119 protein-coding genes, 2 tRNA genes and 1 pseudogene (1 of these 122 only partly in view) are annotated in these 109,291 nt (G+C 65.4%); 68 read left to right on the top strand and 54 right to left on the bottom strand.

What is annotated here, in order from left to right:
* The 8 genes in view from ileS to GRI48_RS14185 are tightly spaced (at most 38 nt apart) and all read right to left on the bottom strand, a layout consistent with a single transcriptional unit that may run on beyond the window.
* A protein-coding gene (ileS, locus tag GRI48_RS09015; RefSeq protein WP_160674313.1) for an isoleucine--tRNA ligase crosses the window boundary here: on the bottom strand, positions 1 to 1,992 show its 5' portion. Its footprint begins 930 nt before the window's first position; 1,992 of the gene's 2,922 nt are visible here — the first part of the coding sequence; the start codon lies at positions 1,990 to 1,992; the stop codon falls past the left edge of the window.
* Positions 1,985 to 2,926: a bifunctional riboflavin kinase/FAD synthetase gene (locus GRI48_RS09020; protein ID WP_160674316.1), complete on the bottom strand. Its 942-nt coding sequence runs from the start codon at positions 2,924 to 2,926 to the stop codon at positions 1,985 to 1,987. The genes ileS and GRI48_RS09020 overlap by 8 nt, the downstream gene beginning before the upstream one ends.
* Before the next feature lie 13 nt (positions 2,927 to 2,939).
* Positions 2,940 to 4,136: a dipeptidase gene (locus tag GRI48_RS09025; RefSeq protein ID WP_160674319.1), complete on the bottom strand. Its 1,197-nt coding sequence runs from the start codon at positions 4,134 to 4,136 to the stop codon at positions 2,940 to 2,942.
* Positions 4,133 to 4,651 carry a dihydrofolate reductase gene (locus tag GRI48_RS09030; RefSeq protein ID WP_160674322.1) on the bottom strand — a complete coding sequence of 173 codons (519 nt, stop codon included), beginning with the start codon at positions 4,649 to 4,651 and terminating at the stop codon, positions 4,133 to 4,135. Before GRI48_RS09030 ends, GRI48_RS09025 begins: the two co-directional genes overlap by 4 nt.
* On the bottom strand, positions 4,648 to 5,700 hold the full coding sequence (locus tag GRI48_RS09035; protein WP_160674325.1) for a 5-(carboxyamino)imidazole ribonucleotide synthase: 1,053 nt from the start codon (positions 5,698 to 5,700) through the stop codon (positions 4,648 to 4,650). Before GRI48_RS09035 ends, GRI48_RS09030 begins: the two co-directional genes overlap by 4 nt.
* Positions 5,697 to 6,194 carry a 5-(carboxyamino)imidazole ribonucleotide mutase gene (gene purE / locus GRI48_RS09040; RefSeq protein ID WP_202389208.1) on the bottom strand — a complete coding sequence of 166 codons (498 nt, stop codon included), beginning with the start codon at positions 6,192 to 6,194 and terminating at the stop codon, positions 5,697 to 5,699. Before purE ends, GRI48_RS09035 begins: the two co-directional genes overlap by 4 nt.
* A gap of 3 nt (positions 6,195 to 6,197) precedes the next feature.
* Positions 6,198 to 6,884, bottom strand: a complete 687-nt coding sequence (gpmA, locus tag GRI48_RS09045; RefSeq protein ID WP_160674328.1) for a 2,3-diphosphoglycerate-dependent phosphoglycerate mutase — start codon at positions 6,882 to 6,884, stop codon at positions 6,198 to 6,200.
* 38 nt (positions 6,885 to 6,922) lie between these two features.
* Entirely contained in the window at positions 6,923 to 7,075 is a 153-nt protein-coding gene (locus GRI48_RS14185) for a hypothetical protein (protein WP_202389209.1), read from the bottom strand.
* Positions 7,076 to 7,166: 91 nt separating this feature from the next.
* Here GRI48_RS14185 and GRI48_RS09050 point away from each other — a divergent pair.
* Positions 7,167 to 7,241 (top strand) — tRNA-Thr (locus GRI48_RS09050).
* Between the two features lie 37 nt (positions 7,242 to 7,278).
* Here the strand turns inward: GRI48_RS09050 and GRI48_RS09055 are convergent.
* The gene (locus GRI48_RS09055) at positions 7,279 to 7,584 is read right to left on the bottom strand and encodes a GNAT family N-acetyltransferase (RefSeq protein WP_160674331.1); all 306 of its coding nucleotides are present in this window, start codon (positions 7,582 to 7,584) and stop codon (positions 7,279 to 7,281) included.
* A 48-nt stretch (positions 7,585 to 7,632) separates the two neighbouring features.
* Here GRI48_RS09055 and GRI48_RS09060 point away from each other — a divergent pair, with 48 nt between their 5' ends.
* Together GRI48_RS09060 and GRI48_RS09065 are read left to right on the top strand one after the other, a co-directional pair.
* Positions 7,633 to 8,628 carry a threonine aldolase family protein gene (locus GRI48_RS09060; RefSeq protein WP_160674334.1) on the top strand — a complete coding sequence of 332 codons (996 nt, stop codon included), beginning with the start codon at positions 7,633 to 7,635 and terminating at the stop codon, positions 8,626 to 8,628.
* Complete coding sequence (locus tag GRI48_RS09065) at positions 8,625 to 9,569, top strand: DMT family transporter (RefSeq protein ID WP_160674337.1); 945 nt, start codon at positions 8,625 to 8,627, stop codon at positions 9,567 to 9,569. The genes GRI48_RS09060 and GRI48_RS09065 overlap by 4 nt, the downstream gene beginning before the upstream one ends.
* Here GRI48_RS09065 and GRI48_RS09070 read toward each other — a convergent pair.
* Positions 9,553 to 10,356, bottom strand: a complete 804-nt coding sequence (locus GRI48_RS09070) for a Rossmann-fold NAD(P)-binding domain-containing protein (RefSeq protein WP_160674340.1) — start codon at positions 10,354 to 10,356, stop codon at positions 9,553 to 9,555. The two genes, GRI48_RS09065 and GRI48_RS09070, sit on opposite strands and share 17 nt — an antisense overlap.
* A gap of 51 nt (positions 10,357 to 10,407) precedes the next feature.
* On the opposite strand from GRI48_RS09070, the gene pepN reads away from it, so the two are divergent.
* The 9 genes from pepN (at position 10,408) to GRI48_RS09115 (ending at position 20,138) form a co-directional block, all read left to right on the top strand.
* Positions 10,408 to 13,068: an aminopeptidase N gene (gene pepN / locus GRI48_RS09075; RefSeq protein WP_160674343.1), complete on the top strand. Its 2,661-nt coding sequence runs from the start codon at positions 10,408 to 10,410 to the stop codon at positions 13,066 to 13,068.
* Entirely contained in the window at positions 13,061 to 13,828 is a 768-nt protein-coding gene (pgeF, locus tag GRI48_RS09080) for a peptidoglycan editing factor PgeF (protein ID WP_160674346.1), read from the top strand. The genes pepN and pgeF overlap by 8 nt, the downstream gene beginning before the upstream one ends.
* Before the next feature lie 203 nt (positions 13,829 to 14,031).
* Entirely contained in the window at positions 14,032 to 14,601 is a 570-nt protein-coding gene (gene petA, locus GRI48_RS09085; protein WP_160674349.1) for a ubiquinol-cytochrome c reductase iron-sulfur subunit, read from the top strand.
* Between the two features lie 25 nt (positions 14,602 to 14,626).
* Positions 14,627 to 15,919, top strand: a complete 1,293-nt coding sequence (locus GRI48_RS09090; RefSeq protein WP_160674352.1) for a cytochrome b — start codon at positions 14,627 to 14,629, stop codon at positions 15,917 to 15,919.
* A 21-nt stretch (positions 15,920 to 15,940) separates the two neighbouring features.
* Positions 15,941 to 16,798 (top strand): cytochrome c1, encoded by an 858-nt coding sequence (locus GRI48_RS09095; protein WP_160674356.1) that lies wholly within the window; start codon positions 15,941 to 15,943, stop codon positions 16,796 to 16,798.
* Positions 16,799 to 16,874: 76 nt separating this feature from the next.
* Complete coding sequence (locus GRI48_RS09100; protein WP_160674359.1) at positions 16,875 to 17,411, top strand: adenine phosphoribosyltransferase; 537 nt, start codon at positions 16,875 to 16,877, stop codon at positions 17,409 to 17,411.
* A gap of 84 nt (positions 17,412 to 17,495) precedes the next feature.
* Positions 17,496 to 19,385, top strand: coding sequence for a cation:proton antiporter (locus GRI48_RS09105; protein WP_160674362.1), 1,890 nt, complete (start codon positions 17,496 to 17,498; stop codon positions 19,383 to 19,385).
* An 11-nt stretch (positions 19,386 to 19,396) separates the two neighbouring features.
* The gene (locus GRI48_RS09110) at positions 19,397 to 19,999 is read left to right on the top strand and encodes an OmpA family protein (protein ID WP_160674365.1); all 603 of its coding nucleotides are present in this window, start codon (positions 19,397 to 19,399) and stop codon (positions 19,997 to 19,999) included.
* 65 nt (positions 20,000 to 20,064) lie between these two features.
* Positions 20,065 to 20,138: transfer RNA gene (locus GRI48_RS09115), tRNA-Gly, on the top strand.
* Here the strand turns inward: GRI48_RS09115 and panC are convergent.
* Entirely contained in the window at positions 20,127 to 20,984 is an 858-nt protein-coding gene (gene panC / locus GRI48_RS09120; RefSeq protein WP_160674368.1) for a pantoate--beta-alanine ligase, read from the bottom strand. The two genes, GRI48_RS09115 and panC, sit on opposite strands and share 12 nt — an antisense overlap.
* 73 nt (positions 20,985 to 21,057) lie before the next feature.
* Between panC and GRI48_RS09125 the strand changes: the two genes are divergently transcribed.
* Genes GRI48_RS09125 through GRI48_RS09145 form a run of 5 tightly spaced genes read left to right on the top strand, consistent with a single transcriptional unit; the run spans position 21,058 to position 26,943 of the window.
* A complete protein-coding gene (locus GRI48_RS09125) occupies positions 21,058 to 21,870 on the top strand; it encodes a division plane positioning ATPase MipZ (protein ID WP_160674371.1) in 813 nt (270 codons plus the stop codon).
* 5 nt (positions 21,871 to 21,875) lie between these two features.
* The gene (locus GRI48_RS09130; RefSeq protein WP_160674374.1) at positions 21,876 to 22,178 is read left to right on the top strand and encodes a DnaJ domain-containing protein; all 303 of its coding nucleotides are present in this window, start codon (positions 21,876 to 21,878) and stop codon (positions 22,176 to 22,178) included.
* Complete coding sequence (gene pgmG / locus GRI48_RS09135) at positions 22,175 to 23,578, top strand: phosphoglucomutase/phosphomannomutase PgmG (RefSeq protein ID WP_160674377.1); 1,404 nt, start codon at positions 22,175 to 22,177, stop codon at positions 23,576 to 23,578. The genes GRI48_RS09130 and pgmG overlap by 4 nt, the downstream gene beginning before the upstream one ends.
* Before the next feature lie 28 nt (positions 23,579 to 23,606).
* Entirely contained in the window at positions 23,607 to 24,437 is an 831-nt protein-coding gene (locus GRI48_RS09140; protein WP_160674380.1) for a DUF2059 domain-containing protein, read from the top strand.
* Positions 24,438 to 24,471: 34 nt separating this feature from the next.
* Positions 24,472 to 26,943, top strand: a complete 2,472-nt coding sequence (locus GRI48_RS09145) for a ligase-associated DNA damage response DEXH box helicase (protein ID WP_419956948.1) — start codon at positions 24,472 to 24,474, stop codon at positions 26,941 to 26,943.
* Here the strand turns inward: GRI48_RS09145 and GRI48_RS09150 are convergent, their stop codons facing one another.
* The 7 genes from GRI48_RS09150 to GRI48_RS09180 all read right to left on the bottom strand — a co-directional run bounded on the left by GRI48_RS09150 (position 26,944) and on the right by GRI48_RS09180 (position 30,685).
* A complete protein-coding gene (locus tag GRI48_RS09150; protein WP_160674383.1) occupies positions 26,944 to 27,090 on the bottom strand; it encodes a hypothetical protein in 147 nt (48 codons plus the stop codon).
* Positions 27,091 to 27,135: 45 nt separating this feature from the next.
* Positions 27,136 to 27,468 carry an ExbD/TolR family protein gene (locus GRI48_RS09155; protein WP_160674386.1) on the bottom strand — a complete coding sequence of 111 codons (333 nt, stop codon included), beginning with the start codon at positions 27,466 to 27,468 and terminating at the stop codon, positions 27,136 to 27,138.
* Positions 27,458 to 27,910, bottom strand: coding sequence for an ExbD/TolR family protein (locus GRI48_RS09160; RefSeq protein WP_160674389.1), 453 nt, complete (start codon positions 27,908 to 27,910; stop codon positions 27,458 to 27,460). The genes GRI48_RS09155 and GRI48_RS09160 overlap by 11 nt, the downstream gene beginning before the upstream one ends.
* Before the next feature lie 219 nt (positions 27,911 to 28,129).
* Positions 28,130 to 28,564, bottom strand: a complete 435-nt coding sequence (locus GRI48_RS09165; protein ID WP_160674392.1) for an ExbD/TolR family protein — start codon at positions 28,562 to 28,564, stop codon at positions 28,130 to 28,132.
* 32 nt (positions 28,565 to 28,596) lie between these two features.
* The gene (locus GRI48_RS09170) at positions 28,597 to 29,136 is read right to left on the bottom strand and encodes an ExbD/TolR family protein (RefSeq protein ID WP_202389210.1); all 540 of its coding nucleotides are present in this window, start codon (positions 29,134 to 29,136) and stop codon (positions 28,597 to 28,599) included.
* Between the two features lie 73 nt (positions 29,137 to 29,209).
* Entirely contained in the window at positions 29,210 to 29,992 is a 783-nt protein-coding gene (locus GRI48_RS09175) for a MotA/TolQ/ExbB proton channel family protein (RefSeq protein ID WP_160674395.1), read from the bottom strand.
* 42 nt (positions 29,993 to 30,034) lie between these two features.
* On the bottom strand, positions 30,035 to 30,685 hold the full coding sequence (locus GRI48_RS09180; protein ID WP_237451791.1) for an energy transducer TonB: 651 nt from the start codon (positions 30,683 to 30,685) through the stop codon (positions 30,035 to 30,037).
* Positions 30,686 to 31,047: 362 nt separating this feature from the next.
* Between GRI48_RS09180 and GRI48_RS09185 the strand changes: the two genes are divergently transcribed.
* Together GRI48_RS09185 and GRI48_RS09190 are read left to right on the top strand one after the other, a co-directional pair.
* A complete protein-coding gene (locus tag GRI48_RS09185; RefSeq protein ID WP_202389211.1) occupies positions 31,048 to 31,908 on the top strand; it encodes a hypothetical protein in 861 nt (286 codons plus the stop codon).
* A 57-nt stretch (positions 31,909 to 31,965) separates the two neighbouring features.
* Positions 31,966 to 33,282: a homoserine dehydrogenase gene (locus GRI48_RS09190; protein WP_160674401.1), complete on the top strand. Its 1,317-nt coding sequence runs from the start codon at positions 31,966 to 31,968 to the stop codon at positions 33,280 to 33,282.
* A 7-nt stretch (positions 33,283 to 33,289) separates the two neighbouring features.
* Here GRI48_RS09190 and GRI48_RS09195 read toward each other — a convergent pair whose 3' ends face one another.
* A complete protein-coding gene (locus GRI48_RS09195) occupies positions 33,290 to 33,781 on the bottom strand; it encodes a hypothetical protein (protein WP_160674405.1) in 492 nt (163 codons plus the stop codon).
* A 59-nt stretch (positions 33,782 to 33,840) separates the two neighbouring features.
* Here GRI48_RS09195 and glpX point away from each other — a divergent pair, with 59 nt between their 5' ends.
* Positions 33,841 to 34,821, top strand: coding sequence for a class II fructose-bisphosphatase (gene glpX / locus GRI48_RS09200; RefSeq protein ID WP_160674408.1), 981 nt, complete (start codon positions 33,841 to 33,843; stop codon positions 34,819 to 34,821).
* Between the two features lie 122 nt (positions 34,822 to 34,943).
* A complete protein-coding gene (locus GRI48_RS09205) occupies positions 34,944 to 35,879 on the top strand; it encodes a ribose-phosphate pyrophosphokinase (protein ID WP_160674411.1) in 936 nt (311 codons plus the stop codon).
* 10 nt (positions 35,880 to 35,889) lie between these two features.
* On the opposite strand, the gene GRI48_RS09210 is transcribed toward GRI48_RS09205, so the two are convergent.
* Together GRI48_RS09210 and GRI48_RS09215 are read right to left on the bottom strand one after the other, a co-directional pair.
* On the bottom strand, positions 35,890 to 36,855 hold the full coding sequence (locus tag GRI48_RS09210) for an AraC family transcriptional regulator (protein ID WP_160674414.1): 966 nt from the start codon (positions 36,853 to 36,855) through the stop codon (positions 35,890 to 35,892).
* A gap of 47 nt (positions 36,856 to 36,902) precedes the next feature.
* The gene (locus GRI48_RS09215) at positions 36,903 to 37,853 is read right to left on the bottom strand and encodes a helix-turn-helix domain-containing protein (protein WP_160674417.1); all 951 of its coding nucleotides are present in this window, start codon (positions 37,851 to 37,853) and stop codon (positions 36,903 to 36,905) included.
* A gap of 123 nt (positions 37,854 to 37,976) precedes the next feature.
* Between GRI48_RS09215 and hisN the strand changes: the two genes are divergently transcribed.
* The 16 genes from hisN (at position 37,977) to GRI48_RS14435 (ending at position 52,647) form a co-directional block, all read left to right on the top strand.
* Entirely contained in the window at positions 37,977 to 38,771 is a 795-nt protein-coding gene (gene hisN / locus GRI48_RS09220; RefSeq protein ID WP_160674420.1) for a histidinol-phosphatase, read from the top strand.
* A gap of 64 nt (positions 38,772 to 38,835) precedes the next feature.
* On the top strand, positions 38,836 to 39,606 hold the full coding sequence (locus GRI48_RS09225) for an SDR family NAD(P)-dependent oxidoreductase (RefSeq protein ID WP_160674423.1): 771 nt from the start codon (positions 38,836 to 38,838) through the stop codon (positions 39,604 to 39,606).
* Between the two features lie 149 nt (positions 39,607 to 39,755).
* On the top strand, positions 39,756 to 39,959 hold the full coding sequence (gene rpmI, locus GRI48_RS09230; protein ID WP_160674426.1) for a 50S ribosomal protein L35: 204 nt from the start codon (positions 39,756 to 39,758) through the stop codon (positions 39,957 to 39,959).
* Between the two features lie 46 nt (positions 39,960 to 40,005).
* Positions 40,006 to 40,365, top strand: a complete 360-nt coding sequence (gene rplT / locus GRI48_RS09235) for a 50S ribosomal protein L20 (RefSeq protein ID WP_160674429.1) — start codon at positions 40,006 to 40,008, stop codon at positions 40,363 to 40,365.
* Positions 40,366 to 40,484: 119 nt separating this feature from the next.
* On the top strand, positions 40,485 to 41,354 hold the full coding sequence (locus GRI48_RS09240) for a helix-turn-helix domain-containing protein (protein WP_160674432.1): 870 nt from the start codon (positions 40,485 to 40,487) through the stop codon (positions 41,352 to 41,354).
* On the top strand, positions 41,351 to 42,268 hold the full coding sequence (locus GRI48_RS09245) for a helix-turn-helix domain-containing protein (protein ID WP_160674435.1): 918 nt from the start codon (positions 41,351 to 41,353) through the stop codon (positions 42,266 to 42,268). Before GRI48_RS09240 ends, GRI48_RS09245 begins: the two co-directional genes overlap by 4 nt.
* A 60-nt stretch (positions 42,269 to 42,328) precedes the next feature.
* Positions 42,329 to 43,441 carry a phenylalanine--tRNA ligase subunit alpha gene (gene pheS / locus GRI48_RS09250; protein ID WP_160674438.1) on the top strand — a complete coding sequence of 371 codons (1,113 nt, stop codon included), beginning with the start codon at positions 42,329 to 42,331 and terminating at the stop codon, positions 43,439 to 43,441.
* The gene (gene pheT / locus GRI48_RS09255; protein WP_160674441.1) at positions 43,438 to 45,828 is read left to right on the top strand and encodes a phenylalanine--tRNA ligase subunit beta; all 2,391 of its coding nucleotides are present in this window, start codon (positions 43,438 to 43,440) and stop codon (positions 45,826 to 45,828) included. Before pheS ends, pheT begins: the two co-directional genes overlap by 4 nt.
* Complete coding sequence (locus tag GRI48_RS09260; protein ID WP_160674444.1) at positions 45,825 to 46,571, top strand: SDR family NAD(P)-dependent oxidoreductase; 747 nt, start codon at positions 45,825 to 45,827, stop codon at positions 46,569 to 46,571. Before pheT ends, GRI48_RS09260 begins: the two co-directional genes overlap by 4 nt.
* A gap of 15 nt (positions 46,572 to 46,586) precedes the next feature.
* Positions 46,587 to 48,149, top strand: a complete 1,563-nt coding sequence (locus GRI48_RS09265; RefSeq protein ID WP_160674447.1) for a peptide chain release factor 3 — start codon at positions 46,587 to 46,589, stop codon at positions 48,147 to 48,149.
* 36 nt (positions 48,150 to 48,185) lie between these two features.
* Positions 48,186 to 49,055 (top strand): alpha/beta fold hydrolase, encoded by an 870-nt coding sequence (locus tag GRI48_RS09270; RefSeq protein WP_160674450.1) that lies wholly within the window; start codon positions 48,186 to 48,188, stop codon positions 49,053 to 49,055.
* A gap of 15 nt (positions 49,056 to 49,070) precedes the next feature.
* Positions 49,071 to 49,628 (top strand): pyridoxamine 5'-phosphate oxidase family protein, encoded by a 558-nt coding sequence (locus GRI48_RS09275; protein ID WP_160674453.1) that lies wholly within the window; start codon positions 49,071 to 49,073, stop codon positions 49,626 to 49,628.
* Between the two features lie 28 nt (positions 49,629 to 49,656).
* Entirely contained in the window at positions 49,657 to 50,352 is a 696-nt protein-coding gene (locus GRI48_RS09280) for an endonuclease/exonuclease/phosphatase family protein (protein WP_160674456.1), read from the top strand.
* 155 nt (positions 50,353 to 50,507) lie between these two features.
* Complete coding sequence (locus GRI48_RS09285; RefSeq protein WP_160674459.1) at positions 50,508 to 50,846, top strand: P-II family nitrogen regulator; 339 nt, start codon at positions 50,508 to 50,510, stop codon at positions 50,844 to 50,846.
* Between the two features lie 14 nt (positions 50,847 to 50,860).
* Positions 50,861 to 52,240: an ammonium transporter gene (locus GRI48_RS09290; protein WP_237451793.1), complete on the top strand. Its 1,380-nt coding sequence runs from the start codon at positions 50,861 to 50,863 to the stop codon at positions 52,238 to 52,240.
* Between the two features lie 278 nt (positions 52,241 to 52,518).
* Entirely contained in the window at positions 52,519 to 52,647 is a 129-nt protein-coding gene (locus tag GRI48_RS14435) for a hypothetical protein (RefSeq protein ID WP_272916737.1), read from the top strand.
* Here GRI48_RS14435 and GRI48_RS09295 read toward each other — a convergent pair.
* From GRI48_RS09295 to GRI48_RS09320, 6 genes are read right to left on the bottom strand one after another with little or no spacing between them, the layout of a single operon-like run.
* Positions 52,638 to 53,045 carry a YkvA family protein gene (locus GRI48_RS09295; protein WP_337190796.1) on the bottom strand — a complete coding sequence of 136 codons (408 nt, stop codon included), beginning with the start codon at positions 53,043 to 53,045 and terminating at the stop codon, positions 52,638 to 52,640. The genes GRI48_RS14435 and GRI48_RS09295 overlap by 10 nt on opposite strands.
* Positions 53,002 to 54,591, bottom strand: a complete 1,590-nt coding sequence (locus GRI48_RS09300; RefSeq protein WP_160674462.1) for a GMC family oxidoreductase — start codon at positions 54,589 to 54,591, stop codon at positions 53,002 to 53,004. Before GRI48_RS09300 ends, GRI48_RS09295 begins: the two co-directional genes overlap by 44 nt.
* A 24-nt stretch (positions 54,592 to 54,615) precedes the next feature.
* Positions 54,616 to 55,569, bottom strand: coding sequence for a sterol desaturase family protein (locus GRI48_RS09305; protein WP_160674465.1), 954 nt, complete (start codon positions 55,567 to 55,569; stop codon positions 54,616 to 54,618).
* A complete protein-coding gene (locus GRI48_RS09310; RefSeq protein WP_160675629.1) occupies positions 55,562 to 55,975 on the bottom strand; it encodes a hypothetical protein in 414 nt (137 codons plus the stop codon). The genes GRI48_RS09305 and GRI48_RS09310 overlap by 8 nt, the downstream gene beginning before the upstream one ends.
* A 5-nt stretch (positions 55,976 to 55,980) precedes the next feature.
* Complete coding sequence (locus GRI48_RS09315) at positions 55,981 to 56,421, bottom strand: protein tyrosine phosphatase family protein (protein ID WP_160674468.1); 441 nt, start codon at positions 56,419 to 56,421, stop codon at positions 55,981 to 55,983.
* Positions 56,418 to 57,236, bottom strand: coding sequence for a TerC family protein (locus tag GRI48_RS09320; RefSeq protein WP_160674471.1), 819 nt, complete (start codon positions 57,234 to 57,236; stop codon positions 56,418 to 56,420). The genes GRI48_RS09315 and GRI48_RS09320 overlap by 4 nt, the downstream gene beginning before the upstream one ends.
* Positions 57,237 to 57,494: 258 nt before the next feature.
* Here GRI48_RS09320 and GRI48_RS14440 point away from each other — a divergent pair, with 258 nt between their 5' ends.
* From GRI48_RS14440 to GRI48_RS09355, 7 genes are all read left to right on the top strand, one after another.
* Positions 57,495 to 58,295 carry a cold-shock protein gene (locus tag GRI48_RS14440; RefSeq protein WP_160674474.1) on the top strand — a complete coding sequence of 267 codons (801 nt, stop codon included), beginning with the start codon at positions 57,495 to 57,497 and terminating at the stop codon, positions 58,293 to 58,295.
* A 127-nt stretch (positions 58,296 to 58,422) separates the two neighbouring features.
* Positions 58,423 to 59,610, top strand: a complete 1,188-nt coding sequence (locus GRI48_RS09330; RefSeq protein WP_160674477.1) for an aspartate aminotransferase family protein — start codon at positions 58,423 to 58,425, stop codon at positions 59,608 to 59,610.
* Positions 59,611 to 59,615: 5 nt separating this feature from the next.
* Positions 59,616 to 60,545 (top strand): ornithine carbamoyltransferase, encoded by a 930-nt coding sequence (gene argF, locus GRI48_RS09335; RefSeq protein WP_160674480.1) that lies wholly within the window; start codon positions 59,616 to 59,618, stop codon positions 60,543 to 60,545.
* Positions 60,546 to 60,609: 64 nt separating this feature from the next.
* A complete protein-coding gene (hslO, locus tag GRI48_RS09340) occupies positions 60,610 to 61,515 on the top strand; it encodes an Hsp33 family molecular chaperone HslO (protein ID WP_160675632.1) in 906 nt (301 codons plus the stop codon).
* Positions 61,516 to 61,573: 58 nt separating this feature from the next.
* Positions 61,574 to 62,011 (top strand): DUF3617 domain-containing protein, encoded by a 438-nt coding sequence (locus GRI48_RS09345; protein WP_160674482.1) that lies wholly within the window; start codon positions 61,574 to 61,576, stop codon positions 62,009 to 62,011.
* A 54-nt stretch (positions 62,012 to 62,065) separates the two neighbouring features.
* Complete coding sequence (queC, locus tag GRI48_RS09350) at positions 62,066 to 62,773, top strand: 7-cyano-7-deazaguanine synthase QueC (protein ID WP_160674485.1); 708 nt, start codon at positions 62,066 to 62,068, stop codon at positions 62,771 to 62,773.
* Between the two features lie 21 nt (positions 62,774 to 62,794).
* Positions 62,795 to 64,408, top strand: a complete 1,614-nt coding sequence (locus tag GRI48_RS09355; protein WP_160674487.1) for an MFS transporter — start codon at positions 62,795 to 62,797, stop codon at positions 64,406 to 64,408.
* Here GRI48_RS09355 and GRI48_RS09360 read toward each other — a convergent pair.
* From GRI48_RS09360 to GRI48_RS09370, 3 genes are all read right to left on the bottom strand, one after another.
* On the bottom strand, positions 64,405 to 65,007 hold the full coding sequence (locus tag GRI48_RS09360) for a superoxide dismutase family protein (protein ID WP_202389212.1): 603 nt from the start codon (positions 65,005 to 65,007) through the stop codon (positions 64,405 to 64,407). The two genes, GRI48_RS09355 and GRI48_RS09360, sit on opposite strands and share 4 nt — an antisense overlap.
* A gap of 22 nt (positions 65,008 to 65,029) precedes the next feature.
* The gene (locus GRI48_RS09365; protein WP_160674490.1) at positions 65,030 to 66,136 is read right to left on the bottom strand and encodes an OmpA family protein; all 1,107 of its coding nucleotides are present in this window, start codon (positions 66,134 to 66,136) and stop codon (positions 65,030 to 65,032) included.
* Positions 66,137 to 66,434: 298 nt separating this feature from the next.
* Positions 66,435 to 66,938: a hypothetical protein gene (locus GRI48_RS09370; protein WP_160674493.1), complete on the bottom strand. Its 504-nt coding sequence runs from the start codon at positions 66,936 to 66,938 to the stop codon at positions 66,435 to 66,437.
* A gap of 213 nt (positions 66,939 to 67,151) precedes the next feature.
* On the opposite strand from GRI48_RS09370, the gene GRI48_RS09375 reads away from it, so the two are divergent.
* On the top strand, positions 67,152 to 67,808 hold the full coding sequence (locus GRI48_RS09375; protein ID WP_160674496.1) for a YqaA family protein: 657 nt from the start codon (positions 67,152 to 67,154) through the stop codon (positions 67,806 to 67,808).
* Positions 67,809 to 67,812: 4 nt separating this feature from the next.
* On the opposite strand, the gene GRI48_RS09380 is transcribed toward GRI48_RS09375, so the two are convergent.
* The 7 genes from GRI48_RS09380 to GRI48_RS09410 all read right to left on the bottom strand — a co-directional run bounded on the left by GRI48_RS09380 (position 67,813) and on the right by GRI48_RS09410 (position 74,136).
* Positions 67,813 to 68,319, bottom strand: coding sequence for a rhodanese-like domain-containing protein (locus GRI48_RS09380; protein WP_160674499.1), 507 nt, complete (start codon positions 68,317 to 68,319; stop codon positions 67,813 to 67,815).
* Positions 68,316 to 69,935 (bottom strand): hypothetical protein, encoded by a 1,620-nt coding sequence (locus GRI48_RS09385; RefSeq protein WP_160674502.1) that lies wholly within the window; start codon positions 69,933 to 69,935, stop codon positions 68,316 to 68,318. The genes GRI48_RS09380 and GRI48_RS09385 overlap by 4 nt, the downstream gene beginning before the upstream one ends.
* 76 nt (positions 69,936 to 70,011) lie before the next feature.
* On the bottom strand, positions 70,012 to 70,443 hold the full coding sequence (locus GRI48_RS09390; RefSeq protein WP_160674505.1) for an OsmC family protein: 432 nt from the start codon (positions 70,441 to 70,443) through the stop codon (positions 70,012 to 70,014).
* Positions 70,444 to 70,515: 72 nt separating this feature from the next.
* Positions 70,516 to 72,147, bottom strand: coding sequence for a hypothetical protein (locus GRI48_RS09395; RefSeq protein WP_160674508.1), 1,632 nt, complete (start codon positions 72,145 to 72,147; stop codon positions 70,516 to 70,518).
* A gap of 4 nt (positions 72,148 to 72,151) precedes the next feature.
* Positions 72,152 to 73,411 carry a serine palmitoyltransferase gene (gene spt, locus GRI48_RS09400; protein WP_160674511.1) on the bottom strand — a complete coding sequence of 420 codons (1,260 nt, stop codon included), beginning with the start codon at positions 73,409 to 73,411 and terminating at the stop codon, positions 72,152 to 72,154.
* Positions 73,408 to 73,659 (bottom strand): acyl carrier protein, encoded by a 252-nt coding sequence (locus GRI48_RS09405; RefSeq protein WP_160674514.1) that lies wholly within the window; start codon positions 73,657 to 73,659, stop codon positions 73,408 to 73,410. Before GRI48_RS09405 ends, spt begins: the two co-directional genes overlap by 4 nt.
* Positions 73,660 to 73,767: 108 nt before the next feature.
* Positions 73,768 to 74,136, bottom strand: a complete 369-nt coding sequence (locus GRI48_RS09410) for a response regulator (protein WP_160674517.1) — start codon at positions 74,134 to 74,136, stop codon at positions 73,768 to 73,770.
* A gap of 82 nt (positions 74,137 to 74,218) precedes the next feature.
* Here GRI48_RS09410 and GRI48_RS09415 point away from each other — a divergent pair, with 82 nt between their 5' ends.
* Genes GRI48_RS09415 through GRI48_RS09435 form a run of 5 tightly spaced genes read left to right on the top strand, consistent with a single transcriptional unit; the run spans position 74,219 to position 77,435 of the window.
* On the top strand, positions 74,219 to 74,467 hold the full coding sequence (locus GRI48_RS09415; protein WP_160674520.1) for a DUF3572 family protein: 249 nt from the start codon (positions 74,219 to 74,221) through the stop codon (positions 74,465 to 74,467).
* Complete coding sequence (locus GRI48_RS09420) at positions 74,464 to 75,096, top strand: HAD family hydrolase (RefSeq protein ID WP_160674523.1); 633 nt, start codon at positions 74,464 to 74,466, stop codon at positions 75,094 to 75,096. Before GRI48_RS09415 ends, GRI48_RS09420 begins: the two co-directional genes overlap by 4 nt.
* Positions 75,093 to 75,554 (top strand): RidA family protein, encoded by a 462-nt coding sequence (locus GRI48_RS09425; protein WP_160674526.1) that lies wholly within the window; start codon positions 75,093 to 75,095, stop codon positions 75,552 to 75,554. The genes GRI48_RS09420 and GRI48_RS09425 overlap by 4 nt, the downstream gene beginning before the upstream one ends.
* Positions 75,526 to 76,299, top strand: a complete 774-nt coding sequence (locus tag GRI48_RS09430; RefSeq protein WP_160674529.1) for a glycerophosphodiester phosphodiesterase family protein — start codon at positions 75,526 to 75,528, stop codon at positions 76,297 to 76,299. The genes GRI48_RS09425 and GRI48_RS09430 overlap by 29 nt, the downstream gene beginning before the upstream one ends.
* Positions 76,296 to 77,435, top strand: a complete 1,140-nt coding sequence (locus GRI48_RS09435; protein WP_160674532.1) for a GNAT family N-acetyltransferase — start codon at positions 76,296 to 76,298, stop codon at positions 77,433 to 77,435. Before GRI48_RS09430 ends, GRI48_RS09435 begins: the two co-directional genes overlap by 4 nt.
* Positions 77,436 to 77,448: 13 nt before the next feature.
* On the opposite strand, the gene GRI48_RS09440 is transcribed toward GRI48_RS09435, so the two are convergent.
* Entirely contained in the window at positions 77,449 to 77,775 is a 327-nt protein-coding gene (locus GRI48_RS09440; protein WP_160674535.1) for an SEL1-like repeat protein, read from the bottom strand.
* A 293-nt stretch (positions 77,776 to 78,068) separates the two neighbouring features.
* Between GRI48_RS09440 and dksA the strand changes: the two genes are divergently transcribed.
* The 7 genes and pseudogenes from dksA to kynU all read left to right on the top strand — a co-directional run bounded on the left by dksA (position 78,069) and on the right by kynU (position 83,728).
* Positions 78,069 to 78,527, top strand: a complete 459-nt coding sequence (dksA, locus tag GRI48_RS09445) for an RNA polymerase-binding protein DksA (RefSeq protein WP_160674539.1) — start codon at positions 78,069 to 78,071, stop codon at positions 78,525 to 78,527.
* A gap of 130 nt (positions 78,528 to 78,657) precedes the next feature.
* A complete protein-coding gene (locus GRI48_RS09450; RefSeq protein ID WP_337190797.1) occupies positions 78,658 to 79,032 on the top strand; it encodes a PilZ domain-containing protein in 375 nt (124 codons plus the stop codon).
* A 56-nt stretch (positions 79,033 to 79,088) separates the two neighbouring features.
* Entirely contained in the window at positions 79,089 to 80,552 is a 1,464-nt protein-coding gene (locus GRI48_RS09455) for an ABC transporter substrate-binding protein (RefSeq protein WP_160674542.1), read from the top strand.
* 21 nt (positions 80,553 to 80,573) lie between these two features.
* Positions 80,574 to 80,990 carry a DUF4112 domain-containing protein gene (locus GRI48_RS09460; protein ID WP_160674545.1) on the top strand — a complete coding sequence of 139 codons (417 nt, stop codon included), beginning with the start codon at positions 80,574 to 80,576 and terminating at the stop codon, positions 80,988 to 80,990.
* A gap of 55 nt (positions 80,991 to 81,045) precedes the next feature.
* A pseudogene (locus GRI48_RS09465) lies at positions 81,046 to 81,840 on the top strand (tryptophan 2,3-dioxygenase); the annotation flags it as partial.
* Positions 81,841 to 81,842: 2 nt separating this feature from the next.
* Entirely contained in the window at positions 81,843 to 82,472 is a 630-nt protein-coding gene (kynB, locus tag GRI48_RS09470) for an arylformamidase (RefSeq protein ID WP_160674551.1), read from the top strand.
* The gene (gene kynU / locus GRI48_RS09475) at positions 82,469 to 83,728 is read left to right on the top strand and encodes a kynureninase (protein WP_160674554.1); all 1,260 of its coding nucleotides are present in this window, start codon (positions 82,469 to 82,471) and stop codon (positions 83,726 to 83,728) included. The genes kynB and kynU overlap by 4 nt, the downstream gene beginning before the upstream one ends.
* 4 nt (positions 83,729 to 83,732) lie before the next feature.
* Here the strand turns inward: kynU and GRI48_RS09480 are convergent, their stop codons facing one another.
* Entirely contained in the window at positions 83,733 to 84,341 is a 609-nt protein-coding gene (locus GRI48_RS09480; RefSeq protein WP_160674557.1) for an HNH endonuclease, read from the bottom strand.
* Positions 84,342 to 84,438: 97 nt separating this feature from the next.
* Between GRI48_RS09480 and gluQRS the strand changes: the two genes are divergently transcribed.
* The 5 genes from gluQRS to GRI48_RS09505 all read left to right on the top strand — a co-directional run bounded on the left by gluQRS (position 84,439) and on the right by GRI48_RS09505 (position 87,563).
* Positions 84,439 to 85,296 carry a tRNA glutamyl-Q(34) synthetase GluQRS gene (gene gluQRS, locus GRI48_RS09485; protein ID WP_419956960.1) on the top strand — a complete coding sequence of 286 codons (858 nt, stop codon included), beginning with the start codon at positions 84,439 to 84,441 and terminating at the stop codon, positions 85,294 to 85,296.
* A gap of 9 nt (positions 85,297 to 85,305) precedes the next feature.
* Positions 85,306 to 85,536 (top strand): HIG1 domain-containing protein, encoded by a 231-nt coding sequence (locus GRI48_RS09490; protein ID WP_160674563.1) that lies wholly within the window; start codon positions 85,306 to 85,308, stop codon positions 85,534 to 85,536.
* Between the two features lie 34 nt (positions 85,537 to 85,570).
* Complete coding sequence (locus tag GRI48_RS09495; RefSeq protein ID WP_160674566.1) at positions 85,571 to 86,146, top strand: cob(I)yrinic acid a,c-diamide adenosyltransferase; 576 nt, start codon at positions 85,571 to 85,573, stop codon at positions 86,144 to 86,146.
* A gap of 70 nt (positions 86,147 to 86,216) precedes the next feature.
* Positions 86,217 to 87,086, top strand: a complete 870-nt coding sequence (locus GRI48_RS09500; RefSeq protein WP_160674569.1) for a 3-hydroxyacyl-CoA dehydrogenase family protein — start codon at positions 86,217 to 86,219, stop codon at positions 87,084 to 87,086.
* Between the two features lie 129 nt (positions 87,087 to 87,215).
* On the top strand, positions 87,216 to 87,563 hold the full coding sequence (locus tag GRI48_RS09505; protein ID WP_160674572.1) for a hypothetical protein: 348 nt from the start codon (positions 87,216 to 87,218) through the stop codon (positions 87,561 to 87,563).
* 34 nt (positions 87,564 to 87,597) lie between these two features.
* Here the strand turns inward: GRI48_RS09505 and GRI48_RS09510 are convergent, their stop codons facing one another.
* The 3 genes from GRI48_RS09510 to mutS are packed head-to-tail and all read right to left on the bottom strand — an operon-like array spanning position 87,598 to position 91,066.
* The gene (locus GRI48_RS09510; RefSeq protein ID WP_160674575.1) at positions 87,598 to 88,020 is read right to left on the bottom strand and encodes a YidH family protein; all 423 of its coding nucleotides are present in this window, start codon (positions 88,018 to 88,020) and stop codon (positions 87,598 to 87,600) included.
* 36 nt (positions 88,021 to 88,056) lie between these two features.
* Positions 88,057 to 88,404, bottom strand: a complete 348-nt coding sequence (locus tag GRI48_RS09515) for a hypothetical protein (RefSeq protein WP_160674578.1) — start codon at positions 88,402 to 88,404, stop codon at positions 88,057 to 88,059.
* A 37-nt stretch (positions 88,405 to 88,441) separates the two neighbouring features.
* The gene (gene mutS, locus GRI48_RS09520) at positions 88,442 to 91,066 is read right to left on the bottom strand and encodes a DNA mismatch repair protein MutS (RefSeq protein WP_160674581.1); all 2,625 of its coding nucleotides are present in this window, start codon (positions 91,064 to 91,066) and stop codon (positions 88,442 to 88,444) included.
* A 112-nt stretch (positions 91,067 to 91,178) separates the two neighbouring features.
* Here mutS and GRI48_RS09525 point away from each other — a divergent pair, with 112 nt between their 5' ends.
* The 5 genes from GRI48_RS09525 (at position 91,179) to GRI48_RS09545 (ending at position 96,330) form a co-directional block, all read left to right on the top strand.
* On the top strand, positions 91,179 to 93,440 hold the full coding sequence (locus GRI48_RS09525; RefSeq protein ID WP_160674584.1) for an NADP-dependent malic enzyme: 2,262 nt from the start codon (positions 91,179 to 91,181) through the stop codon (positions 93,438 to 93,440).
* A gap of 4 nt (positions 93,441 to 93,444) precedes the next feature.
* Positions 93,445 to 93,966, top strand: coding sequence for a glycine cleavage system transcriptional repressor (locus GRI48_RS09530; RefSeq protein ID WP_160674587.1), 522 nt, complete (start codon positions 93,445 to 93,447; stop codon positions 93,964 to 93,966).
* Between the two features lie 126 nt (positions 93,967 to 94,092).
* Positions 94,093 to 94,773, top strand: a complete 681-nt coding sequence (locus GRI48_RS09535; protein WP_160674590.1) for a ferritin-like domain-containing protein — start codon at positions 94,093 to 94,095, stop codon at positions 94,771 to 94,773.
* A gap of 58 nt (positions 94,774 to 94,831) precedes the next feature.
* Positions 94,832 to 95,200 (top strand): GtrA family protein, encoded by a 369-nt coding sequence (locus tag GRI48_RS09540; protein WP_160674593.1) that lies wholly within the window; start codon positions 94,832 to 94,834, stop codon positions 95,198 to 95,200.
* A 5-nt stretch (positions 95,201 to 95,205) separates the two neighbouring features.
* Positions 95,206 to 96,330 carry a glycosyltransferase family 4 protein gene (locus GRI48_RS09545; RefSeq protein ID WP_160674596.1) on the top strand — a complete coding sequence of 375 codons (1,125 nt, stop codon included), beginning with the start codon at positions 95,206 to 95,208 and terminating at the stop codon, positions 96,328 to 96,330.
* 245 nt (positions 96,331 to 96,575) lie between these two features.
* Here GRI48_RS09545 and GRI48_RS09550 read toward each other — a convergent pair whose 3' ends face one another.
* The 6 genes from GRI48_RS09550 to pabB all read right to left on the bottom strand — a co-directional run bounded on the left by GRI48_RS09550 (position 96,576) and on the right by pabB (position 101,688).
* The gene (locus GRI48_RS09550; RefSeq protein ID WP_160674599.1) at positions 96,576 to 97,232 is read right to left on the bottom strand and encodes a LolA family protein; all 657 of its coding nucleotides are present in this window, start codon (positions 97,230 to 97,232) and stop codon (positions 96,576 to 96,578) included.
* Between the two features lie 64 nt (positions 97,233 to 97,296).
* Positions 97,297 to 97,464 (bottom strand): 50S ribosomal protein L33, encoded by a 168-nt coding sequence (rpmG, locus tag GRI48_RS09555; protein ID WP_010233410.1) that lies wholly within the window; start codon positions 97,462 to 97,464, stop codon positions 97,297 to 97,299.
* Positions 97,465 to 97,588: 124 nt separating this feature from the next.
* Positions 97,589 to 98,017 carry an alternative ribosome rescue aminoacyl-tRNA hydrolase ArfB gene (gene arfB, locus GRI48_RS09560; RefSeq protein WP_160674602.1) on the bottom strand — a complete coding sequence of 143 codons (429 nt, stop codon included), beginning with the start codon at positions 98,015 to 98,017 and terminating at the stop codon, positions 97,589 to 97,591.
* The gene (locus GRI48_RS09565; RefSeq protein ID WP_160674605.1) at positions 97,998 to 98,714 is read right to left on the bottom strand and encodes an RluA family pseudouridine synthase; all 717 of its coding nucleotides are present in this window, start codon (positions 98,712 to 98,714) and stop codon (positions 97,998 to 98,000) included. Before GRI48_RS09565 ends, arfB begins: the two co-directional genes overlap by 20 nt.
* Positions 98,711 to 99,880, bottom strand: a complete 1,170-nt coding sequence (locus GRI48_RS09570) for a pyridoxal phosphate-dependent aminotransferase (protein ID WP_160674607.1) — start codon at positions 99,878 to 99,880, stop codon at positions 98,711 to 98,713. The genes GRI48_RS09565 and GRI48_RS09570 overlap by 4 nt, the downstream gene beginning before the upstream one ends.
* Complete coding sequence (pabB, locus tag GRI48_RS09575; RefSeq protein WP_160674610.1) at positions 99,877 to 101,688, bottom strand: aminodeoxychorismate synthase component I; 1,812 nt, start codon at positions 101,686 to 101,688, stop codon at positions 99,877 to 99,879. Before pabB ends, GRI48_RS09570 begins: the two co-directional genes overlap by 4 nt.
* Positions 101,689 to 101,794: 106 nt before the next feature.
* On the opposite strand from pabB, the gene GRI48_RS09580 reads away from it, so the two are divergent.
* A complete protein-coding gene (locus tag GRI48_RS09580) occupies positions 101,795 to 103,321 on the top strand; it encodes a helicase HerA-like domain-containing protein (protein WP_160674613.1) in 1,527 nt (508 codons plus the stop codon).
* Here GRI48_RS09580 and GRI48_RS09585 read toward each other — a convergent pair whose 3' ends face one another.
* From GRI48_RS09585 to GRI48_RS09610, 6 genes are all read right to left on the bottom strand, one after another.
* Complete coding sequence (locus GRI48_RS09585) at positions 103,322 to 104,710, bottom strand: sensor histidine kinase (RefSeq protein ID WP_337190798.1); 1,389 nt, start codon at positions 104,708 to 104,710, stop codon at positions 103,322 to 103,324. It abuts the gene before it with no gap.
* A gap of 5 nt (positions 104,711 to 104,715) precedes the next feature.
* Positions 104,716 to 105,459: a response regulator gene (locus GRI48_RS09590; RefSeq protein ID WP_160674616.1), complete on the bottom strand. Its 744-nt coding sequence runs from the start codon at positions 105,457 to 105,459 to the stop codon at positions 104,716 to 104,718.
* Between the two features lie 42 nt (positions 105,460 to 105,501).
* Positions 105,502 to 106,245, bottom strand: coding sequence for a hypothetical protein (locus GRI48_RS09595; RefSeq protein WP_160674619.1), 744 nt, complete (start codon positions 106,243 to 106,245; stop codon positions 105,502 to 105,504).
* A gap of 207 nt (positions 106,246 to 106,452) precedes the next feature.
* On the bottom strand, positions 106,453 to 106,863 hold the full coding sequence (locus tag GRI48_RS09600) for a cupin domain-containing protein (protein ID WP_337190799.1): 411 nt from the start codon (positions 106,861 to 106,863) through the stop codon (positions 106,453 to 106,455).
* Positions 106,864 to 106,868: 5 nt separating this feature from the next.
* Positions 106,869 to 107,264 (bottom strand): VOC family protein, encoded by a 396-nt coding sequence (locus GRI48_RS09605; RefSeq protein ID WP_160674622.1) that lies wholly within the window; start codon positions 107,262 to 107,264, stop codon positions 106,869 to 106,871.
* Between the two features lie 72 nt (positions 107,265 to 107,336).
* Complete coding sequence (locus GRI48_RS09610; protein ID WP_160674625.1) at positions 107,337 to 109,154, bottom strand: aminopeptidase P family protein; 1,818 nt, start codon at positions 109,152 to 109,154, stop codon at positions 107,337 to 107,339.
* Between the last annotated feature and the right edge of the window lie 137 nt (positions 109,155 to 109,291).

The raw sequence follows: 109,291 nt of genomic DNA on the forward strand, positions 1-109,291 counted from the left end.
CGCCATGGTGAAGCCGTGGGTCAGCACCTGATCGTAGGGCGCACGGCCGCGCGTGGCGCAACTTTCGAGCAAGCTCGACTGGAACCAGCCGCGGTGCTGGTCGGACCCCTCGAGATAGAGGTCGGCGGGCCATTGAAGCGCCGGCCAGCGGCCGCTGTCGAGGACAAAGGCATGGGTACAACCCGAATCGAACCAGACATCGAGGATGTCGGTGACCATCTCGAACTCGGCCGAATCGTGATCGGGGCCGAGGAAGGCCGCCTTGTTGGCCGAGTTCCACGCGTCCATCCCATCGGCACGGACCGCGTCGACGATGCGCGCGTTGACGGCGGCGTCCTGCAGGTAGGAGCCGTCCTTCCTCACGAAGAGCGTGATCGGCACGCCCCAGGCGCGCTGGCGCGACAGGACCCAGTCTGGACGGTTCTCCACCATCGAGCCGATCCGGTTGCGGCCCTTTTCGGGGATGAACTTCACCCGCTCGATTTCCGAAGTGGCGATTTCGCGCAGGGTCGATCCCGCTCCGAGATCCTCGTCCATCGGTACGAACCACTGCGGGGTGCAGCGGAAGATGACCTTGGCCTTGGAACGCCACGAGTGCGGATAGCTGTGCTGGTAGTCCTGGCTCGCGGCGAGCAGCGCGCCCGCTTCGCGAAGATCCGAACAGATCGGGCCTTCGGGCGAATTGAACGCGGGGTTGATGACCGCGCGGCGGCGCTCGTCGTCACCACCCAGCCATTCCCAGTCGTCGCGATAGCGCCCGTCGTTCATCACCGCGAACTGCGGCTCGATCCCGTGCGCCTTGCACAGCTCGAAATCGTCCTCGCCGTGATCGGGTGCCATGTGGACGAGGCCGGTCCCGCTGTCGGTGGTGACGAAATCGCCCGGCAAGAAGGGACGCGGGGTGGCGTAGAAGCCGCCGAGATGATGCATCGGGTGGCGGGCGAGGGTGCCGGCGAGGTCGGAGCCTTTGAAAGCTTGAGCAACATGAGGTGCGAGCGTGATCGTGTTTGCGCCAAATTCTTTCAAGCGTTCGGTGATGGTCGCTGACATGCGCTTGGCGAACTCGTGGACGAGCGGCTTCGCGATAACGAACCGCTGACTCATTAGCTCATTTAGACCGGGAAAATCGCTTGGCCGTTCTTGCGGCCCCCAACCGACGCTGCCGACGCCAAATCCGATCAGGACATACTCGACCTCGGGCCCATAAGCGATCGCCTGATTGACCGGGATCGTCCACGGCGTCGTCGTCCAGATCACCGCATGCGCGCCGACCAGCTCGGGGATCGGGCTCTCGACGATCTCGAAGGCCACGTCGATCTGGGTCGAGATGATGTCCTCGTATTCGACCTCGGCTTCCGCCAGCGCGGTCTGCTCGACCGGCGACCACATCACCGGCTTCGATCCGCGATAGAGGTTCCCCGCCTCGGCGAATTTCATCAGCTCGGCGACGATGGTCGCCTCGCTGTCCTTCTGCATGGTCAGGTAGGGGTTGTCCCAGTCCGCCATGATGCCGAGGCGTTTCAGCTGTTCGCGCTGCACGTCGACCCAGTGTTGGGCATAGGCGCGGCATTCGTCGCGGAACGCCTGCACCTCGGCCTCGTTGCGGTCCGGGCCGGACAAGACCGGCTTGTCCTTCTTCTTCTTTCGGTACTGTTCCTCGACCTTCCATTCGATCGGCAGGCCGTGGCAATCCCAGCCGGGAACATAGGGCGCGTCCTTGCCCATCAGGTTCTGCGTGCGGCAGACCATGTCCTTGAGCACATGGTTCAACGCGTGGCCGATGTGCATGTCGCCATTGGCGTAGGGCGGGCCATCGTGGAAGATGAATTTTGGTGCGCCCTCGCGCGCGGCGCGCAGCTCGTCATAGAGCTTCTCGTCCTGCCAGCGCGCGGCAATGCCCGGCTCCTTCTGCGGGAGGCCGGCCTTCATCGGGAAGTCGGTCTTCGGCAGGAAGACGGTGTCCCTGAAATCGCGCTTGATATCGTCACTCATGGTCGGGCGCGCTTAGGAGGCGGCGGGCCTCTTCGCAATCCTTCTCCATCTGCGCCATCAGCGCGTCGAGCCCGTCGAATTTCGCTTCGGGCCGCAGGAAATGGTGGAACGCGACCTCGATCTCCTGGCCGTAGAGGTCGCCGGAGAAGTCGAAGAAATAGGGCTCGAGCAATTCCTTGGGCGGCTCGAACTGCGGACGCACGCCGAGATTGGCTGCCCCCTTCAGCTCCTGCCCGGTGGCGAGAACCTTCCCGGTGACGGCGTAGATGCCGAATTTGGGGCGCAGGTAGCGTTCGATCGAGAGGTTGGCGGTCGGATAGCCGATGGTGCGCCCGACCTTGTCGCCGTGCTGGACGACGCCCCTGATCGCGAAGGGCCGGCTGAGCAGCCGCGCGGCCTCCTGCGGATCGCCATCGCGCAGGGCCTGGCGAATGCGGCTGGAGGAGACGACCTCGCCATCCTTGCCGACCGGTCCGACCGTGCGGGTCTGGAGGCCGAGCGTGCCGCCGAAATCGCGCAGCAGGTCGACATTGCCTTTCGCACCCTTGCCAAAGGTGAAGTCCTCGCCCGTCACCACGCCATGCGCGCCGAGCCGTTCGACGAGGATCTTTGCGATGAAGTCCTCCGCGCTGGTCGAGGCGAGCTCGCCGTCGAAATGGAACACCAGCATCGCGGTCGCGCCTGCGGCGAGATAGAGTTCCTGCCGCTGTTCGAGGGTCGTCAGCCGGAAGGGCGCGACGTCGGGCTTGAAGAAGCGCACCGGATGCGGCTCGAACGTGGCGATCATCGACGGGCGACCTTCGGAATGCGCCCAGTCGATCGCTTCGCCCGCCACCGCCTGGTGACCGCGATGGAAGCCGTCGAAATTGCCGAGCGCGATCACCGCGCCGCGCAGCGAATCGGGGATCTCGTCCCTGTGATCGAGCCACCTCATAGATCGAGCCACCTCATTTGGGCTGCAGCCCGGCCTTGATGACACGCAGCGCATTGCCCCCCATCACCGCGCGGATCTCGCTTTCGGAAAATCCGGCATCCATCAGTGCCTGCGTCACGTGGACCAGGCCCGCGGTATCGAAGGCCACTTCGGTCGAGCCGTCGTAATCGCTGCCCAGCGCGACATGGTCGATTCCGATCGTGTCTCGGACATGCTTCATCGCCCTGGCTATATCGGCTGGCTCGGTCGAGCAGATCGCCCCCTCCCAGTAGCCGATGCCGACCACTCCACCGGTCGCCGCCACGCCGCGCAGTTCCTCGTCGGTGAGATTGCGATTGACGTCGCATGTCGCCTGTACGCCGCCGTGGCTCGAGACCACCGGGCGGGTCGCCATCGCCAGGATCTCGGCGACGCAGGTGTGGCTGCAATGCGCGATGTCGACGATCATTCCCCTGGCCTCCATCGCGCGGATGACCTCGCGGCCGAGATCGGTCAGCCCGCCCTTGGCCTCGCCGTGCATCGATCCGGCGAGCTGGTTGTCGAAGAAATGGGTGAGCGAGGCCATGCGGAAGCCCGCCTCGTAAAGCCGATCGAGATTGGCGATGTCGCCATCCATGTCGTGCATTCCCTCGATCGACAGCATGGCGCCGACGGGCTTGAGCATCTCCTGGCGCTCGGCAGCGGCGCGCGCGGTGAGCAGGTAGGAGAGATTGGCGGGGGTTTCGATCTTTCGCAGCACGCCCTTGGAACCGGCGGCCGCCTGGTCGAGCCGCTTGGCGTGGAACAGCGAGCGTTGCAGCAGCGAAGTCCAGGTCTCGATCGGCTGCATCTGCGCGATCACCAGCGGGGTGATATTGTCCGCCGCCTCGCTCGAATTGCTGTCGTAGTTCTGGCCGCGCGGCGATTTCGTCACGCTCGAGAAGACCTGCAGCGCGACGTTGCCGCGCATCAGGCGCGGCACGTCCATGTGTCCGCGACTCGCGCCGACCAGCATGTTGCGGTCCCACAGCAAGGTGTCGGAATGCAGGTCGACGATGGTCAGGCTCGCATGGAGCGCGCGGGCCTCGTCGGAGACCTCGGGCAGTTCGATGCCGGAAATCCTGTTCATCGATCGCTCGGCGAGTGTCGGGCCGAGCAGGAAGAAGGCGGCGGCGAGGCCGAAGATCCCGAAATAGACCCAGGTCCAGATGCTGCCGCGTCTTTTTCTCATGTCGACCTCTCCAGCGTGATCCATGAAAAGGCCGGCTTCCCGCCGTCTGCCGGCCGGTCCTCGCGCGCGACCGCTTCCCATTCCGGGCCGAGCGGCGGCATGAAGGTATCGCCGTCGAACTCGGCATGCACCTCGGTCAATTCGACGCGCCGGCTCAATGGCAGGAAGACATCGTAGATCGCCGAACCGCCGACCACCGCGATCTGGCCGGTGTCGTTGTCCTGCCGCGCCCTGGCGAGCGCCTCCTCCACCGATCGGACGACTTCGGCACCGGTCGAATCCCAGCGTTCGCGGCGAGTCAGCACGATATGGCGCCGGCCGGGCAGCGGGCTGGGGAAGCTCTCGAAGGTCTTGCGCCCCATGATCATCGGAACGCCGCGGCTTTGTGCTCCCATGGTGAGCGCCTTGAACCGCTTCAGGTCATCGGGAATGTGCCAGGGAAGCTGGCCGTTCTTGCCGATGGCCCCGTTCGATGCCCGTGCATAGATGCAGAAGATCTCCGGCTCGCCCGTCATCGGACCAGCTTCGTGACATGGCCCATCTTGCGGCCATCGCTCGCCCGCATCTTGCCATAGACGTGGACGTGGGTGTCGGGCTCCGGCAGCCGGTCGAAGACGGCGTCGATCGCGGACCCGATGACATTGTCCATCTCAACCTCGTCGGCGATCGTCGTGGTTTCCCCCAGTGGCAGGCCGCAGATGGCGCGGATGTGGTTCTCGAACTGGCTGGTTGCCGCGCCCTCGATGCTCCAGTGCCCCGAATTATGCACCCGCGGGGCCATTTCGTTAAACACTGGTCCCTCGGCGGTGGCGAAGAATTCGAGCGTCAGCACACCGACATAGCCCAATGCCTCGGCGACTCTGGCCGCCAGCGCACGCGACTCTACCACCTGTTCACCGACGATGGCGGGGGCGGGGAGCGAGGATCGGGCGAGGATGCCGGACGAATGCTCGTTGCGGGCGCTGTCCCAGAAGCGAACCTCGCCGTCGTGGCCGCGAACGCAGATGACCGAGAATTCGGCTTCGAAGCGGACGAAACCCTCGTAGATCGTAGGCTGCCCGGGCAGGCGGATCGCATCGGCATCACGCGCAGTGGTGAGCCGCCACTGACCCTTGCCGTCGTACCCGTCGCGCCGCGTCTTGAGGATGCCGGGCGCACCGATCCGGTCGACCGCTGCCACAAGATCCTCCTGCGTGTTGACCGGATGGTAGGGGGCGGGCTTGCCGCCGAGCCCTTCGACGAAGCGCTTTTCCTCGAGCCGGTCCTGCGCGACTTCCAGTGCCCTGGCCGGCGGGTAGAGCTTGTCCTTGAGCGGGCCGAGCGGACCGACCGGCACGTTCTCGAATTCCAGCGTGATCACGTCGCACGTCGCGGCAAAATCCTGCAAGGCCTGTGCATCGCTCCACGGTGCGCAGATCGTCTCGGCGCAGACTTCGCCCGCTACGCTCTCGCGCTCGGGCGTGAAGACGCTGCAGCGATAGCCGAGCTGTGCGGCGGACATTGCGAGCATCCGGCCGAGCTGGCCGCCGCCCAGTATGCCGATCGTCCTCCCTTGCCGGATCATCGCTGCATCTGGTCTTTCGGCCGCTCGGCGACGGCATCGCTGCGCGCCTGCCGCCAGGCCACGAGCCGGCTGGCCAGTGCCTCGTCGCCGATCGACAGGATCGATGCCGCGAGCAGGCCGGCATTGGTGGCACCCGCCTCGCCGATCGCCAGCGTTCCGACCGGCACGCCGGCCGGCATCTGGACGATGGAGAGCAGGCTATCCATGCCCTTGAGGGCTTTCGATTTCACCGGAACCCCGAGCACCGGGAGATGCGTCATCGACGCGATCATCCCGGGCAGATGCGCCGCGCCGCCCGCGCCCGCGATGATGACCGCGATCCCGTCAGCCTGGGCGGCCTTGGCGAAAGCGACCATCCGGTCGGGCGTGCGATGCGCGCTGACGATCCGCACGTCGGTTTCGACACCGAGCTCCTCGAGCACCTCGGCGGCGCAGCGCATCGTCTCCCAGTCGGACTGGCTGCCCATCACGATGGCGACCTTGCTTGCGGCCATGTCTCAGCTGTCCTTCAGGTAGTAGCGTTCGCCGGGCTGCATCGCGTCGTCGAAATCGTAGACGATCGGCTGGCCGGTCGGAATCTCGAGGCCGGTGATATCGTCGTCCGAGATCTGCGATAGATGCTTGACCAGCGCGCGCAGCGAATTGCCGTGGGCCGAGATGATCACCGTCTCGCCGGAAGCGAGGACCGGCAGGATCGCGCTCTGCCAGTATGGCAGCACCCGCTCGATGGTCAGCTTGAGGCTTTCCGCCTTCGGCACGTCGATCCCGGCATAGCGCGGATCGGAAGAGAGATCGTAGGCGCTGCCCGGTTCGATGTCGGGCGGCGGCACGTCGAAGCTGCGGCGCCAGATGTGGACCTGTTCGTCGCCGTGCTTGTCGCGCGTCTCCTGCTTGTCCAGCCCGGTCAGCCCGCCATAGTGCCGCTCGTTCAGCCGCCAGTCCTTGATCTCCGGGATCCACAGCCGCTCGCAGCCTTCGAGCGCGAGATGGAGCGTCTTGATGGCGCGGGTCTGGAAGCTGGTGAACGCGCGGGTCGGAAGCACCTGCCTGTCCTTCAGCAATTCTCCGGCGGCCCGTGCTTCGGCGACCCCTTTGTCGGTCAGGTCGACATCCCACCAGCCGGTGAACCGGTTTTCCAGGTTCCACTGGCTCTGGCCGTGGCGGACGAGAATGAGTTTGGGCAAGTTTCCAGCTCCGGGAGGCGGTGTGGGAGCACGCTTCGTTAGCTAACCGAATCGTCCTTGGGAAGGGCGCTTTCCGCCGCTTCCGGCGCGTCCATCGCGCGCGACTGGGCCTTGCGGCGACGCAGGTTCTCGCGCAGCTTGGCTGCCAGGCGCTCCTCGCGCGACATTTTGTTGCTGGCATCGTGCGACATGCGAAATGCCTTGCCCGCGACGTCGCCGAAGCTCAAGCCTTGCTTGACATTGCAGCGGTGCACGACAATAGGCGCGCCGTTCCGACGATGTGCTGCTGTAGCTCAGTGGTAGAGCGCACCCTTGGTAAGGGTGAGGTCGGGAGTTCAATCCTCCCCAGCAGCACCATTTTTCGTCGCACCGCTACTCCACTTCGATGACTGCCTCAGCTCGGTGTATCGGCGCGCAGCTCCGACCATTCGGGGTGCTTGCGAAACAGCGCCTCGACGTAAGGGCACTGCGGCACGATCTTGAAACCCTCGCTCTTCGCATCCTCGACGAGCGCCTCCACCAGCTTGGCGGCAATGCCCTTGCCGCGCGCTTCCGGCGGGGTGAAGGTATGGTCGGCGATCCGCGCCTCGCCGCGCGCCTGCCAGGTCAGTTCGGCCTTCCGGTCGGCCCCTTCGACTTCGGCGTAATAGGCGCCATGCGTGGTCTCGTTGGTCCTGGTAATGCTGATCGTATCGCTCATGGAATGCTCCTTCTTGCGTGAAACGAGCGGCGCGGCCATGGCGTTCCGATGCAATTCCTCTCCGACAATGCAGCCTCCGTGCACCCGCAGGTCTGGGACGCGATGCGCGCCGCGGACAATTCCGATTCGCCTTACGACGGCGATGCCGTGTCGCAGGCGCTGGACGAGCGGTTTTCCGGCCTGTTCGAGGCGGAGGTGGCGGTCCTCTGGGTCGCGACCGGAACCGCCGCGAACTGCCTTGCCTTGGCGACCATGTGCCAGCCGCATGGCGGGGTCATGTGTCACGAGGCAGCGCATATCGAGGTCGATGAGGGCGGTGCCCCCGGCTTCTACCTCCACGGCGCCAAGCTGCTCACCGTGGCGGGCGAGGGCGCGAAGCTGACGCCGGACGGCATTCGCGCAGCGATCGATCCGATCCGCGACGATGTCCACCAGGTCCAGCCGCATGCGATTTCGGTCACGCAGGCGAGCGAGTACGGGCGCAGCTATCGCCCGCAGGAACTCGCGGCGATCGGCGCGCTGGCAAAGGAGCGCGGGCTCGGCTTTCACGTCGACGGCGCGCGGTTTGCCAATGCCGTCGCCTTCCTCGGCTGCTCGCCCGCCGAGGCGATGGGGCCGGCCGATGCGCTCAGTTTCGGCTGCGTGAAGAACGGGGCGATGAGTGCCGAGGCGATCGTCTTCCGCGACGATACTGCTGCCGATCTTGCACGCTATCGCCGCAAGCGCGCCGGGCATCTGCAGAGCAAGGGCCGCTTTCTTGCAGCGCAGCTCCTCGCGATGATCGAGGGCGACCTGTGGCTGCAGAACGCGCAGCAGGCCAACGCGGCGGCAGCGGAGATCGCGTCGGCTTGCGGCGAGCGGCTGATGCACCCGGTCGAAGCGAACGAGCTGTTCGTGACGATGTCTGCCGCCGAGCGCGAGGCGCTGCGCGGGCAGGGCTTCGGTTTCTACGACTGGGGCGCCGATGCCGCTCGCTTCGTCACTGCATGGAACACCCGCGAGGACGACGCGACCGCGCTCGCCAAGGCAATCGCCGGCCTATGAGCGGCTCGTCCGGTTCGGAGAGCCTACTCGCCCCGAAAAATCTTTCAGCCTTTCTGCTCGTCAGCCTGATCTGGGGCGGGACCTGGCTCGTCATCCGCGACCAGATCTCGAGCGTCCCGCCGACCTGGTCGATCTGCTATCGCTTCGTCGTCGCCTCGGCCGGCATGTTCGCGCTGGCGAAGCTGCGCGGCGAGCCGTTCCGCCTGCTGCCCGGCGCGGGCAAGTGGGTGCTGGCGCTCGCGGTATTCCAGTTCTCGCTCAATTTCGGCTTCGTATACCGGGCGGAAGGCTACGTCACCTCGGGGCTGGTCGCGGTCATCTTCTCGCTGCTGGTGGTTCCGAACGCGGTGCTCGGCAAGATCTACCTCGGCCAGCCGATCCGGCGCGAGTTCGTCGTCGGTTCCTCGATCGCGGCGATCGGGGTGGCGATGCTGTTCGCGCAGGAATATCGCGCCTCGCCCGCAACGCTCGGCGAAGTGCTGCTTGGCGCTGCGCTGTGTATCGGCGGCATCCTGTCGGCCAGTTTCGCCAATATCCTCCAGGCAACCGACGGGGCCAAGCGCCAGCCGCTGCTCACGCTGCTTGCCTGGTCGATGCTCGGTGGGGCCGTGCTCAATGCGGTGGTCGCGCTGCTTCTCGAAGGTCCGCCGCAATTCGATCCCCGGCCTTCCTATGCCTTGGGCGTGGTCTATCTCGGCCTCGCCGGATCGGTCGTGACCTTTCCTCTCTATTACGGACTGGTGCGCAAGGTCGGGGCGGGGACGGCTGCCTACAGCTCGGTGATCGTGCCGGTGGTGGCAATGATCCTGTCGACACTGTTCGAAGGCTTCGTGTGGGGTCCGCTGCCTGCCGCAGGAGCGGCCATCACGTTGGTCGGCATGGTGGTGGCAATGCGGACCCGCAGCGCGCCGCCGCCGCGCCGGGCTACTCCCGAACCGTGAGTCCGGCTGCGAGCGCTGCCAAACCTTCGCGATAGGTGGGATAGCGCGGCTCCCAGCCGAGCACGCGCTTCGCCTTGGCGTTCGCCACGCGGCGGTTCTCGGCATAGAAGCCCCGCGCCATGTCGCTGAGGCCCGCCTCGTCCATCGTCTGGAGCGGTGGCGGCGCTGTGCCCAGCAGGCGGCAGGCTTCCTCGGTCACGGCGTTGTGGCTGGCCGGCAGATCGTCGCCGAGATTGTAGGCACCGGGCGGGGCATCGCCGGTCATCGCCGCGACCACCCCGGGAACGATATCGTCCACGTGGATGCGGCTGAACACTTGTCCGGGCATGTCGATCCGGTGCGCCTTGCCGTCCCGCACGCGGTCGAGCGCGCTGCGTCCCGGCCCGTATATCCCGGGCAGCCGGAACACCCGCGCACCCATCTTCAGCCACTCCTCGTCGGCCTCGCTGCGCGCCGAGCGACGCCCGGTCCCGATCGGCGAGCTTTCGTCGACCCAGGCGCCGCCTGCATCGCCATAGACCCCGGTCGAGGACAGGTAGCCGAGCCATGACTGCCCGATTCTCGATGAGTAGGTGTCGAGGACCGGATCGAGCCCGCTCGAACGGTCGGGCGGTACGCTCGACAGCACGTGGCTGGCCTTTTGCAGGGCGCTCTCGACTGCAGTTGCGTCCGCGAAATCGATGTTTCCGTCGCTGCCGGTCGCATCGACATGCCACCCATGCTCGCGCATCGCACCGGCAATCCGGCTGGCCGTGTACCCCAGCCCGAAAATGAACAGATTCGCCATGGCCGCGTTCTATTGCTGGAACCGCGCGACAAAGCCACTAGATCGAGAACCATGGACATAGCCAACACACCCGCCACCGCCGACGGAAACCCGCAGATGGCGGACGCGCCGCCCGAGCCCAAGCAGCCACCGCTGATCCGGCGCGAGGATTACACGCCCTTCGCGTGGCTGGTCCCGACGACCCATCTCGACTTCGCGCTCGGATTGGAGAAGACGCGCGTGGTCGCGACACTGGACGTCGAGCGCAATCCCGATGCTGAAGCCTCGCCGCACTTGCGGCTCAACGGCGACGGGCTCGAACCGGTCGAGGTCGAAGTCGACGGACAAGCCGCCAACAGCTGGGCGATGGATGGCGAGACGCTGATCGTGACGCTTCCAGCCGACAGACACACGGTCCGCATCGTCACCGAGATCGATCCCTCGGCCAATACCCAGCTGATGGGGCTTTACGCTTCCAACGGCATGCTGTGCACGCAGTGCGAGGCCGAGGGCTTCCGCCGGATCGCCTTCTTCCCCGACCGGCCCGATGTCCTGTCGACCTACACCGTGCGGATGAGCGGTCCGAAAGCACAGTTCCCGATCCTGCTGTGCAATGGCAACAACACGGCGAACGGCGAAGGCGAGCACGGCACGCACTGGGCCGAATGGCACGATCCCTGGCCCAAGCCGAGCTATCTGTTTGCGCTCGTTGCAGGCGATCTGGTCGCCAATTCGGACAGCTTCACCACACGCAGCGGCCGCAAGGTCGATCTCAACATCTGGGTCCGCGACGGCGATCTGCCGCGCACCGACCACGCCATGCGCTCGCTCAAGAAAAGCATGGAGTGGGATGAGGAGGTGTTCGGTCGCGAATACGATCTCGACCTGTTCAACATCGTCGCGGTGAGCGACTTCAACATGGGCGCGATGGAGAACAAGGGCCTCAACGTCTTCAACACGAAATACGTGCTGGCCGACGAGGAAACCGCGACCGACGGCGATTACGACGGGATCGAGGGCGTGATCGCGCACGAGTATTTCCACAACTGGTCGGGCAACAGGATCACCTGTCGCGACTGGTTCCAGCTGAGCCTCAAGGAAGGCTTCACCGTGCTGCGCGACCAGCTGTTCAGCCAGGACATGCAGGGCGAGGCGGTCAAGCGGATCGAGGACGTGCGCGTCTTGCGCGGAGTCCAGTTCCCAGAGGATTCGGGTCCGCTCGCGCACCCGATCCGGCCGGATTCCTTCCGCGAAATCAGCAACTTCTATACCAGCACGATCTACAACAAGGGCGCCGAGGTGATCCGCATGATGCGCACCATGGCCGGCCCCGAGAAGTTCCGTGTCGGGACCGACACCTATTTCGACCGGCACGACGGCGAGGCCGCGACGTGCGAGGACTTCGTCAAGTCGATCGAGGATGGCGCGGGTCTCGACCTGCAGCAATTCCGCCTGTGGTACAGCCAGGCGGGCACGCCGAAGATCAAGGCCGAACTGGTGCCGGACGCAAGCCGCGCGGTGCTCAAGCTCACCCAGACGGTGCCGCCGACACCCGGCCAGCCGGACAAGCAGCCGATGCCGATCCCGCTCAAGGTGGCGGTCCATGATCGCGCCAGCGGGACCCTCGGTGAAGAGCGGCTGATCGTGCTCGACAAGGCGCAGGACAGCTTCGTCTTCGAGAATGTCGGCGATCAGCCGGTGCTGTCGATCAACCGCGGATTCTCCGCCCCGGTCTCGATCGAGCGCGAGATTTCCAATGCGGATCTCGTCTTCCTCGCCGCGCGCGACGACGATCCCTTCGCCCGCTACGAGGCGTTTCAGGATCTGGTCGTAGGGCATCTCGTGGCTGCCGCCTCCGGCGACGGGCTGGCGGACGATGCGAAGTCCGCCGCCCGCGAGGACATCACCTCCGCCTTCGCCGCCATCCTTGCCGACGACGCGCTCGAGGACACGATGCGCGGCGAGCTGATGCTCTTCCCCAGCCAGACCTATATCGCCGAGCAGATCGAGGCGGCGGATCCGGGCCGGATATTCGCGGAGCGCGAAGCGCTCAAGGCGCATATCGGTGCTGCGCTCGAAAGCGACCTGGTGGCATTGCACGAACGCGCAAGCGCGATCCCCTTCGGCTTCAGCCAGGAAGCGCGCGGCAGCCGCAAGGTGAAGACGCAGGCGCTCGTCTATCTCGCGGCGGGCGCACCGGAGAAGGCCGCCGACATGGCGGCCGCGCAATATGATGCCGCCGACAACATGACCGACCGCCAGGGCTCACTCATGGTGCTGGCCGGGATGACCGGCACGGCCGCGCGGACCGGAAGACTGCTCGACTTCTACAATCGCTACAAGGGCAACGACCTCGTGATCGACAAGTGGTTCGCGATCCAGGCGAGCTCGCTGCATCCCTCGGTCGTGGAACATGTCAAGGCGCTGGCCGAGCATCCCGACTTCACGATGAAGAACCCCAACCGCGTACGCTCGCTCTACATGGCCTTCGCGGGCAATCCGCACGGGTTCCACGATGCGAGCGGCGAGGGCTACCGGATGATTGCCGACCTGATCCTAGAGCTCGATCCGCTCAATCCGCAGACCGCGGCGCGTTTCGTCCCGCCGCTCGGTCGCTTCCGCAAGCTGGAGGCGGGCCGGTCGGCGCTCATGCGCGAGCAGCTCGAGCGGATAGCGAATGCCGACAAGCTGAGCCGCGACACCTACGAGCAGGTCAGCCGCAGCCTTGGCTGAGCCGTCGGGCGAACCCCCGCGCTGGACCAGCGACGCGCTAGGCGACGTGCCGCACGGCTTCTTCGGAAGCCGCGGGGGCGTGTCCAGTGGCGCGGTCGAAGGGCTCAATTGCGGGTTCGGCGCGAACGACGATCCGCTCGCGGTAACGGAAAACCGCAGGCGCGTGGTCGAGGCAGTGCTACCGGGCGCCCCTCTGGTCGGGCCCTACCAGGTGCATTCGCCGACCGCCGTCCTCGTCGAGCAGGCCTGGCCCGACGATGCGCGGCCCGAAGCCGATGCCGTGGTCACCGACCGGCCCGGCATCCTGCTGGGCATCCTCACCGCAGATTGCACACCGGTGCTGCTCGCCGACCGCGAGGCGGGGGTGGTCGCCGCGGCCCATGCCGGCTGGCGCGGCGCACATGGCGGGGTGCTCGAATCGACGCTTGCCGCGATGGAGCGGCTGGGCGCGCGGCCTTCGCGGATCGTCGCGGCGATCGGGCCGACGATCGCGCAGCCGAGTTACGAGGTCGCGGATGATTTCCGCACCGAGTTCACTGCATCCGACGATCGATTCTTCTTGGAGGGGCGTGCGGGGCACTGGCAGTTCGACCTGCCGGGCTATGTCGCGGCCAGGCTGAAAGCCGGCGGAATCGGTCGGATCGACGATCTCGGCATCGACACCTATGTGCAGGAGGAGCGCTGCTATTCCTACCGGCGCGCCACGCATCGACGCGAGCCGACCTACGGCAGGCAGCTGAGCGTGATAGGCCTGCCCTAGAGGCATTGCCGCAAGGTTGCACGAAACCGAACGGATCGTTCCCAAAACACGGTTGGCATGCGGCACCTTTGCAGCTATCAGCCCGCCCAAACCGGCATCCCTTCGAGGGTCGCACATGCGCGCGACAGGATGACGGACAGTTCCGATAAGATGACGCAGGGGTCTTTCTGCGCATCAAAAGAAGCAGGGCAAGGCAAAGTCTGATGGCTGAAACGACTGGCACCACGGCTCCCGAGACGCTTGCGGGCGACGACGGGGTCCGGCGGCGCGACTTCATCAATATCGCGGCGATCAGCGCTGCGGGCGTAGGCGGCCTCGCGGTCGTCTATCCGCTCATCAGCCAGATGGCCCCGTCGGCCGACGTGCTTGCCGAGAGTTCGACCGAGCTTGACATCTCCTCGATCGAGGAAGGGCAGGCGATCAAGGCGATCTTCCGCAAGCAGCCGCTGTTCGTCCGCCGCCTGACGGCACGCGAGATCGACGAGGCCAACGCGACCCCGGCCAGCTCGCTGCGCGATCCGCAGACGCTGGAAGAGCGGACCAAGGAAGGTCACAACGACGTCCTCATCACCATGGGTGTCTGTACCCACCTCGGCTGCGTGCCGCTGGGCGCTGCCGAAGGCGAGCCGCGCGGCGAATTCGGCGGCTATTTCTGCCCGTGCCACGGTTCGCACTACGATACCGCAGGCCGTATCCGCAAAGGCCCGGCGCCGCTGAACCTCGAGGTTCCGGAATACGAATTCACCTCCGACACGACCGTCGTCGTCGGCTGAGCCTGAGAGAACGAGAGAGACGACCATGAGTTTTCCCTGGGCCAAGCATTACGCTCCGACCAACCCGGTGACGCGCTTCCTCGACGAGAAGCTGCCGCTGCCGCGCCTCGTCTACAACGCCGTCGGTGCCGGTTACCCGGTGCCGCGCAATCTCAACTACATGTGGAATTTCGGCGTCCTCGCCGGGTTCTGCCTGGTGCTGCAGATCGTCACCGGCGTCATCCTCGCGATGCATTACGCACCGAACGCGTTAGTCGCCTTCGCTTCGACCGAGCACATCATGCGCGACGTCAACTGGGGCTGGATGCTGCGCTACATGCACGCCAACGGCGCGAGCTTCTTCTTCCTCGTCATCTACCTGCACATCTTCCGCGGTTTCTTCTACAGCTCGTACAAGGCCCCGCGCGAGATGATCTGGCTGCTCGGCGTGGTCATCTTCCTGCTGATGATGGCCACCGGCTTCATGGGCTACGTCCTGCCGTGGGGCCAGATGAGCTTCTGGGGTGCCAAGGTGATTACCGGCCTGTTCGGCGCGATCCCGCTGGTCGGCGAGCCGATCCAGATCTGGCTGCTCGGCGGCTACGCGCCCGACAATGCCGCGCTCAACCGCTTCTTCTCGCTGCACTTCCTGCTGCCCTTCGTGATCGCGGGCGTCGTGATCCTGCACATCTGGGCGCTGCACATTCCCGGCTCGTCGAACCCGACCGGCGTCGAGATCAAGAGCGAAAGCGACACCGTGCCGTTCCACCCCTACTACACGGCCAAGGACGGCTTCGGGCTGGGCGTCTTCCTGATCCTCTTCTCGATCATGGTGTTCTTCCTGCCGAACTTCCTCGGCCATCCGGACAACTACATCGAGGCGAACCCGCTCTCGACGCCTGCGCACATCGTGCCCGAATGGTACTTCTGGCCGTTCTACGCGATCCTGCGTGCCTTCACCGTGGACTTCATCCTCCCGGCGAAGCTGTGGGGCGTGCTCGCCATGTTCGCCGCCATCCTGATCTGGTTCCTGCTGCCGTGGCTCGACAAGGGTCCGGTGCGCTCGGGTCACTATCGCCCGACGTTCCGCAAGTTCTTCTGGTTCGGCCTCATCCCGACCATGGCGGTGCTGTTCTACTGCGGTGGCGCTCCGGCAGAAGAGCCCTACGTGATGCTCAGCCAGATCGCGACCGCATACTACTTCCTGCACTTCCTCGTGATCCTGCCGTTGCTGTCGCGTGCCGAACGCACCGAACCGCTGCCCCGCTCGATCACCGATGCAGTGCTGCATTCCGACAAGACGCCGGTTCTCGGCGAGAACGCCGAACCGGCGGTCTGAGGACGAGAGAGAGTAAGACCCATGATCCGCATCATCTCCGCCCTCGTCGGTCTCGGCTTCACGGTCGTGGTCGTGTTCGCCTTCTTCACCGGGCTGACCACGGTCATTTCCGATGGCGAACTCAAGCCGGAAACCGCCGAGCATGAATTCCACAAGCATCCCAAGGAAGTGTCCTTCGCCCAGGATGGCCTGTTCGGCAAATATGACCGGGCCCAGCTCCAGCGCGGGCTGCAGGTCTACAAGGAAGTCTGCTCGGCCTGCCACAGCCTGAAGTACGTAGCGTTCCGCGATCTCAGCGCCCTCGGTTACACCGAAGGCCAGGTCAAGGCGCTGTCGGCCCAGTTCCAGGTGCCAGGCATCGATTCGAATACCGGCGAGGCGACGACCCGTCCCGGTACGCCGACCGACTACTTCCCGTCGCCCTATCCGAACAATGTCGCCGCGGCCGCGGCGAACAACAACGCGATCCCGCCGGACCTGTCGCTGATGACCAAGGCGCGGCATGACGGTACGGCTTACGTCTATTCGCTGCTGACCGGCTACCAGGAGCCGAGCGCCGAGCTGGTGAAGAAATTCCCCGCCTCCGCTCCGGGACCGGGCCTGCACCACAACCCTTACTTCGCGAACCTCAACCTCGCGATGGCGCCGCCGCTGACCAGCAATGGCCAGGTGACCTATGCGCCGGGCAATCCCGAACCGACCATCGACCAGATGGCCAAGGACGTTTCGGCCTTCCTGGCCTGGACTGCGGAGCCCAAGCTCGAAAAGCGCCGCCAGACCGGCTGGGCCGTGCTCGGCTTCCTGATCTTCGCGACGATCCTCGCCTACCTGTCGAAGAAGCAGATCTGGTCCGCCGTGAAGCCGCGCCGGGAAGACTGATCTCCAGCACAGCGACTGTAATGCAACGCCCCTCCATCCCTGCGATGCGAGGGGCGTTTGCTTTTGGGGGACGCACATGACGCCCGATGAACTGAAGGCGCTGGTCCGCACCGTGCCGGATTTCCCTGCGAAGGGGATCCAGTTCCGCGACATCACCACGCTGATCGGTCACGGCGCTGGTCTGAAGCATGCCGTGCGTCACCTGGCCGAACGCTGCGATGCCGCCGGAGCCGACGCGATCGCCGGCATGGAAGCGCGCGGCTTCATCTTCGGTGCGGCAGTGGCGATCGAACTGGGCATCGGCTTCATCCCGGTTCGCAAGCCGGGCAAGCTGCCGATTGAGACCATCGGCGTCGATTACGCTCTCGAATACGGCACCGATCGGCTGGAAATCGACCCCGGCGCTATCGGCGAAGGGCACGAGGTGGCCATCGTCGACGACCTGATCGCAACCGGCGGGACTGCGCTGGCCGCGGTCGAACTGCTGCGCATGGCGGGCGCCCGGGTGCCACTCGCGGCGTTCGTCATCGACCTGCCCGATCTGGGCGGCGCGGACCGGCTGCGCGGCGCAGGTGTGGCTGTAGAAACGCTGATGGAATTCGAAGGTGACTGACCCGTCCTCGGCGCATCCGGGATAGAAACCGGCGCCCGCGCATTTGCTAATCAGGCCAAGAGGTGGGATTGACCTGAACTCAACATGGAATCACAGGCACTTGTCATAGCCCTCGTGGGCGTCCTCGGTATCGGTGCGCAATGGATTGCGTGGCGGACCGGCTGGCCTGCCATCGTGCTGATGCTGGCCGCAGGGTTCATCGCCGGGCCGGTTACCGGCTATTTCGGCTTCCAGTTGCTCGACCCCGAAGCGACCTTCGGCGAACTGCTAGAGCCGATGATCGGCATCGGCGTCGCGCTGATCCTGTTCGAGGGCGGGCTAAGCCTCGATTTCCGCGAATTGCGCCATTCGGGCAATGCGGTCTGGCGGCTTGCAACCATCGGCGTACTCGTCGGCTGGGCACTCGGCGCGCTGGCCGCCAACCAGATCGGCGGGCTCGACTGGCCGGTCGCGGTCCTGTTCGGCGGCATCCTCATCGTGACCGGGCCGACGGTGGTTCTCCCGCTCCTGCGCCAAAGCAATGTGCAGACGAGGCCAGCCTCGATCCTGAAGTGGGAATCGATCGTCAACGACCCGACCGGCGCGCTCTGCGCCGTCATCGCCTACGAATACTTCCGCAAGGTGTCGGAGCAGCCGGGCGCGGGAGTGATCGAGGTCGTTCTGCCGCTGATCCTCGCGGCGGCTTTCGCCGGCCTGATCGGCTATGTCGCGGCGCGCGCCATCGCCTGGGCGTTCCCGCGAGGCGTGATCCCTGAATATCTCAAAGTCCCGGTGCTGTTCATCGTGGTGATCGGCGTCTTCGTGGTTTCCAACAAGATCGAGCACGAGGCAGGCCTCGTCGCGGTCACAGTGATGGGCGTGGCGCTGGCGAACATGGGCGTCACCAGCCTGCGGAGCATCCATCCGTTCAAGGAAAATGTCGCCGTACTGCTGGTTTCGGGCATCTTCATCCTGCTGTCCGCCTCGCTCGACTGGAACGAGCTGTATTACCTCGACCCGCGCGGTGAAGCGGGCCTGCGCTTCCTGCTGTTCCTGCTTGCCTTGCTCTTCCTGGTGCGGCCGCTGACGGTTCTGATCAGCCTGCTCGGCTCTTCGGTGCCGTGGAACGAGCGGCTGTTCGTTGCCTGGATCGCGCCGCGCGGTATCGTTCTGGTCGCCATTTCCGGCCTGTTCGCACTGCGCCTGGCGGACCTCGGTTACGCCGACGGCAATGTCCTGATCGGCCTGAGCTTCGCGGTCGTCGTGGCGACGATCGTCGCACATGGTTTCACCATCGACCTGGCCGCGCGCCTGCTCGGCCTGAAGGGCTCGTCCCGTCCCGGCCTGCTCATCGTGGGCTCGACGCCGTGGTCGATCGCGCTTGCCAAGGAACTGCAGACACTCAAGGCGCCGGTGATGGTCGTCGACCCGAGCTGGCAGAGGCTGGCCGCGGCGCGCCGCGCGGGCCTGCCCTTCTACCACGGCGAGATCCTGAACGAGGCGACCGAGCACAATCTCGACCTGGCACCGTTCCAGGTGCTGGTCGCGGCAACCGACAACGAGGCCTACAACGCGCTCGTGTGCAACGAGTTCGCCTATGAGATCGGGCGCGATTCGGTCTACCAGCTCGGCGACAACGTCGAGGAAGACGACAAGCACGCTCTGCCCGAAAGCCTGCGCGGGCGCGCATTGTTCGAATCCGGGTTCGGCGTTTCCGACGTGAACGACCGGCAGGCCGAGGGCTGGGTCTTCCGCAAGACCAAATTGTCCGAGGAATTCGATTTCGAGGACGCGCAGGAATCGCTCCCGCACGAGGCGCACATGCTGCTCCTGCTGCGCGAGAACGGCAATCTGCGCTTCTTCACCCACGCCGCGCGGCCCGAGCCGCGCACCGGCGACATCGTGCTGTCATTCAGCCCGCCGCAGACAAAAACCGCGCAGGACCGCGCCGCCAAGCGTAAGCCGCAAGGCGATGCGGACCCGCAGCCCGCATGAGAGGGGAAACCATGCGAACTCTAGCCACGATCACGCTCGCCACGCTCGCCGTCGGCCTTGCCGCCTGTGGCGATAGCGAGCCCGCACCCATGCCCACCGCAACGACTCCGGGCGAACCGGTGTCGATCCTGCGTCCCGACGTCGAACAGCCCGAAAAGCCGGAAGAAAAGCTGGAGCCGCTGCAGATGCGGATCGGCTTCCCCGACGGCGAGGGCGAGTTGGGCGAAGCCGCCCGGGCCGATCTCGCCACACTGCTTGCTTCGCCGCAGTACCGGGCCGGCGGAAAGATCGTGCTGCGCGGCCACACGGATTCGGAAGGCAACGACCAGGCCAATCTGGACGCATCCGAGGCGCGAGCCGAAGTGGTCCGGGACTGGCTGGTCGACAATGGCGCCAAGGCGGAGCGTTTCACGATCATCCCGCTGGGTGAGCAGCGACCGATCGCGCCCAACGCGCATCTCGACGGTTCACCCGACGAGCAGGGTCGCGCGCTCAACCGCCGGGTCGATATCACGATCGAATTGCCGAAGAAGGCCGAACGCTCGCAGGTTCCGGCCGGCGTGCGAGAAGACGAGGCGGCGGAAGCCCGCGACGCGGCCACTGCGGCCGAATAGGCGGAAGCAACCGCGACGGTTGACGAATCTGCCCCGATGAAGGAAAGCGCTTCGCGCCGACGCGAGCGGGTATAGCATAGTGGTAATGCTCCAGCCTTCCAAGCTGGCTAGAGGGGTTCGATTCCCCTTACCCGCTCCAGACTTCCATGTTGTCGATCAGCCGCGTGCCGCCGATCCGCGCCGCGACGAACAAACGCGCCGTGTCCGTGGCCTCTCCCAACTTGGCGATGGAATCCGCGTCCCGCAGTTCGGCATAATCGACACTGTCGAAGCCGGCCTGCAGCAGATGTGCCTCCAGCGCGGCGAGTGTCGGGGCAAGCGCGCTTCCGGAACGCAAGGCAGCGATCGCGTCCCTCATCGCTGCCGGCAGGTTCGCCGCCGCGGCCCGCTGGCCGGGCGAGAGATAGGCGTTGCGGCTGCTCATCGCGAGGCCGTCGTCTTCGCGCACGATTCCCACGCCATGGATCGCATCGACGTGCGGCATGGTCAGGTCGAGGTCGCGCGCCATGCGGCGGATGACGGCCAGCTGCTGCCAGTCCTTTTCTCCGAAGAAAGCCATGTCGGGGCGGACCTGGTTGAACAGCTTGCAGACCACGGTCGCGACACCGTCGAAATGACCCGGCCGGTCCGCGCCGCACAGGCCTTCGCTCACGCCTGCGACCGAGACATTGGTCGCATAGCCGTGCGGGTAAATCGCCTCGGGCGTTGGGGCCCACAGCAAGGCCACGCCTTCTCTGGCGAGCAGTTCCTGATCGCGTGCGAGCTGCCGCGGATAGGCATCGAGGTCCTCGTTCGCTCCGAACTGGCGGGGATTCACGAAGATCGATGCGGCGACCCGGCTTGCATGGCGCGCGGCCTCGCGCACAAGCGTCAGGTGCCCTTCGTGCAAGGCGCCCATGGTCGGCACCAGCGCCAGCGTTGCTCCGTCCGCGCGTAATTCGTCCACAGCCTGGCGCAGGTCGGGGAGGGTCGAGACGGTTTGCATGAGGCAGCGGCTCCGATAAGGACAGGGGGATCCCGATAACCGCCTCATTCAGTTCTGGAAAGCAGCAAGCCCCGTGTCATCGTCCGCCCCGCACCGCATCGTCTTCGCCAACGAGAAAGGCGGAACCGGCAAGTCGACCACCGCCGTCCATGTTGCGATGGCCCTGGCCTATCAGGGCGCGAAAGTTGCGGCGATCGATCTCGATCCGCGCCAGCGCACGATGCACCGCTATCTGGAAAACCGGGCAGAGACCGAGAACAAGCGGGGCATCAGCCTGCCCGGCGCGACCTGCGAAGTGCATGACGGCGGCACTGCGCAGGAGCTGGAGGAACGGGTCGCGCGCCTCGGAGAAGGGATGGACTTCATCGTCTTCGACACACCCGGTCGCGACGACGAGCTCGCCCGCCATGCCGCAACCGAGGCGGATACGCTGGTCACCCCGATGAACGATAGTTTCGTGGATTTCGACCTCATCGGCCAGGTCGAAGGCGACAGCTTCAAGGTCAAGCGGCTGAGCTTCTATGCCGAACTGATCTGGGAAGCGCGGCTGAAGCGCAGCCGGGCGACAATCGAACAGCAGCGGCGCGAAATGGACTGGGTCGTCGTGCGCAACCGCACCGGCCACGTCGAGGCGCGCAACATGGTTCGCATCGAACAGGCGCTGCGCGAACTCTCGAAGCGTGTCGGTTTCCGCGTCGCGCAGGGCCTGTCGGAGCGCGTGATCTACCGCGAACTGTTCCCCAGCGGGCTGACGCTGCTCGACAAGGGGCACCTGGGGGAGCTGGGCACCAGCCACCTCGTCGCGAGGCAGGAACTGCGCTCGCTGCTCAATTCGCTGAACCTGCCCATGCCGGGCAAGCGCGAACCGCAGCTGGAGCTCGCCTGACAGCCATGTTGCGCCTGCTGGTCATCGCCGCAGTCATATCGGTGGTCGTCCGGTGGGCGACCGGCAAGTGGCCGTGGGATTACCTGCGCGGACCTGACACGAGATCGCAGGCCCTCGCTAGGGCGCGCAAGCTGCTCGGCGTCGAAGCGAACGCCAGCCGCAACGACATAATCGAGGCGCACAGGCGGCTCATCGCCATGGTCCATCCCGATCGTGGCGGCACCAACCAGCAGGTGCACGAGGCGAACGACGCCCGCGACCTGTTGCTCAACCAGTTGCCCGAGCCCGGAGACAGACCCAGACCATGAGCCACGCTTTCGATCCTACCATCCTGCGCGAATACGATATCCGCGGAGTTATCGGCGAGACACTCGGCCCCGACGACGCGCGCGCGATCGGCCGCAGTTTCGGAACGCTGTTGCGGCGCGCCGGCGGATCGAAAGTCGCGGTCGGGTACGACGGGCGGACGAGTTCGCCGATGCTCGAGCACGCGCTGGTGGAGGGCCTTACCGGCAGCGGCTGCGACGTTGTGCGGATCGGTATGTCGGCAACGCCGATGCTCTATTACGCCGAAGCCTCAACCGAAGAGGTGGACGGCGGCATTCAGATAACAGGCAGCCACAATCCCCCCGATTACAACGGCTTCAAGATGGTATTTCAGGGGCGACCGTTTTTCGGGGAGGACATCCAGGCGCTCGGCAAGATCGCCGCGGCCGGCGACTGGGTCGACGGCGTCGGAGAAGTCGAGACGCGCGAGATCATGGACGAGTATGTCGAACGCCTGCTCGCCGGGCTGGACGGGATCGATGCGGATCGCCTCTCTGGCCTGCGGGTCGGCTGGGACGCTGGCAACGGAGCCGCCGGACCCGCGCTCGAAGCGCTGGCCAAGCGGCTCCCCGGAGAGCACGTGCTTCTCTATACCGATGTCGACGGTTCCTTTCCCAATCACCATCCCGATCCGACGGTTGAGGCCAATCTTGCCGACCTGAAGGCGCTCGTCGCGGAGAAGAACCTTGATTTCGGAGTGGCATTCGATGGCGATGGCGACCGGATCGGCGCGATCGACGGGGAAGGCCGGGTCATCTGGGGCGACCAGCTGCTGATGATCTATGCCGAGGACCTGCTCGCCACCCGCAAGGGCGCGACGATCATCGCCGACGTCAAGGCGAGCCGCGCGCTGTTCGACCATGTCGCGGCGCACGGCGGGACCCCGCTGATGTGGAAGACCGGGCATTCGCTGATTAAGTCCAAAATGAAAGAGGTTTCCTCGCCGCTGGCGGGCGAAATGAGCGGCCACGTCTTCTTCGCCGACGAATATTACGGCTTCGACGATGCGCTGTATGCCGGCGTCAGGCTGATTGCCGCCGCGGCGCGGCTGGGCAGGTCGGTCACCGAGTTGCGCTCTGCAATGCCTGGCATGATCAACACTCCCGAAATGCGGTTCCAGGTGGACGAGAGCCGCAAGTTTGCCGCGATCGCCGAGGTCGAGGCGCGGCTGGCGGACAGTCCGGCCGACGTGGACGGCACCGATGGCGTTCGCGTCACCACGGATGACGGCTGGTGGCTGCTGCGCGCGTCGAACACGCAGGACGTTCTGGTGGCGCGCGCCGAAAGCGACAGCGAGGAGGGCCTCGCCCGCCTGATGGCGCAGATCGACGAGCAGCTTGCCCTGTCAGGGCTCAAACGCGGCGAGAGCGTGGGCCACTGACACCATTCACATATCGAGGGGGATTTCGATGCGCAGACTTTTGATACTGGCAACCGCAACGCTGGCGCTCGGCATGGCGATGCCGGCCGTGGCGCGGGACGAGGCAGATTTAAATCCCAAAGCGCAGGCGCAGATGGATAAGGTCGCCTCTCTGCTTGGCGGCCTGTTTCAGGCGGAACCGCTGACCGCCGAGCAGGAAGAGCGGTTGCCCGAGGCCAGCGCGGTGGTGGCGCAGATCATGCCCGACGGCTTCTATTCGAAAATGATGCGCGAGATGATGGACAAGACGATGCGGCCGATGATGTCGGCATTCGCCACGCCCGAGTTCATTCTCGGCGCGCGTCTCGACGTCGACCAGGAAACGCTCGCCGGGCTCGACGAGGCAGCGAAGCTGGAAGCGGTCGAAATGCTCGACCCGGCTTACGATCGGCGGGTCGATGCGATCGTGAACGTGATGACCGGCAAGATGGGCGGCATGTTCGCGCAGATGGAAGACCCGATGCGCGAAGGCCTGTCGAAGGCTTACGCGGTCCGCTTCGACGAAGCGCAGCTCGCTGACATCGCCGCGTTCTTCGCGACGCCGACCGGCAGCACCTATGCCAGCCAGTCGATGGCCCTGTTCATGGATCCGCAGGTGATGCAGGCCAGCATGCAGGCGATTCCGGCGATGATGAGCGGTTTCGGCGACATGGAAAGCGCGATGAAGCAGGCAATGGACCCGCTGCCGAAAGAGCGCGCGTACAAGGACCTGACGGCACAGGAGCGCACGCGCCTGGCGCAGATCCTCAAGGTCAGGCCCGCCAAGCTCGCGGATGTCGTCAAGCCGCCGAAGCCGATGGACAGTGGCTCGAGCGACTGAGCGGAACCGAAGTGCCGCCTGCATCGCTTGAAGCATGATGCAGGCGCCCGATCCCATAGCCGTTCCGCCGGAGATCACCGCGTGGTTCGACGCGCGCGGCTGGCGCGTGCGGCGGCACCAGGCGGAAATGCTGGCGGCGAGCGATGCGGGAAAGCACGCCTTGCTGGTGGCGGATACGGGCGCGGGCAAGACGCTGGCCGGCTTCATGCCGACACTGGCCGACTTCACGCCGACACGGCTGGGTGACGCCAAGCCGCCGGAAGGCCTGCACACGCTCTACGTCTCTCCGCTCAAAGCGCTCGCCCATGACGTGCAGCGCAATCTGGTGACGCCGGTCGAGGAGATGGGCTTGCCGCTGAGGATCGAGACACGCAGCGGCGACACGCCGTCCGACCGCAAGCGCCGCCAGCGTACCAAGCCGCCGCACGTCCTGCTGACCACGCCCGAATCGCTTTCCCTGCTGCTGAGCTATCCGGAAAGCCTGGACCTGTTTGCAGGATTGAAGCGGATCGTGATCGACGAGGTGCACGCCTTTGCCACCGGCAAGCGCGGCGATCTTCTCGCGCTCGCCCTGTCGCGGCTCCAGGCGATCGCGCCCGACATGCAGCGCGTGGCGCTGTCGGCAACGCTGGCCGATCCGGAGAGCTTTCGCGAGTGGCTCGCCCCGTGGGGCGAGATCGACACCGTCGAACTCGTCATCGGGGAGGAAGGGGCCGAGCCGCAGGTCGAGATCCTGCTCCCCGACGAGGAGCGCGTGCCCTGGGGCGGCCATGCCGGGCGCTGGGCCATCCCGCAGCTCTACGAGGAGATCCGCAAGAACCGCACGACACTGGTATTCACCAATACGCGCTTCCTCGCCGAGTTCATCTTCCAGCTGTTGTGGGACATCAACGACGACAATTTGCCGATCGGGGTCCACCACGGTTCCTTGTCCAAGGAAGCGCGCCGCAAGGTCGAAGGAGCGATGGCCCGCGGAGAGCTGCGCGCCCTCGTGGCGACCGCAAGTCTCGATCTCGGGGTCGACTGGGGGGACATCGATTGCGTGGTCCAGATGGGGGCACCCAAGGGGTCCTCGCGCCTGCTCCAGCGGATCGGCCGCGCAAATCACCGGCTCGATCAGCCCAGCCGGGCCATCCTGGTCCCGGGCAACCGCTTCGAATTTCTCGAGGCGACCGCGGCCAAGGATGCGGTCGACGAGGGGCAGCGCGACGGCGAGGACTTCCGCCCAGGCGGGCTCGACGTGCTCGCGCAGCACGTCATGGCCTGCGCCTGCGCCGCGCCTTTCGACGAGAAGGAGCTGCTGGCCGAAGTGCGCTCCTCGCTGAGCTACGCGTGGGTCGACGAGGCGGTCTGGCAACGCGTGCTGGGTTTTGTCGAGAACGGGGGCTATTCGCTGCGCGCCTACGACAAGTTCAAGCGGATCGTGCGCGACAGGAATGGCGTGTGGCGCCTGAGCCACCCCGAGCATGCCGCGCGCCACCGCCTCAACGCCGGGATCATCGTCGATTCCGAAATGCTCACCGTGCGCTTCCGCAACGGCCGGCAGTTGGGCAAGGTGGAAGAGCGCTTCGCCGCCTCGCTGTCGAATGGCGACACCTTCTTCTTCTCGGGCATGAGCCTGGAGGTGGAGCAGGTGAAGGACATGGACGTGATCGTGCGTGCAGCCAAGCAGTCTGCGACCATCCCCTCTTACGGCGGACAGCGCCTGCCGTTGACGACCCACTTGGCCGAGCGGGTGAGGGAGATGCTGGTCGACCGGGCCAGCTGGTCGCGCTTTCCGGACGATGTGCGCGAATGGCTCGAGGTGCAGGACTGGCGCAGCCAGATGCCGGGGCCGGGGCAGTTGCTGGTCGAGAGCTTCCCCCACGCGAATAAGCACTACAGCGTTTATTACACGTTCGAGGGCTGGAACGCGAACCAGAGCCTCGGCATGCTGATAACGCGGCGGATGGAGGATCGCGGGCTGGTCCCGGGCGGCTTCGTTGCCAACGACTATTCGCTCGCGGTCTGGGGGCTGCGCGAGGTGGAGGATCCGGCGCCGCTGCTCTCGCCCGATATCCTCAGCCATGAATTCATCGAGTGGGTGCAGGAATCGCACCTGCTGCGCCGTGCGTTTCGCGAGGTTGCGGTCATCGCGGGCCTGGTCGAGCGTCAGCATCCGGGCAAGCGCAAGACCGGCAAGCAGGTTACCTTCTCGACCGACCTGATCTACGACGTGCTGCGTAAGTACGAGCCGGACCACGTGCTCCTCGAAGCGGCCTGGGCCGACGCACGCGCGCGGCTGACCGACGTCGGGCGGTTGGCGAACCTGCTCGAGCGTTCGGCCGAGCAACTCGTCCATGTAAAGCTCGATCGGGTAAGCCCGCTCGCGGTACCGGTGATGACGATGATCGGCCGCGAGGCCATGCCGCAAGGCGCGGTGGACGACGAATTGCTGCTCGAAGCCGAGACACTCGCAGGCGAAGCGATGCGGGTCGACGTGCCGCTCGATCTCGAGGGTGATTGATCAGTAGCCGTAATAGGGCGCGCAGCCGCGCCTTTCGCCGGTAAGGAGTTCTTCGGGATCGGGGGCCTTCTCGTAGTTCCGGTAGCGCGCGACACCGCTGAAGCGGAAGCATCGGTCGAGCAGGCCCGCGCGGCGAACCTGCTCCATCACCGCTATCGCGCGACCATATGGCGCATCGCCAGCAGGCTCGAACTATAGCGAGGGCTGCGGATTGTCGTCCGCCACGGAAAGCAGGATATCGGCGAGCTGCGCGTCCGACACCGGGGCGGCATTCCACAGGACCTGCCCATCGCGTGTGATGATGATTTTGTTGGTCGGCGGCGAGAGGACCCCGATCTCGCCCGGATAGGGCGGGGCCGGCAGGTCGACCAGCACCGCGTGCTGCACGGGCGGACGCAGCGCGGCGAAAACGAGCATCACGGTCAGCAGGATGCCGGCAAATGGCGCCAGGCCGATGGTGGCGATCGGCTGCCCGTGATCGAAAGGCAGAAATGCGCGCCCCCGCGCCCCGCGCCTACTCGCCACGCGCGAACTCCCTGTATCGTTCGTTGCCGATGAAAGCGCAGCGGTCCACGCCCGAATCCTTGATCAGCGCGATGGTTCTGGCGGACTGGTCGTAGCTGGCATCCGGATCGGGTTCGAAGCGGAGCAGGGGTTGCTCGGGCAGGCTTGTCGTGGCCGCCAGCTGGTTGAGCAGTTCCTGGCGCGTAAGTGGCTTGCCGTTCCAGTAAAGCCGGTCCGAAGCATCGATCGACACGGTGTTTGCTGCTTCGACGGGCAGGCTCGCCGCCCCGTTCGGCAAGGGAATCTCCAGCGAGTGCGTGGCGATCGGAATGGTGATGATGAACATCACGACCAGCACCAGCATGACGTCGATCAGCGGTGTCGTGTTGATTTCGCCGATGGGTCGATCGAACCCAGCGGCGCGGCGGTGGCTGTCGACGGAACGGGTGGAAACGTAGGTCATGGCTCTCTCCCGAGCTGATGATCCACCCTTGTGAGATAACATTACATGGCGGTGCGGGGCTGTAAAGTGCCTCTGACGATGCGGGCTCGCGCGCACGCTTGCAGAAGGCGCCATCCAACGTCGCCGTACCCGCCCGAAGTTCATCCGACCCGCATAAAAAAAGGGGCGGATCGCTCCGCCCCCTTCTTGATTGAGGATCATTCGCTGGAAGGCGAAGGACTATTCCTTGTCGAAAGTCCGGTACTTCTCGTTGCCGACGAAGCCGAACTTGGTGACGCCCGATCCCTTGATGATGTTCAGCACACGTGCCGAGAGGTCGTAGCTCGCTTCCGGCTCGGGTTCGAACTGCAGTTCCGGCTCCGGGTTGATCGTGGTCGATTCCTGGAGCAGCGAAACGAGCTGGTTCTGGTTGATCGTGTCGGCGTTCCAGAGGATCTCGCCGTTACGCGTCAGCACCAGCTTGTTCTTGATCGGATCGACATCGACGTTGTCCGGCGCGTCGGAAGGTGCCGGAAGATCGATGTTCACCGCGTGGGTCGCCACCGGGATGGTGATGATGAACATGATGAGGAGCACGAGCATGACGTCGATCAACGGCGTCGTGTTCATTTCCATCATCGGCGAACCATCGTCCTTGCCGCCTGACATTGCCATGGTGGTTTACTCCTGAAGTCTTGGTTCGCCGATCAACCGTTCGGGTCGACCGGGTTGGAAATGAAGCCGATGGTGGGATAGCCCGCGGCCTGCACGTTGTAGATCGCGCCAGCGACGCAGCGCCACGGAGCGTTGACGTCACCGCGGATGTGGACCTGCGGGATCTGGTCGGGATCTTCCATGATCGCCTCGGGTCCGCCGGCCCGCTGCACGATGGCATCGAGACGTTCGAATGCCTGGTCGTAGAGTTCCGTCGAATCCACCGGAGTGGTGTTGTTGAGGTAGATTCTGCAGGCACCGTCGCGGGTCGCGCCGCTGAAGCCGCTACGGATGGGTCCGGCAGTCCGGCCCTCCGCATCGGTCGTGGTGACCGTGATCAGCAGATTCTCGACCTTGTCCTTGGATTCGATCGATTCCATGATCGGAATCTCGAGCTTTTCGATCGTCTGGATCGCAACCGGAACCGCGATGAGGAAGATGATCAGCAGCACCAGCATCACGTCCACGAGCGGCGTGGTGTTGATGTCGGACATCGGCGTCTCGCCGCCGTCGCCGCCTGTCGAAATCGCCATGATTAAGTCCTATTCGTCAATTGCACGGGAGTGGCGGGGTGCCGGACGCCGCGTTGGCGCCCGGCCATCCCGTTCAGCTCTTCGTGGGGGTCGCAGCCGGGGCAGTGCGGGCAGCCTTGCCAGCCTGCTGGGTCGAAGCCCCGGTCATGACTGCCGGACGGATCGTGCCTTTCGAGCTGATGTTGGCGAGCAGGTCGGTCGAGAAGCCGGTCAGCATGGCTGCGATCTTCTTGTTCCGGCTCTGCAGCCAGTTGTAGGCGAGCACGGCCGGAACCGCGACGAGCAGACCGATGGCGGTCATGATCAGCGCTTCACCGACCGGACCCGCGACCTTGTCGATCGAGGCCGAACCGGCGAGGCCGATGTTGATGAGCGCGCGGTAGATACCGATAACCGTACCGAGCAGGCCGACGAAGGGAGCGGTCGCGCCGACGGTCGCGAGGAACGGCAGGCCGCCCGCGAGCTTGGCGTTGATCGATGCTTCCGAACGCGCGAGCGAGCCGTGCATCCAGTCATGCGCTTCGAGGCTGTCGGTCATCTTGGCGTGTTCGTCTTCGGCCTTCACGGCATCGTCGACGAGCTGGCGCCAGGCGCTGTTCTTGTCGAGCTTGGTGGCGCCTTCCTTGAGCGAGTTGGCGCGCCAGAAGTTGGTGCGGACACCCTTGTACTGGTTGAGAATCTTCTGCTGCTCGAGCCACTTGGTGATGAGAATGTAGAACGAGCCGACGGACATGATCACAAGCACGCCGAAAATCGACCATGCGATCAGGCCGCCCTGCTCCATGGCCTCGAGAAAGCCGAACTGGTTCTTCGGCGCCGCGTCTCCGGCGGCAGCTGCAAGAAATTCGATAATCATTGCGAATGGTCCTCTTTGTAAATTTGTTCTGTTTGCCGAAGCTTATTCGGGCAGCACGTAGCGAATCGATTGGGTGGTCGTCGAAGCAATCGGGTTGCCGGCATCGTTCAGTGCCGGGTTGTACCGCGCGTAGCGCTGCATCCCGCGGCAGGCCGCATCGTCGAGCGTGGCCGACCCGGAACTACCCGAAACCGTACATCCTTCGACGCGTCCGTTGGCACCGATCGAGATGCGCATGGTGACGACGCCCTGTTCCTCTGCGCGAAGGGCACGCGAAGGATAATCCTGCTGGATCCGCGCGGCCCAGCGGCTTTGACCGTCCGGCGATGCGCCTCGCGCCTTCGACGGCGCAGGAGGGGCAGGCGGCGCCGGCGGTGCAGCCGGCGGCGGCACGCGCAGCACGGGAGGTGCCGGCGGCGGAATCGTCGGCTGCGTCTTGATTGGCGGCGGGGCCGGCGCGATGTTGATCGGCGGCGGCGGTGCGACCGGCGGCGGCGGTGTAATCGGAACGTCTTCAGGCGGCGGCGGCGGCGGTTCTTCTTCCGGCGGCGGCGGTTCCTCGATATCGACGGTCGTCACGCGTTCGACGGCCTTCTGGACCGCCTCATATGCGAGACCGGTTATGAGCGCGTAACCCAGAGCTATGTGCACTATCGCGGCCACGATCAGCCCGATAACGCGATTGGTGCTCATCCCTTGATCAGCATAAGCCATTCAGTCGCATCACTCCATCTTCAGCGGCAGGAGCCGAAACTCCGACCAATATTGCGCGTTCACACGATTCGCAAATCGTGCGGTACGCAAACTCGCTTGTCCACCCTGTGAGGCCTATTGGAATCCACGCCCCAGTGAAGGCCCGCGTTCCCAAAAGGTCCGCGCGGACCTGCCGGAGTTATCATTTTATTACTCTCCGGTTTCGCGGGCCTTAGCCATCATCCGAAAAGCTGGCAAACGCTTTATCAGTTAACGCCGGATTCAGTCCCTTGCCATTCTAAGGGGGAACGTTGCGTGCGGTCTGCATGTTGACCCTCTGCCCGATCCCTGGAGCCCGACCAATGCAAGAAACCGCCAATTCCCGCCGATACCTGGCTTTCGCTGCAGTGCTGGCGCTGGCTTCGAGCGGCGCGGCGGCTACCGCCCAAACCCCTGTTGCGAGCACGCAGGCGACCAATCAGCCCAGCTATGCGGACATCGCCGACCTCGGCGATTCGGCGAGCCTCGTGGTCCGCGTGAAGGTCAAGAAACACGCCGAAGTCGAGGCCGCCCGCGCACCGGGTCTGCGGCCGGGTTTCGCCAGGCTCTTCATCGAAGCGGACACGGTTTCGCTGCTTGCCGGCAATGTGCCGGTCGGCGGTTCGCTGAAGTATCTGGTCGACGTGCCCCGCGATTCGAAAGGCCGTGTGCCCAAGCTGCGCAAGCAGGAATTCCTGGTCTTCGCGAAGCCTGTTCCCAACCGGCCGGGCGAGCTCCAGCTGGTCGATCCGCAGGCGCAGATCGCGTGGTCGCCAGAAGCCGAGCAGCGGGTTCGCCCGATCCTCGCAGGCCTGTACGCGCCCGATGCCCTGCCTGCAGTCACCGGCATCCGCGATGCCCTGTCCGTCGCCGGAAACCTCGCAGGGGAATCGGAAACGCAGATATTCCTTCGCACCCGCGACCAGAGCCCGCTGGCTCTGACGATCATCCGCCGTCCCGGTATGGCGCCGGTGTGGGGCTACTCGCAGTCGGAGATCGTCGACCAGGCGGCGCTCGCGCCGCGAAGGGATACGGTCGCCTGGTACCGCCTTGCCTGCTCGCTGCCTGCGACCTTGCCGCCGGGAGCCAATCTTGCCTCCGATGCGCGGTCCCAGCAGCAGGCGGTGGCCGACTACGCCTTCGTGCTCGAACAGCTGGGCAGGTGCGAGCGCAATCGCAGCTAGGCTGCGCGCAAGACAATTTGGTTCCCTCGCCGAGGGTCCACGCGCTAGGCGGGCGCCATGACAACCGCCCAACCTCTTCGCATTGCCATCGCCGGCCTCGGCACCGTCGGCGCAGGCGTCATCCGCCTTCTCGAAGCCAACGCTTCGCTCATCGCGGCGCGTGCCGGTCGCCCGATCACCGTGGTCGCCGTGAGTGCGCGTGACCGGGGCAAGGATCGCGGCATCGACCTGGCGCCCTATGCTTGGGAAGACGACATGGCCGCGCTCGCCGGGCGCGGCGAAGTCGATGTCGTGGTCGAGCTCGTCGGCGGTTCCGACGGCAAGGCGCTCGAACTGGCGCGCGCGGCCCTCGAGGCTGGCAAGCCGCTGGTGACCGCCAACAAGGCGATGATCGCCCATCACGGCATCGAGCTGGCCGAGATCGCCGCGAGCCATGATGTCCCGCTCAAGTTCGAAGCGGCGGTCGCGGGCGGCATTCCCGTGGTCAAGGGCCTGCGCGAAGGGGCAGCCGCCAATGCGATCGAGCGGGTTTACGGCATCCTCAACGGCACCTGCAATTACATCCTCTCGACCATGGAGGATACCGGCGCGGACTTCGCCGCGACGCTCGGCGAGGCGCAGGCCAAGGGCTATGCCGAGGCCGACCCGACGTTCGATATCGAGGGCGTGGACGCTGCCCACAAGCTGGCGATCCTCGCCGCCATCGCATTCGGCAGCCGGATCGATTTCGCGGCGGTGCGCTGTACTGGTATCTCGCGGGTTCGGGCTGCCGACATCGCCCAGGCGGCCACTCTCGGCTATGTAGTCCGACTGGTCGGGATCGCCGATCTCGATCCGGTCGAGGGCGCAGAGCCACGCCTGCTCCAGCGTGTGCGCCCATGCCTCGTCCCCCTGACCCATCCACTCGCCGCGGTCGACGGACCGACCAACGCGGTCGTCGCGGAAGGCGACTATTCGGGGCGCCTGCTGTTCCAGGGCGCAGGCGCGGGCGACAAGCCGACTGCCAGCGCCGTCGTCGCGGACCTCATCGATGTCGCGCGCGGCGACACGGCGCCGCCCTTTTCGGTCCCGGTCGACCAGTTGCGCACGCTCGCCCCTGCGGACCTCGGCCAGCGAACCGGCAAGACCTACTTGCGCTTCAGCGTAGCCGACCGACCGGGCGTGCTTGCGGAAATCACCGCGGCCATGCGCGATGCCAATGTCTCGATCGAAAGCCTCATCCAGCAGGGCAACGACGACGACAGCGACGAGGTGCTGATCGCGATGGTGACCCACGACGGCCAGGAAAAATGCGTCACCGAGGCGCTCGAACTGCTCGCCGGGTCGGAGAGTCTGACGGCGCCGCCGCTGGTCATGCCGATCATTTCGGACTGAGGCCGGCTTACTCCTCGCGCTCGTCCGCGTCGGTCGCTCCGCTGGTTTTCGGCGCGAGACCCTGGCCGACCCGGTCCGCCTCGGATCCCTCGGGCGTCTCGGGAAGCGCATCGAAGTCGATCATGTAGGCAGGTGGTGCGGGGCAAGGGGGTATCAGGCAAAGCCCGGACACGGTCGCCGGCCCGCGAAAGATGCCCGGTCCAGCGACGTCGACGGGCGCGGGATTGTCCTTGTTCATGGTCTCGCGGGCGTAGCGGTCCTGCGCGTCCTCCTCGCTCGCGATGCGGTATTGCTGCTGGTCGGTGACCCTGCGGCATACGATGATCTCGCCGGACACGATGGCGGCTTCCTGTTCTGCCGAACAATCTTCCATCGGCGGCGGCGGACCATAGGCATCGCGCGACCTTGCGGTCGCCGAATCGATGTCCTGCGCCGCGAGCGGAGCGGAGGCCAGAGCCAGTGAAGCGATCAGGAGTACTTCCGCTGCTCGTCTCGACAATGTCACGCTCCCTGGTCTAAGCGACCGCGCGACAAAGCCCATCGAGGACTGAATTCCCTATGAACGCCACGCCTACTTCCGCATCCAAGGTACTCGACCGCGTCCTCGTCCTCGAAATGGTCCGCGTGACCGAGGCTGCCGCGATCGCCGCGTCCGAACTGGTCGGTCGCGGAGACGAAAAGGCCGCCGATGCGGCCGCGGTCGAAGCGATGCGCAAGGCTTTCGACGAGCTCTACATCGATGGCACGGTGGTGATCGGCGAGGGTGAACGCGACGAGGCGCCGATGCTCTACATCGGTGAAAAGGTCGGCGGCGCGCCGGGCAAGGGCCCGAAGATCGACATCGCGCTCGACCCGCTCGAAGGCACCACGATCACTGCCAAGGCCGGCCCGAACTCGCTCGCGGTGCTGGCAGCCGCGGAGGAAGGCTGCCTGCTCAATGCGCCCGACGTCTACATGGACAAGATCGCAGTCGGACCCGGCTATCCCGAAGGCGTCATCGACCTCGCTAAGTCGCCGACCGAGAACGTGAAGGCGGTCGCCGCGGCGAAGGGGGTCGAACCGAGCCAGATCATCGTCTGCGTGCTCGACCGGCCGCGCCATGCCGAACTCATCGCCGAATTGCGTGCGCTGGGATGCGGGGTCGTGCTGATCGGCGACGGCGACGTCGCGGGCGTGATCGCGACCACCGACGAGGATACGACGATCGACATGTACATGGGCCAGGGCGGCGCGCCGGAAGGCGTGCTGGCGGCCGCAGCACTGCGCTGCGTCGGCGGCCAGTTCAACGGCCGGCTGGTCTTCCGCAACGAGGACGAGCGCGCCCGCGCCCGCAAGTGGGGTATCGAGGACCTCGACCGGATCTACAAGCTGACCGACCTCGCCCGCGGCGATTGCATCTTTGCCGCGACCGGCGTCACCTCGGGCTCGCTGCTCGACGGGGTCAAGCGCCGCCGCAACGGCATCATGACGACCGAAAGCGTGGTCATGCGTGCCTCGTCGGGCACGGTGCGCTGGATCAGGGGCGAACACCGGCTCTAGTGCCGGTTTCCGGCACTGGAAGTCCCGGGAAATCTGCGCGGCCCATGTTGCCAGCGCGCGCCATCTTTCCCTAGAGCATCGCCGAGCGATTCTCGGCCACATCGCCCATCGGGAGCATTGAGATGAAGATCATGTCCGGCAACGCCAACCTGCCGCTGGCGCGTGCCATTGCAGGGTATCTCGAGCTGCCGCTGACCGATGCGAGCGTGCGGCGCTTCGCCGACGAGGAAATCTTCGTCGAGATCCACGAGAACGTGCGCGGCGAGGACGTCTTCGTGCTGCAGTCGACGAGCTATCCAGCCAACGACAATTTGATGGAACTGCTGATCTGCATCGACGCGCTGCGGCGCGCTTCGGCCAAGCGGATCACCGCCGTCGTTCCCTATTTCGGCTACGCGAGGCAGGACCGCAAACCGGGCCCGCGCACGCCGATCTCGGCCAAGCTCGTTGCCAACCTCGTGACCGAAGCCGGTGCCGACCGGGTGCTGTCGGTCGATCTCCACGCGGGGCAGATCCAGGGTTTCTTCGATATCCCGACCGACAACCTGTTCGCGGCACCGGTGATGGCGGCCGACATCCAGGCGCGTTACGGCGATCGCGACCTGATGGTCGTCAGCCCCGATGTCGGCGGCGTGGTGCGTGCCCGCGCACTCGCGAAGCGGCTCGACAATGCCCCGCTGGCGATCGTCGACAAGCGGCGCGACCGGCCGGGCGAATCCGAAGTCATGAACATCATCGGCGACGTCTCGGGCCGCCACTGCATCCTGATCGACGACATCATCGATTCCGGCGGCACGCTGTGCAACGCGGCGCAGGCTCTGCTCGACGATGGCGCGAAGTCGGTCGCCGCCTACATCACCCATGGCGTGTTGTCGGGCGGCGCGGTGGCCCGGGTCGATTCCTCCGCTCTCGAGGAACTGGTCATCACGGACACCATCAATCCGACCGATTCGACCAAGGATTCCAAGAAGATCCGCATCCTGACGATCGCGCCGCTGATCGGTGAGGCCGTGCGCCGTATCGCGGACGAAAGCTCGGTCTCGAGCCTGTTCGACTGAAAGCCCGCCGTCAGGCGGAGTGCCGCTGTTCCGGCTCCGCTTCCGGGTTACGCCACGGACCGGGTTCGAACGGTCCCAGTTTGTTCAGCACATCGAGCCGGCGGCGTTGTCGCGCCTCGATCGCGATCCGCAGGAAGGGGTGCGCGCCACCCTTCAGTTCGCCGGGTGACATGCCGAAGAAAGCGCGCACTTCGCGGATGAGATGCGACTGGTCGAAATAGCGCAGCGCGATGTCATCGTCGTCCTCGGTTCGGGCCACGCCGAGCAGCGCAGCCCCCGCGTCCATCACCCGCGCCCTTCGCAGTGCCTGCTTGGGCGTCATGCCGAAGCCGCGTCTTATGTTGCGTTCGACGGTTCGCTTCGAGACGCCGTGCCGCAATGCGAATTCCGAGATGGCGAAGTCGGGGTTCATGAAACTCTGGGTTTCGAAGTCGGTCACGAGCGGATCGATGCCCTGCGCGCCAGCGACCAGCGGTCGCATGAAATGCTGTTCGAGCGCACGCAGTCGCTGTTCGAAATCGTCCCGTGGATCGACCAGCGCGGCGATGTTACGACCGAACAGCTCCTCGCAGTCGATGACGCGGTCCTTGATCGATGATTGGTCCGGCAGGTCCAGAACGCTCGAAGCGCCGGCATGGAACTGCAGCTTGATGACGGTGTAGCGTCCCGCGATCTCCACCGGCATGCGATAGGTATGCGGTCCGAAATAGAGCGCGCGGCCGTCGGGACCCGGATCCCAGGTCTGCGTTCCGTCGGCGGTATGCAACGTCCAGGGATCGCCATAGATGATCATGATGCTGGCATGGTCGCTGAACCTGCCGCACCGCACGCGTTCGCCCGGCGGGATCGTTCCCTCGGCGATGCTCATCCAGTAGAACCAGGGGCGCAGGTCCTCCGCCGGAGCCCGCGAAACGGCCAATGGCGCGCCGGCGCGGGTCGCACCCGTGCGTGACTCGATTCTTGCGGCCCCGTTCATCGGTCGGGCTTGTGCAACCGGGAAACTGCGAATGCAACTGCAGCCGGTCAGGCCTGCCAGGGCCGTTTCTGGGAGGGGTCGAGCCGCCCGAGAAGCTCCAGCCGTCTTGCCTGGCGCACTTCCAGGGCCAGCGTCATCAGCGGTTGTTGCTTGGCCGCAAATTGCGCCGGTGTCATCTTGAAGAAAGTCGTGAAATCGCGCGACAGGTGGGACTGGTCGAAATAGCGCAGCGCGATTTCTTCGGTCTCCCCCTCGTCCGCCACGCCGCACAGCGCCGCGGCCATGTCGAGGACGCGGGCCCGGCGCAGGACCTTCTTCGGGGCCATGCCGAAATCGCGCTTTACGATACGCTCGACGGTCTTTTGCGCGATACCATGCTCCTCGGCGAAATCGCAGATCCGCATGTTGGGATCGGCCAGCGCGGCCATGTCGAAGGCTACGGTCAGAGTGTCCGGCTTGCGGGCACCCTTGTGAACGATGTACTCGCGCATGATCTGCTCGACCTCGAGCAGCCAATCTGCCGGATCGTCGAGCTTCTCGAAGCGGGCATACAAGCGCTCGGTATCGTATCCGAATGCCGAATAGGGGATGATCCGGTCGACGGTCGCTCCGAGCGGGAAATTGCCGAAAGCATGGGTCGCGCCGGGATTCAGAACCACCGTCAGCGTCCTGAAGCTGCCGGTCATGCCCACTTCCATGCGCTTCGACTGCGGGCCGAAGAAAAGCGCTTCGCGTTGGTATGTCTTCCGCCCGTCCGCCGAAACCGCGTACCAGTTTCCCTCGAAGAGCATGCGCATCGCCGGGGCGTCGAACAGGAAGCCGCAATCCATGCCGCTCGATTCATCGGCCAGCCGCACGTCGGTCGTGAACACGCGCGCCACCCACGGCTTCAGATCTTCGGTGGGAGCCCGGTTCGCCGACAGGGGCAAGCCGTCGGGGGTCGATTCCAGCGAGGAACCAACCGGCAGCGAGCCTGGACGAGGGCGATCGTCGAGCATGGTGTGGCGCTGCTAAGACGGCAGAGGCCTTGGTGAATAGTATAAATGCGTCGTTTACGACGCGCCGCGCAGGCGGCCGCAGTTGCGCTTGCCATGGCGAGGCCGGACCGCAATGTAGCGGCAATGTCCGACGACGATATCGCTCTCGCCAATGCCCTGGCCGATGCCGCCGGGTCGATCATCCGTCCGCTGTTCCGGGGCGATTTCGCGCAGGATCGCAAGGCCGATGCGTCACCGGTCACCGAAGCGGATCGCGCGGCGGAAGCCGCCATGCGCCGCATCATCGAGGAACGGCGTCCCGATGACGGCATCGTCGGCGAGGAATTCGGCTCGCGCAACGAAGGCGCAGGCCGCCAGTGGGTGCTCGATCCGATCGACGGGACGATCAGCTTCATGGCGGGCCGGCCCATCTTCGGAACGCTGATCGCGCTCGTCCAGGATGGCTGGCCGGTGCTTGGCGTGATCGACCAGCCGGTCGCCGGCGAGCGCTGGGTCGGCCGGATCGGCGGGCCGACGCTGTTCAACGGCAAGCCCGCTTCGACCCGTCGGTGCCGGGAACTGAACGAAGCGGTGCTCGCGACCAGCAGCCCGCATTATTTCTCGGCCGAGGATGCGGACCCCTATATGCAGCTCGCCCAGGCGGTGGGCGGCAACAAGCGGCAGGGGACGATCATCTATGGCGGCGATTGCTACAATTACGGCCTGCTGGCTTCCGGCCATCTCGACGTCGTGTGCGAAAGCGGGCTCAAGCTCTACGATTATGCCGCGCTGGTCCCGGTCGTGGAAGGGGCTGGCGGCACCATGTCCGACTGGCAGGGCAACCCGCTGGATGCCGATAGCGACGGGCGCGTGCTCGCGCTGGGGGAGCCTGCACGGCTCGACGACGTGCTCGAGGCGCTCGGCAGCATCCCCATCTAGGATCACGATCATGACGACGAGGACGGGCACGGGCACTGAGGCCGTGCTTCGCCGTTGAGCGGGCATGAGTGCCACGCGATCCATCATCGTCACCGGGGCAGGCGCCGGCATCGGCCGCGCGTTGACGCTCCATTTCCACGGTCTCGGCTGGCGGGTTGCCGGTCTGGACAAGGACGAGGAGGCGCTCGACGAATTGCGCGCCGCGCTGCCAGAGCGCGCGCTGTTCCTCACCTGCGACGTCGGGAAGGAAAAGCAGGTCGAGAAGGCTTTTGCCGCGATTGCCGAATGGCTTGGCGATGCGCCGCTTGCCTGTCTCGTCAACAATGCCGCGATCGCCGATCCCTATTGCGGGCCGATGGAAGACCTTTCTCTCTCCGACTGGAACGGCTGGATCGACGCGAGCCTGACGGCAGCCTTCCTGTGCAGCCGCGCGGCCGTCCCGCTGCTTCGCCGTAACGGGCAAGACCGGGTGGCGAGCATCGTCAACATCTCGTCCACGCGCGCGGTCATGAGCGAACCGGAGACATTCGCCTATGCGGCGAGCAAGGGCGGCATAGATGCGCTTACCCATTCGATGGCCGTGAGCCTCGGCCCGGCGATCCGAGTCAACGCCGTGCGCCCCGGATGGATCGAAACCCGCGACTGGCAGAAATCGTCGGAGCGCGAGGACGTGGAGCACCGGCCGCAGGACCGCGCCCAGCACCCCGTGGGCAGGGTCGGTCGCCCGCAGGACATCGCCGAGGCGGTCGAGTATCTCGCCAGCGCGCATTTCGTGACAGGACAGCATCTCGATGTCGACGGTGGCATGACGGTGAAGATGATCTACGAAGATTGACTTCCGCCCAGCCCGGGCACGACCGGAAGGCTTGCATTTTCGTCGCAAGGCGCTATTTCGCGCGCCTTCACTGACACGTGATTCATCCGCCTGCCTGGCTGTAAGGGCTGCCAGGGCCGGTCGGACGTGTCTCTGCAAAGGAGATGAAAATGCCCAAGCTGAAGACCAAGAGCGGTGTGAAGAAACGCTTCAAGTTCACCGCTACCGGCAAGGTCAAGCATGGTGTCGCCGGAAAGCGCCACCGCCTGATCAGCCATAATGCGAAGTATATCCGCCAGAACCGCGGGACCGATGTGCTGGCCAAGGCCGACGTCGATCACGTGAAGCAGTGGGCTCCCTACGGGCTCAAGTAATTCGACGACCGGCCTCGTGCCGGCTCTCGCATAAAGGATATACGAAATGCCTCGCATCAAACGTGGCGTCACCACGCGCCAGAAGCACAAGCGGCTCCTCGAACAGGCCAAGGGCTATCGCGGTCGTCGCAAGAACACCATTCGCGTCGCGCGCCAGGCCGTCGAGAAGGCCGGCCAGTACGCCTATCGCGACCGCAAGGTAAAGAAGCGCAATTTCCGCGCTCTCTGGATCCAGCGCATCAACGCCGCGGTCCGCGCCGAAGGCCTGACCTATTCGCAGTTCATGCATGGCGTGAAGCTCGCCGGTATCGAACTCGACCGGAAGGTCATGGCAGACCTCGCCATGAACGAGGGCGCGGCCTTCAAGAGCGTGATCGAGCAGGCCAAGAAGGCACTGCCCGCATAAGCGCAATGATCTTTCGAGATCGATGGGGCGGCTCCTTCGCGGGGGCCGCCCTTTTCATTTTCGGCAGGTACGCTAAACGGTTGCCCTAGTCGAAATACGACAAGCCCTCGGGGACGCAATTGGCCGCCACGTGCGACATCACGGTCCGGTTTCACGAACCGCCAGCCGATCTGGCGCCCTTTTTCACGACCTTCTACCGTGCGGATTTTCATGTCCCGGACGGGCCGGTCAGCGATGCGCTGCAGCCCGAATGGGGCGGGGTCCGAATGTTTTCCGGTACTCCGCCAAGGGCCAGCATCGGCGATTGCGCGGTCATCAGCTCCGATATCCAGGCACAGGGGCCCACGACCCAGCCGATCGTCTTCGAGATGGCGAATTGTTCGCTGTGGGGCTTCGGCCTGCTGCCGCTGGGCTGGGCGACCTTCATGGGCGTCCCGGCACATGACTATGCCAACCGCATCTTCGACGGACGCACGGAACCCGCCTTCGCCCGGTTCGCACCGCTGGCCGACCGACTGACTGCCGACATCGCTCGCCAGGACGCGGAATACCGGGCCATCGTCGACTTCTTTCGGAGCGAGATCGAATGCCACACGGCCGATCGCGACCGGATCCTGTCGATCCACCAGATGCTGCTCGATCCGGACGTCACCGACGTCGCCTCTATGGCAGTCAGTGCCGGCCTCAGCCAGCGCACGCTCGAGCGGGTCAGCCTGCGCGCTTTCGGATTTCCGCCGAAGCAATTGCTGCGCCGCCAGCGTTTCATGCGCAGCCTTGCGCAGTTCATGATCGATCCGTCGAAGGGCTGGCTCAACGCGATGGACGAAACCTATTTCGACCAGAGCCAGTTCGTGCGCGATTGCCACGACTTTCTCGGCATGGCGCCGTCCGAATACGCAGCGATGAATCACCCGGTCATGTCGGCTTTCATGCGCGAGCGGATGAAGGCGCTGGGCAGCCCCGTGCAGACGCTCGACCAGCCTGGATGAGTTCGGTCGCCCAACCCGAACGGATCACCGCCGACTATGCATCGGGGGCAGTGCGGATCCGGCTGATGGCGCCGGCAGCCGATCTGCGCCACTACCTGACCGGCTATTACCGGACCGATATCGCGGACGGCGAGATTGCGGAGGACTGGCTGCCACCGGAAGAAGGCAATATCAGGAGCGGTCATTCCGCCGTCGACCGGGCGGTGATCGGCTCCGGCGAACTGGCCGAGGTGCCGCGGGTGATCCTGTCCGGACCGACCGACCGCGTGACCCACTCGCGTCTCGGCAGCGGTACCTACTGGGGCGCTGGCCTGACGCCGGCTGGCTGGGCGCGTTTCGTAGGCACACCGGCCGACCAGATGGCCAACCGCTTCCTCGACGCCCGTGAAACCGCACTGCCTGCTTCGATCGTCAAACTGTTCGACACGCTTATCGAGGATGACAAGGAATTTGCCAACCAGGGGCCCCGCATCGACGCCGGATTCCGCGCGATCATGGGTAAGGAGCCTGCGGCAGAGCGCACGATACGGCAAGTGCACCGCGCGATCCTGTCGCCCGATGTAACCTCCGTTCCGCCGGTCGCCGCCATCGCAGGGATGAGTCCCCGCACGTTCGAGCGGTTCTGCAAACGCCACTTCGGATTCACCGGCGGCGTGCTCATCCGGCGGCAGCGGTTCTTGCGCAGCCTTGGCAAGTTCATGCTCGATCCTTCGATGAAATGGATCAGCGCGGTCGACACGCATTATTCCGACCAGGCCCATTTCATCCGCGAGTTCCGTGCGATCATGGGGATGACACCGAGCGAATACGCGGCTCGTCCGCATCCGGTGGTCAATCTGGCGGTGGCCGTCACCCATTCGGGCGGCGGCGTTCCACACCAGGCATTGTTCCGGCCGGAGCCGGGCGGCGAGTAACCGGGCGCGCGGTAAAACCGGGCTTTAGCATTTTGGCACATGCCGCTAGAGGCAGCGCCCATGAACGATCTCGATCAACTACGCAGCGCGGCACTCGCCGCAATCGAGGGTGCCGCCGATGGCGATGCGCTCGAAAGGCTGCGCGTGGAATATCTCGGCAAGCAGGGCTCGATATCCGGCCTGCTGAAAACGCTCGGCAAGATGACGCCGGAAGAGCGGCAGGTCGAAGGCCCGAAGATCCACGGCCTGCGCGAAGCGGTCACCGGTGCGCTCGCGACCCGCAAGGACGCGCTCGACAGCGCCGCGCTCGAGGCGCAGCTGGCGCGCGAGGTGATCGACCTGTCCTTGCCCGCGACGGGTCATCGACGCGGGACGATCCACCCGGTCAGCCAGGTGATGGACGAACTCGCGGAGATTTTCGCCGACATGGGCTTCTCGGTCGCCACCGGTCCCGAGATCGAGGACGACTGGCACAATTTCACCGCGCTCAACATGGCGGAAACGCATCCGGCGCGGGCCATGCACGATACCTTCTATTTCCCCGACGCGGATGCACAGGGAAGGCGGATGCTGCTGCGCACGCACACGTCCCCGGTGCAGATCCGCAGCATGGTGGAGCAGGGTGCGCCGATCCGCATCATCGCGCCGGGCCGCGTCTACCGTTCCGACAGCGACGCAACGCATACGCCGATGTTCCACCAGGTCGAAGGCCTGGTGATCGACAAGGGCATCCACCTCGGCCACCTCAAATGGACGCTGGAGACTTTCCTCAAGGCATTCTTCGAGCGCGACGACATCGTGCTGCGCCTGCGCCCTTCCTATTTCCCGTTCACCGAACCATCGGTCGAAGTCGATGTCGGCTGGCAGGATGTGACTGGCCCCAATGGCTCCCGGCGCGTTCTGGGCGGTGACGGCGATGCCCCCGGCCACGGCTGGATGGAATTGCTCGGCAGCGGCATGGTCAATCGCCGCGTGCTCGAATTCGCGGGCGTCGATCCGGACGAGTATTCGGGCTTCGCCTTCGGCGTCGGTGTCGACCGGCTCGCCATGCTGAAATACGCGATGGACGATTTGCGGGCCTTCTTCGACGGCGACCAGCGGTGGCTCGACCATTACGGGTTCGATCCGCTCGATGTCCCGACCCTGTCCGCCGGCGTGGGAGCGAAGGCATGAAATTCTCGCTCGAATGGCTGAAGCACTTCCTCGACACCGATGCCTCGGTGCGGGAGATCGCCGCCACTCTGAACCGCATCGGGCACGAAGTCGAAGGCATCGAGGACCCGGCCGACAAGCTCGCCGGGTTCCGCGTTGCGGAGGTTCTCACCGCTGCGCCTCATCCCGATGCCGACAAGCTGCAAGTGCTCACCGTCGATACGGGCGAAGGCGATCCGCTGCAGGTCGTGTGCGGTGCGCCCAATGCGCGCGCCGGCATGAAGGGCGTGCTCGGCCTGCCGGGCGCGGTCGTTCCGGCCAACGGCATGGAACTGCGCAAGAGCGCGATCCGCGGCGTCGAATCGAACGGCATGATGTGCTCTGTGCGCGAGCTCGAACTGGGCGACGAGCACGACGGGATCATCGAACTGCCGGAAGATGCCCCGGTCGGCGAAGCCTTCGCCGAATACCAGGGCACCAGCCCCGTTCTCGACGTGGCGATCACGCCCAACCGCCCCGATTGCATGGGCGTGGCGGGGATCGCGCGCGATCTCGCGGCAGCAGGTCTGGGTACGTTCACGCCGGTCGCGGCGCCGGAGATCACGGCCGAGGGCGCTTGTCCGGTCGAAATCCGCACCGACGATCCGGAAGGCTGCCCGGCCTTTTACGGGCGCGTCATCCGCGGGGTCGACAACACCGTGTCCTCGCCCGAGTGGATGCAGCAGCGCCTCATTGCGGCGGGCCAGCGACCGATCTCTGCGCTGGTCGATGCGACGAACTACCTGATGCTGGCTTTCGGTCGCCCGGCTCACGTCTACGATCTTGCAAAACTGACCGGGGCCGTGGTCGCGCGGCGCGCCAGGGATGGCGAACAGGTCGAAGCGCTGAACGAGAAGACCTACACGCTCGACGATAGCATGACGGTCATCGCCGACGAGGCGGGGGTGCACGACATCGCCGGGATCATGGGCGGCGAGCATTCGGGCGCGACCGAGACGACCACCGACGTGCTTCTCGAGATTGCCTATTTCGATCCCGAAAGGATCGGCGTGACCGGCCGCAAGCTGGGCCTTGCCTCGGATGCGCGCACCCGCTTCGAACGCGGTGTCGACCCGGCCTTCCTCGACGATGGTCTCGCGATCCTGACCGACCTGATCGTGCGCACCTGTGGCGGCAGCCCGAGCGAGGTCGTGCGCGCCGGTTCGCCGCCGAGCGAGCCGAAGGTCGTCGCCTTCGACCCGGCGAAGACCGCCAGCCTCGGCGGGATCGACATCGCGGAGGGCGAGCAGCGCCGCATCCTCGAAAGCCTGGATTTCTCGGTCGGTCCAAATTGGCAGGTCACCTGTCCGTTGCGCCGCCACGACATCGAAGGCCCTGCCGACCTGGTCGAGGAAGTGGTTCGCATCCACGGCCTCGATGCGGTCGAAAGCGTACCCCTGCCGCGCGCGGACGGCGTCGCCCGTCCGACCGCCACACCCCAGCAGGCGCTCGAGCGCAAGCTGCGCCGTGCCGCCGCAGCGCAAGGCCTCGACGAAGCCGTGACATGGTCCTTCCTGCCGACCGCGGATGCCGAACATTTCGCGGACGGCACCGCACTGTGGGTTCTCGACAACCCGATCAGCGAGGACATGAAGGCCATGCGCCCCTCGCTCATCCCGGGCCTGCTTGCGGCTGCCAAGCGCAACGCCGATCGCGGGTCGGACGGATCGAGCTTGTTCGAAGTCGGACGCCGTTACTTCCGCAAGGCCGACGGGTCGAGCGACGAGAAGCCGACGCTGGGCGTGGTGCTCGCAGGCGAAAAGACCGCGCGCGGCTGGCAACAGGGCAAGGCGCGGGCTTACGATGCCTATGACGCCAAGGCCGTTGCGACGGCGCTTCTGGAAGCAGCCGGTGCGCCGGTCGCGAACCTGATGGTGATGGGCGAGGCCGGAGAGCAGTTCCATCCGGGCCAGTCGGCGACCTTGCGGCTCGGCCCCAAGAACGTGCTCGCCCGCTTAGGCGCGCTCCATCCGGCAACGCTCAAGGCGTTCGACGTCGACGGGGCGGTCATGGCGGTCGAGATCTTCCTCGATGCGATCCCGCCGAAGAAGAATGCCGGCTTCGCGAGGCCGACCTACGATCCGCCCGCATTGCAGGCCATCACCCGCGACTTCGCCTTCCTTGTACCGGCCGGGCTTGCCGCGGGCGATCTCGTGCGCGCGGTCAAGGGCGCGGACAAGCAGGCCATCACCGATGCCCGCGTGTTCGATGTCTTCGCGGGCGCCGGTGTTCCCGAGGGCATGAAGTCGATCGCTGTCGAGGTCACGCTCCAGCCTGGCGACAAGAGCTTCAAGGACGAGGAGATCAGGGCGATCTCGGACAGGATCGTCGCTGCGGCGGCCAAGCAGGGTGCGGAGTTGCGCGGATGACCAGAACGGCTTTTGTGACCGGCGCGACAGCCGGCATCGGCGAGGCGACGGTGCGGGCGCTGGTCGCGAGCGGCTGGCGGTGCGTGGCGACCGGACGCCGCAAGGAAAGGCTCGACGCGCTGGTCGGCGACCTCGGCGCGGACAAGGTTCACCCGGCGGTATTCGACGTGCGGGACGAGGCCGCGATGGATGCCGCCATAGCCGACCTGCCCGATGGTTTCGCCGACATCGACCTGCTGGTGAACAATGCTGGCCTCGCACAGGGCCTCTCGCCCGCGCAGGAAGCCGACCTCGACGACTGGCAGACCATGATCGACACGAACGTGACGGCCATGGTGCGATTGACGCGCAAGCTGCTGCCCGGCCTGATCGAGCGCAAGGGCGCGATCATCGCGATCGGGTCGGTCGCGGGCAGCTACATCTACCCTGGCGGCAACGTCTACGCAGGCTCCAAAGCCTTCGCCAATCACTTCACCCTCGCTTTGCGGGCGGACCTGCACGGCACCGGCGTGCGCGTGACCAGCATCGAGCCGGGCATGGTGGAAACCGAGTTCACCACCGTGCGGACCGGCAGCCGGCAGAAGAGCGACGAGTTCTACGCCGGCACCCATCCGATGACCGGTGAAGATATCGCCAGTACCATCCGCTGGATCGCCGAACTCCCGGCGCATCTCAACGTCAACCGGATCGAGCTGATGCCGGTAACGCAGGATTTCGCCGGCTTTCGCGTAGCGCGCGACTGATCGAAGATAGTCACGATGACCTCCGAACGCCGTACCTTCGCGATCATCTCGCACCCCGACGCGGGCAAGACCACGCTGACCGAGAAGCTGCTGCTGACCGGCGGCGCTATTCATCTCGCGGGCGAGGTCAAGGCGCGGGGGCAGGCGCGCCGTGCGCGCTCCGACTGGATGAAGATCGAGCAGCAGCGCGGCATCTCGGTTACTTCGAGCGTGATGACCTTCGAGCGCGACGGCATCACCTTCAACCTGCTCGACACCCCGGGGCACGAGGATTTTTCCGAAGACACCTATCGCACGCTGACCGCGGTCGATTCGGCGATCATGGTGCTCGACGCGGCGGCGGGTATTGAGCCGCAGACGCTGAAGCTGTTCGAGGTCTGCCGCCTGCGCAGCGTGCCGATCATCACCTTCATCAACAAGATCGACCGCGAGGGGCGCGACGCCTTCGAACTGCTCGACGAGATCGCCGAAAAGCTCGCGCTCGACACCTCGCCGATGAGCTGGCCGGTCGGCATGGGCGGCCTGTTCGAAGGGGTCTTCAACTTCGAGACGAAGCAGCTCCACCTGCCCGAGGGCGACGGCAAGGAATATCGCGGCAAGACCGTGCAGACGGACGGAGCGGAAGACCCGAAGCTGGCCGAATACCTCTCCGCCGACGGGGTCGAGCGGGTGGCGGAGGAAGGGCTGCTCGCGCGTGAAGGCTATCCGGAATTCGATTTCGAAGCCTATCGCAACGGCGACCTGACGCCGGTCTATTTCGGCAGCGCGCTGAAGGAATTCGGCGTCGAGGCGATCATCGACGCGATCGCGAAGTACGCGCCCGCGCCGCGCCCGCAGCCGGCCGAGGGCGGCGAGATCGCGCCGGACCGCGAGGAGGTGACCGGCTTCATCTTCAAGGTCCAGGCGAACATGGACCCGAACCACCGCGACCGCATCGCTTTCATGCGGCAGGTCTCGGGCACGTTCAAACGCGGCATGAAACTGACCCCGTCTGGCCTCGGCAAGCCGATCGCGGTGCATTCGCCGATCATGTTCTTCGCGCAGGACCGCGAGATCGCCGATACGGCCGAGCCGGGCGACATCATCGGCATCCCCAATCACGGGACGCTGCGCGTGGGCGATACCCTGTCCGAAAAAAACGAGGTGCGCTTCACCGGCCTGCCCAATTTCGCGCCGGAAATCCTGCGCCGCGTCCAGCTCAAGGATCCGACCAAGACCAAGCAGCTCAGGAAGGCGCTCGACGATCTGTCCGAAGAAGGCGTTATCCAGGTTTTCTACCCGGAGCTCGGCGCGCAATTCATTGTCGGCGTGGTCGGCCAGCTGCAGCTCGAAGTGCTCATCAGCCGCATGGAAGCCGAGTACAAGGTGGAAGCGGGCCTCGAAGCCTCGCCCTTCGCCACCGCGCGCTGGGTCAAGGGACCGGATGCCGCGATCAAGCAGTTCGAGAGCTTCAACCGCGCCAATCTCGCGCGCGACCGGGACGGCGATCTCGTCTTTATGGCCAAGAGCCCGTGGGACGTGAATTACCAGGCGGAAAACAATCCCGAGCTGACCTTCTCGGCAACGAAAGAACGGTAGCTTGCGGCGCGCGTCCGGTTTGTCCATGAAACGCGCATGACGACCACCGGCCCTACTTCGCAGACCTTCATCTCGCAGCGGATGAAGCTCAACTATTTCGACTGGGGCAATCGCGGCAAGCCGCCGCTGGTGCTGGTGCACGGCGGGCGCGATCATGCGCGCAGCTGGGACTGGACGGCCGAGGAGTTGCGCGACGACTGGCACGTGGTGGCGATGGACCACCGCGGGCACGGTGACAGCGACTGGGTCAGCGACGGCAACTACCAGGCGAGCGACATGGTCTACGACCTTGCGCAGCTCATCCATCAACTCGGCGTGGGGCCTGTCACCATCGTCAGCCACTCGATGGGCGGCAATGTCTCGCTGCGCTATGCCGGCATCTTCCCCGACATGGTCAGGAAGATCGTGGCGATCGAGGGGCTGGGGCCAAGCCCCAAGCGTCAGCAGGAAATGCGCAGCAAACCCTATCCCGATCGCGCGCGCGAATGGATCGAGAAGAAGCGCAAGGCTTCGGGCCGGATTCCGCGCCGCTACGAAAGCATCGAGGCCGCCTTTGCGCGCATGATCGAGGAAAACAGCTATCTCACCGAAGAGCAGGCGCGCCACCTGACGATCCACGGCGTGACCCGCAACGAGGACGGCACCTACAGCTGGAAGTTCGACCCGCATCTCAATGTCTGGCCGGTCGAGGACGTGGCCGACGACTTCATGCACCAGACCTGGTCGGCGATCACCGCGCCTACCTTGCTGCTCTACGGCTCGGAAAGCTGGGCCTCCAACCCGGAAGGGGACGGGCGGCTCGACCATTTCGTCAACGCCGAGGTGATCGAGTTCGAGAAGGCCGGGCACTGGCTCCACCACGACCAGTTCGACCGCTTCATGCAGACCCTGCGAGATTTCCTCTAGACCGGAGCTTCCCTGATGGCCGAATTCTTCGAAGCGCTGGACGACAAGCACATCGCGATGATCGCGAAGCAGCCGGTCTTCTTCGTCGCCACGTCCGCTCCGATCGGCCGGATCAATCTCAGCCCCAAGGGCTATGACGCGTTCCGCGTCCTTTCACCCAAGCGGGTCGCCTATCTCGACCTGGGCGGATCGGGAAACGAGACGCACGCGCATCTGGCAGTCGACGGGCGGATCACGCTCATGTTCTGCAATTTCGAAAGACCGGCGCTGATCCTGCGGATTTACGGCCGCGGCGTTCCCGTCCTTCCGCAGGACGAGGGATGGGAAAAGCTTGCCGCGCATTTCGACCTGCTGCCGGGAACGCGCCAGATATTCGTCATCGATGTCGAGACGGTGCAGACAAGCTGCGGCTGGGGCGTGCCGTTCATGGAATTCGAGCGCGAGCGCGATACGCTCAAGAAAGCGCATGCGCAGGCCGATCCGGCCGAATGGGAAGCCAAGATGGCGCTGCGCACCAGCAGCATCGACGGATTGCCGACCCGTGCGACCGACCGATATATTTCGGGGAAATAACAATGCGCTCGGCGGTTGAAGCTCCTGCGTGGAACTGACTTTCGCCAGCTACAACATCCACAAGGCCGTGGGACTCGATCGCCGCCGCGATCCCGAACGGATATTGTCCGTGCTGCGCGAGATCGATGCCGACGTCATCGCCTTGCAGGAAGTCGACCGGCGGATCGGCCAGCGTGCCACCGTGCTCCCGCGCGCTCTGCTCGACGATACGCCGTGGAAACCGGTACGCGTGGCCAAGCGACCGCGCAGTCTCGGCTGGCACGGCAATGCCATCCTCGTCAGGCGCGACATCGACGTAATCGATTCCGAACCGCTCGACCTGCCCATGCTCGAACCCAGGGGTGCGGTCTGCGCGGACCTGTCGATCGAGGGCAAGCCGCTGCGCGTTATCGGTATGCACCTTGACCTCTCGGGATTGCGTCGCAGCGACCAGATCAGGGCAGTTCTCGATCACATCGAACGGGGGCAGCGCGGCCACCCCACAGTGATCCTGGGCGATTTCAACCAGTGGGGGCGGACCACCGGGGCGATGAAGGCATTCGGCGACGGCTGGACGATGCTTGCACCCGGCAAGAGCTTTCCCAGCCGCCAGCCGCTCGCCCACCTCGACCGGATCGTAGTCTGCGACCGGTGCGAGACGCTGGAGACTGCCGTGCACCATACCGCGCTCTCGACGGCGGCATCGGATCACTTGCCCATCTATGCGCGGCTGCGAGTTGCCTAATTCATAGGCGAACGCCTGCAAAATAGGCAGTTATGCTAATTCCTGTTTAACTTTTGATGCGGAATCGCATGGAATCCGGCCAAAACCGATTCTGGCACGCCTCTTGCTGCATGTGCGAAGCCGGGAACGGGTCCGGCCAGTAGAAAGGGGCAGGGATGAAATTCATCATCGCCATTATCAAGCCATTCAAGCTCGACGAGGTGCGTGAAGCGCTCTCGGGCATCGGGGTAGCGGGCATGACCGTATCCGAGGTCAAGGGTTTCGGTCGCCAGAAGGGCCAGACCGAAATCTACCGCGGCGCCGAATATTCGACCAACATGCTTCCCAAGGTGAAGCTCGAAATCGCTGCGGCCGACGATCTCGCGCCGCAAGTGGTCGAAACCATCCAGCAGACCGCCAGCACGGAATCGATCGGAGACGGCAAGATCTTCGTTCTCGACCTTGCTTCGGCGACGCGCATCCGGACCGGCGAGTCCGGCGACACCGCGCTTTGAGGGGGACCAGCACAATGATCCGCACAATTTCGACCAATCCGGCCACTCGCCTTGCTGCCCGGATGACCGTGGCCGGGACGGCGCTGTTCGCCGCCGGCGCAGCCTACGCGCAGGAAGGCGGCGTCCCGATCGAGGCCGCCACCGAAACCGCGACCGAAGCGGCTGCCGCCGTCGCCAATCCCGGCAACAATGCCTGGATGATGACCTCGACCCTGCTCGTTCTGCTGATGATCCTGCCGGGCCTGGCATTGTTCTACGGCGGCCTGACGCGCTCCAAGAACATGCTCTCCACGATGACGCAGATCGGCGCGACCGCCTGTCTCGCCATGCTCGTATGGGTGATGTGGGGCTATTCGACCGCCTTCGGCCCCGAAGGCAATGCCTTCTTCAGCTGGGGCAATCTGTTCCTGTCGGCGAGCACGTACGAAAGCACGGCCGCGACATTCTCCGACGAGGTCATTTCCGAATTCGTCTTCATCAGCTTCCAGATGACCTTCGCGGCCATCACGGCGGCGCTGATCCTGGGCGCGACGGCGGAACGCATGAAGTTCTCCGCCGTGATGCTGTTCGTGCCGATCTGGCTGACGATCGTCTATTTTCCGATCGCTCACATGGTCTGGGCAGGCGGCGGCTTCCTGTTCGAGAAGGGCGCGCTGGACTTTGCCGGCGGCACCGTCGTCCACATCAACGCCGGTGTTTCCGGGCTGGTGCTGGCCTACATGCTCGGCAAGCGCCGCGGCTATCCAACCGAGCCCATGCCGCCGCACAGCCTGACGCTGACGCTGGTCGGTGCCGGCCTGCTGTGGGTGGGCTGGTTCGGCTTCAACGCCGGCTCGGCACTCGAGGCTGACGCCTTCGCCGGTCTCGCCATGCTCAATACCTTCGTTGCGACTGCAGCGGGCGCGCTCACCTGGATGGTGATCGAGCGGCTGTCCGGTCACAAGGGTTCCGCCCTCGGCTTTGCTTCGGGCATCATCGCGGGCCTCGTTGCCGTGACCCCGGCGGCGGGCAATTCCGGCCCGTTCGGCGCGATCCTGCTCGGCATCGTCGCCTCGGCGGTCTGCTACGTCTTCGTCGCGAAGATCAAGGCGAAGTTCGGCTACGACGACTCGCTGGACGCTTTCGGCATCCATGGCATCGGCGGTATCGTCGGCGCGATCGGTACCGGTCTCGTCTACCAGCCGTTCCTCGGCGGGCCGGGAGACGGTTCGACCGCGCTCGCCAGCCAGCTCTGGGTGCAGACCGAAGGCGTGCTCGTGACGATCGTCTGGGCCGCTGTCGGCACCGCGATTGCCGCTTTTATCGTCAAGATGGTGACCGGCCTGCGTGTCTCGGAAGAAGACGAGGTCAACGGCCTCGACATCGCCGAACACGGGGAGCGCGCTTACAACTGATTGTACCAGCTTGGCGGGTCCGGGGCTTTCCTCTCCTCTCCACCCCGGACCTGCCTACCGATGTTCCTCCTGCGAACACCGACTTTGATGGGCCGGAGCCAGCCGCTCCGGCCCCTTTTTTGCGTGTTGCGCAGATGCGACACCAATTTAGCGGATTGACCCGTCGACCGCAGTGTAAACTTGCGAAAACCCGCAGAAATCGGCCATTTTCCTCGGGGGATTGCATCACGGAGGGATCGGATGAGCCGGCGCGCGCCGACGGTTTCCGGGCGATCGAGATGGCGGCCACCATGGCCGGCAAGCCGTTCTACCTGCGCTGCGGCTACGTGGTGGAGGCCGAGTGGGAAGACACCAATGGCGAGGTTCCGGTCCCGCTCGCCACCATGGCCAAGACCCTTCAGGAATAACGCAAAAGGGCCAGCGCGGTGACTGCCACCGCAGCCAGCCACAGCGCGACGACGAACAGCAGACCCGCGATCGATTGCGGCCGTTCGGCCAGCTGCGCGGCGCTTGCGCGCAACTCGTCCATCAGCGGATCGGGAATCAGGCGGACAACCAGCCAGATGCCGGCTGGCACGGTCACGAGGTCGTCGAGGAGCCCCAGCACCGGGATGAAATCCGGGATCAGGTCGATCGGCGAGAATGCATAGGCAGCGACCGCGCCGGCCAGCAACTTGGCGGCGATCGGTGTGCGCGGATCACGCGCAGCCAGCCATAGCGCGAGCGCGTCGCGCTTGAGCCGGCGTGCTGCCTCCTTGAGGCTAGCCAGCCAGGATGTCCTTGATGAAGGCGGCGCAGCGTTCACCGATCATGATCGAGGGCGCATTCGTGTTGCCGCTCACCAGGCGCGGCATGACCGAGGCGTCTGCGATCCACAGCCCATCGACATCGCGCGAGGCGAGTTCGGTATCGACGACGGAGGCTTCGTCCGAACCCATCCGGCAAGTTCCGACCGGGTGATACACGGTATCGGCGCGGCTGCGGATCAGCTCGTCCAGCGCATCGTCGTCGTAGAGATCGATCGGGTAGCGGTCCCGCGGCTGGTAATTCGCCAACGGCGGCGCATCGACGATCCGGTGCGACAGCCGGACGCCCGCGCGCATGACGGCCATGTCGCGATCGTCGTCGAAGAAGTTGGGATCGATGCGCGGTGCGTCGGCGGCATCGGCGCTGTTGAGGGTCACCGTCCCACGGCTTTCCGGTCGCAGGACGCAGGCATGGAGCGAGAAGCCGTGGCCCTTCACCTGCTCGCGGCCGTGGTCCTCCAGCATGGCGGGCACGAAGTGCCATTGCACATCGGGTGCGGGTGCATCGTCCATCACCTTCCAGAAGCCGCCAGCCTCGGCGAAACACGTGGTCATGGCACCGGTGCGCTTGCGGCGATGTTCCACCAGCGCGGCTGCCATCTTGAGCGTTCCGGCAAGGCTGCTGCCGAAGAAGTCCTTGCTCTGCGTCTCCCAGCTCGAGACATAGTCGATATGGTCCTGCAGGTCCGCGCCGACCGACGGGCGATCGGCAACGACTTCGATGCCGTGTTCCTTGAGATGTCCTGCCGGGCCGATCCCCGACAGCATCATGATCTGCGGCGAATTGAAAGCGCCCGCGCTCAGGATTACGCCGCCGCGTGCATGGATCACTTCGCGCTTGCCGCCCCGGCGGATCGCGACGCCGCTCGCGCGGCCATCCTCGAACACGATTTTCTCGACCAGCGCATCGGTCCGGATGTCGAAATTCTTCTTGCCGCGTAGCGGCTCGACATAGGCTCGCGCAGCCGACCAGCGCTCGCCATTCTTCTGCGTCACCTGGTAGAGGCCGAAACCGGCCTGGCTCTCGCCGTTGAAATCGGGGTTGCGCGGAAGCTGAAGCGTAGCGGCGCTTTCGACGAATGCGGTGCTGCCCGGGTTCGGGCTACGCTGGTTGCTTACCCGCAGTGGGCCGTTCGAGCCGTGATAGGCATTCGGCCCGCGCTCGTTATCCTCGGCCTTCTTGAAGAACGGCAGCACGTCGTCATAGGCCCAACCGTCGCAGCCGAGCGCGGCCCAGTTGTCGTAATCCCAGGCATTGCCGCGGATGTAGACCATGGCGTTGATCGCGGACGAGCCGCCGAGCCCGCGCCCGCGAGGCTGGTAGCCGGTCCGGCCGTTCAAGCCCTTCTGGGGGACGGTTTCGTACCGATAGTTCGACTTGTCGCCGATGAAGGGCATGAAGCCCGGCGTCTTGACCCGGAAATTGTCGTTGCGCCCGCCGGCCTCGATCAGACAGACCGACAGCTTGCCGTCTTCCGCGAGGCGTCCAGCCGCCGCGCTCCCGCCGCTGCCGCCGCCGATGACGATGAAATCGAATGTCGCCAATGCTCTCTCCTTACCCGGATCAGGCTAGGCGGCGCGTCCGCGTCCTGCAATCGGGTTTTCGGCTGCAACCGGATCTTCGGCCACCTGGCGGCTCGCCAGCCAGCGCGCACGGATGGTGTCGGAGGTGTCGCGGCTGCCGTCATGCGTCCAGCCGGGTTCGCGCAGCAGGTAGGATAGCTTGTGCTTCCAAGGGGCGCGCCAGATGTCCTGCGCCATCCCGATCCATTCGTGGAAGACTGACCACAGCAGGTTGAAGCTGCCGAGCTGCCTGACGATCCCGTAGCGAATGCGTTCTTCGTCGGGGCGCTCCTCCTCGAAGGTGCCGAACAGGCGGTCCCAGACGATGAAGACACCGGCGTAGTTGCGGTCGAGGTAGCGCGGATTGGTCGCGTGGTGGACGCGGTGGTGGCTCGGCGTGTTCATCACCGCTTCGAACCAGCGCGGCATCTTGCCGATCGCCTCTGTGTGGATCCAGAATTGGTAGATCAGGTTGAACCCGCCGCAGATGGCGATCATCACCGGGTGGAAACCGAGCAGGACGAGCGGCAACTTGAATGCCAGGCCCAGCGTGAACGCCCCGGTCCATGTCTGCCGCAGCGCGGTCGACAGGTTGTAATGCTGGCTCGAGTGGTGATTGACGTGGCTCGCCCAGAACCAGCGGATGCGATGGCCGGCGCGGTGGACCCAGTAATAGGCGAGGTCGTCGAGCACGAAGCACAGCGGCCAGGCCCACCAGACCGTCCACCATTCGCGACCGAAGTCGAAAATCCGCCATTCCCAGGCAGCGAAAAATACGAGAATCGCGAACCCGCCGAACAGCACGCCGGCGACCGTGCTTCCGAGACCGAAGGCAAGACTGGTGAGCGTGTCCCTGGCTTCGTAGGCGCCGGGCTTGCGTTTCCACGCCCAGAGCATCTCGACCAGCACGAGCAGGACGAAGCCGGGCACGGCATAATCCACGGGCGAGAAATCAGGCATCGTGGCTCGTACCTATCGCCGAAACCGCCTGAACCCAAGCCGAAGCGCCTTCGTCCAGGTCGAGCGTGACCGTCCCGTATCGTTTCTCGCCGGTATCGAGGACCAGTTTCTCGCCGTCGATCCGGGCCTTCGCCCCAGGCGTCAGGATCCGTCCTGCGAAATGCGCGCCATGCTTCTTCAGCACCAGCACCCGGCCCCGGGCATCGCGCAGAAGCGCAGCCTCGCCACTACGAGAAACGGCAGCATCAACCGGAGAAAACCCGTGCTCGACCTCGTTGGCGATGTCGCGCGCGTGGCCGGCATCTTGGATCGAAGCGTCGTTCCCAAGCCTCAGTCGCGCTGCGATCCACGCCAGCACCAGGATCGCGATCAACGACCCGGCGAACTGGAGCAGCGCGCCGGACATGAGGCTCACCTGCCCGCGCGGCTCGCCAGCATGTCCATGGCCGGCCGCACCGGCGTGACGTCGTAGCCCGCGGCTGCGGCCTGCGCCGCGATCTCGTCCGGGTTGCGACCCTTGCGGGCCTGGACAAGGCTCCACAGCAGCGTCGAACGCGTGCCGGACCGGCAGTAGGCCAGCACCTTGCCTTCGGCACCGTCGAGCGCCTGCTCCATCGCTTCGATCTGCGGTTCGCTGAAGCCGCTGTGAGTGATCGGGATGGCGGTGAAGGTCAGGCCGCGCTCGGCGGCGGCTTCGGCCATTTCTTCATGGGTGGGCTGGCCGGCGTCCTCGCCATCCGGGCGATTGCACACCACCAGCGTGACGCCCCGGGCCTTGGCCTCGTCGAGATCGGCCAAGCCGATCTGCGGGCTCGCAATCACCTGTTCGTCGATGACGTGGAAATCGCTCATGCGGAAGCCTCCTTTTCGCGGGCGATGCGCCGGCGCCGGTTGCGCTGGACGATGTTCAGGATCTCGACCCCGACGGAGAAGCCCATCGCGGCGTAGATGTAGCCCTTGGGCACGTGGAAACCGAAGCCGTCCGCTATGAGAACCAAGCCTATCATCACGAGGAATGCGAGCGCCAGCATCACCAGCGTCGGGTTCTTCTCGATGAAATTGGCGAGCGGATCGGCCGCGACCATCATGATGCCGACGGTAATGACAACTGCGGCGACCATGATCGGGATCTCGTCGGTCATGCCGACCGCGGTCAGGATCGAATCGACGGAGAAGACGATGTCGATCGCGACGATCTGGGCGATGACCGCGCCGAAGGTCGCCTTCACGGCGTCGGCCGTGCCGGGGGTCTTGTCGAGCAGGTCGCCCGAATCGTCCTCCGGCTCCATCGAGTGATGGATTTCCTTGGTCGCCTTCCACAGCAGGAAGAAGCCGCCCGCCAGCAGGATCAGGTCGCGCCCGGAAAAGGCCGTCTCGAAAGTGGGCTCGCCAGTGTATTCGTTTTGCCCGCCTTGGAAGCCCAGGTCGAACAGCGGGGTCTGCAGGGTCACGATCCAGCCGATCAGCATCAGCAGCCCGATGCGCATGATCAGCGCGAGCGACAGGCCGATGCGGCGCGCTTTCTGCTGCTGGTGCTCGGGCAGCTTGTTCGAAAGGATCGCGATGAAAATGAGATTGTCGACGCCGAGCACGACTTCGAGCGCGATGAGCGTCAGCAGCGCCAGCCAGGCGGCAGGGTCGCTCAGCAATGCAATGATGGTGTCCATCGGCACTCGATGCCGCCCGCCACGCGCCGTTGCAAGCAAGTTCGGCTGCGGCACGGATTATGCGAAAATGTCACAAAATCGCGCCACTAAAGGCGGGATTGTTAAATAATTCGCGTCAAGTGCTTTTTAGCGCTATGCAAGGCGTTTGTGAGGCGGGGGACGCAGCATCTTGCATGCCCTTGCCGTGGCTGGCCGCGTTGTCGCCCGGGCCGGTCGCGATCGAACGAGCGGGCGACACGACAAGGTACGAATAGACTTATGGGTTACGATAAAGGGCGGCGGCGCGGGCGGGACAAGCGCGACGGTTTCGGTGAAGACAACTTCGATCCGTTCGGCGGCGGCGGCGGCGGCGATTTCGGGGGCGGCCGCGACTTCGGTGGCGGTGGCGACCGCTTCGGCGGCGGTGGCGGCGGAGACCGGTTCGGCGGCGGCGGCGATCGTTTTGGTGGCGGTGGCGGCGGTGGCCGCGGCGGCTTTGGTGGCGGCGCCCCGCGTGGCGGCGGCGGTGGCGGTGGCGGCGGTTTCAACCGCATGCCCGCACAGGTCGTCGGTACCGGCAAGGGCACGGTGAAATTCTTCAACGGCCAGAAGGGCTTCGGCTTCATCCAGCAGGAAACCGGCGGTGAGGACGTGTTCGTTCACATCAGTGCGGTCGAGCGGGCCGGTCTCGAAGGTCTTGCCGAAGGGCAGGAACTCGAATTCAATCTGGTCGATCGCGGCGGCAAGGTGTCCGCGCAGGATCTGCAGATCGTGGGCGACGTCATCCCCGTCGAACAGAGCGGTGGTGGCGGCGGCAGCGCCGGCGGCCCTCGTGGCGGTGCTCCGCAGCGCGAGCTTACGGGCGAGAAAGCAACCGGCACGGTCAAGTTCTTCAACGCGATGAAGGGCTTCGGCTTCCTCGTCCGCGACGATGGCCAGCCCGATGCGTTCGTGCACATCAGCGCAGTCGAGCGGTCGGGCCTGCAGGGCATCAACGAAGGCGAACGCTACGAGTTCGACCTCGAAGTCGACCGACGAGGCAAGCATTCGGCGGTCAACCTCGTGCCTGTCGAGAGTTGACGGCCCGGCTTGCCAGCCGCCGCTAGGGGCGGCACAAGCCAGCACTGAATTGACGGGTGGCGGCTCCCTTGCGGGGTCGCCATTTGTCGTTTGCCCCTTTGCAAAGATTTACCGGAGAGCTTTTCCGATGACCATTTCCGCCTTGATGCCCGTCTATCCCCGCTGCGACGTGCGGCCCGTCAAGGGCGATCACTGCCATCTCATCGACGAGGACGGCACGCGCTATCTCGACTTTGCCAGCGGTATCGCGGTCAATCTGCTCGGCCATTCGCATCCGGCCCTCATCGGCGCGATCCAGCGCCAGGCCGAAACGCTGATGCACGTCTCGAACCTCTACGGCAGCCCGCAGGGCGAGGAACTGGCGCAGATGCTGGTCGACAAGACCTTCGCCGACACCGTTTTCTTCACCAACTCCGGCGCCGAGGCGGTGGAATGCGCGATCAAGACGGCGCGCGCCTATCACCAGTCGGCGGGCAATACCGACAAGTTCGAGATCATTACCTTCACCAACGCGTTCCACGGCCGCACGATGGCGACGATCAGCGCCTCGAACCAGAAGAAGATGCACACCGGCTTCATGCCGTTGCTCGCCGGCTTCAAATACGCCGAGTTCGACGATCTGGAGAGCGCCAAGGCGCTGATGGGCCCCAACACGGCCGGTTTCCTTGTCGAGCCGATCCAGGGCGAAGGGGGCATTCGTCCTGCATCTGCCGAGTTCATGCAGGGTCTTCGCCAGCTGTGCGACGAAAACGACCTGATGCTTGTTCTCGACGAGGTGCAGTGCGGCGTTGCACGGACAGGCAAGCTCTATGCCTACGAGCATTACGGGATCGAGCCGGACATTATGGCGACCGCCAAGGGGATCGGCGGCGGGTTTCCGCTCGGCGCTTGCCTGGCGACCGAAAAGGCGGCCCGCGGCATGGTTTTCGGGACGCACGGATCGACCTACGGCGGCAATCCGCTTGCCATGGCGGCTGGCAAGGCGGTGATGGATACCGTCGCCAACGACGAATTCCTGGCGAAGGTTCGCGAGTTAGGCGACCGGCTGCGTTCGCGGCTCGAGCAGTTCATCGGCAATTATCCGGAGCTGTTCGAACTCGTTCGTGGCGAAGGCCTGATGCTCGGCCTCAAGATGAAGGTCGAGAGCCGGCCGTTCTTCGTCCACCTGCGCGACAATCACCAGCTGCTGACGGTCGCTGCCGGCGACAACACGTTGCGGGTGTTGCCTCCCCTGGTCATCGGCGATGCCGAGATCGACGAGTTCATGGACAAGCTGTCCGCCGGCGCGGCCAGCTACGAATCTCCGGAAGGCTAGGGACGATGCAGCACTTCCTCGACCTCGCCGATGCGGGCGGCGACGCGCTGGCAGCGATGCTGAACGATGCGCAGGATCGCAAGGCTGCTCGCCTGGGCTGGCCCAAGGGCAGGCCGGACGCGGATGCACCCTTGGCCGGCCATGTGCTGGCGATGATCTTCGAGAAGAATTCGACGCGGACCCGCGTCAGCTTCGACATCGCCATGCGCCAGCTGGGCGGAAGTGCGCTCATCCTCGATTCGGGGACCAGCCAGCTGGGCCGCGGAGAAAGCATCGCCGATACCGCGCGGGTTCTCAGCCGGATGGTCGATGCGATCATGATCCGGACCGACGATCACCAGAAGGCCGTGGATCTGGCGAAGCATGCCAGCGTCCCGGTCATCAACGGGCTGACCGACCGGTCGCATCCGTGCCAGATCGTTGCCGACCTGTTGACGATCATCGAACAGGGCAAGGCGCTGCCCGGTCTCGAGCTCGCCTGGCTCGGGGATGGCAACAACGTGCTGCACTCGATCCTCGAGGCTGCCGGCATATTCAAGTTCAACGTGCGTGTCGGAGTGCCGCAGGGCTACGAACCGGAGGCCGAGTTCGTCGAGATGGCGCGCGCCGGCGGGGCGAATGTGACGCTCGTGCACGACGCCAACGAGGCTGCGGAAGGCGCGGACATCATCGTGACGGACACTTGGGTGTCGATGGGCCAGGACCATGCGCACAACAAGATCGCGGCGATGGCGCCGTTCCAGGTGAACGATGCGCTCATGGCACGGGCGAAGAGCGATGCAAGATTCCTGCATTGTCTCCCGGCACATGTCGGCGACGAAGTGTCGGAAAGCGTGTTCGAGAGCGACCGGTCGGTCGTCTTCGACGAGGCCGAGAATCGCATCCATGCGCAAAAGTCGGTTTTGCTGTGGTGCAACGGGCTGATCGGCGACTGACTTCGCGCTGGCCTGCGGGTCTTTTCGATGGGCCGATCGTTCCCATATGAACGCGATGGCCGATATGACTGCAGACAACGCTCCCGTTGCGGAGACCTTTTCCGATCGCGTGCTGGGCTTCACCCTGCCGGCTCGAGACGCGCGCGGGCGCATCGTCAGGCTCGAAGCGCCGCTGCAGGAAATCCTGTCCGCGCACGATTATCCCGCGCCCATCACCCATCTGCTGGCCGAAGCGCTGGTGCTGGCGGCCCTGCTCGGCAGTCTCATCAAGGGAGAAGGTGCGCAACTGACGATGCAGGCGCAGACCCAGGGTGGCCCGGTACGGCTGCTGGTGTGCGACTACCGGGGCGGTGAATTGCGCGGCTATGCCGACTTCGATGCCGATGCGGTTGCGAACGTTGGCGCGAACCCCTCGCTCGCGACACTGTTCGGCGAGGGCTATCTCGGTATCACTTTCGACGTCGGAACGAAAGGCGAGCGTTACCAGGGAATCGTCCCGCTGGAAGGCGATAGCCTGTCGCATGCCTGCGAGAACTATTTCGCGCAGAGCGAGCAGGTGCCGACGATGATCAGCGTTGCCGTCAGCAGCGACGGCGGCAAATGCAGAGCGGCGGGGCTTCTCGTGCAGCACCTGCCCGATGGCGAAGAAGGTCGCGAACGCCTGCATGCGCGGATGGACCACCCGCACTGGGAGCATGTTTCGGTGATCGCCGGAACGATCCGCCACGACGAACTGCTCGAACCTGAGCTTTCCATGGAAGCGCTGGTCTGGCGGCTGTTCCACGAAGAGGAAGAAGTCCGGATACTGCCGGGCGCTGCGCTCACCCGTGGCTGTCGGTGCAGCGTCGAGCATTACGAGCAGGTTTTGCGGGGTTTTCCCGAAGAAGAACGCGTCGACATGCGCGACGAGAACGGCGTCATCAGCGTCGATTGCGCGTTCTGTTCCAAGGTTTTCCCGATCGTCCTGTAACGGTTCAGTTTCGCTTTTCTACAATCCCCGTAACCCCTTCAGGAGTTAACATGACGTCATGCGATTCGCCGGCAAGTTCTTTTCCGCGCCTTCCGGTCGCGTTCTGCGACGGTTGACCGCGCTCGCCGCCGCCGGATGTGCAGCGATGCTGATCGGGCCGGTGCATGCCGATGACGGCGGGCTGGCACTGCTTGACAGCCTGCAGAAGGGTTCGTGGGAGGTTCGCTTCCGGGATGGCTCGCCGCCCAGGCGGCTGTGCGTGCGAACCGGCCGGGAGCTGCTGCAATTGTATCAGAATTCGCCGAACTGCGGTCGTTACAGCGTCGATGGAACATCTAACAGCGTAACGGTGCAATACAGCTGCCGGACGGAGGGGTATGCGCGCACGACCGTCCGCAAGGAAACCGGTACCCTGGTCCAGATCGAAGGGCAGGGTGTCTCACGCGGACGTCCATTCCAGTTCACGGCCGAAGCGCGGCGCATGGGAGCATGCTGAGAATCCGGCGATGAAGGATTTGCGGGGCCAGCGGTAAAGCACTAGCAGCCGGGCATGAACCACCCAGATCAATCCGACCGTCCGATCGCGGTAGTGCTTCTTTCCGGCGGGCTCGATTCGATGGTTACCGCAGGATTGGCGGCAGAGGCGGGCTACGATCTCGTCGCTCTGACGATCGACTACGGCCAGCGGCACCGGGTCGAACTGGACGCGGCGCGCATCATTGCCAGGAAGCTGGAAGTGCGTCGCCACATCCTTCTGCCTCTGGATCTGCGCGCATTCGGTGGCTCCGCCCTGACCGACGACATCGCGGTACCCAAGGACGGCGTCGGCTCCGAAATCCCGGTGACATACGTTCCGGCCCGCAATCTCGTTTTCCTGTCGCTGACGACTGCTTGCGCAGAGGCGTCGGGAGCGCGCGACATCTTCATCGGCATCAACGCGCTCGATTATTCGGGTTATCCGGATTGCCGGCCCGAATTCGTTGCCAGTTTCGTGGAGACCGCCCGGCTTGCAACCAAGGCCGGGGTAGAAGGTCAGCCTCTCAGGGTTCACGCACCGTTGCAGATGATGACCAAGGCGCAGATCGCGGCAGAAACCGCCCGGCTCGATCTCGATCCGTCGTGGAGCTGGTCATGCTACGATCCGCAACCGGGTCCTGTGGCTTGTGGCCTGTGTGACAGTTGTCGCTTGCGCAGAACGGGCTTTGCCGAAGCGGGGATTGCCGATACGACTGCGTATGCGGCACCTATGCCGAAATAAGAACAGGATCGGGGAAGAGGGTTGAGCCAGACGGAAACGGTTAGCGTGCCGCAGGATGCCGCCGCGGGAGACAAGGTGCCTGCCTACAGCTGGTATGCTCTGGGCGTGCTCGTCCTCATCTACGTGCTCAATTTCATCGACCGGCAGATCCTGTCGATCCTCGCAAACGACATCAAGGCGGACCTCGGGGTAAGCGATGCCTACCTCGGCTTCCTGTACGGTACCGCATTCGCCATTTTCTATTCGCTGTTCGGCATTCCGCTAGGCAAGCTTGCCGACAGTTGGCACCGTGTGCGGCTGATGACGATCGGCCTCAGCTTGTGGTCGGCCATGACCGTGGTTTCCGGTTTCTCGAAGAATGCCGGCATGCTCACCGGGGCCAGAATCGGCGTCGGCGTGGGCGAAGCGACGGCGAGCCCCTCGGCCTATTCTCTCATCTCGGACTGGTTTCCGGCCCGTCTCAGGGCGACCGCCCTCGCGATCTATTCATCGGGCCTGTACCTCGGCGGCGGGATGTCGATCCTGATCGGCGCGGTGGCGCTCGAATGGTGGAACAAGACCTATCCCGGCGGTGGCCCGTTCGGTCTCGTCGGATGGCAGGCAGCCTTTATCGCGGTCGGCTTGCCCGGCTTGCTGCTGGCGCTGTGGGTCATGACGTTGAAAGAGCCAATACGGGGGCTGATTGACGGGATTCCTTCGAAGCCGGTCGAGCGACCGTTCCGCGGTTTCGTCGAGGAACTTCTGCAGATCATTCCGCCGTTGACCTTGATCGGCGCTGCCCGCCGCGGGTTCATGGCACTGGCGATCAACATCACCGCTTTCGTCGGCGCCTTCGTCATCGCGTGGCTGCTCACGGGGATCACCGGTTCGGGTCCAGGCGCGATCGTCGAAGCCATCTCGGACCAGTGGTTCCTGCTCGCGATCGGCTATTACGCGATTTTCTGCTGGGCTTCGGCTTTGCGCTCGCGCGACGCCCCGACCTTTGCCCTGACGTGGGGCTCCCCGGCTTTCCTCTGCACTATCCTCGGCTACGGGATCGTGTCCTTCATGTCCTACGCGACGAGCTACTGGAGCGCGCCCTATGCCGAGCGCGTCTTCGAGATCAGCAAGATCCAGCTTGGCTGGTGGCTCGGGATGCCGACTGCGGTTTCAGGGTTTCTGGGCGTGATCGCAGGTGGCCGCCTGGCAGATTACCTGTTCACCAGAATCCCGGCAGGGCGGATCGTAGTCATCATATTCGGACTGCTCGCGCCGATCCCGGTGATGTGGCTCATGTTCACGACCGGCGACATGACGCTGTTCCTGATCCTGGCGGTGATCGCCCAGTTTTGCGCTGCGAGCGCGCTCGGCGGCGCAGCGGCAACCAGCCAAGCCCTCGTTCTTCCACGGATGCGCGGAGTAGCGACAGCCACATTCTTCCTGGCGACGACGCTCGTCGGCCTGGCACTGGGTCCGTACACCGCCGGACTCGTATCCGCGAAGAATGGCGATGATCTTTCTCAGGGAATGCTCGCGGTGCTGTGGGCGGCTCCTGTCGGGCTCGTACTGTTGATCGCGGCACTCAAGCTGGTTCCCGCTGCGGCCGACACGGTACGCTCGCGCGCCCGGTCGGCCGGCGAGGACATCAGCGACTAGCTGGCTTTCAGGACGCCGCAGGCAACCCGCGAGCCGGCGTCGCCAGCCGGGTCGGTGCGATAGTCGTCAGGTCCAGCGTGGATGACCACGGCCGTGCCGTCGGCATCGAACAGCCATTCGGCGATCTGAGCAGGACTGCCGGTAAGTTCGTACGTCCTGCTAGCGCTACGCGAAGCTCCGACAGCAAGATTCGCCAGGTCGCCGACATGCTTGCCGTCCGGATTCAGCGAACCATGCTGTTTGCCGAGCGGGTTCAGATGCCCGCCCGCAGACTTGAAGTCCGGCGCGGTACAGGTTCCGGTAGTGTGCAGGTGGAATCCGTGCTCGCCTGGTTCGAGACCGGTTGCTGCGACCGTAAGATAGACGGCGTTGCTTCTGGTAAGGACCTGTGCCGTTCCGATCGGTAATCCGGCCGAGCTGTAAAGGTTCGCGCTGGCCAGCCTTTGCTCGGGCAGTTGTTCGATCGTGGAGCACGCCGCGATAGTGGCGAAGCTCGCGCCGATAGCGATGGCTTTTAAAAGTTTCATGAGGTTCCCTTTTTTCAAACGTCTCAGGGACCCAACGAAAAAGGGGCCGGATTTCTCCGACCCCTTGTTCATTTTGTAATCGCTTGCGCGAAACTTACATGCCCGAACCCGGGCCGTAAGTGATTTCGACGCGGCGGTTCTGCAGTTCGCGGACACCGTCGGCAGTCGGAACGCGCGGCTGCGATTCACCGAACGCTTCGCTCGAGATGCGACCATCGGGAACGCCGCGACCGCTGAGGTAGCTGCGAACCGAAGCGTTACGACGCTCGGCCAGACCCATGTTGTAGGCAACGGTACCCGAACGGTCGGTGTGACCGGCGAGCATGACCGAAGCCATTCCGCAGTCGGCGTAAGCCGAAACCGCGTTGTCGAGGATCGTCGCTGCTTCCGGCGTGATGTCCGACTTGTCCCAGTTGAAGAAGACAATGTACGGGCCGGTGTTGCAGACCGTCTCAACCACCGGCGGGGGCGGAGGAGGCGGTGGCGGCGGGGGCGGCGGCGGCGGCGGCGGCGGCGGGGGCGGCGGAGCTTCAGCGCCACCGAAGTTGAACGTGAAGGTTCCGAGCAGCGAGTGCGAACGGAAACGTGCTTCGTGTTCACCACCGATCGCATCGACCACGCCGACGTTGTCAGCATTGAAGAAGCGATACTTGATGCCGGCGTCGATGTTGTCGGTCAGCGGAGCGCGGACACCCGCGAGCAGCTGCCAGGCAAAACCGGTGTCCGAATCGTCCACGATCGGGCCGAGGCTTTCCCACATGTTGGTTTCGATCGAGGTGCGGGCGACGCCGACACCACCACCAACGAAGCCCTGCAGGCCATCGTCGGGACCGAAGTCCAGCAGGCCGTTCAGCATGAAGCTGAGGGCGCTGGAGTCGCCGCGGCTGTTGTAGACGCCGGGAGTGATACCGAGAGGCGCGACATAGCTGTCGAGAAGCACTTCGTCGGTGTCAGCTTCGCGATAGCTGGCTTCGGCTTCGAGGCGGAACGCGCCGAAGTCGTAACCAACGATACCGCCAAAGTCGAAGCCCTTGTCGAAATCGAGAGTCTGCACGTTGTCGGCAGCTTCGAGTTCGATGTCCATGTCTTCGACCATCATGACGCCGCCGTCGAGTTCGACGTACCATGCATCGTCACGGGCGAGGGCAGGCGACGCAAGGGCCGTCGAGGCCATCGCCATTCCTATGACCAGTTTCCGCATTATTGTATTCCCCTTATTAGCGTATTTGAGCCACCGAGTGGCAGGTTTCTAACTTTTCCCCATCACGAGGGCAAGCGGGCGTTACTCCGGAACTGTTGCAAGAATGTCTCTTTTGCCAAGTCCATTCGAGAAAATCTGGATAATCCGACCCTCCTGTATCGCCGAAACGCCCGTGCGTTACCTTGGTTCCAGTCATTTGACGGGAAAAACTCCTGCGGCTCGAAGTGTCTCGATAATGTTACTGATGGCCAGCCGCTCGTCGCGCGGAAGGGCGAGCAGGTAACGCAGCAAGTCCCGGTCAGTCATCGGCAACCGTATCGTCGTCGCCGATCGCGTAACTGGCTGCCTCTTCCGCCAGCAATTTGCGCGCGGCGGCATCGCGTTGCCGCATCGCTTCGAGCTTGGCGTCGATCGAGGCGAGGATTGCGTCCTCGTCTTCGTCGGCGCGCCGCGCCCGCTGCTTGCTCACCGCTTCGCGATGGGCGGTCAGCAGGCGAAAGGCGATCGCATTGTCGTATTTGCGACGCGTCCTGGAGGGCCCGCCTTCCAGCGCCCCGGTGCGCAACCGGTGGAGCAGATCCATCTCTAGGTTGTCGTAGCCTTCGGCCAGCGCGACCTGCCAGGCGCGATTGAACTCGGCATCGGTCCGCCGCGTCCGGTAGACTGTCCGGACCGGAACACCTGCGCGACGCGCAGAGCCGGCCACGTTCGACGTCTGGGCGAGGGCAACGAGGAACTCATCTCGCCAGCTTGCATCCGGCACGCGCGATGCGCCGCCGGACGATGTGCCCGTCCTGCTCATGTGACCCGTCCATTCGTGAGTGTGCGGCCAAGTCGACGGCGCTCCGTGGCTCATTCCGACTCGGTCTATCGCGATGTTCCGCTTCTCTAACCAATGAGCGTGACGATGTCAATATAAAAGTGCCAGATAGGTTAATTGGTTTCGATTGCTTCAGGTGATCTGGTCGCCTAGATGCGGCCCCACCGCCACGGTTGAGGGACGCGACGACCTGCCATGATCATGAAACCGCTGCGCGGGCTCTACGACTGGACCATGGAAAAGAGCGCGCACCCGCACGCCGTGTGGTGGCTGGCGCTGATCTCTTTCATCGAATCGAGTTTCTTTCCGATCCCACCGCATCCGCTGCTTGGGCTGATGTGCCTGGCCGAACCGAAGAAGGCACTGCGTTTCGCTTTCGTCGCTACTGCGGCGTCCGTTCTCGGCGGCCTGTTCGGCTATGCAATCGGATTCTTTCTCTACGACACGATCGGCAACTGGCTGATCGGTGCGCTCGGCCTGACCGAGGCCTTCCCCAAGGCCGCCTGTTACCTGCGCGAGTACGACTGGGAAGTGATCGTGCTGGCCGGCGCGACGCCGGTTCCGTTCAAGCTGCTGACCATCACCGCCGGCTTCATCGAGATGGCGCTGGTCCCCTTCGTTCTCGCGAGCATTGCGGGCCGGGCGATGATCTTCATGACCGTCGGCATCCTGTTCCGCATGTTCGGGGCGCCGATCAAGCGCTTCATCGACCAGTATCTGGGCACGGTCACCGCCGCTTTCGTGGTGCTGGTGATCGGCGGCTTCCTGGCGCTCTCGATGCTGGGCGGGGGAGCCGAAGAGACGGCCGACAAGTGCGAAAGCGCGACGATGGCCGACTTGCGGCTCGGCTGACGGTCTACTTCCCGCGATTCCAGGGAAACAGCCGCAGCGCCTTCTCGATCACGCTGCGCTCGGTCCGCCCGCGATAGATCAGGTCTGCGCCCACCGCGACCGCCAGCAGGAAATACCATCCGGTCACAATCACTGCGAACAGCGCGGAGACGATCACCAGCGCCCCGCTGACGATCAGCGCCTGCTGGTCCAATTCCAGCGCGCCGCTGCGATCCACCGCGAGCGGCAGGCCCGCGGCGCGCCAGCCCACGATTCCGCCGTCGAGCCTGTAGGCCTTGCCCTTCGTGAGCGCGGCGAGCTCGGGCGCGTTCATTTCGCTGCGACGTCCGGTGCGGCAGATGAAGACGACATCTCGTGCGTCCTCGAACGGCTCGATGGTGGCCAGCGGACGGTTCTCGGCCCCAGGAACGTTGTTGAAGGCGAATTCCTCGGGCGAGCGGATATCGACGAGGCGCGCGCCGTCGCCGCCGAGGCTTTGGGCTTTCAGGGGAGAGATCGGAGTCAGGGTCAAGCGGCCAGCCTTGCGACCAGTTCCACTGCGACAGGATCGCGGGGCCGAACCTCGAGCGTCGCGCGCGCTTCGCGCAGCGCCGCTTGCTCGTCGCCAGCCGCGAGCAGGGCCTGCGCCAGGTCCCGGCGGACCGGATACCAGAAGGCGGGCGGGTCGCTGAAGCGGCTGAAATCCTCGGTCTCCTCGATCTGCGCCGCTTCGGCGAAGCTGGCCGCCGCATCGCGGTAACGCCCGTCCATCATCGCCAGCCTTCCGGTGAGCACGGCGCGGGTTATCGCCAGCATCTGGTCGGCCGCGGCAAGGCGGTTCTCTTCCTCGTCTTCCGGCAGCTCGACGCGCATCGGGATTGCATCGCGCTCCTTCGCAGCTCCCTCGGTGTCGCCGAGAAACGCGAGGGCTTCGCCGCGCGCATAGCGCCACGCCGCCTTGAGGTACGGCAGTCTCGGCTCCGGCAGATCGAGCACGACCTCGGGGCTCTCGAAGCGCCCGAACGCGAAATACCCCGCCGACATCAGCAGCTGGCCGAAGGACGAGCCTTCCTCGCGCGATTGCGCGCGCTCGACCAGCGGGCGTGCGAGCATCAGCGCGGTGCGGGAATCGCCCGCCATCATCGCGCCGCCTAGCCCGAAGATGACGTTGTGCGTGTGGTACGGGATGCCCCAGACCGCCATCGGGTCCTCGTCGTCCATCGCCATGGCCTGGTGCTCGCCGATCTGCACCGCCTTGCGGTTCGCATCGGCGGCATCCTGGTAGCGCCCGACCCAGTAATAGGTGTGCGAGGGCATGTGGACGAGGTGGCTTGCGTCGAGCTCCAGCGCGGCGAGGCGGTCGGCATAAGCCTCGGCCTTGCCGGGCTCGCCGCCGATCTCGGTCGAATGGATGTAGAAATGCATCGCCCCGGTGTGGTCGGGATTGCGGGCCAGTACGGGCTCGATCAGCCGGTTCGCCGCTACCATGCTCTCGGCGGTGTAGTCGGACGACATCTGCGCGTCGGCTGCCAGAACCTGGAACGTATCGTGTTCGGGAAACCGCGCCGCCAGCGCTGCCATCGCCTTGGCATAGGCCTTGTCCCGATCCTCTTCGGTGCCCTGCGGGCGGAAGCGCTCGACCAGTGCGGCCGCCCAGCCGCGCTCGAGATCCGACGTTCCAGCCCCGGCCAGGTCCAGCGCACGTTTCGCGAGCGCATGGGGCTCGGCGCGCTCTTCCATGGTCTTGCCGTAGTTGAGCGTCGGGCCAAGCGTATAGGCATGGCCTGCCAGACACATTGCGCAGGCCGGATCGAGCCGTGCGGCTTCTGCCATCGCATCGATCGCTTCCTGGTGAGCGAAAGCGAAGGCGAGTTCGATGCCGTTGTCGAAAAATGCCTGCGCCTGCGGGACGCTGGTCGCGATCGGAAAACCGCCATTGCCGTAATCGGCGAGGATGAAAGTGGCACTATCGGGATGCTCGACCTCGCTAGAGGCTTCCTTGGCAGCTTCGCTGACGGAGGGCGTCGCTGCAGTCGCCGCCTGCTCGCTATGGCCGCCTTCGTGTGCGTTGTCCTGAGCCGCCAATGGCACTGCTGCTAGCAGGCACACGCTCGCCGGAAAGAAGGCAAGAAAGTTGGTCCGTGTCATCGTCGTTCACCCCCGCTTCGCGACCGGAGGCTTTTGCCATGGACCGCGAAGAGGGGCAATCGAAGAGGGGTCGACGTCAGCCCTCGAAGCTGGTTTCCAGCGTGATGTCGCAATTGAGCAGCTTGGAGATCGGGCAATTGGCCTTGGCGTCGGCGGCCAGTTCCTCGAACTTGGCCTTGTCCATTCCGGGCACCTTGCCCTTGGTCGAAAGCGCGGACCTGGTGACGGTGAAGCCGCCGTCGTCCTTTTCCAAGGTCACTTCCGCTTCGGTCGTGAGGCTGCCGTCGGTGTGCCCCGCATCCGCCAGCCGGAAGGACAGCGCCATGGTGAAACAGCTGGCATGGGCTGCCGCGATCAGCTCTTCGGGATTGGTCCCGGGTGCATCCTCGAACCGGGTCTGGAAGCCGTAGGGCTGGTCCGAAAGGGCGCCAGAGCCCGTCGAGACGTGGCCCTTACCTTCCTTGCCGAGCCCGTCGTAACGCGCGCTGCCCTGTTTCACGATTGCCATGCGATCATTCTCCTTATGTGGGGTTCACCACAAGGACGCATGGTGCGCGCCCACGTTCCGCTCCGCCTTAGGCTAGATCCCGAACGCCTTCATCGCCGCATCGAAAACGCCCTCCAGTCCGCCGCGAATGCCCTTGCGGCGACCCGCGGCGGGCGCTTCCTCGATGACCAGGATGCCGATCGCCCCGTCGTCGGTGTCCCGCACCCGGTCGCGGAACAGCGGTTCGCCGCCGAGCAGGTAGGGCGGAAAAGTCTCGCTCCGCGCCACGCTGTAGGCGGTGTGCGCGGTGAACCCGATCAACTGGTCCTGCGAGAAGCGCCGGCCTGCTTCCGCGGGCTCGACCCGCACCCCGCGCCCGCCCTTGACGATCAGCGTCGCGGGCCCGTGAAAGACGAGGTAGCGGAACTGGAAGGTCAGCCAGGCGTGCAGGCTGAACAGGCGCCAGCGACTGCGGATCTGCACCGGCCGGCTCATCGGCTGGACGATCGCCGCCAAGGCACGGGGTTGCAGCACCATGGCCGAGGCCGCGGGCAGGTCGATGCGGGCGATCTCGGCAAAGGGGTCGTCGCGTGCAGAAATGCCGAAGCTGGCCCCAGCGCCGCGTCCGCGGGTGAGGTTGACCATGCCGCTGGCGAGGCTGGTGAGCAAGTTGCGCCAGCTGAGCACCCACTGATGGTCGAAGCGCGCGCCATCGGGGCTCGATTGGAGGTAATTCTGGCGGACGAGGATTTCCTCACCCTCGGCCAGCGTTACCGCGAGCGAGGGCCGCGACCCGCCGCTCGCAGTGGCTACCGCGCCCATGCCGCTGAGCGGCGCGATACGGATCGGCGGCCCACGCTCGACGAGCGGGGCAAGGCCGAAATAGAACAGCGTGCGGATCGCCAGCGGCGTGAGCAGGACGCCGATGAGCGCGATCAGGGCGAGTTGGGCGATATCGCGAAGGGTGCGCCCTTCGACCTCCCTGGCGGGGTCGGGCAGGGAGTCGATGGCGCTTTGCCGCGCCTCGGAGAACCCGGTGCGAGCGACGGCCAGCGCCCGCGTCGCCGCCTGCGCCGCCTGCCGTTGTGCGCGCCATTGGTGCTCCTTTCCGCACTCGCGGCTCCGCGCCGCTTCCATGGCCTGCCGTTTGCCGACCAGATAGCTATCGATGGTACGCACGACCGGGTTTTGCCGGTCGAAATCTTGTACGCGGCTTGTCCACAAGCGGCAGAAGCGCGCGGCCTCGTCGATGGAGGCCTGCGTCGGCATTCGCGACAAGGCCGCCTGTCTGGTGCGAGCGTCGGCAAGCTCGGAGGCCTTCGTGAGCATCGCGATTTCACCGTCGAGCCGGGCCTTGGCAAGTTGCAGGCGCTTGGTTTCGAGGATGCGCGAGGGGCGAATCGAACCGAACCAGCCGCCGCCCGCGTTCAGCTTCGCGGCGACGTCATCGCGCTCGCCGGTGGCTGCGTTCAGCCTTGCGGCCAGAACATCGCGGCTGGCGTTCTCGTAGCGGTCCGCCCCCCGCTGCAAGTCTTTCCGCGCATCGGTGAAGTCCTGCCCGAGCTCGGCGCGCACGGCCTGGAGGCTCATCGCATCCTGCCGCAGGTTCTCGCGCGAGAAGCCTTCGCTGATTGAGGGCCAGGCAAAGACAAAGAACGCGATCCCCGCAAACAGCAACAGGTAGGTGAGGCCGGTGCGTCCCAACCAAGCGAGGGCGGCCTTCAAGCGCTCAGCTCTCGATGATGCCGATCTTCTTGCCCGCGCGCTCGAACATGCCGAGAATGGTCTCGACCTCCTCGTCCGAATGTTCCGCGCACAGCGAACAACGGAGCAAGGTCATGTTGGCGGGGGTTGCCGGGGGCCGAGCGAGATTCACGTAGAGCCCTTCGTGCAGCAGCGCTTCCCACATGGCCGCGCCCCGCTCGAGGTCGGGCATGATGACGGCGACGATCGCGCTCTGCGGTTCCTCGGTGCCGAGCTGGAAGCCGAGGTCTTTCAGGCCGCCGTGCAGGCGCTTGGAATTCTGCCACAGGTGCGCGCGCTTGTCGGCGCCGTGCATGAGCTTGCGGATAGATACCGCGGCGGTCGCCACCACGCTCGGCGGCAGGCTGGCGGTGAATACATAGGGGCGGCAGACCAGCCGCATGATCTCGAACTTGGGATGGTTGGACACGCAGAAGCCGCCGACGGTCCCGACGCTCTTGGAAAAGGTGCCGATGATGAAATCGCAGTCGTCGATGACGCCCTGCTCCTCGCACACGCCACGCCCGTTCTCGCCGATGAAGCCCATCGAATGCGCTTCGTCGACCAGCACCATCGCGCCGTATTTCTTGGCGACCGCGACCATTTCCTTGAGCGGCGCGACATCGCCGAGCATCGAGTAGACGCCTTCGAGGACGACCAGCTTGCCGGCGCCTTTGGGAATGCGGCGAAGGCGTTTTTCCAGCGCTTCAATGTCGTTGTGTTTGAACGGCACGACCTCGGCATTGCCCAGTGCACAGCCGTCCCAGATGCTGGCGTGGCTGTCGATGTCGAGAACGATGTAATCGCCCTTACCGGCGATGGTCGAAATGATCCCGAGATTGGCCTGGTAGCCGGTCGAGAACACCATGGCATGATCCATGGCGTAGAAGTCTTTGAGCGCTTCCTCGACTTCCTTGTGCCCCTGGTAGGTCCCGTTGAGGACCCGGCTGCCGGTCGTGCCTGCCCCGAAATCGGCGAGCGCCTGCTTGCCTGCGTCCACCACGTCCGGGTCGAAGGTCATGCCCATGTAGTTGTAGGTGCCGAGCAGGATCGTGTCGCGGCCGTTGCAGATCGCGCGGGTCGGCGAGAGGACCTTCTCCATGACCAGGTTGAACGGATCCTCGACCCCGCCTGCGAGCAGCGTCTCGCGCGTCTGGATCAGATCGTCGAACTTGGAGAAGAGGTCCTGGCCGCCATCGCCTTCGCGCGTAACGGGCTGGTCGGACTGGCTGATGCCTTCGCTCATGCGGCTTGCCCGGACACCATCTTGGTGACGGCATCGACCAGCTGGCCGTAGGTCTCGATCTCGGCCTGCTGGTTCATCGAGATGATGATGTCGAATTCGTCCTCGATCTCGGCGACGAAATCCATGACGGTCAGGCTGTCGAATTCGAGGTCGTTGGCGAAAGTCGTATCCTCGGCGATCTCGACCCCTTTCTTGTTGAAGGGTTCGATCAGGCTGCGGATGCGGGTATCGACGTCGGCGCGGTCCATTGCGGCTCCAGTTCTGGTGTCGGGCGCGGGCCTTGCCACGCCATTGGGGCGGAAAGAGGGATTGCGCGGCGCAAAGTCAAGGTTGCGCGCATGCTCCGCGCCGCGACGTCACGCATCGACGAGTGCCTTTACCGCCGCCATGAACGGCCCGATCGACACCGGCTTGGAGAGGTAGTTGTCGGCCCCCGCATCGCGAATCCGCTCCTCGTCGCCCTTGCCGGCATAGGCAGTGACGGCCAGCACCGGGGTCTTGGCGAAGGCGGCGTCGCGGCGCATCTCGGCGATCAGGTCGAGGCCGGAGACGTTGGGCAGCTGGATGTCCATGATGACCAGGTCGGGCGCGAACCTGCGGATGCCGGGGATCGCCTGCTCCCCGTCGGCCACCGGCTCGACCTCGTAGCCGCTCGCCTTCAGCACGTCGCAGAACAGTTTCCGGTTGAGATCGTTGTCCTCGACAACGAGCACTCTTTTCGCCACGTGGGCAGCTCCCATATTAGCCCGCACCGTCTATCGTCACAGCAGGAGCCTGACAATTCTCGGCCAGACCCAATCCCCCGCCATGGATGCCAGCGAACTGGCGTTCGCCGCGCTCGGCTGGATACTTCAGGACCAGGACAGGGCCGAACGGCTGCTGTCGCTGACCGGGCTGACGCCGGAGATCCTGCGGACCGGGATCATGACCGCCCAGGTGCAGGGCGCGGTCCTCGAATTCCTTGCCAATCACGAGCCCGATCTGCTCGCCTGCGCGGAGGCGCTCGCCGTTTCGCCTGCAGAGATCGTCGCCGCATCGAGGGAGCTCGCCGCATGAGCAAGCCGCTAATCATTTCCGACTGCGACGAGGTTCTCCTCTACATGATCGCGCCGTTCCGCGAGTGGCTGGACGAGAGCGAAGGCGTCGAATTCAAGCTCAAGGGCAACAATTTCGGCGAGGCGATGCGCTGGAAGGATAGCGGCGAACGGGTCGAGGAAAAGGAGATCTGGCGGCTGCTGCGCGGCTTCTTCGATACCGAGATGCACCGCCAGACGCCGATCACCGGTGCTGTCGATGCGATGGCCACGCTTTCCGACCATGCCGATGTAGTGGTGCTGACCAACCTTGCCGACCAGCATCGCGAAATGCGCTTCGAGCAGCTCGCCGGACACGGGATCGATGCGCGCGTATTCACCAACCAGGGCCCCAAGGGTCCCGCGTTGAAGGCGATCATCGAGGAATACGCGCCGAGCCGGACGTTCTTCATCGACGACCTCGCGCAGCATCACCGCTCGGCGCGCGAACATCTCGACGCGATCACGACGCTGCATTTCTGCGGCGAACCCTCGATCGCTCCGCTGGTCGATTGCGCGCACACCTCCGGCCACGCCGAGGCGCGGATCGATAGCTGGGACGAGGCGCTGCCGTGGCTGCTCGACCAATTGCAAAAGGAACCCGCCGCATGACCATCCAGGCCCGTCTCGACGAACTCGGCATCGTCCTGCCCAAGGCGGCGGCTCCGGTCGCCAGCTATGTTCCCGTGGTCGTCCACGGCGGCTTCGCGCATGTCTCCGGCCAGGTGTCGGTGATCGACGGCGAACTGGTGAAGGGCAGGCTCGGCGAAGACCTTTCGCTCGACGAGGGCATCGCGGCAGCGCGGGCTTGCGGCCTGATGATCCTTGCCCAGCTGCGCGAGGCGATGATCCCGCTCGACAGCGTGGCGCGGATCGTCAAGCTCGGTTGCTTCGTGAATTCGACGCCCGATTTCACCGACCAGCCCAAGGTCGCCAACGGGGCGTCGGACCTGATGGTCGACGTGTTCGGCGATATCGGCAAGCATGCCCGCGCGGCGGTGGGCGTTCCCTCGCTTCCGCTGGGCGTCGCGGTCGAAGTGGATGCCATCATTGCTCTATCGGGCGCTTGACCGGCTGCTCGTCCATCCACCCGAAGCCGGCCGCACGGCCTGGCTGAAGGATTGGACATTCGCCCACCGCGGGCTGCACGGGCCGGGCCGGGTCGAGAACTCCGCGAGCGCCTTTCGTGCCGCGATCGAGGCGGGCTACGGCATCGAGTGCGATATCCAGCGCAGTGCCGATGGCGTGCCGATGATCTTCCACGACTGGGATTTAACCCGGCTGATCGGACGACCGGAGAAGGCCGGGCAGCTGACCGCGGCCGAATGGCGCGAACTGAGCTACCTCGAGCACGAGGAAGCGCCGATCGCGCTCGCCGATCTCCTTGACCTGGTCGCCGGCCGGGTGCCGCTGATGATCGAGATCAAGTCCCGTCGGGGCTACGACGTGCAACGCTCCTGTCAGCGGGTCGCCGACGAACTCGCCGGCTACGACGGGCTTCACGTCGTCATGAGCTTCGATCCGCGCGTTGCGCGATGGTTCCGAAACAATTCGCCGGACACGATCGTTGGCCTGGTGATGCGCGAGGACGAGATCGGCTACACGCAAAAACCCTGGCAGCGGCACCTGGCGCTCTGGATCGCGCGGCCCGAATTCCTCGCCTATCACGTCAAGGCGCTGCCGAACCTGATGGTGGCCCGATTGCGCGAGCGCGGAATGATCGTGCCGAGTTGGACGGTCGATACTCCCGAGCTGCTGGAGGTGGCGCGCACCTATGCCGATGCGCCGGTCGCCGAAGGAGCCGGCCTCCCATGAGTGACGGCGAACTCGTCGCCAAGATCGGCGGATCGGTCGGCGCCTTCGATGCCGCCGCCTGGGATGCGCTCAATCCGGGCAACAATCCCTTCGTCAGCCACGCTTTCCTGACCGCCATGGAAGATTCGGGCAGCGTCGGTGCCGGCACAGGCTGGCAGAGCGCGCCCATCGTGATCGAGGGGGAAGACGGGACACTGCTCGCGGCGATGCCCTCCTACGCCAAGTCGCACAGCCAGGGCGAATACGTCTTCGATCACAGCTGGGCCGACGCGTTGGAGCGAGCCGGCGGGCGCTATTATCCCAAGCTGCAGATCGCCGCGCCGTTTACCCCGGCGACCGGACCGCGCCTGCTACTGAGCGACCAGGTCTATGCCGCCCCGCTCCTGCAGGCGGCCGAGCAGGTCTGCATCGGGAACGGTTTTTCCTCCGCCCATGCGACTTTCATCGAACCGGCGCAGCGCGCCTTGTTCGAGGATGCGGGCTGGCTTTTGCGGAGCGACATCCAGTTCCACTGGGCCAATCGCGGATATGACGATTTCGACGGCTTCCTCGCCGATCTCGCTTCGCGCAAGCGGCGGGCCATCCGCAAGGAACGGGCGGCGGCGCAGGATGGCGTGACGATCCGGCGGCTGCGCTGCGCGGACATTCGTCCCGAGCACTGGGACGCGTTCTGGGTGTTCTACCAGGACACGGGTATGCGCAAATGGGGTTCGCCCTATCTGACCCGCGCGGCCTTCGACCTGATCGGCGAACGGCTGGGAGAGCAGGTCCTGCTGATCTTGGCATTCCTCGACGACGAACCCATCGCGGGCGCGCTCAATTTCATCGGCGGCGAGGCGCTTTACGGGCGCTATTGGGGCTGCACGCTCGACAAGCGCTTCCTGCATTTCGAGCTATGCTATTACCAGGCGATCGACGCTGCGATCGAACTGGGCCTCGATCGGGTCGAGGCCGGTGCGCAGGGCGGCCACAAGCTCGCCCGCGGTTACGAACCGGTCGAGACCACTTCGGCGCATTTCCTTGCGGATCCCGGATTCCGGGACGCGGTTGCCGACTTCCTCGAGCGCGAACGCCGGGGCGTGGCGCAAGACCGGCTGTACCTCGGCGAGCGTACGCCGTTCCGGAAATCCGGCTGAGGCGCAGCCCGGCTCAGGCGGCCTTGCTCTCGCCGGCCAGCAGCCACTCGCGGGCCAGTTTCTGCGCTTCGGCGATTTCGCGCGCGGTCATTTCCTCGGAAATGTCGGCGCGGCACCAGGCCGCTTCCTCGTGGCCCTTGGACGCGGCGAGATTGAACCACTTGTGCGCCTCGATCATGTCGCAGCTCACCCCTTCGCTGCCGGTCGAGAACGCGACGCCCAGGTTGTAGAGCGCCTCGATGCAACCATGGGCCGCATCGCTCAGGAAAGCGGCGATGCCGAGATCGCCTGTTTCTTCGAAGCCGAACGGTTTCGCGTCGGCCAGTTTCGCCAGTTGCATGTGACTGGTCCCCCTTGTTGCGGACCGGCTCCCCTTGCCGGCCATGAACACAGGTGTCGCCGCAACATGGTCAACAAAGCGTTAACGCGACTGGCAAAAACTGCCCGCAGGTCCGCCAGCGTTCGGCAATCCTTAATCCGGCGAAGACTATCCACCGCGCCCCGATTGCCGCTTGTATGGGTAAGGGCGCACCTCTATAGGCCCGCGGCATCGGGTCTGGATCGGAGCGGCAAAAGCCGCCTGGCAGGATGGAACGACCGTCTGACTTCGAACATGAGGATGTAAGACAGCGCATGGCCAGTGTACCGGCAAGGGACATCGACATTCTCGAAAAGGCCAAGCGAGGCCTTGATCCCGATTACGTTCCGCACGACGACGAAGAGTACATGAACGATCGGCAGAAGGATTACTTCCGGATGCTGCTGATCGAATGGAAGCGGTCGATCCACGACAGCGCGAACAGCACGCTGCAGTCGCTCAAGGACGGACCGATCCGCGAGCCGGATCTGAACGACCGCGCATCGAGCGAGACCGACTGGGGTATCGAGCTGCGTACGCGCGACCGCCAGCGCAAGCTGATCTCCAAGATCGACGCGGCACTGCGCCGGATCGACAGCGACGAGTACGGATATTGCGAAGTCACCGGCGAGCCGATCGGTCTGCGTCGGCTCATCGCCCGTCCGGTCGCGACCATGACGGTCGAGGCACAGGAAGCGCACGAGCGGCGCGAGAAAGTCTCCCGCGACGACTGACGGGGTATGCAGGTGCGCCTCCCGGGCGCCTGCCGGACGGATGTCATGCTTAAATCTTTGGTTACCTTCTCCGGCTAGTCTGGCACACTGAAATCGCGCGCCCGAACGGGTCGCAACGCGCGATCAACAGGTGAGGACACGGATGATGGCGGCGCTCGAGAAGACCGACCCGCAGAACCACGATCGCTTCCTGATGGCCGAGATCTCGGTCGCGGGGAACGACGGTGCGCACCAGATCCGCGTGCGCAACCTCTCGGCAGGCGGCATGATGGGCGAAGGTTCGGTCGCGGTGGACAGCGGATCGCAGGTCGAAGTCGCCATGCCCAATTTCGGCAGCGTGCCGGGCCGTGTAGCCTGGGTGCAGGGGGACCGCTTCGGCGTCGCCTTCGCCGACGAGATCGACCCCGAAATCGTGTTCGGATCGAGCGCTGTCGCCAGTGATGCAGGCGATCCCGAACGTGCCGGAGTAGCAAGCGATCGCCGCTCCCAGACGCGGCTTCGCTGACCCGCTTCTCAACTAGGCGCTGACCCCGAAGGGACAAGCTGCTAACCGGCTTGCCCATGCGATTCTGCCTTGCCATCCTCGGTGCCTGCCTGCTTGCCGGATGCGGTGCGTCGGAGGACGATGGCGTGGTCGACGTGGCTTTCATCGGCGATGGCGAAGACCTCTTCGACAGCGGAATGCGCCTTTCTCCTGCAGCGCAGCAGGTGCGTGCCGCGACCAGCGAAGGGCTGGTGCGGCTCGATGCCGCGGGCCAGGCGGTCCCGGGGGTCGCCCAGCGCTGGATCGTGACCGACGACGGCGCGAGCTACATCTTCCGCCTGCGCGACAGCGACTGGGCGGACGGGACGCCGATCACCGGCGAGAGCGTGCGCGATTCCCTGCGCCAGACCATTCGCGCCCTGCAGGGAACCTCGCTCGGGCTCGATCTCGCCAAAATCCGCGATATTCGCGCGATGACCGGCCGGGTGGTTGAAATCAGGCTCACGAGCCCGATGCCCGATTTCCTGCAATTGCTCGCCCAGCCGGAACTCGGCCTGCGCAAGGGCGGCCAGGGCACCGGTCCGATGGCGCTCGAACGTCGCGGCGCGGACGGGTTGCTCACGGTCGTCGCGCCGCAGATGCGCGGCTTGCCCGAGCAAGAGGACTGGCAGGACGAGTATCGCCCGGTGCGCGTGACCGCGATGGATGCGCGGACCGCGAATGCCGCCTTTGCGCGCAACCAGATCGAACTCGTCCTCGACGGGCGGCTGGCGACGCTGCCGCTGGCTGATACTGGCGCCCTGTCGCGCGGAACCGTCCGGCTCGAGGCCGCAGTCGGCCTCTTTGGGCTGCAGGTGCTCGACGCGCGCGGGTTCCTGGCCGATCCGCGCAACCGCGAGGCGCTGGCGCTGGCGATCGATCGATCCGCCCTGCTCGAACCGTTCAACATCGGCGGTTGGACGCCCACGACGCGGATCGTCGCGCCGGACCTGCCGGCCGACGAGGGCCTCGTCGGCGAGCGGTGGGGCGATCTCACCATCGAACAGCGGCGCGCCGTCTCCCGCCAGAGGGTCAATGCCTGGAAACGGGCGAGCGGCACGGACACGCTCTTGCTCACCGTGGATCTCCCGCCCGGCCCGGGATCGGACCGGATCCTGCGCCGGCTGGCGGCGATGTACCGCGACATCGGAATCGACCTGCAGCGTCCGGCCGAAGGCAGGCGCGCCCAGTTGCAGGTCAAGGACCGGACGGCGCGCTACGGCGCGGCCCGCTGGTTCCTCAACCAGTTCCATTGCTCGCTCAACGACGGGATCTGTTCGCCCGAGGCCGACCGGCTGGTCGCAGAAAGCCTGCGCGCCAGCGATGCCGCCACGCAAAGCGCCCTGCTGGCGGAGGCGGAGCGCCAGTTGACCGCAGCCAACGTGTTCATCCCGTTCGGCGCGCCGATCCGCTGGTCGCTCGTCCGCGCCGATGTCGCCGGCTTCACCGAAAATGCATGGGCGATGCATCCCTTGTTCCCGCTGGCCGGAGGTACCATCTAGCTAGCCGTCAAGGAGAGTGCGATGGACGATGCTCGGCGCCCCACCCGGATGGGCTTCGAAATGCCGGCGGGCAAGGATCCCGCTTCTGTCCGCAAGCGGATCGAGGCGATGGAGCAATTGCTCGAACGCAGCTTTACGGTGCCCGGCACCAATTATCCGATCGGGCTGGATTCCGTTGTCGGCCTCGTTCCGGTCATCGGCGATTTCGTGACCGCTGCGATGGGCGCCTATATCGTCTGGGAAGCGAACAACCTGGGCCTGCCGAAATGGAAGCTGTGGCGCATGGCGGGCAATATAGCCTTCGACACCGCGCTCGGCGCGATCCCGGTCGCGGGGGATGCCTTCGACCTCGTGTTCAGGTCGAACACGCGCAACCTCAAGATCGTGAAGCGGCATCTCGACAAGCACCACCCCTCCACGCGAGTGATCGAGGGGTGATCGAGGGGTGATCGCGGGATAGTTTCGTTCGCTCGACAAGCAGGCTAGGGCATCGGCCATGGCGAGCGACGTAACCTATTCTTCCTATCTCGATCTCGATCGGATCCTGTCGGCGCAGCACCCGTTTTCGGGCGCGCATGACGAGATGCTGTTCATCGTCGTCCACCAGGCGAGCGAGCTGTGGCTTAAGCTGTGCCTTCACGAACTGGCCGAGGCGCGTGCGCACATCGCGAGCGACACGCTGCGGCCCGCGTTCAAGATGCTCGCCCGGGTCGCGCGGGCACAGGGGCAGCTGATCAGCAGCTGGGACGTGCTGAGCACGATGACGCCGCACGACTACTCGCTCGTGAGGCCGCATCTCGGCACTTCCAGCGGGTTCCAGTCGGCGCAGTACCGGTTGATGGAATTCATGCTCGGCGGGCGCAATCCGGACATGGTGACCATGCACGAAGCGACACCGGCGGTCGCGGAAGAGCTGCGCAGCGAGCTGGGGCGCGCAAGCCTCTACGACGAGACGGTGCGGCTGTTGGCGCGGCGCGGATTTGCGATCCCCGACGAGGTGCTCGGGCGCGACCTCCAAGGCGAATGGGCCGCCTCGCCACAGGTCGAAGCGGCTTGGGCACACATCTACCGCAACCCGCACGAGCATTGGGATCTCTACGAACTGGCGGAAAAGCTCGTCGATCTCGAATATCACTTCCAGCGCTGGCGCTTCGGCCACTTGAAGACGGTCGAGCGGATTATCGGCTTCAAGCGCGGGACGGGCGGGACCGCGGGCGTTGCCTATCTTGAAGGGGTACTCAAGCAGGTGTTCTTCCCCGAACTGCTCAGCGTGCGGACGGCGATCTGACGATGGAAACGCGCCGCATTCACGACATTTCGCAGCCCCTGCGTCCCGGCGTGCCGGTGTGGCCGGGGGACACGCCTTTCGGCGGCGAACAAACCTGGAAAATGGCCGAAGGCTCGCCCGTCAACGTCTCTAAGCTCACGCTGTCGACCCATACCGGCGCCCACGCCGATGCGCCGCTGCACTATGCCGCCGATGCGCCTGATATCTCCTCCGTCGATCTCGAACCTTTCCTCGGCGAATGCCTGGTGGTCGACGCGCGCGGCGTCGGCGAACTGGTCCAGCCCGAGCATGTACCCGATCTCGCCGGTGCGCGGCGGGTGCTGTTCCGCACCTACGACCGGTTTCCGCACGAGGCATGGGACGAAGCGCACACCGCGATCGCGCCTGCGACAATCGCGAAACTGGCCGAATACGGCGTGCTGCTGATCGGCATGGACGGACCCTCGCTCGATCCGCAGGACAGCAAGACGATGGACGCGCATCTCGCCGTTCTCTCTGCCGACATGCGCGTGCTGGAAGGGCTGGTGCTCGATGACGTTGCCCCCGGCCGCTACGAGCTGATCGCGCTACCGTTGCCGATCGTCGGCGGCGATGCCTCGCCCGTGCGCGCGGTGCTGAGGGAACTCGCATGACCACTGAAGCCGAAGCGCAACGGCTCGATGCCGCAGATCCGCTGCGCCATTTCCGCGGGCGTTTCGATCTGCCCGAAGGCGTGCTCTACCTCGACGGGAATTCCCTAGGGCCATTGCCGAATTCGACGCGCGAGCGGCTGCACACCGTGATCGACGGCGAATGGGGCGATGGGCTGATCCGCAGCTGGAACCGGCTGCCCGACAAGCTCGGCGGCGGGGGCGAATGGATCACCCTGCCGCAGCGGATCGGCGCTGCCATCGCCCCGCTGATCGGCGCGCAGGCGCACGAGGTGATCGCCTGCGACAGCACCAGCGTCAACATCTTCAAGCTGATCTGGGCGGCGCTGCGGATGCAGGCCGGAGACGATGGGCGCAGGAAGGTCGTCTTGTCCGAGCCGGGCAATTTCCCCACCGATCTTTACATGATCGAAGGGCTGGAACGGCAGGGCCTCGCCGAGCGCAGACTGGCCGGGGTCGACGATATCGAGGCCGCGCTGGACGAGGATGTCGCGCTGCTGATGCTGACCCATGTCCATTACAAGACCGGGCGGATGCTCGACATGGCGCGGCTCACCGCCGCCGCGCACGACAGGGGCGCGCTGGTGCTGTGGGACCTGTCGCACTCGGTCGGCGCAGTGCCGGTTGAGCTCGCCCGTGCGAAAGCGGATTTCGCCGTTGGCTGCGGCTACAAATATCTCAACGGAGGGCCGGGAGCGCCGGCGTTCGCCTTCGTCGCCGAGCGTCACCTGCATGCGCTCGAGCAGCCGCTTACCGGCTGGTTCGGGCATGCAAAGCCGTTCGATTTCGACGACGACTACGTGCCTGCCAATGGCATCGACCGGCTGCTGTGCGGCACCCCGCAAGTGCTCGGCATGTCCGCTCTGGAGTCCGGGGTCGCCATTACCGCCGAGGCCGGGATCGACGCGCTGGTCGCCAAGTCGCGCGCCCTGTCGGAATTCTTCCGCGCCTGCGTGTCCCGGCTCCTGCCCGATCTCCCTTGCGTGAGCCCCGACGATCCTGCCGGGCGCGGCAGCCAGCTCTCCTTCCGTCACGAGCACGCCTACCCGATCTGCCAGGCCCTGATCGCGCGCGGCGTGATCGGCGATTTCCGCGCGCCCGACATCCTGCGCTTCGGTTTCGGGCCGCTCTACATCGGGTACGAGGATTTGTTGCGCGCCGCCGAGCACCTCGCCGAAGTCGTCGCGACGGGCGAATGGGATCGCGAGGAATTCAGGGCACGCGCTGCAGTGACGTGAGCTTCTAAGCTTCCAGTTCGATGTCCCAGTAGAGCCAGTCGCGCCAGGTTTCGTGCAAGTAGTTCGGCGGGAACTGCTTGCCGTATTGCTGCAGTTGCCAGTGGGTGGGCCGGATCGGCTTGGTGTAGAGCTGCATCCCGGCCTGCTGCGGGGTCCGGCCGCCCTTCTTCATGTTGCACGGGGCGCAGGCGGTGGCGATGTTCTCCCACGTGGTGCGCCCGCCCAACCTGCGGGGCACAACGTGGTCGAAGGTCAGATTGCTCATCGATCCGCAGAACTGGCAGGAAAAGCGATCGCGCAGGAACACGTTGAACCGGGTGAAGGCGGGAAATTCCGATGGCTTCACATATTGCTTCAGCGCGATGACGCTCGGGATCTTCATGTCGAGATTGGGCGAATGGACCTCGCGCTCGTAGCTCTCGATCACCACCACCCGGTCGAGGAAAATCGCCTTGATCGCGGTCTGCCACGGCCACAGGCTGAGCGGGTAATAGGACAGCGGGGTGTAATCCGCGTTCAGCACCAGCGAAGGGCAGGATTCGAGCCGGCGCGTGGGATCGCCGTCGACCCCCCTGAACCTGGCTGCCCGTTCGATCAGTTCGGATTTGAGCACGTCTTGCGTCCCTCCCGATTGATGCGAGAATGCATTTGCCCAAAAAAGCGTCAACCCTGTTACAGGGTGTGAATCCACAGGCTTCTGCAGGCGAGTCATCTTGGCAACAGTCGAAACCGTCACGAGATTCGCGCCGAGTCCGAACGGGCCGCTGCACCTCGGGCATGCCTTCTCCGCGATCGCGGCGTACGATCGCGCACGGGCGGACGGCGGGCGAATGCTCCTGCGGATCGAGGATATCGACGGCGTGCGCAGCCGTCCCGAACTCGCCGACGAATTCCGCCGCGATCTCGAATGGCTGGGACTGGAATGGGACGAAGTGCCCGCCCAGTCGACCCGTCTGGAAAGCTACGAGGATGCCGCCCGCCGCCTGCTTCAGCGCGGGCTGCTCTACCCGTGCACCTGTACCCGCAAGCAGATCGCCGAGGCGAAGCCGCGCGTCGGGACCGACGGGCTGGTCTATCCCGGAACCTGCAAGGGGCGCAAAACCGATCCGGACAAGCCCGCCGCGCTGCGGCTCGATATGGACCGAGCTGTCGCGGAGGCCGGCGATCTCGACTGGTGCGACGAGCTGGAGGGCGAATTCATCGCGGAGCCGCGCGATTTCGGAGACGTCGTCATCGTGCGCAAGGATGAACCGGCCAGCTATCACCTGGCAGTCACGCTCGACGATTCGGCGGACGGGGTGACGGTCGTGACCCGCGGGGCGGACCTGTTCGCTTCGACCGATGTTCACCGGCTGTTGCAGGACCTGCTCGGCCTGCCGGTCCCCGAGTGGCGGCATCACGGCCTGCTGGTCGACGAAAGCGGGGGCAAGCTTGCCAAGAGCCGTGCCTCCGGCGCGCTCGGTCACGGCCTTTCCGAAAGGCGGCTGGCGGGGCAGGACGGACGGGCGCTCGCAGACGCGATGCGCGACGGGCGTTTCCCTGCTGGAATTTCGCTCGCGACACCCTAGATAGTAGCCATGACAACGATCCTCATCATCGCTCTCGTCGTGCTGATGGCCCTGGTGGTCTTCAGCCTCGTTCGCGGCATCGTCGCGTTCCTCCAGACAACCAAGCTCGATCTCGAAAGTGGCGAGGCAGAGCATGTTCACGAGATGCAGCTGAAACAGAACAAGATGATGTTCGCGCGCATCAAGTACCAGGCACTCGCGGTGGTGGTGGTCGCGGTGATTCTCGCCATCGCCAGCTGAACCGGGCTCCTTTCGTTCATCGGGGGAAAGAACGATGGTCAAGCTGAACAAGATCTACACCCGTACCGGCGATGACGGTACGACCGGCCTCGTCGACGGCTCGCGTACATCGAAGAACTCGCTCCGGATGGAAGCGATCGGCGCGGTCGACGAAACCAATTCGGCGATCGGACTGCTCGTCGCGCAATTGCACTCGATCAATGCCGACGTCGTCCATCATTTCCAGAACGACCTGTTCGACCTGGGCGCGGATCTCGCCACGCCGGCGGGCGAGAACGAGGATTTTGCTCCGTCGGAAATGGTACTGCGGATTGTCCCGTCGCAGGTCGAACACGTGGAACGGTCGATCGACGCGCTCAATGAACACCTGTCCCCGCTGACCAGTTTCATCCTGCCGGGCGGGACGGAGCCGGCCGCGCGTGCGCACATCGCCCGGGCATCGGCGCGGCGCGCGGAACGGGCCATGGTCGCCCTGGCCGAGCAGGAGCCGGTGAACCCGGCGGCGCTGGCCTATATCAACCGCCTGTCGGATTACCTTTTCGTGCTCGCCCGCAGCCTCAACGATCACGGGCGCGGCGATATCACCTGGAAGCCCGGAGCCAATCGCTAGCAAAGCGCTGGCCAAGCAGTCGCGCCCTCGCTAACAGCCGCTTTTTGCTGCAGGTGCGAAGGATAAGGCTATGCGGACAGTCGGCGTAATCGGTGCAGGCCAGATGGGGTCGGGGATCGCCCAGACGGTGGCGCAGTTCGGCGGCAAGGTGCTGCTCGCGGACGTGAAGATCGAGCTTGCGGAGAAAGCCAAGGCCGGGATCGACAAGAGCCTCGCCAAGCTGGTCGGCCGGGGCAAGATCGATGTCGCCGATGCCGAAACGGCGCTGTCCCGTATCACGCCCGTCGGCGACTATGACAAGATGGCGGAAGCCGATCTCATCATCGAGGCCGCGACCGAGCGCGAGGAGATCAAGAAGGCGATCTTCGAAAAGGCAGGCAGCGTGCTGTCGCAGGGCGCGATCCTCGCTTCCAACACCAGTTCGATCCCGATCACCCGGATGGCGAACTACTCGCCCGATCCGCAGCGCTTCATCGGTTTGCATTTCTTCAATCCCGTGCCGGTCATGGGGCTGATCGAAGTCATTCCTGGCCTCGCGACATCGCAGGACACGACCGACCGGACGGTCGCCTTCGCCGAGAGTCTCGGCAAGCAGGTGGTGCTCAGCCAGGACGAGCCGGGCTTCGTCGTCAACCGCATCCTGCTGCCGATGATCAACGAGGCGATCTTCGTGCTCGGCCAGTCGACCGCCAGCATCGCCGATATCGACAAGGGCTGCCGCCTCGGCCTCAATCACCCGATGGGTCCGCTCGAGCTCGCCGATTTCGTCGGGCTCGACACCTGCCTCGACATCATCATGGTGCTCTACAAGACGACCCGCGATGCGAAGTATCGCCCGGCGCCGCTGCTGGTGAAATATGTCGAGGCCGGCTGGCTGGGCCGCAAGACCGGCAAGGGCTTCTACGATTACTCTGGGGACGCGCCGGTTCCGACCCGTTAACCCGCCTCCCTACTCCTCGTCAGGCGGATCTGTCGGTACAGGAAAATGCGCCTACCTGCGGGTAGAGCGGCCCGTGAACAGGAACGCGCGCGCGCTGCATCCGTTGGTCGGGCAAAGGAGTATCTCTCGATGACCGACAATACCAAAAGCCCCGTCCTGAGCCAGGAACAGCGCCAGGCGAACCTTGCGCCCGAAACGCACAACGACGAGCAGGACGATCACCGCAGCCAGGCGCAGGAAGTCGCGGAGCAGGCGAAGAACATCGATGCCGCCGGCAGCCCGACCGAAAGCACCAAGTCGGAAAACTCGTCGGGCCTGATGGGCGATTCCACGCAGGACACCATCGATCACATGCGTGACATGGAAAGTTCAGGCCGCATCGACATGGATGCCTATGCCGGCGAGCCGAACCATGACGACAACGAAGGCAAGTACGGCGAGGCCAACAAGGTCGACCCGGATCTCCCCTCGGACTGATCCAGAGGCAGACTGGCTCGGCGGCTGGTCGAAACTAGCCGCCGATGTCACCGTCGTTCAGCACCCACAGTGCTACGATCAAAAGGGCGGCCCCGGCAGAGATCGCCCAGGCGATCCACTTGATGTTCGGCATATTGGGCGAGTCGACCGCATGCGATGATAGGCGATTGAACGCCTTGCAGGCCCGCCGCTCCGCCCCGATCGCGAATACGATCGCCAGCGATATGAACATCGTCGCGATGGCTTTCGCGAGCCACGGCGGGTCGAACTCGCCGAACAGGGCGCGAAAGCCGATGCCGATGGCTATGGCTGCAAAGGCCGTTCGCATCCATCCTGCAAAGGTCCGTTCCAGCGCGAGGATCGTTCGGTCCTCGGCCCAGTCGGTCCGGTTCTCCGCCATCTTGGTACTGATGTCTTTTTCGGGATCGTCGCGGTCGTCGGGGTCGGTAGCGGCCATGTCGGCTACCATAAGGCGCTGTTTCCGGCTGACAAGCTAGACGTCGACGTCGCTGAACTCGTCCGCGTCCGTACTGTTCTCGGTGTCGACCAGCGGATCGGTGCTCTCGCCGTCGAGGTCGCCTTGGGACTCGTCGTCGTAGACGTCTTCGTCGTCGAGGTCTTCGTCCCAACCTTCGATGTCTTCTTCATCGTCGACCTGGCCGGCATCTTGCGACAGCGCGTTCTCGCGCACCATGTCGGCGGCAAAGTCCGCGCGCTGCGCAGCGATATCGTCGCTTGCCTCGGTCAGCGTCCCGCCTTCTTCCTCGGTTCCGACGAGCGTCACCGCGCCGATCACGATTGCGGCGGCGAACAGGAGTGCGCCCTTGCGCGACTTGAACATGTAGTTGTGCACGCCCCGCAAGATAGCGCCGAACGGGTTAATTTTCGGTAGAACCCGCCAGGTTCTTCAACTCGTACAGCAGCTCCAGCGCATCGCGCGGGGAAAGCGTGTCGGCATCGATTTCCCCGAGCCGGTCGCGCAGCGCATCGCATTCCTTCTCGTCCGCGTGTGCCGCGGCTGCGAACAGCGGCAGCTCGCCCAGGCCCGCGGCGAGGCCGCCGGTTTCGGCACGACCCTTCTCCAGCTTGTCGAGCACCGATCTGGCGCGGGACACGACCTGTTTCGGAACGCCGGCCAGCCGGGCAACGGCAAGCCCGTAGCTGCGATCCGCCGCTCCTTCTGCCAGCTCGTGCAGCAACACCAATTCGCCCTTCCACTCGCGCGCCCGGACGTGATGCAACGAAAGCGCGTCGCACGTTTCCGCCAGCCGGGCGAGTTCGTGGTAATGGGTCGCGAACAGGCACCGGCTGCGGTTGGTCTCGTGCACCGCCTCGACCACTGCCCAGGCGAGTGCGAGGCCGTCGTAGGTCGAGGTGCCGCGCCCGACCTCGTCGAGGATCACGAAGCTTTTATCGGTCGCTTGCGACAGGATCGCGGCGGTCTCGACCATCTCGACCATGAAAGTGGACCGGCCTCGGGCAAGGTTGTCCGACGCGCCGACGCGGCTGAACAGGCGATCAGCGAGGCCGACGGTGGCCTTGCCTGCAGGAACGAAACTGCCTGCCTGCGCCAGCAGCAGGATCAGCGCATTCTGGCGCAGGAAGGTCGACTTGCCGCCCATGTTTGGCCCGCCGATCAGCCACAGCCGCGAACGGGGACCGAGGTGGCAATCATTGGCGACGAAGCGCTCCCCGGCCTGGGCCAGCGCTGCCTCGACCACCGGGTGGCGACCCTGCTCGATCGCGAGTACCGGCTCGGCCACGATGTCGGGGCGGCACCAGTCGCCTTCCGAGGCGCGCTCGGCGAGACCCGCCGAGACATCGATCCGGGCGAGGGCAGCCGCGGTGGCGGCAATTGCCTCGCGCCGGCTCACGACTTCGCCGACCAGTTCCTCGAAATGCGCGTCCTCGGCAGCGAGTGCGTGTCCGCCCGCTTCGGCGATGCGAGTTGCTTCCTCGTGCAATTGCACCGAGTTGAATCGCACCGCGCCTGCCATCGTCTGGCGGTGGGTGAAGCCGCTGTCGGGCGCCATCAACGTGTCGGCATGTTTGGCGGGCACCTCGATGAAGTAACCGAGCACGCCGTTGTGCTTGACCTTGAGTGAGGCGATGCCGGTCTCGTCGCGGTACCTGGCCTCGAGAGCAGCGATCGCGCGGCGCGCATTGCTGGAAGTTGCGCGCAATTCGTCGAGGGCGGCGTCGTATCCCTCGGCGATAAAGCCGCCGTGACCGCGTTCGGTTGGCGGCGAGGGTACGAGCGCACGGTCGAGCAGGTCGGTCAGCGCGCCGTGCCCGCCCAGCGCTGGCAGCAGCCGGTCGAGCAGGGACGTCCGGTCGGGTGCGGCCTGCAACAGGTCGCGCAAGCGCCGTGCTTCGGCAAGGCCGTCGCGCACCTGGCCGAGATCGCGCGGGGATCCGCGGTCGGCGACGATCCGCCCCAGCGCGCGTCCGACATCGGGCGCCGACCGGAGCAATGCGCGCACGTCGCCGCGCAGCAGGGGATCGCGGTGCAGCCGGGCGACCAGCGCCAGGCGCTCCTCGATCGGGCCTGCCACTGCCAGCGGCGCAGCGAGGTCCTCGGCCAGCTGGCGCGCGCCTGCGCCGGTAACGCAGCGATCGATCGAGGCGAGCAGGCTGCCGGCGCGCTCGCCGCGCTGGGTGACTAGAATCTCGAGACTTGCCCGCGTCGCCTCGTCCATCGCCAGATGCGTCCCGGCCTCGCGGGCGACAGGCGGCAGCAGGAAAGGCAGCGTGCCGCGCCCGGCATGGTCGAGATAGGCGAGGAGGCCGGCGGCAGCCGCCAGCATGGGACGCGAGAAATCGCCCAGCCCGTCGAGCGTGGCGAGGCCGTGCAGGTCCTTGAGCTTCGCTTCGCCGCGATCGCTGGCGAAATCGCCGGTCGGACGAAATGTTGCATCCGGTGGCGCAGCATCCCAGCCATCGGGCGCGACGACCTCGCTGGCACCCAGCCTCGCCAGCGCCGCAGCCAGCCCTTCGGGCGCACATTCTTCCAGCACCATCTGGCCGGTCGAAATGTCGCAAGCCGCCACGCCGATCGCGCCGCGAACATCGCATATTGCGGCAAGCAGGTTGGCGCGGCGCGGCTCGAGCAGCGCCTCTTCGGTCAGCGTGCCGGCCGTCACGAAGCGCACGATGTCGCGCGCGACCAGCGCCTTGGATACCGGGCGGCCATCCTTCTTGGCGCGGGCCTTGGCCTCCTCGGGCGTTTCGACCTGCTCGGCGATCGCGACCCGGCAGCCGCCCTTGATCAGCCGGGCGAGATAGCCTTCCGCCGAATGCACCGGCACGCCGCACATCGGCACCGGCTCCCCGCCGTGTTCGCCCCGGCTGGTCAGTGCGATGTCGAGAACCCGTGAAGCCACCTTCGCATCGTCGAAGAACAGCTCGAAGAAATCGCCCATCCGGTAGAACAGCAATGCGCCCCCCGCTTCTTCCTTGAGCGCGAGATACTGCTCCATCATCGGGGTGGGTTTGGCTGCCATCGTGGCTCCGGCCTAGCCTGCGCCCGGACGATTCGGAACGGCCGTATTCCGCCTTTCCCCTATCGCTTCGCGCCATCAGGGGTTACGGGGCTGCCAGCAGGAGATTTGCGACTTGGCCGACGACAACCAGAAGGGCTTCACCACTCGCGAGGCGCTGTTCTACCACGAGACGATCCGTCCGGGTAAGATCGAGATCATCGCTTCGAAACCGATGACGACCCAACGCGACTTGAGCCTGGCCTATTCGCCCGGCGTCGCCGCCCCGGTCGAAGCCATCGCCAAGGATCCCAAACTTGCCGCGCGCTACACCGCGCGTGCGAACCTCGTCGCGGTAATTTCGAACGGCACGGCAATCCTGGGCCTCGGCAATCTCGGCGCGCTCGCGTCCAAGCCGGTGATGGAAGGCAAGGCGGTGCTGTTCAAGCGCTTCGCCGACGTCGATTCGATCGATATCGAGCTGGATACCGAGGATCCGGACAAGTTCATCGAGGCGGTCGCGCTAATGGAACCGAGCTTCGGCGGCATCAACCTCGAGGACATCGCCGCGCCCGAATGCTTCGTGATCGAGCAGGCCCTGCGCGAGCGGATGAACATTCCGGTCATGCACGACGACCAGCACGGGACGGCGATCATCTCGGCCGCCGGGCTGATCAATGCCTGCCACCTGACCGGGCGCGACCTCAGGGACGTGAAGATGGTGGTGAACGGCGCGGGTGCCTCGGCGCTGGCGTGCACCTCGCTCGCCAAGTCGCTCGGCATTCCGCACGACAACGTCATCGTGTGCGACCGTGCCGGCCCGATCTATCCAGGCCGCGAGAACGTCGACCAGTGGAAGAGCGCCCACGCGGTCGATACCGACGCACGCACCCTCGAAGAGGCGCTGGTCGGGGCTGACATCTTCCTCGGCCTGTCGGCGGCCGGCGCGCTCAAGCCCGAATGGGTGAAGAAAATGGCGGACCGGCCGATCATCTTCGCCATGGCCAATCCGACGCCAGAAATCATGCCCGAAGAAGCCAAGGCGGTGCGGCCGGACGCGATCATCGCGACCGGCCGTTCGGACTATCCCAACCAGGTCAACAACGTGCTCGGCTTCCCGTTCATTTTCCGCGGCGCGCTCGACGTGCAGGCTACCGCGATCAACGAGGAAATGAAGATCGCCGCTGCGCAGGCCATCGCGCAACTGGCGCGCGAGCGGGTGCCCGAGGAAGTCGCGGCAGCCTATGGCGTCAAGCACAAGTTCGGGCAGGATTACATCATCCCCGCACCCTTCGATCCGCGCCTGATGGAGGTCGTTTCCAGCGCGGTCGCGCAGGCGGCGATGGATTCGGGCGTCGCGCAGGCACCGATCGCCGACATGGACGCCTATCGCCATTCGCTGAAGGCGCGGCTTAACCCGACGACCTCGGTCCTGACGCAGGTTTACGAGACGGCCAAGGCGAACCCGAAGCGCGTCGTCTTCGCCGAAGCGGAAGAGGACGTGGTGCTGCGCGCCGCGATCCAGTTCCGCGATTTCGGCTATGGCGAACCGATCCTGGTCGGGCGGACCAACCGCGTGCTCGACAAGCTGCACCAGCTCTCGGTCAGCGATCCGGCAAGTTTCGAGATCCAGAACTCTGCCGACAGCCAGTTCGTCCCGCAGATGGTCGACTATCTCTACCAGCGGCTGCAACGGCGCGGCTATACCGAGCGCGACGTGCGCCGCATGGTCAACCAGGAGCGTAACATCTTCGCCGCCCTGCTGGTCGCGCTGGGTCATGGCGACGCGATGATTTCCGGCCTTACGCGAACCTTCGCCCAGACGGCGCGCGAGATCAACATGGTGCTCGACGAGAAGCCGGGTGCGCTGCCCTTCGGCATCCACCTGATGATCGGCAAGAATTACACCGTGTTCCTCGCCGACACGACGATCAACGAACGCCCCTCCGCCCCCGAACTCGCCCATATCGCCAAGCAGACCGCGGCGGTGGCCAAGCGGCTGGGTCACGAGCCGCGGGTCGCCTTCCTCAGCTATTCGACTTTCGGCAATCCGTCGGGCAAATGGCTCGAGAACATCCGCGACGCGGTGGCGATCCTCGATGCCGAGGACGTGGGTTTCGAATACGAAGGCGAAATGGCACCCGATGCCGCGCTCAATCCGACGGTTATGAAGCTCTATCCGTTCAGCCGTCTTTCGGGCCCGGCGAACGTGCTCATCATGCCGGGTCTCCAGTCGGCCAATCTTTCGGCCAAGCTGCTGCGCGAACTGGCGGGCAACGCCACAATCGGCCCGATGCTGGTAGGCATGGAAAAGCCGGTGCAGATCGCCCCGATGACCGCGATCGCGCCCGACGTGCTGACGCTCGCCGTGCTCGCGGCAGCCGGAGTGGTGGACTGACGTCATGGCTCAGACGCGCATCGTCCTCACCGTTACCGGCAACGACCGGCCGGGCCTGACCTCGGCGCTGGCCGATGCGATCGTCGCGGCGGGCGGCAACTGGCAGGAAGGGCACTTCAGCCGCCTGGGCGGGCTTTACGTCGGCTCGGTGCTGGTCGAGCTGGACGAGAGCAAGGTCGGGCAACTGGACGAGGGTGCCAGGGCGCTCGACATCGGCGACCTGCGCGTGGTGGCAAGCCGGGCGCGTGACGACGATGGGCCGCAGGGCCAGCCGTTCCTGTTCGAACTCGTCGGCGCGGACCGGCCCGGCATCATCAGCCAGGTCACGGCAGCACTGGCGAAACTCGGCGCGAATATCGAGAGCCTGTCGAGCCACGAGGAAGCTGCCGCATGGGGCGGCGAGCGGCTGTTCCGCGCGGAAGTTCTCGCCACCCTGCCCGAAGGGATCGAGCCCGAGGCTGCGCAGGACGCGCTCGAGGCGATCTCGGGCGAGATCATGGTCGACTTCAGTTTCGAAGGCGGTTGACCCCCGGTTCATCAGGCTTTTCATAAACTTCTCGCACAGGCCAGTGCCGAAGTGGTATTCTCCCCGGTCCGGGGGGAGCCATTAACGCCATTTTGGAATGGCCAGTCATTTTACCGAAAGATCGTCATGTCGATATTTGCCATGCTCCGCCGCCGCTATCTCGACGTTCTCGGGTCGATCTATATCTACAACGAGCATCGCGGTTACACCGCGATCGACCGGGTGCTGGAAGCCGTCCGTGCCCGCTCGCCCGAGGATACCGCGCTGATCGCCGCCATCGAGCAGCACCGGGTCGACGAGCGCAAGCATTACGTCATGTTCCGCCGCTGGTTCGAACTGCAGGGCCGCATGCCGCTGTCGGTGGACCGGACATTCGGCCACATCGATCGCTTCGTGGAGATCATGTTCCGCAAGAAGATCGACGATCTCGATACGCAGGCGGTGATCGACGACGATAGCCAGTTCGAGAAGCTGTGCCGGGTGATCTCCCTGACCGAACAGCGCGGCTACAAGCAGGTCGAAATCCTGCTCGATCACTTCATGGTCAAGAGCGATCCGGTTCTCATGAAGATCTTCCGCATCATCAAGAAGGACGAGCCGAGCCACTGGGCGCCATATGATGGCTGGCTGCAGGAACACGGCAAGCGCGAGCCCAAGTGGTGGGAGCGCCGCGTGGACACCTTCATCCATTCCGAGCTGCTGTTCCTCAAGCTGCCGTTCCTGTTCCTCAATCCCTTCATCGGCCGCCGCAAGGACTGGGCGGACGCCGGCGAGATGGAAACCGGCACGGTGCCCCTGGCGGCCTGACGCCCGACACCTGCTCGGCTACGTGACTTCCCGGTTCTTCAATCGGCGCGTTGGCGCCATGCTCGTGCGCAACACCGTGTCGAGTTCGCTGTCCTTCGTGGTCAGCTTCGTCGGCTTGTGGGCGCTGGTGACGCTTGCCGACATGAACGAGGTGCTGGCCGCGGCGATCGGTTTCACCGGCGCGCAGATGGTCCATTACGCCCTGGCGCGCGGCTGGATATTCCCCGATTCGGAACGCCGGATGGCGACCGGCTTCGTCATCTTCCTGCTCAATGCCGGGCTGGGCATGGCGATCACGCTCGGCCTCTATGCCGCGCTGCTGGAGTGGACGAGCATGAACTACCTCGTCGCCCGCGTGCTGGTATCGGTCTTCGCGGGGCTGGCGATGTTCGTGTCCAACGCGACGCTCAACTTCCGCAAGGTCTGATCCGGATGCGGGTCGCGCTGTTCTCGGGCAATTACAATTACCTTCGCGAAGGCGCCAATCGTGCGCTCAACAGGCTGGTCGATTACCTCGAGCGCGATTGCGGCGCGCAGGTCCACGCCTATTCGCCGGTAACCGATACGCCGGCCTTCGAGCCTGCCGGAACGCTGGTGCCGGTGCGATCGGTGGCCTTGCCGAAGCGCAGCGAGTTTCGCCTGGCGCTGGGGCTGGACCGGAGGGCGCGGGCGGACCTTGCCGCATTCGACCCGCAGATCGTCCATGTCTCCACGCCGGACATCCTCGGCGTGCGCGCCCAGACTTGGGCAATCGAGCGCAGCATTCCGGTCGTCGCGAGCATGCACACCTTGTTCGAGACCTATCTCGATTACTATGGCTTGGGCTGGCTGCGACCCGCCGCCGAAGCGCATCTGCGGCGGTTCTATCGCCGTGCCGACCATGTGCTCGCTCCAACGGAAGAGCTCGCGCAAGGGCTGGCGGCGATGCGCGGCGACGGTGCGGCAAGCGTCTGGAGCCGCGGCATCGACCGCGAGGGCTTCGACCCGCGCCATCGGGACATGGCGTGGCGCCAATCGCTCGGGATTGCCGACGACGAGGTGGTGGTGCTGTTCTTCGGGCGGCTGGTGCTCGAAAAGGGCATCGACGTCTTCCTCCAGGCCATGCGGGAAGCTGGCAGCCGGGCCAATGTCCGGGCGCTGGTCGTGGGCGAGGGCCCGGCACGCGAACTGTTCGATCGGCTTGAGGGTGCTGTGCTGCTCGGTCATTGCGAGGGCGATGCTCTGGGCCGCGCGGTGGCGAGCGCGGACATCATGCTGACGCCGAGCACGACCGAGACGTTCGGCCAGGTGATTCTCGAATCGATGGCGAGCGGCCTGCCGGTCATCAGCGCCGACGCGGCCAATGCCCGCGCGCTGATCGAGCCGGGCGTGACCGGGTTTCTTTGCGAACCGCGCGATGCGACGGGATATGCCGATGTGGTGGTAACGCTTGCCGGGGACCGCGCCCGCCGCATGGCGATGGGAGCAGCCGCGCGCGAGGCAAGCGCGGCCTATTCGTGGGACGCGGCCTCTGAGCAGGTCGCGTCCGTCTATCGCACGCTCCTGCAGCGCGGCTGACCCCAGGCGGGAGCGGCGCTGAAAAAGTAAAACCCCCATCCCGGGGGCATTGGGATGGGGGTTCGACTAAAGCGTTCGTCACGCTTCGCAAGATGACCAGGAGAGAGATCAGGGCAACAGGGGGGAAACCCGCCTCTCACCACCTTGCTGGGACTATAAATATGGCCTGTGTGATTGCTGGTAAATGAACATTCGGTCGCGGCCTGCCGCAAGCTTGAAACGCCCTCGCGGCGAGGCGTTACGCCCTAGCGACGAGACGATTTTCGCGGATCGGTGAAGCGGAAAGTATTCTCCGCAACGGCCATACCGTACCGCTGGTTGCGCAGTCGCACGGTGGTGCGATTGTTCTGCGCATCGAGCGCTACCCAGTTGGTCAGTGCGTAGCCGCCCGGAGCCTTGGCATCGCGGTTGAAGATCAGCGTGATCACGCCGAACTCCGGCCGCTTGGGATCGCGTACTTCCACGCTGATCACGTTCGGATTGCCGGTCGGCACGAGCTTGCCGTAACGCTTCACGTCTCGGTTGGGATCGAGCAGCGCGCCGAGCGGCGAATTGCTGATCGGCCAGCGTTCGACCTGCTTGACCTCGTAATCGACGAGGTAGAGCGACTTGCCGTTCGAGACGACGACGAAGGGCACGCCCTTCTCGTACTGGAAGCGGATCTTGCCCGGGCGCTTCAGCGTCAGCACGCCGGAAATCGACTTGCCCGACCGGTCGGTCTGGGTGAAGTCGGCCCGCATGGTAGAAATGCCGCGCAAGGCGGCAACCGCCTTGTCAAGATCGCCCGCGGCGGCCTCGACCGGCTGGGATGGAACGAAGAGCGCTGCCGGCACGGCAATCGCAGCGGCCCCTGCCATGACGGCAGTGAGCGGCTTTCTGAAAAGGGAAATCAAGGGTGTCATGCTCCGTGTTCTGGGATCGGAGCATTGAACCATCGCTGAATTCGGAAGGTTCCGGAAATTCAGCTTACTTGATCTTCGCTTCCTTGAATTCGACGTGCTTGCGAACGACCGGGTCATACTTCCGGAAGGTCATCTTCTCGGTGATGTTGCGCGGGTTCTTCTTGGTCACGTAATAGAAGCCGGTGTCGGCGGTCGAGACCAGCTTGATCTTCACGGTTGCGGGCTTCGCCATGGCGGTATCCTAAAAGCTTGATGGGCCGGTCTTCAGCCGAAAAAAATACAGGCGACGCAGCGCGCCGCCCTTCTGCCGCGCGCCATTCGCCGATTCACGTCCGAAAGTCAAGCAGCGGTCGCGCTCACCAGTCGCTGCGCGAGACCTTGCCGCGATTGGCCTTTACCGCGCCGCGCGCCTTCTTGCCCGCGAGCCGCTTGGTCTTGCCGACGCGATTGAGCCTGGTCTTGGCGCGCTTCTTGGGCTGGCGGTGCGCGTCCTCGAGCAGGGCTTCCAGTTTTTCGCGCGCCTCGCTCCGATTCGCGTCCTGCGTGCGGTGCGTCTTCGCCGTGATCAACAGGTCGCCGCTGGCCGTCAGCTTGCTCCCCGCAAGCTCGCGCAGCCGCGCAAAGACGGGAGGCGGCAGGCGCAGCGCATAGATATTCACCCTGAGCTGGACCTCGGTCGCGACCTTGTTGGCGTTCTGACCGCCCGGACCGCTGCCTGCAAGGAAGCTCTCTTCCGCCAGCGCATGGGCGCGGTCGATGATGGCTTCAAGCGGCTCCGGGTCCATCGGGCATGTCCGGAGGCGGGGGCGCGGTGAGGCCGGCGCGCAGAAAATCCTCGGGGAAGGGGGCATAAGCCTCGATCGGCGTCTTGCCCTCGCGCTGCACGGTCAGCGTTTCGGCATGGAGCATGGTCCGCGGTGCGCCCTTGTTCTGGCCACGAACCGGGCCGTAGACCGGATCGCCCAGCAATGGCGCGCCAAGGCCCTGCAGCGCGTGGACGCGCAGCTGGTGGGTACGCCCGGTGGTCGGCCGGAAGCGGATCAGCGAGCGCCGACGGTCGCCCTCGCCGATCGTCTCGAGCAGCTCCCAGTGAGACACCGCGGGCTTGCCTTTTTTGGCGGCGATCATCCGCCAGCCCTTTTCCGCCGAGCTGATCTTGCTCAGCGCGAGTTCGATCGTGCCCGATCGCTCGGCCGGTTCGAAATCGATGATGGCGAGGTAGGTCTTGCCGACGAGCCGGTCCTCGAACGCCTTGTTGAACCGCTTGAGCGCCTTGGGATTGCGCGCCAGCAGCAGGCAGCCGCTGGTATCGGTGTCGAGCCGGTGAACCGGCACAGGCGGCCGCTGGAAGCCGAGCTTCAGCTGCTCGACATGGTCGAACAGGGCCGGGCCGCCGCGCTTCGGGCGGTCGACGGGAAGTCCCGCGGGCTTGTCAATCACCAGCGCTTCGCCGTCTTCGTAGAGAATCGGAATTTCGTTCATCGAAGCGCGCTCTCTATGCGTGCGAGCGCCGTGTCCAGCGCCGTCTCGCTCGCGGCGAAGCTGATGCGGAAACCGTCAGCCCCGCCGAAGGCACTTGCCGGCACGACTGCAACGCCCGCTTCGAGCAGGTGCAGCGCCAGCGCGTTGTCGTCGTCGAACCGGCCCATCAACGGCTTTGCATCGACGAAGCAATAGAATGCACCATCCGGTTCCGGAGTCGAAAGGCTGGGAATTGCGTTGATAGCGCTCACCACGCGGTCGCGGCGACGGCGGAAGGTCGCCCGCCATTCGCCGAGGAAATCCTGGGGGCCGGTCAGCGCGGCGACGGCGGCGGCCTGGCTGACCGAACTCGCATTGCCCGAATTGTGCGATTGCAGACGGGTCATCGCGGAGACCAGTTCCTGCGGGCCGGCCGCGAAGCCGATCCGGAAACCGGTCATCGCGTGGCTTTTCGACACGCCGGAGACGGTCAGCAGCCGGTCTGCTAGGTCGGGCGCGATCGCACCGAGGCTGACGTGGCCTTGCGCACCGTAGACGAGCGGCCAGTAGATATCGTCGCTCATCACCATCACCTTGCGATGGCGGCGCAGGATTTCGGCGATGCGTTCCAGCAGCGCGGGGGGATAGACGGCCCCGGTCGGGTTGCACGGACTGTTGAGCAGCAGCCAGCGGGTACGCGGCGTGATCAGGCGTTTGAGCCGGTCGGGGTCGGGCAGGTAACGATCCTGCGGCGTGGTCGGCAAGGGTACCACCTCGCCGCCTGCAAAGCGCACGATCTGCGGATAGCTGACCCACCAAGGGGCCGGCACGATCACCTCGTCGCCCGGCGCTATGGTGGCGAGCAGCGCCTCGAAAATGGCCTGCTTGCCGCCGGCGGTCACGATGACCTGCGGCCTGGACGTCTCGATCGCGAGATCGCGCGCGAAGTGCCGGACCACCGCCTCGCGCAGATCGGCCGTGCCGGCCACGGGGGTGTAGCGTGTCTTGCCCTCGTCGAGCGCCTGCTTCGCCGCGGCGATGACGTGGGCGGGCGTATCGAAATCTGGCTCTCCGACAGACAGCGAGACGATGTCGCGCCCTTCGCCGCGCAGCGCCGCCGCGCGATCGGTCATCGCCGAAGTCTGCGACGCCTCTATGCGTTCGAGCGCCGGGGACAGGGGAATCATGGAATGAGCTGTGCGGCCATGAGCCCGCGCACCGAATTGCCGAGCAGGAAGCCACCGACCAGGTCGTCCATCCGCACGTCGCCTTCGATTGCCTCGCCGCTGTCGAGCAGCGACCGGCGCAGCACGCCCGGCAACAGCCCGAGCGAAGCGCGCGGGGTGACCAGTTTCCCGTCCCCGCGGCGCACGAAGACATTGGTCCAGCTGCCCTCGGTCAGCAGCCCGTCGGGCCGCAGCAAGAGCGCCTCGTCCGCACCGGCGACGCGGGCGACCAGCAGCGCATCCTCGTAGAAGGCACGGTCGGAGGTCTTGTGGCGCAGCCGCCAGTCGCCGCTGTCGACCGGCAGCGGGAGGATCGCGCAGGGTATCGGCTCCTCGCGCGGCGGGAGCGTGTGCGCTTCCAGCGCGATCTCGCCGCTCCGTGCCAGCATCAGCCGGACCTTGGACAGCCGGTCGAGATCGAAGCACAGCGCCTGGATCTGGTTGCGCGTTGCGTGTCGGTCGAACGCAAAGCCGAGTTCGGCCGCGCTCGCCTTGATCCGTTCGAGATGCAGTTCGAGCAGCGCAATGCCCGCTTCCGGGTCGAAACGCATGGATTCGATCAGGTCGAACGCGGGTGCGGTCATGTCGGGAGCGCTGGCACGGGCGAAGGCACCTTTCAAGATGCACTCGCGCCATTCCGTCTCCGGCTCGCTGTCCGCGACGATAGCCGAACCGATGCCGAGCACGGCGGATCCTTGCCCGTTCTCGATGGGAGTCAGCCGCAAGGTGCGGATCGCTACGTTGAAGGCGGCATCCCCGTCGGCCGAGATCCGCCCGATCGCGCCGCAATAGGGCCCGCGCGCATCGCGTTCGACGGCATCGATCAGTTCCATCGCGCGGATCTTGGGCGCGCCGGTGATCGAACCGCAGGGGAAAATCGCGCGGACGAGGTCGACCACACCCGCTTGCGCTTGCAGTCGCGCCTCGATCGTCGTGGTCATCTGGTGGACCGTCGGATAGCTTTCGACCGCGAACGGCTTCTCGACATGCACCGTGCCGGCTTCGGCGACCCGGCTGAGGTCGTTTCGCAGCAGGTCGACGATCATCAGGTTCTCGGCGCGATCCTTGTCCGAGCCGGCGAGCTCGTCTGCCAGTGCCCGGTCGCTTGCCGCATCCCGGCCTCGCGGGCGCGTGCCTTTCATCGGCTTGGCCCGGATGGTCCGGTCCTTCAGGGACACGAAGAGTTCGGGCGACAGGCTCAGCAGCCAGTGCGATCCATCGAAGATTGCGCCGCCGTAACCGGACTTTGCCGCACCGCGCAGCTGGCGATAGAGCGCCAGGGGTTCGCCGCGCCATGACCCGGCAAGCGGGAAAGTCAGGTTTGCCTGGTAGATGTCGCCGGCCCTGATCGCTTCCTTCAGCGTATCGAATGCCCGTTCGTAGGCGCCCTGTGACAGCTGCGGGACTAGCGGCCCGATCGAGGCATCGCCCGCGCCATGCTCCTGCAGCCAGGCGGGCATGTCGGCAGCCGCGATCTCCTGCTCGCTTTCGAACAGGCCGAGCCAGACCAGCGGCCCGCCCGCTCCTGAACGCGCTGCGGCGAGCGGGGCAAGCCTGGGCTCCAGCGCCAGCCCCGCCTCGTAGGCGATGTAGCCCGCCAGCGGCAGGCCGTGCCGGCGCCGGGCGTCATCCGCGCGTGCGAGTGCATCTTCCACCTCGTCCGCTCGATAGGCGACGAATATCTCGCGCGCCTGGCCGAACAGGTGCGCCGGTGCGGCCCCTTCCTCGCGGGCATCGTCCAGCAATACGAAGGGCGAGGTTTCGGTCATGTGCCCGACCGCCTTAGCCGCTTGCGCTCACAAGTCGAGAACTTGACCGTCGGCAGCGCGGCCCGCATCAGGGCCCGACACGATAGACACGGGAGCTTCACGCGCGATGAGCGACATCTTTCTCGGCCTTGCAGCCAATGGCGAGCGGCAGTCGCTGGCGCTTTCGCGGGCAAACCGGCACGGGCTGATCGCGGGCGCAACCGGCACGGGCAAGACGGTGACCTTGCAGGGCCTCGCCGAGAGCTTTTCCGCGCAGGGTGTCCCGGTTTTCGTCGCCGACGTGAAGGGCGATCTGTCCGGCATCGCAATGCCGGGGTCGCCCACTTTCAAGCACGCCGACAAGCTGGAGGCGCGCGCGAAGGAGCTGGGCATGGAGGACTATGCCTATTCCGACAATCCGGTGATCTTCTGGGATCTGTACGGCGAGCAGGGCCACCCGATCCGCACCACCGTCAGCGAGATGGGGCCGCTGCTGCTCAGCCGGCTGCTGGACTTGAACGAAACGCAGGAAGGCGTGCTGCAGATCGTCTTTCGCCACGCCGACGAGAACGGCCTGTTGCTGCTCGATTTCGCGGATCTGCAGGCGGTGCTTTCCTGGGCATCGGACAATGCGAAGGAGCTGTCAGGGACCTACGGCAACGTCTCCAAGCCTTCGGTCGGCGCGATCCAGCGCCAGCTGCTGAGCTTCGAGAGCCAGGGAGCGAACCTGTTCTTCGGCGAGCCGGCGCTGGAGATCGACGATTTCCTCAAGGTCGACGAACAGGGCCGCGGCTTCGTCAACGTGCTCGCCGCGGACAAGCTCATGCGCAGCCCGAAGCTTTATGCGACGTTCCTGTTGTGGCTGCTTGCCGAACTGTTCGAAAGCCTGCCCGAAGTCGGCGATCCGGAAAAGCCGAAGCTGGTGTTCTTCTTCGACGAGGCGCACTTGCTGTTCGACGATGCGCCCAAGGCGCTCGAAGACAAGATCGAGCAGGTCGTGCGGCTAATCCGATCCAAGGGGGTGGGGGTGTTCTTCGTCACCCAGAACCCGATCGATATTCCCGAAGAAGTCGCCGGCCAGCTTGGCAACCGCGTGCAGCATGCCTTGCGCGCCTTCACCCCGCGCGACCAGCGCGCGATCAAGGCCGCATCAGAGACGTTCCGGATAAATCCCGAACTCGATGTCGAGGAAGCGATCACCCAGCTCAAGGTGGGCGAGGCGCTGGTCTCCACGCTCGACGAGGACGGCGCGCCGACGATCGTCCAGCGCACGCTGATCAAGCCGCCGCGCAGCCGCCTCGGCCCGGTAACGCCCAAGGAGCGGGCGATAATCCAGTCGGTCAGTCCGGTGGAAGGCAAATACGATACCAGCGTCGATCGCGAGAGTGCCGCCGAAGTGCTCGCGCAGAAGGCCGCCGATGCCGAGGCGACCGCGCAGGAGGTCGCCGACAAGGGGCGCGAGGAAGTCGGCAAGCGCGAGCGCAAGAGCACCTCGATATGGGGCAAGGCGGGCAAGGCCGCCGCGACCGCCGCTGCCGGCTCCCTGAGCTCGATTGCCGTGGCGACGGTGCTGGGCAAGAAGTCGCGCGCGGACCCCTTGCGCACCGGGGCCACTGCCTTCGTGCGCAACATCATCGGCGGGTTGATGCGCTAGCTAGAGCGGCAGGCGGATTTCGGCGCGCAGCCCGCCCTGTGGGCGGTTTGCCAGCACGAGCGTTCCGCCATGCTGTTCGGCGATCGCGCGCGCGAGCGTCAGGCCCAGGCCCGCGCCGCCGGTCGCGCGATTGCGGCTGGTCTCTCCTCGCTGGAACGGCTCGAGCATGGACGCGATCCGGTCGGCCGGGATGCCGGGACCATCGTCGTCGACCTGCAGCACCGCTTGCCCTTCGCGCTCCAGCAACGAAACGCGCGCCGTGCCGCCGTAGCGCAGCGCATTGCCGACCAGATTGCGCAGTGCGCGCTTGAGCCAAGTCTCGCGGACGGGCGCGACTACGCGCGGCGATGCCTGGAGCGTTACCGGCTCGCCCATGTCCTCGTATTCCTCGACCACCGATGCGGCGAGCGCGGCCAGGTCCACGCGCTCGGCTGCGCCGTCGGCCCTGCCGATGCGGGCCAGCGACAGGATATCGTCGAGAGTGCGCGCAATATCCTCGATCGTCGCGGCCATTTTCGCGCGCGCAATCTCGTCCGGCACGCTCTCGATACGCACGCGCAAGGCTGCGAGCGGGGTTTTCAGGTCGTGGCCGATCGCGCCGAGCATCACGTCCTTCTCGTCGAGCATCGAGCCGATGCGCATTTCCATCGCGTTGTGGGCGGCGATCAGGCGGCGCAGGTCGTCAGGGCCGGCGGGCGCCAGCGGGCCGGTCGCGTTGCCGCTCGCGGCAAAGGCCTCGGTCCGGCGGGTCAGCGCGCCGAGAGGGCGGGTCAATTGCCGCAAAATCAGGAACAGGGGCGCTGCGAGCAGGAGGAGGACCAGCACCACCTGCATCACCAGCAACCGCACGGGCGCGGTCTCCGCAGGCGGCACGGGTACGCGCGCGACTTGCCAGGGGGTATCGGGGTCGGCCCGGATGGCGGCGACGATGATATGCTGATTTGCCCTGTTCTGCGGCACGCCGGCCCGGCGCAGGAAAGGTGCGACCAGCGGGTCGTCGATCGCCCGCCGCGTGGTCACGATCACTTCGCCGGGGACGATCCCGCGCGCGGACAGCAGTTCGGCGAGCGCTTCGGCGCGCTCGGCATCGGCAGTCTCGCCCGGTAGCAGCGGGGGGCCGGTCGATGTCTCGTAACGAAACCGGCGCGGCAACCGCAGGCCGGGCCCATCGGGACCGCGCATACGCGCGCCATCGCGCCGGTGCACGCGTTGGTCGATACGCCCGCGCTCGGCGGCGCCGACACCCAGGTGATAGGCCGCCGCGTTAAGCATGGCGTCCTCGCGCCGTTCCTGCATCGCCCGGTACAGGAGCGCGGCGGAGATCACCTGCGCCACCAGCAGGGCGAGGCCCAGCGCCAGCATGACCTGGCCGAAAAGGCTTTTGGGCACCAGCCTCACGCGGCATCGCCGGGCGGTGCGATCCGCCTGACCGTCGCACCGAAGCGATAACCGCCGCCGCGCACGGTGAGGATGAAATGCGGGACCTTGCTGTCGGCCTCGATCTTGCGCCGCAAACGGCTGACCTGGTTGTCGACCGCCCGGTCGAACAGGTGCGCCTCGCGCCCCTGCACCATGTCGAGCAGCCGGTCGCGGTCGAGCACGCTGCGCGGATTGTCGAGGAAAGCGCGCAGCAGGCGGAACTCCGCGGTCGAGATCGGCACCAGCGTCCCTTCCGGATCGGTCAGCCGGCGCTTGAGCGGATCGAGCCGCCAGCCTTCGAACTCGTAATGCGCATCTTCTTCTGGCGGAGTGGCAGAACGGCTAGCGCGGCGCAGGACCGAGCGGATCCGGGCGACCAGTTCGCGCGGCTCGAACGGCTTGGAAACGTAATCGTCCGCGCCGATCTCGAGGCCGACGATGCGGTCCATCGCCTCGCCCTTGGCGGTGAGCAGGATCACCGGCAGGTGTTGGCTCTCGATCAGGTGGCGGGTGAGCGACAGGCCGTCCTCGCCCGGCATCATGATGTCGACCAGGGCGATGTCGGGCCGCGTGTCGAGCAGGCGGCTGCGCGCCGCCGCGGCGCTGTCGGCTTCCAAGACGTCGAACCCCTGGCCGACGAGATACTCGGCCAGGGGCTCGCGCAGGCTGATCTCGTCATCGACCAGCAGAATGGTTGTAAGGGGCGCTTCCTCGGTCATGATGATCGGCGGTTAGCGCCCCTTCGTGTGGAGCGGCAAGGCTCAGCTCGCAGGCTTTGCCGCGCGGCGTTCCTGCCACCTGGCCTTCATTGCGGCGCGGGCGGCTTCCTGCTCGGCCTTGCTGAGCTGGCCGTTGCCATCGGTATCGACCATCGCGAAGTGCTTGGCCCTTGCGGCATCGAACTCGGCGCGTGTGATCGTGCCGTCGCCATTCGCATCGGCCATCTTGCCCATCATCCGGCCGCCATGCATGCCATCACGCTGCCCGTGCTTGCCGCCGCGCTCGGCCATGCGCTCCTTGCGCATTTCGCGGCCGGCTTCCAGCTCGGCCTGCGAGAGGCCGCCCGACTTGTCGGTGTCGAGCCTGGCGAACATCTGCGCGTGGCGCTCTGCGCGGTCCGGGCGTGCCTTGGCATCGGTGCCGCGACGCTCGGTGCGTTCCGCCATGCGCTCGGCATGGTGGGCCTGCATCTCGGCGAGGCTGACTTCGCCATTGCCGTCGGCATCCAGCGCGGCGAACCGTTCCGGGCCGCGCTGTTCGCGGCGCTCGGCGCGCTTTTCCTTCATCGCGTCGCGATCGGCCTGGGTCAGGACACCGTCGTTGTTGGCATCCATCTTCTGCCACATGGCCGCGGCGGCTGCATTGGCTTCGGCCTTGGTCACGATGCCGTCGCCGTTGGCGTCGGGACTGTGGTGGCCGTCGCGGTGATTATGGGCGGTCGCGGCGCCTGCGATGCCGACCATGGCGAGCGCGGCGGCGCTGAGAGTGAGTGCTTGCTTGCGCATCTTGTATGCTCCTGTGTTCCAATATCTTGAGCTGCGGGAGCGCGTGCCTCGCCTTGGAGGGGGAGGGATCGTGAGGGCACGTCCCCCGCAACTCGTGACCCGGTTCTAGCCGCCGGCTGTCGCAGCCATATGTCGCAAACGCGGCAAAATGTCGCAATTTGTCGCGCAGGAGCAAGTGGGTTCACCGGGGCGCAAGGCGCGCCACGGTCAGTCGGTGCGGGGGCGGTTCTTGGTGCCTTCGCCGGCGGTGATGAACACGCAGGTCGCCGAAGTCCCGACATCGGCGGTATGCCAGGTGCCCGCCGGATTGACGGCATATTCGCCCGCGTCGAGCGGCACGGAGCGGCGCGAGCCGTCCTCGTTTTCCTGGATCAGCACGATGTGACCTGCCGTGCACAGGACCATCTCTTCGCCGACCGGGTGCATCTCCCAGCTGTCCCAGTCTTCATCGAAAACATACATCGACACCAGTCGGCCCTCGGCCCCGTCGGCGCCGTGACGCGCGCCATAGTCCTCGTACCAGCTCATCCCGTCGAACGGCGGCTGCACGACGACGCGCGCGCCCAGAGCGAGGTGGACGAATTGTTCATCCAGCCGGCGCGGTTGCGTATCGCTCACCGGAGTCAGTCCGCCTGTGCCATCAGGAAGGCATTGAGCTTGTTGCCGTCGCGGTCGCGGAAATAGGCGGCGTAGAACACCTGCCCGTTCTCATCCGGCTCGCCGCGCGGGCCAGGAGCACCCTCGTCGGTGCCGCCATTGGCGAGCGCGATCTCGTGGAGCTTGTGAACCTGCTCCTTCGAAGAGCATTCCAGCGCCACCATCGTGCCGTTGCCGACAGTAGCCTCGCCGCCGTCGAACGGCTTGGTCAGGGCAACGCCGGCGGGACCATCCAGCTTGCCCCAGGCGATGAAGCTATCGAACTCCATCATCCGTCCGACGCCCATTTCGGCAGCGATCGCGTCGTAGAACGGTGCGCCGGCTTGGAGGTCGTTGGTACCGAGCGTGACATATCCGATCATGCGAAAACTCCCCGAGTCGTTTTGCGGCCCGTGTGGAACATTACAGGAACACGCTTGGCCCTGCAAGCCGGGTCACAGCGGGGCGCAATTGGCCTCCAGCCACGCGAGATCCTCGCCGCCAAGCTGGGGGGCGAGCAGGTCGCGGGTGCGGGCGTGATAGGCATCGACCCAGGCGATCTCGGCAGGTGTCAGCAGGTCCTTGTCGATCAGCTTGCGGTCGAGCGGCACGAAGGTCAGCGTTTCGAACGCGAGGTAGTCGCCCTCGCTCTCGATCTTAGCCGGCACCACCAGCACCAGGTTCTCGATCCGGATGCCGTAGTGGCCCTGCTTGTAGTAGCCGGGCTCGTTCGAAAGGATCATCCCGGCGCGCAGCGGCGTCTCGGTCCCGGCGAAAGCGCCGCCCGGCTTGCTGATCCGCTGCGGTCCTTCATGGACCGACAGGAAGGCGCCGACACCGTGGCCGGTGCCATGGCCGTAATCGACGCCGCCCTGCCACAGGTGCATGCGCGCCAGCGCGTCGAGCGCACCGCCGCTGGTCTTGTCGGGGAAACGCTGCATGGCGAGCTGGATGTGGCCCTTGAGGACGCGGGTATTGCGCTCGCGCATCTCGGCAGAGGGTTCGCCGGGCCCGATCCACACCGTGCGGGTGATGTCGGTGGTCCCGTCGCGATACTGGCCGCCCGAATCGACGAGGTAGATGCTCGACGGCGGGATCGCGATGTTGCTGTCTTCATCGACCTTGTAATGCGGCAGCGCGGCATGCGGGCCGGCGGCGCTGATGGTGTCGAACGACAGGTCCTGCAGCACGCCGGTTTCCTCGCGGAAGGCCTGCAGCTTGGCCGCGGCCGACAGCTCGTCGACGTCGCCGGACGGACCCTCGACCTCGAGCCAGCGGAGGAACCGCGATACCGCAGCACCGTCGCGCGCCTGCGCGTCGCGGTGGCCCTGCTGCTCTGCCGGGTTCTTGATCGCCTTGGGCAGGATCGTCGGGTCGGGAGCGGCAACGGCCGTGGCCCCGCCATCCTCGAGCAGCTGGAAGATCGCCGCCACCGCATTGCCCGGATCGGCCGCCACGCGCTTGCCGGAAAACTCGCCGAGCGCGGCTTCGAAACCGTCGCGCGGGCGGATGCGGACGGCATTGCCGAGGTGGCGTTCAAGGTCCGGCGTGACCTTGTCGGGGGCGATGAACAGGTCCGCCGTGCCGTCGGCATGCGCGATCACGTAGGACAGCGCGACCGGCGTGTGGTCGACGTCCTTGCCCCGGATGTTGAGCAGCCAGGCGACCGAATCGAGCGCGGAGATCACCGCGGCATCGTAGCCTTCGCGCTTGAGCCAGTCGGCGACCTCGGCGCGCTTGTCCGCGCTCGATCGGCCAGCGGCGGAATCGTCCTGCGCGAAGGCAGGTGCGGGCGAGGGTTCTGGCCGGTCGTGCCACACCGCATCGATCGGGTTGCTGTCGACCGGAACGAGTTCTCCGGCGATCTTCCCGAGCGCCGCGGCAAGGTCGCTGGCCCAGCCGCGCGAGTGCAGCCAGGCATCGTAGCCGATGCGCGCACCCTTGCGGGCGTGCTCGACCAGCCACCCGGCATGGCTTTCGTCGGGGACCGAGCGGTATTCGAACAGCTTGCCGTCGACCTGGTCGCGCACCTGGACGGTATAGCGCCCGTCGACGAACATGGCCGCGCCGAGACCTTCGTATTCGCCCGCGAGCACGATCGCGCTGCCCGCGCTGCCGCCGAAGCCGGTCAGCCAGGCGAGCCGCTGGGCGTAGCTGCCGACGTATTCGCTCATGTGCTCGTCGGAAATCGGGACTACGAAACCGTCGAGGCCCCGCTTTTCCAGTTCCTGCCGCAGGGCTGCAAGTCGCGCTTCGTGGGTCTGTCTCAGCATATCGTCGATCCTGTCGTTGCGTGTCGGCGGCTCGACTTCTAACGGGAGAAGGAGCCGCGCGGGTCAAATCGTCGCTCCAACATAAGGAGCCGGTCGCCCGCTGGCCACCCGCTTATCCAGATCCCGTTCCTCAGGTG

Source organism: Qipengyuania oceanensis (genome assembly GCF_009827535.1).
Taxonomy (GTDB): Bacteria; Pseudomonadota; Alphaproteobacteria; order Sphingomonadales; family Sphingomonadaceae; genus Qipengyuania_C; species Qipengyuania_C oceanensis.

What these genes read in the sequence shown, in the direction of transcription:
- GRI48_RS09020 (WP_160674316.1), bottom strand. Translation starts at nt 2,926, where the DNA reads ATGAGGTGGCTCGATCACAGGGACGAGATCCCCGATTCGCTGCGCGGC.
- GRI48_RS09025 (WP_160674319.1), bottom strand. Translation starts at nt 4,136, where the DNA reads ATGAGAAAAAGACGCGGCAGCATCTGGACCTGGGTCTATTTCGGGATC.
- GRI48_RS09030 (WP_160674322.1), bottom strand. Translation starts at nt 4,651, where the DNA reads ATGACGGGCGAGCCGGAGATCTTCTGCATCTATGCACGGGCATCGAAC.
- GRI48_RS09035 (WP_160674325.1), bottom strand. Translation starts at nt 5,700, where the DNA reads ATGATCCGGCAAGGGAGGACGATCGGCATACTGGGCGGCGGCCAGCTC.
- purE (WP_202389208.1), bottom strand. Translation starts at nt 6,194, where the DNA reads ATGGCCGCAAGCAAGGTCGCCATCGTGATGGGCAGCCAGTCCGACTGG.
- GRI48_RS14185 (WP_202389209.1), bottom strand. Translation starts at nt 7,075, where the DNA reads ATGTCGCACGATGCCAGCAACAAAATGTCGCGCGAGGAGCGCCTGGCA.
- GRI48_RS09055 (WP_160674331.1), bottom strand. Translation starts at nt 7,584, where the DNA reads ATGAGCGATACGATCAGCATTACCAGGACCAACGAGACCACGCATGGC.
- GRI48_RS09060 (WP_160674334.1), top strand. Translation starts at nt 7,633, where the DNA reads ATGCAATTCCTCTCCGACAATGCAGCCTCCGTGCACCCGCAGGTCTGG.
- GRI48_RS09065 (WP_160674337.1), top strand. Translation starts at nt 8,625, where the DNA reads ATGAGCGGCTCGTCCGGTTCGGAGAGCCTACTCGCCCCGAAAAATCTT.
- GRI48_RS09070 (WP_160674340.1), bottom strand. Translation starts at nt 10,356, where the DNA reads ATGGCGAATCTGTTCATTTTCGGGCTGGGGTACACGGCCAGCCGGATT.
- pepN (WP_160674343.1), top strand. Translation starts at nt 10,408, where the DNA reads ATGGACATAGCCAACACACCCGCCACCGCCGACGGAAACCCGCAGATG.
- petA (WP_160674349.1), top strand. Translation starts at nt 14,032, where the DNA reads ATGGCTGAAACGACTGGCACCACGGCTCCCGAGACGCTTGCGGGCGAC.
- GRI48_RS09090 (WP_160674352.1), top strand. Translation starts at nt 14,627, where the DNA reads ATGAGTTTTCCCTGGGCCAAGCATTACGCTCCGACCAACCCGGTGACG.
- GRI48_RS09095 (WP_160674356.1), top strand. Translation starts at nt 15,941, where the DNA reads ATGATCCGCATCATCTCCGCCCTCGTCGGTCTCGGCTTCACGGTCGTG.
- GRI48_RS09100 (WP_160674359.1), top strand. Translation starts at nt 16,875, where the DNA reads ATGACGCCCGATGAACTGAAGGCGCTGGTCCGCACCGTGCCGGATTTC.
- GRI48_RS09105 (WP_160674362.1), top strand. Translation starts at nt 17,496, where the DNA reads ATGGAATCACAGGCACTTGTCATAGCCCTCGTGGGCGTCCTCGGTATC.
- GRI48_RS09110 (WP_160674365.1), top strand. Translation starts at nt 19,397, where the DNA reads ATGCGAACTCTAGCCACGATCACGCTCGCCACGCTCGCCGTCGGCCTT.
- panC (WP_160674368.1), bottom strand. Translation starts at nt 20,984, where the DNA reads ATGCAAACCGTCTCGACCCTCCCCGACCTGCGCCAGGCTGTGGACGAA.
- GRI48_RS09130 (WP_160674374.1), top strand. Translation starts at nt 21,876, where the DNA reads ATGTTGCGCCTGCTGGTCATCGCCGCAGTCATATCGGTGGTCGTCCGG.
- pgmG (WP_160674377.1), top strand. Translation starts at nt 22,175, where the DNA reads ATGAGCCACGCTTTCGATCCTACCATCCTGCGCGAATACGATATCCGC.
- GRI48_RS09140 (WP_160674380.1), top strand. Translation starts at nt 23,607, where the DNA reads ATGCGCAGACTTTTGATACTGGCAACCGCAACGCTGGCGCTCGGCATG.
- GRI48_RS09145 (WP_419956948.1), top strand. Translation starts at nt 24,472, where the DNA reads ATGATGCAGGCGCCCGATCCCATAGCCGTTCCGCCGGAGATCACCGCG.
- GRI48_RS09150 (WP_160674383.1), bottom strand. Translation starts at nt 27,090, where the DNA reads ATGGAGCAGGTTCGCCGCGCGGGCCTGCTCGACCGATGCTTCCGCTTC.
- GRI48_RS09160 (WP_160674389.1), bottom strand. Translation starts at nt 27,910, where the DNA reads ATGACCTACGTTTCCACCCGTTCCGTCGACAGCCACCGCCGCGCCGCT.
- GRI48_RS09165 (WP_160674392.1), bottom strand. Translation starts at nt 28,564, where the DNA reads ATGGCAATGTCAGGCGGCAAGGACGATGGTTCGCCGATGATGGAAATG.
- GRI48_RS09170 (WP_202389210.1), bottom strand. Translation starts at nt 29,136, where the DNA reads ATGGCGATTTCGACAGGCGGCGACGGCGGCGAGACGCCGATGTCCGAC.
- GRI48_RS09175 (WP_160674395.1), bottom strand. Translation starts at nt 29,992, where the DNA reads ATGATTATCGAATTTCTTGCAGCTGCCGCCGGAGACGCGGCGCCGAAG.
- GRI48_RS09180 (WP_237451791.1), bottom strand. Translation starts at nt 30,685, where the DNA reads ATGAGCACCAATCGCGTTATCGGGCTGATCGTGGCCGCGATAGTGCAC.
- GRI48_RS09185 (WP_202389211.1), top strand. Translation starts at nt 31,048, where the DNA reads ATGCAAGAAACCGCCAATTCCCGCCGATACCTGGCTTTCGCTGCAGTG.
- GRI48_RS09190 (WP_160674401.1), top strand. Translation starts at nt 31,966, where the DNA reads ATGACAACCGCCCAACCTCTTCGCATTGCCATCGCCGGCCTCGGCACC.
- glpX (WP_160674408.1), top strand. Translation starts at nt 33,841, where the DNA reads ATGAACGCCACGCCTACTTCCGCATCCAAGGTACTCGACCGCGTCCTC.
- GRI48_RS09205 (WP_160674411.1), top strand. Translation starts at nt 34,944, where the DNA reads ATGAAGATCATGTCCGGCAACGCCAACCTGCCGCTGGCGCGTGCCATT.
- GRI48_RS09210 (WP_160674414.1), bottom strand. Translation starts at nt 36,855, where the DNA reads ATGAACGGGGCCGCAAGAATCGAGTCACGCACGGGTGCGACCCGCGCC.
- GRI48_RS09215 (WP_160674417.1), bottom strand. Translation starts at nt 37,853, where the DNA reads ATGCTCGACGATCGCCCTCGTCCAGGCTCGCTGCCGGTTGGTTCCTCG.
- hisN (WP_160674420.1), top strand. Translation starts at nt 37,977, where the DNA reads ATGTCCGACGACGATATCGCTCTCGCCAATGCCCTGGCCGATGCCGCC.
- GRI48_RS09225 (WP_160674423.1), top strand. Translation starts at nt 38,836, where the DNA reads ATGAGTGCCACGCGATCCATCATCGTCACCGGGGCAGGCGCCGGCATC.
- rpmI (WP_160674426.1), top strand. Translation starts at nt 39,756, where the DNA reads ATGCCCAAGCTGAAGACCAAGAGCGGTGTGAAGAAACGCTTCAAGTTC.
- rplT (WP_160674429.1), top strand. Translation starts at nt 40,006, where the DNA reads ATGCCTCGCATCAAACGTGGCGTCACCACGCGCCAGAAGCACAAGCGG.
- GRI48_RS09245 (WP_160674435.1), top strand. Translation starts at nt 41,351, where the DNA reads ATGAGTTCGGTCGCCCAACCCGAACGGATCACCGCCGACTATGCATCG.
- pheS (WP_160674438.1), top strand. Translation starts at nt 42,329, where the DNA reads ATGAACGATCTCGATCAACTACGCAGCGCGGCACTCGCCGCAATCGAG.
- pheT (WP_160674441.1), top strand. Translation starts at nt 43,438, where the DNA reads ATGAAATTCTCGCTCGAATGGCTGAAGCACTTCCTCGACACCGATGCC.
- GRI48_RS09260 (WP_160674444.1), top strand. Translation starts at nt 45,825, where the DNA reads ATGACCAGAACGGCTTTTGTGACCGGCGCGACAGCCGGCATCGGCGAG.
- GRI48_RS09265 (WP_160674447.1), top strand. Translation starts at nt 46,587, where the DNA reads ATGACCTCCGAACGCCGTACCTTCGCGATCATCTCGCACCCCGACGCG.
- GRI48_RS09270 (WP_160674450.1), top strand. Translation starts at nt 48,186, where the DNA reads ATGACGACCACCGGCCCTACTTCGCAGACCTTCATCTCGCAGCGGATG.
- GRI48_RS09275 (WP_160674453.1), top strand. Translation starts at nt 49,071, where the DNA reads ATGGCCGAATTCTTCGAAGCGCTGGACGACAAGCACATCGCGATGATC.
- GRI48_RS09285 (WP_160674459.1), top strand. Translation starts at nt 50,508, where the DNA reads ATGAAATTCATCATCGCCATTATCAAGCCATTCAAGCTCGACGAGGTG.
- GRI48_RS09290 (WP_237451793.1), top strand. Translation starts at nt 50,861, where the DNA reads ATGATCCGCACAATTTCGACCAATCCGGCCACTCGCCTTGCTGCCCGG.
- GRI48_RS14435 (WP_272916737.1), top strand. Translation starts at nt 52,519, where the DNA reads ATGGCGGCCACCATGGCCGGCAAGCCGTTCTACCTGCGCTGCGGCTAC.
- GRI48_RS09305 (WP_160674465.1), bottom strand. Translation starts at nt 55,569, where the DNA reads ATGCCTGATTTCTCGCCCGTGGATTATGCCGTGCCCGGCTTCGTCCTG.
- GRI48_RS09310 (WP_160675629.1), bottom strand. Translation starts at nt 55,975, where the DNA reads ATGTCCGGCGCGCTGCTCCAGTTCGCCGGGTCGTTGATCGCGATCCTG.
- GRI48_RS09315 (WP_160674468.1), bottom strand. Translation starts at nt 56,421, where the DNA reads ATGAGCGATTTCCACGTCATCGACGAACAGGTGATTGCGAGCCCGCAG.
- GRI48_RS09320 (WP_160674471.1), bottom strand. Translation starts at nt 57,236, where the DNA reads ATGGACACCATCATTGCATTGCTGAGCGACCCTGCCGCCTGGCTGGCG.
- GRI48_RS14440 (WP_160674474.1), top strand. Translation starts at nt 57,495, where the DNA reads ATGGGTTACGATAAAGGGCGGCGGCGCGGGCGGGACAAGCGCGACGGT.
- GRI48_RS09330 (WP_160674477.1), top strand. Translation starts at nt 58,423, where the DNA reads ATGACCATTTCCGCCTTGATGCCCGTCTATCCCCGCTGCGACGTGCGG.
- argF (WP_160674480.1), top strand. Translation starts at nt 59,616, where the DNA reads ATGCAGCACTTCCTCGACCTCGCCGATGCGGGCGGCGACGCGCTGGCA.
- hslO (WP_160675632.1), top strand. Translation starts at nt 60,610, where the DNA reads ATGACTGCAGACAACGCTCCCGTTGCGGAGACCTTTTCCGATCGCGTG.
- GRI48_RS09345 (WP_160674482.1), top strand. Translation starts at nt 61,574, where the DNA reads ATGCGATTCGCCGGCAAGTTCTTTTCCGCGCCTTCCGGTCGCGTTCTG.
- queC (WP_160674485.1), top strand. Translation starts at nt 62,066, where the DNA reads ATGAACCACCCAGATCAATCCGACCGTCCGATCGCGGTAGTGCTTCTT.
- GRI48_RS09360 (WP_202389212.1), bottom strand. Translation starts at nt 65,007, where the DNA reads ATGAACAAGGGGTCGGAGAAATCCGGCCCCTTTTTCGTTGGGTCCCTG.
- GRI48_RS09365 (WP_160674490.1), bottom strand. Translation starts at nt 66,136, where the DNA reads ATGCGGAAACTGGTCATAGGAATGGCGATGGCCTCGACGGCCCTTGCG.
- GRI48_RS09370 (WP_160674493.1), bottom strand. Translation starts at nt 66,938, where the DNA reads ATGAGCAGGACGGGCACATCGTCCGGCGGCGCATCGCGCGTGCCGGAT.
- GRI48_RS09375 (WP_160674496.1), top strand. Translation starts at nt 67,152, where the DNA reads ATGATCATGAAACCGCTGCGCGGGCTCTACGACTGGACCATGGAAAAG.
- GRI48_RS09385 (WP_160674502.1), bottom strand. Translation starts at nt 69,935, where the DNA reads ATGACACGGACCAACTTTCTTGCCTTCTTTCCGGCGAGCGTGTGCCTG.
- GRI48_RS09390 (WP_160674505.1), bottom strand. Translation starts at nt 70,443, where the DNA reads ATGGCAATCGTGAAACAGGGCAGCGCGCGTTACGACGGGCTCGGCAAG.
- spt (WP_160674511.1), bottom strand. Translation starts at nt 73,411, where the DNA reads ATGAGCGAAGGCATCAGCCAGTCCGACCAGCCCGTTACGCGCGAAGGC.
- GRI48_RS09405 (WP_160674514.1), bottom strand. Translation starts at nt 73,659, where the DNA reads ATGGACCGCGCCGACGTCGATACCCGCATCCGCAGCCTGATCGAACCC.
- GRI48_RS09415 (WP_160674520.1), top strand. Translation starts at nt 74,219, where the DNA reads ATGGATGCCAGCGAACTGGCGTTCGCCGCGCTCGGCTGGATACTTCAG.
- GRI48_RS09420 (WP_160674523.1), top strand. Translation starts at nt 74,464, where the DNA reads ATGAGCAAGCCGCTAATCATTTCCGACTGCGACGAGGTTCTCCTCTAC.
- GRI48_RS09425 (WP_160674526.1), top strand. Translation starts at nt 75,093, where the DNA reads ATGACCATCCAGGCCCGTCTCGACGAACTCGGCATCGTCCTGCCCAAG.
- GRI48_RS09430 (WP_160674529.1), top strand. Translation starts at nt 75,526, where the DNA reads ATGCCATCATTGCTCTATCGGGCGCTTGACCGGCTGCTCGTCCATCCA.
- GRI48_RS09435 (WP_160674532.1), top strand. Translation starts at nt 76,296, where the DNA reads ATGAGTGACGGCGAACTCGTCGCCAAGATCGGCGGATCGGTCGGCGCC.
- GRI48_RS09440 (WP_160674535.1), bottom strand. Translation starts at nt 77,775, where the DNA reads ATGCAACTGGCGAAACTGGCCGACGCGAAACCGTTCGGCTTCGAAGAA.
- dksA (WP_160674539.1), top strand. Translation starts at nt 78,069, where the DNA reads ATGGCCAGTGTACCGGCAAGGGACATCGACATTCTCGAAAAGGCCAAG.
- GRI48_RS09455 (WP_160674542.1), top strand. Translation starts at nt 79,089, where the DNA reads ATGCGATTCTGCCTTGCCATCCTCGGTGCCTGCCTGCTTGCCGGATGC.
- GRI48_RS09460 (WP_160674545.1), top strand. Translation starts at nt 80,574, where the DNA reads ATGGACGATGCTCGGCGCCCCACCCGGATGGGCTTCGAAATGCCGGCG.
- kynB (WP_160674551.1), top strand. Translation starts at nt 81,843, where the DNA reads ATGGAAACGCGCCGCATTCACGACATTTCGCAGCCCCTGCGTCCCGGC.
- kynU (WP_160674554.1), top strand. Translation starts at nt 82,469, where the DNA reads ATGACCACTGAAGCCGAAGCGCAACGGCTCGATGCCGCAGATCCGCTG.
- GRI48_RS09490 (WP_160674563.1), top strand. Translation starts at nt 85,306, where the DNA reads ATGACAACGATCCTCATCATCGCTCTCGTCGTGCTGATGGCCCTGGTG.
- GRI48_RS09495 (WP_160674566.1), top strand. Translation starts at nt 85,571, where the DNA reads ATGGTCAAGCTGAACAAGATCTACACCCGTACCGGCGATGACGGTACG.
- GRI48_RS09500 (WP_160674569.1), top strand. Translation starts at nt 86,217, where the DNA reads ATGCGGACAGTCGGCGTAATCGGTGCAGGCCAGATGGGGTCGGGGATC.
- GRI48_RS09505 (WP_160674572.1), top strand. Translation starts at nt 87,216, where the DNA reads ATGACCGACAATACCAAAAGCCCCGTCCTGAGCCAGGAACAGCGCCAG.
- GRI48_RS09510 (WP_160674575.1), bottom strand. Translation starts at nt 88,020, where the DNA reads ATGGCCGCTACCGACCCCGACGACCGCGACGATCCCGAAAAAGACATC.
- GRI48_RS09515 (WP_160674578.1), bottom strand. Translation starts at nt 88,404, where the DNA reads ATGTTCAAGTCGCGCAAGGGCGCACTCCTGTTCGCCGCCGCAATCGTG.
- mutS (WP_160674581.1), bottom strand. Translation starts at nt 91,066, where the DNA reads ATGGCAGCCAAACCCACCCCGATGATGGAGCAGTATCTCGCGCTCAAG.
- GRI48_RS09530 (WP_160674587.1), top strand. Translation starts at nt 93,445, where the DNA reads ATGGCTCAGACGCGCATCGTCCTCACCGTTACCGGCAACGACCGGCCG.
- GRI48_RS09535 (WP_160674590.1), top strand. Translation starts at nt 94,093, where the DNA reads ATGTCGATATTTGCCATGCTCCGCCGCCGCTATCTCGACGTTCTCGGG.
- GRI48_RS09540 (WP_160674593.1), top strand. Translation starts at nt 94,832, where the DNA reads ATGCTCGTGCGCAACACCGTGTCGAGTTCGCTGTCCTTCGTGGTCAGC.
- GRI48_RS09545 (WP_160674596.1), top strand. Translation starts at nt 95,206, where the DNA reads ATGCGGGTCGCGCTGTTCTCGGGCAATTACAATTACCTTCGCGAAGGC.
- GRI48_RS09550 (WP_160674599.1), bottom strand. Translation starts at nt 97,232, where the DNA reads ATGACACCCTTGATTTCCCTTTTCAGAAAGCCGCTCACTGCCGTCATG.
- rpmG (WP_010233410.1), bottom strand. Translation starts at nt 97,464, where the DNA reads ATGGCGAAGCCCGCAACCGTGAAGATCAAGCTGGTCTCGACCGCCGAC.
- arfB (WP_160674602.1), bottom strand. Translation starts at nt 98,017, where the DNA reads ATGGACCCGGAGCCGCTTGAAGCCATCATCGACCGCGCCCATGCGCTG.
- GRI48_RS09565 (WP_160674605.1), bottom strand. Translation starts at nt 98,714, where the DNA reads ATGAACGAAATTCCGATTCTCTACGAAGACGGCGAAGCGCTGGTGATT.
- GRI48_RS09570 (WP_160674607.1), bottom strand. Translation starts at nt 99,880, where the DNA reads ATGATTCCCCTGTCCCCGGCGCTCGAACGCATAGAGGCGTCGCAGACT.
- pabB (WP_160674610.1), bottom strand. Translation starts at nt 101,688, where the DNA reads ATGACCGAAACCTCGCCCTTCGTATTGCTGGACGATGCCCGCGAGGAA.
- GRI48_RS09580 (WP_160674613.1), top strand. Translation starts at nt 101,795, where the DNA reads ATGAGCGACATCTTTCTCGGCCTTGCAGCCAATGGCGAGCGGCAGTCG.
- GRI48_RS09590 (WP_160674616.1), bottom strand. Translation starts at nt 105,459, where the DNA reads ATGACCGAGGAAGCGCCCCTTACAACCATTCTGCTGGTCGATGACGAG.
- GRI48_RS09595 (WP_160674619.1), bottom strand. Translation starts at nt 106,245, where the DNA reads ATGCGCAAGCAAGCACTCACTCTCAGCGCCGCCGCGCTCGCCATGGTC.
- GRI48_RS09605 (WP_160674622.1), bottom strand. Translation starts at nt 107,264, where the DNA reads ATGATCGGATATGTCACGCTCGGTACCAACGACCTCCAAGCCGGCGCA.
- GRI48_RS09610 (WP_160674625.1), bottom strand. Translation starts at nt 109,154, where the DNA reads ATGCTGAGACAGACCCACGAAGCGCGACTTGCAGCCCTGCGGCAGGAA.